The sequence below is a fragment of the Streptomyces sp. NPDC001351 genome (assembly GCF_042896045.1).
Classification (GTDB): domain Bacteria; phylum Actinomycetota; class Actinomycetes; order Streptomycetales; family Streptomycetaceae; genus Streptomyces.
Window position 1 is genome coordinate 871362 of the sequence record NZ_JBIAWS010000002.1, and the last position, 113359, is coordinate 984720.

Annotated in this window: 105 protein-coding genes, 1 tRNA gene and 1 pseudogene (2 of these 107 only partly in view); 61 read left to right on the plus strand and 46 right to left on the minus strand. The window is 69.6% G+C overall.

Annotation, left to right across the window (positions count from 1 at the left end):
• The 5 genes in view from ACFY1U_RS09645 to ACFY1U_RS09665 are tightly spaced (at most 59 nt apart) and all read left to right on the plus strand, a layout consistent with a single transcriptional unit that may run on beyond the window.
• A protein-coding gene (locus ACFY1U_RS09645) for a nitrate- and nitrite sensing domain-containing protein (protein ID WP_390693534.1) crosses the window boundary here: on the plus strand, positions 1–482 show its final stretch. It extends 2389 nt beyond the left edge of the window; 482 of the gene's 2871 nt are visible here — the last part of the coding sequence; the start codon falls outside the window, past its left edge; the stop codon is at positions 480–482.
• Positions 479–982 carry a roadblock/LC7 domain-containing protein gene (locus tag ACFY1U_RS09650; RefSeq protein ID WP_390693535.1) on the plus strand — a complete coding sequence of 168 codons (504 nt, stop codon included), beginning with the start codon at positions 479–481 and terminating at the stop codon, positions 980–982. Before ACFY1U_RS09645 ends, ACFY1U_RS09650 begins: the two co-directional genes overlap by 4 nt.
• A complete protein-coding gene (locus ACFY1U_RS09655; protein WP_351474393.1) occupies positions 979–1389 on the plus strand; it encodes a DUF742 domain-containing protein in 411 nt (136 codons plus the stop codon). Before ACFY1U_RS09650 ends, ACFY1U_RS09655 begins: the two co-directional genes overlap by 4 nt.
• Positions 1370–1996, plus strand: coding sequence for an ATP/GTP-binding protein (locus ACFY1U_RS09660; protein WP_030928821.1), 627 nt, complete (start codon positions 1370–1372; stop codon positions 1994–1996). The genes ACFY1U_RS09655 and ACFY1U_RS09660 overlap by 20 nt, the downstream gene beginning before the upstream one ends.
• A gap of 59 nt (positions 1997–2055) precedes the next feature.
• Complete coding sequence (locus tag ACFY1U_RS09665) at positions 2056–3306, plus strand: styrene monooxygenase/indole monooxygenase family protein (RefSeq protein ID WP_390693536.1); 1251 nt, start codon at positions 2056–2058, stop codon at positions 3304–3306.
• Here ACFY1U_RS09665 and ACFY1U_RS09670 read toward each other — a convergent pair.
• The 4 genes from ACFY1U_RS09670 to ACFY1U_RS09685 all read right to left on the minus strand — a co-directional run bounded on the left by ACFY1U_RS09670 (position 3303) and on the right by ACFY1U_RS09685 (position 6549).
• On the minus strand, positions 3303–4355 hold the full coding sequence (locus ACFY1U_RS09670; protein ID WP_390693537.1) for an NlpC/P60 family protein: 1053 nt from the start codon (positions 4353–4355) through the stop codon (positions 3303–3305). The two genes, ACFY1U_RS09665 and ACFY1U_RS09670, sit on opposite strands and share 4 nt — an antisense overlap.
• A 104-nt stretch (positions 4356–4459) precedes the next feature.
• Complete coding sequence (locus ACFY1U_RS09675) at positions 4460–4795, minus strand: hypothetical protein (protein ID WP_390693538.1); 336 nt, start codon at positions 4793–4795, stop codon at positions 4460–4462.
• Positions 4788–5435 (minus strand): TetR/AcrR family transcriptional regulator, encoded by a 648-nt coding sequence (locus ACFY1U_RS09680; RefSeq protein WP_390693539.1) that lies wholly within the window; start codon positions 5433–5435, stop codon positions 4788–4790. Before ACFY1U_RS09680 ends, ACFY1U_RS09675 begins: the two co-directional genes overlap by 8 nt.
• Before the next feature lie 175 nt (positions 5436–5610).
• Positions 5611–6549 (minus strand): diiron oxygenase, encoded by a 939-nt coding sequence (locus ACFY1U_RS09685; protein WP_390693540.1) that lies wholly within the window; start codon positions 6547–6549, stop codon positions 5611–5613.
• A 127-nt stretch (positions 6550–6676) separates the two neighbouring features.
• Here ACFY1U_RS09685 and ACFY1U_RS09690 point away from each other — a divergent pair, with 127 nt between their 5' ends.
• Complete coding sequence (locus ACFY1U_RS09690; RefSeq protein WP_390693541.1) at positions 6677–7792, plus strand: ferritin-like domain-containing protein; 1116 nt, start codon at positions 6677–6679, stop codon at positions 7790–7792.
• Here the strand turns inward: ACFY1U_RS09690 and ACFY1U_RS09695 are convergent.
• The 7 genes from ACFY1U_RS09695 to ACFY1U_RS09725 form a co-directional block, all read right to left on the minus strand.
• Positions 7789–8298 (minus strand): DUF3291 domain-containing protein, encoded by a 510-nt coding sequence (locus ACFY1U_RS09695; protein WP_390693542.1) that lies wholly within the window; start codon positions 8296–8298, stop codon positions 7789–7791. The two genes, ACFY1U_RS09690 and ACFY1U_RS09695, sit on opposite strands and share 4 nt — an antisense overlap.
• An 89-nt stretch (positions 8299–8387) precedes the next feature.
• The gene (locus tag ACFY1U_RS09700) at positions 8388–9863 is read right to left on the minus strand and encodes a penicillin-binding transpeptidase domain-containing protein (RefSeq protein WP_390693543.1); all 1476 of its coding nucleotides are present in this window, start codon (positions 9861–9863) and stop codon (positions 8388–8390) included.
• Positions 9863–11242, minus strand: a complete 1380-nt coding sequence (locus ACFY1U_RS09705; RefSeq protein WP_390693544.1) for an FtsW/RodA/SpoVE family cell cycle protein — start codon at positions 11240–11242, stop codon at positions 9863–9865. Before ACFY1U_RS09705 ends, ACFY1U_RS09700 begins: the two co-directional genes overlap by 1 nt.
• Positions 11243–11285: 43 nt before the next feature.
• The gene (locus tag ACFY1U_RS09710; protein ID WP_390693545.1) at positions 11286–11696 is read right to left on the minus strand and encodes an SH3 domain-containing protein; all 411 of its coding nucleotides are present in this window, start codon (positions 11694–11696) and stop codon (positions 11286–11288) included.
• A gap of 207 nt (positions 11697–11903) precedes the next feature.
• On the minus strand, positions 11904–13151 hold the full coding sequence (locus tag ACFY1U_RS09715) for an ATP-binding protein (protein WP_390693546.1): 1248 nt from the start codon (positions 13149–13151) through the stop codon (positions 11904–11906).
• Entirely contained in the window at positions 13148–13873 is a 726-nt protein-coding gene (locus tag ACFY1U_RS09720; RefSeq protein WP_390693547.1) for a hypothetical protein, read from the minus strand. Before ACFY1U_RS09720 ends, ACFY1U_RS09715 begins: the two co-directional genes overlap by 4 nt.
• Positions 13874–13990: 117 nt before the next feature.
• A complete protein-coding gene (locus tag ACFY1U_RS09725) occupies positions 13991–14497 on the minus strand; it encodes a dual specificity protein phosphatase family protein (RefSeq protein WP_390693548.1) in 507 nt (168 codons plus the stop codon).
• A gap of 110 nt (positions 14498–14607) precedes the next feature.
• On the opposite strand from ACFY1U_RS09725, the gene ACFY1U_RS09730 reads away from it, so the two are divergent.
• Positions 14608–15411 carry a nuclease-related domain-containing protein gene (locus tag ACFY1U_RS09730; protein ID WP_390693549.1) on the plus strand — a complete coding sequence of 268 codons (804 nt, stop codon included), beginning with the start codon at positions 14608–14610 and terminating at the stop codon, positions 15409–15411.
• 134 nt (positions 15412–15545) lie between these two features.
• On the opposite strand, the gene ligD is transcribed toward ACFY1U_RS09730, so the two are convergent.
• On the minus strand, positions 15546–16427 hold the full coding sequence (gene ligD, locus ACFY1U_RS09735) for a non-homologous end-joining DNA ligase (RefSeq protein ID WP_390693550.1): 882 nt from the start codon (positions 16425–16427) through the stop codon (positions 15546–15548).
• 72 nt (positions 16428–16499) lie between these two features.
• Here ligD and ACFY1U_RS09740 point away from each other — a divergent pair, with 72 nt between their 5' ends.
• Positions 16500–17534, plus strand: coding sequence for a Ku protein (locus ACFY1U_RS09740; RefSeq protein ID WP_390693551.1), 1035 nt, complete (start codon positions 16500–16502; stop codon positions 17532–17534).
• Between the two features lie 128 nt (positions 17535–17662).
• On the opposite strand, the gene ACFY1U_RS09745 is transcribed toward ACFY1U_RS09740, so the two are convergent.
• Positions 17663–18946: an MFS transporter gene (locus ACFY1U_RS09745; protein ID WP_390693552.1), complete on the minus strand. Its 1284-nt coding sequence runs from the start codon at positions 18944–18946 to the stop codon at positions 17663–17665.
• 95 nt (positions 18947–19041) lie between these two features.
• Here ACFY1U_RS09745 and ACFY1U_RS09750 point away from each other — a divergent pair, with 95 nt between their 5' ends.
• Complete coding sequence (locus ACFY1U_RS09750) at positions 19042–19434, plus strand: ArsR/SmtB family transcription factor (protein ID WP_390693553.1); 393 nt, start codon at positions 19042–19044, stop codon at positions 19432–19434.
• Positions 19435–19877: 443 nt separating this feature from the next.
• Here ACFY1U_RS09750 and ACFY1U_RS09755 read toward each other — a convergent pair whose 3' ends face one another.
• The 3 genes from ACFY1U_RS09755 to ACFY1U_RS09765 are packed head-to-tail and all read right to left on the minus strand — an operon-like array spanning position 19878 to position 21207.
• Complete coding sequence (locus tag ACFY1U_RS09755) at positions 19878–20255, minus strand: hypothetical protein (protein WP_390693554.1); 378 nt, start codon at positions 20253–20255, stop codon at positions 19878–19880.
• 32 nt (positions 20256–20287) lie between these two features.
• On the minus strand, positions 20288–20761 hold the full coding sequence (locus ACFY1U_RS09760) for a hypothetical protein (RefSeq protein WP_390693555.1): 474 nt from the start codon (positions 20759–20761) through the stop codon (positions 20288–20290).
• Positions 20758–21207 carry a DUF6228 family protein gene (locus ACFY1U_RS09765; protein ID WP_390693556.1) on the minus strand — a complete coding sequence of 150 codons (450 nt, stop codon included), beginning with the start codon at positions 21205–21207 and terminating at the stop codon, positions 20758–20760. Before ACFY1U_RS09765 ends, ACFY1U_RS09760 begins: the two co-directional genes overlap by 4 nt.
• Positions 21208–21835: 628 nt before the next feature.
• Between ACFY1U_RS09765 and ACFY1U_RS09770 the strand changes: the two genes are divergently transcribed.
• From ACFY1U_RS09770 to ACFY1U_RS09785, 4 genes and pseudogenes are all read left to right on the plus strand, one after another.
• Positions 21836–22171, plus strand: coding sequence for a hypothetical protein (locus tag ACFY1U_RS09770; RefSeq protein ID WP_390693557.1), 336 nt, complete (start codon positions 21836–21838; stop codon positions 22169–22171).
• Between the two features lie 1239 nt (positions 22172–23410).
• Entirely contained in the window at positions 23411–27133 is a 3723-nt protein-coding gene (locus tag ACFY1U_RS09775; protein WP_390693558.1) for a helix-turn-helix domain-containing protein, read from the plus strand.
• A gap of 382 nt (positions 27134–27515) precedes the next feature.
• Complete coding sequence (locus ACFY1U_RS09780) at positions 27516–28280, plus strand: ribosome-inactivating family protein (RefSeq protein ID WP_390693559.1); 765 nt, start codon at positions 27516–27518, stop codon at positions 28278–28280.
• A 687-nt stretch (positions 28281–28967) separates the two neighbouring features.
• Positions 28968–29153: pseudogene (locus ACFY1U_RS09785) on the plus strand (sigma factor); the annotation flags it as partial.
• Here the strand turns inward: ACFY1U_RS09785 and ACFY1U_RS09790 are convergent.
• From ACFY1U_RS09790 to ACFY1U_RS09800, 3 genes are all read right to left on the minus strand, one after another.
• On the minus strand, positions 29123–30799 hold the full coding sequence (locus ACFY1U_RS09790; RefSeq protein ID WP_390693560.1) for an LCP family protein: 1677 nt from the start codon (positions 30797–30799) through the stop codon (positions 29123–29125). The pseudogene ACFY1U_RS09785 and the gene ACFY1U_RS09790 overlap by 31 nt on opposite strands.
• Positions 30800–31106: 307 nt before the next feature.
• On the minus strand, positions 31107–31820 hold the full coding sequence (locus ACFY1U_RS09795) for a hypothetical protein (RefSeq protein WP_390693561.1): 714 nt from the start codon (positions 31818–31820) through the stop codon (positions 31107–31109).
• 61 nt (positions 31821–31881) lie between these two features.
• Positions 31882–32391 carry a SigE family RNA polymerase sigma factor gene (locus ACFY1U_RS09800; protein WP_390693562.1) on the minus strand — a complete coding sequence of 170 codons (510 nt, stop codon included), beginning with the start codon at positions 32389–32391 and terminating at the stop codon, positions 31882–31884.
• 244 nt (positions 32392–32635) lie between these two features.
• Between ACFY1U_RS09800 and ACFY1U_RS09805 the strand changes: the two genes are divergently transcribed.
• Positions 32636–32845 carry a hypothetical protein gene (locus ACFY1U_RS09805; RefSeq protein WP_390693563.1) on the plus strand — a complete coding sequence of 70 codons (210 nt, stop codon included), beginning with the start codon at positions 32636–32638 and terminating at the stop codon, positions 32843–32845.
• Between the two features lie 24 nt (positions 32846–32869).
• Here the strand turns inward: ACFY1U_RS09805 and ACFY1U_RS09810 are convergent, their stop codons facing one another.
• A complete protein-coding gene (locus tag ACFY1U_RS09810) occupies positions 32870–33004 on the minus strand; it encodes a hypothetical protein (protein ID WP_390693564.1) in 135 nt (44 codons plus the stop codon).
• On the opposite strand from ACFY1U_RS09810, the gene ACFY1U_RS09815 reads away from it, so the two are divergent.
• Entirely contained in the window at positions 32997–36368 is a 3372-nt protein-coding gene (locus tag ACFY1U_RS09815) for an AAA domain-containing protein (protein ID WP_390693565.1), read from the plus strand. The two genes, ACFY1U_RS09810 and ACFY1U_RS09815, sit on opposite strands and share 8 nt — an antisense overlap.
• A 64-nt stretch (positions 36369–36432) precedes the next feature.
• Here ACFY1U_RS09815 and ACFY1U_RS09820 read toward each other — a convergent pair whose 3' ends face one another.
• The 3 genes from ACFY1U_RS09820 to ACFY1U_RS09830 all read right to left on the minus strand — a co-directional run bounded on the left by ACFY1U_RS09820 (position 36433) and on the right by ACFY1U_RS09830 (position 40122).
• Positions 36433–39267 (minus strand): TrlF family AAA-like ATPase, encoded by a 2835-nt coding sequence (locus tag ACFY1U_RS09820; protein WP_390693566.1) that lies wholly within the window; start codon positions 39265–39267, stop codon positions 36433–36435.
• Positions 39268–39448: 181 nt separating this feature from the next.
• Positions 39449–39862 (minus strand): PIN domain-containing protein, encoded by a 414-nt coding sequence (locus ACFY1U_RS09825; protein WP_390693567.1) that lies wholly within the window; start codon positions 39860–39862, stop codon positions 39449–39451.
• Entirely contained in the window at positions 39859–40122 is a 264-nt protein-coding gene (locus ACFY1U_RS09830) for a hypothetical protein (RefSeq protein ID WP_062155317.1), read from the minus strand. The genes ACFY1U_RS09825 and ACFY1U_RS09830 overlap by 4 nt, the downstream gene beginning before the upstream one ends.
• Before the next feature lie 282 nt (positions 40123–40404).
• Between ACFY1U_RS09830 and ACFY1U_RS09835 the strand changes: the two genes are divergently transcribed.
• The gene (locus ACFY1U_RS09835) at positions 40405–41664 is read left to right on the plus strand and encodes a tyrosine-type recombinase/integrase (RefSeq protein WP_390693568.1); all 1260 of its coding nucleotides are present in this window, start codon (positions 40405–40407) and stop codon (positions 41662–41664) included.
• A gap of 204 nt (positions 41665–41868) precedes the next feature.
• Here ACFY1U_RS09835 and ACFY1U_RS09840 read toward each other — a convergent pair whose 3' ends face one another.
• Together ACFY1U_RS09840 and ACFY1U_RS09845 are read right to left on the minus strand one after the other, a co-directional pair.
• Positions 41869–43437: a restriction endonuclease gene (locus tag ACFY1U_RS09840; protein ID WP_390693569.1), complete on the minus strand. Its 1569-nt coding sequence runs from the start codon at positions 43435–43437 to the stop codon at positions 41869–41871.
• 521 nt (positions 43438–43958) lie between these two features.
• Positions 43959–44030: transfer RNA gene (locus ACFY1U_RS09845), tRNA-Arg, on the minus strand.
• A gap of 98 nt (positions 44031–44128) precedes the next feature.
• Between ACFY1U_RS09845 and ACFY1U_RS09850 the strand changes: the two genes are divergently transcribed.
• From ACFY1U_RS09850 to ACFY1U_RS09975, 26 genes are all read left to right on the plus strand, one after another.
• A complete protein-coding gene (locus tag ACFY1U_RS09850; protein WP_390693570.1) occupies positions 44129–44680 on the plus strand; it encodes a response regulator in 552 nt (183 codons plus the stop codon).
• A 98-nt stretch (positions 44681–44778) separates the two neighbouring features.
• Positions 44779–45756: an ArgS-related anticodon-binding protein NrtL gene (nrtL, locus tag ACFY1U_RS09855; RefSeq protein WP_390693571.1), complete on the plus strand. Its 978-nt coding sequence runs from the start codon at positions 44779–44781 to the stop codon at positions 45754–45756.
• 16 nt (positions 45757–45772) lie between these two features.
• Entirely contained in the window at positions 45773–47164 is a 1392-nt protein-coding gene (gene lysA, locus ACFY1U_RS09860) for a diaminopimelate decarboxylase (protein ID WP_390693572.1), read from the plus strand.
• 156 nt (positions 47165–47320) lie between these two features.
• Entirely contained in the window at positions 47321–48613 is a 1293-nt protein-coding gene (locus ACFY1U_RS09865; RefSeq protein ID WP_390693573.1) for a homoserine dehydrogenase, read from the plus strand.
• Between the two features lie 6 nt (positions 48614–48619).
• Positions 48620–49678 carry a threonine synthase gene (gene thrC, locus ACFY1U_RS09870; protein ID WP_390693574.1) on the plus strand — a complete coding sequence of 353 codons (1059 nt, stop codon included), beginning with the start codon at positions 48620–48622 and terminating at the stop codon, positions 49676–49678.
• A 272-nt stretch (positions 49679–49950) separates the two neighbouring features.
• Positions 49951–50868 (plus strand): homoserine kinase, encoded by a 918-nt coding sequence (gene thrB, locus ACFY1U_RS09875; protein WP_115905887.1) that lies wholly within the window; start codon positions 49951–49953, stop codon positions 50866–50868.
• Positions 50869–51281: 413 nt separating this feature from the next.
• Positions 51282–53285, plus strand: a complete 2004-nt coding sequence (gene rho / locus ACFY1U_RS09880; RefSeq protein ID WP_390693575.1) for a transcription termination factor Rho — start codon at positions 51282–51284, stop codon at positions 53283–53285.
• Positions 53286–53416: 131 nt separating this feature from the next.
• Positions 53417–55261, plus strand: a complete 1845-nt coding sequence (locus tag ACFY1U_RS09885; protein ID WP_390693576.1) for a trypsin-like serine protease — start codon at positions 53417–53419, stop codon at positions 55259–55261.
• Positions 55262–55473: 212 nt separating this feature from the next.
• Entirely contained in the window at positions 55474–56613 is a 1140-nt protein-coding gene (locus ACFY1U_RS09890; RefSeq protein ID WP_390693577.1) for an LCP family protein, read from the plus strand.
• 199 nt (positions 56614–56812) lie between these two features.
• Positions 56813–57037: a 50S ribosomal protein L31 gene (rpmE, locus tag ACFY1U_RS09895; protein ID WP_019326867.1), complete on the plus strand. Its 225-nt coding sequence runs from the start codon at positions 56813–56815 to the stop codon at positions 57035–57037.
• Positions 57038–57144: 107 nt separating this feature from the next.
• Positions 57145–58221, plus strand: coding sequence for a peptide chain release factor 1 (gene prfA / locus ACFY1U_RS09900; protein WP_390693579.1), 1077 nt, complete (start codon positions 57145–57147; stop codon positions 58219–58221).
• 39 nt (positions 58222–58260) lie between these two features.
• Positions 58261–59106 carry a peptide chain release factor N(5)-glutamine methyltransferase gene (gene prmC, locus ACFY1U_RS09905; protein ID WP_030928668.1) on the plus strand — a complete coding sequence of 282 codons (846 nt, stop codon included), beginning with the start codon at positions 58261–58263 and terminating at the stop codon, positions 59104–59106.
• Between the two features lie 52 nt (positions 59107–59158).
• Positions 59159–59806, plus strand: coding sequence for an L-threonylcarbamoyladenylate synthase (locus tag ACFY1U_RS09910; RefSeq protein ID WP_390693580.1), 648 nt, complete (start codon positions 59159–59161; stop codon positions 59804–59806).
• Positions 59803–60471 carry a protein-tyrosine-phosphatase gene (locus tag ACFY1U_RS09915; RefSeq protein ID WP_390693581.1) on the plus strand — a complete coding sequence of 223 codons (669 nt, stop codon included), beginning with the start codon at positions 59803–59805 and terminating at the stop codon, positions 60469–60471. Before ACFY1U_RS09910 ends, ACFY1U_RS09915 begins: the two co-directional genes overlap by 4 nt.
• A 71-nt stretch (positions 60472–60542) precedes the next feature.
• A complete protein-coding gene (gene glyA, locus ACFY1U_RS09920) occupies positions 60543–61781 on the plus strand; it encodes a serine hydroxymethyltransferase (protein ID WP_390693582.1) in 1239 nt (412 codons plus the stop codon).
• 150 nt (positions 61782–61931) lie between these two features.
• Positions 61932–63254, plus strand: a complete 1323-nt coding sequence (locus ACFY1U_RS09925; protein ID WP_390693583.1) for an MraY family glycosyltransferase — start codon at positions 61932–61934, stop codon at positions 63252–63254.
• A 310-nt stretch (positions 63255–63564) separates the two neighbouring features.
• On the plus strand, positions 63565–64002 hold the full coding sequence (locus ACFY1U_RS09930) for a hypothetical protein (protein ID WP_390693584.1): 438 nt from the start codon (positions 63565–63567) through the stop codon (positions 64000–64002).
• 273 nt (positions 64003–64275) lie between these two features.
• A complete protein-coding gene (atpB, locus tag ACFY1U_RS09935) occupies positions 64276–65046 on the plus strand; it encodes a F0F1 ATP synthase subunit A (protein ID WP_390693689.1) in 771 nt (256 codons plus the stop codon).
• A 70-nt stretch (positions 65047–65116) separates the two neighbouring features.
• On the plus strand, positions 65117–65353 hold the full coding sequence (locus tag ACFY1U_RS09940; protein WP_310766993.1) for a F0F1 ATP synthase subunit C: 237 nt from the start codon (positions 65117–65119) through the stop codon (positions 65351–65353).
• Between the two features lie 39 nt (positions 65354–65392).
• The gene (locus ACFY1U_RS09945; RefSeq protein ID WP_390693585.1) at positions 65393–65944 is read left to right on the plus strand and encodes a F0F1 ATP synthase subunit B; all 552 of its coding nucleotides are present in this window, start codon (positions 65393–65395) and stop codon (positions 65942–65944) included.
• Positions 65941–66756, plus strand: a complete 816-nt coding sequence (locus tag ACFY1U_RS09950) for a F0F1 ATP synthase subunit delta (RefSeq protein WP_390693586.1) — start codon at positions 65941–65943, stop codon at positions 66754–66756. Before ACFY1U_RS09945 ends, ACFY1U_RS09950 begins: the two co-directional genes overlap by 4 nt.
• Positions 66757–66896: 140 nt before the next feature.
• On the plus strand, positions 66897–68486 hold the full coding sequence (gene atpA / locus ACFY1U_RS09955; protein ID WP_344399116.1) for a F0F1 ATP synthase subunit alpha: 1590 nt from the start codon (positions 66897–66899) through the stop codon (positions 68484–68486).
• Between the two features lie 21 nt (positions 68487–68507).
• Entirely contained in the window at positions 68508–69425 is a 918-nt protein-coding gene (locus ACFY1U_RS09960; protein WP_390693587.1) for a F0F1 ATP synthase subunit gamma, read from the plus strand.
• Positions 69425–70861: a F0F1 ATP synthase subunit beta gene (gene atpD / locus ACFY1U_RS09965; protein ID WP_390693588.1), complete on the plus strand. Its 1437-nt coding sequence runs from the start codon at positions 69425–69427 to the stop codon at positions 70859–70861. The genes ACFY1U_RS09960 and atpD overlap by 1 nt, the downstream gene beginning before the upstream one ends.
• A gap of 133 nt (positions 70862–70994) precedes the next feature.
• Positions 70995–71372, plus strand: a complete 378-nt coding sequence (locus tag ACFY1U_RS09970; RefSeq protein WP_123967497.1) for a F0F1 ATP synthase subunit epsilon — start codon at positions 70995–70997, stop codon at positions 71370–71372.
• Between the two features lie 142 nt (positions 71373–71514).
• Entirely contained in the window at positions 71515–71961 is a 447-nt protein-coding gene (locus ACFY1U_RS09975) for a DUF2550 domain-containing protein (protein WP_390693589.1), read from the plus strand.
• A 4-nt stretch (positions 71962–71965) separates the two neighbouring features.
• Here ACFY1U_RS09975 and ACFY1U_RS09980 read toward each other — a convergent pair whose 3' ends face one another.
• The 3 genes from ACFY1U_RS09980 to ACFY1U_RS09990 all read right to left on the minus strand — a co-directional run bounded on the left by ACFY1U_RS09980 (position 71966) and on the right by ACFY1U_RS09990 (position 75719).
• Entirely contained in the window at positions 71966–73786 is a 1821-nt protein-coding gene (locus tag ACFY1U_RS09980) for a glycosyl hydrolase family 18 protein (RefSeq protein WP_390693590.1), read from the minus strand.
• 119 nt (positions 73787–73905) lie between these two features.
• Positions 73906–74556, minus strand: a complete 651-nt coding sequence (locus ACFY1U_RS09985) for a response regulator (RefSeq protein WP_390693591.1) — start codon at positions 74554–74556, stop codon at positions 73906–73908.
• Positions 74553–75719, minus strand: coding sequence for a sensor histidine kinase (locus tag ACFY1U_RS09990; RefSeq protein WP_390693592.1), 1167 nt, complete (start codon positions 75717–75719; stop codon positions 74553–74555). Before ACFY1U_RS09990 ends, ACFY1U_RS09985 begins: the two co-directional genes overlap by 4 nt.
• A 151-nt stretch (positions 75720–75870) precedes the next feature.
• Here ACFY1U_RS09990 and ACFY1U_RS09995 point away from each other — a divergent pair, with 151 nt between their 5' ends.
• From ACFY1U_RS09995 to ACFY1U_RS10015, 5 genes are all read left to right on the plus strand, one after another.
• Positions 75871–76434, plus strand: a complete 564-nt coding sequence (locus ACFY1U_RS09995) for a hypothetical protein (RefSeq protein ID WP_390693593.1) — start codon at positions 75871–75873, stop codon at positions 76432–76434.
• A 63-nt stretch (positions 76435–76497) separates the two neighbouring features.
• Positions 76498–77193: a response regulator transcription factor gene (locus tag ACFY1U_RS10000; protein ID WP_390693594.1), complete on the plus strand. Its 696-nt coding sequence runs from the start codon at positions 76498–76500 to the stop codon at positions 77191–77193.
• A complete protein-coding gene (locus tag ACFY1U_RS10005; protein ID WP_390693595.1) occupies positions 77190–78653 on the plus strand; it encodes a sensor histidine kinase in 1464 nt (487 codons plus the stop codon). The genes ACFY1U_RS10000 and ACFY1U_RS10005 overlap by 4 nt, the downstream gene beginning before the upstream one ends.
• A gap of 51 nt (positions 78654–78704) precedes the next feature.
• Positions 78705–79112: a hypothetical protein gene (locus tag ACFY1U_RS10010; protein ID WP_390693596.1), complete on the plus strand. Its 408-nt coding sequence runs from the start codon at positions 78705–78707 to the stop codon at positions 79110–79112.
• The gene (locus tag ACFY1U_RS10015; protein WP_390693597.1) at positions 79112–79315 is read left to right on the plus strand and encodes a hypothetical protein; all 204 of its coding nucleotides are present in this window, start codon (positions 79112–79114) and stop codon (positions 79313–79315) included. Before ACFY1U_RS10010 ends, ACFY1U_RS10015 begins: the two co-directional genes overlap by 1 nt.
• Here the strand turns inward: ACFY1U_RS10015 and ACFY1U_RS10020 are convergent.
• The 3 genes from ACFY1U_RS10020 to ACFY1U_RS10030 are packed head-to-tail and all read right to left on the minus strand — an operon-like array spanning position 79312 to position 81437.
• The gene (locus tag ACFY1U_RS10020; RefSeq protein ID WP_390693598.1) at positions 79312–79884 is read right to left on the minus strand and encodes a cob(I)yrinic acid a,c-diamide adenosyltransferase; all 573 of its coding nucleotides are present in this window, start codon (positions 79882–79884) and stop codon (positions 79312–79314) included. The two genes, ACFY1U_RS10015 and ACFY1U_RS10020, sit on opposite strands and share 4 nt — an antisense overlap.
• 13 nt (positions 79885–79897) lie before the next feature.
• A complete protein-coding gene (locus ACFY1U_RS10025; protein WP_390693599.1) occupies positions 79898–80647 on the minus strand; it encodes an ABC transporter permease in 750 nt (249 codons plus the stop codon).
• A 7-nt stretch (positions 80648–80654) separates the two neighbouring features.
• A complete protein-coding gene (locus ACFY1U_RS10030; RefSeq protein ID WP_390693600.1) occupies positions 80655–81437 on the minus strand; it encodes an ABC transporter ATP-binding protein in 783 nt (260 codons plus the stop codon).
• An 81-nt stretch (positions 81438–81518) separates the two neighbouring features.
• Here ACFY1U_RS10030 and ACFY1U_RS10035 point away from each other — a divergent pair, with 81 nt between their 5' ends.
• The 4 genes from ACFY1U_RS10035 (at position 81519) to ACFY1U_RS10050 (ending at position 86360) form a co-directional block, all read left to right on the plus strand.
• Positions 81519–82160 (plus strand): TetR/AcrR family transcriptional regulator, encoded by a 642-nt coding sequence (locus ACFY1U_RS10035; protein ID WP_390693601.1) that lies wholly within the window; start codon positions 81519–81521, stop codon positions 82158–82160.
• Between the two features lie 138 nt (positions 82161–82298).
• Entirely contained in the window at positions 82299–83147 is an 849-nt protein-coding gene (locus ACFY1U_RS10040; RefSeq protein ID WP_030928606.1) for a 3-hydroxyacyl-CoA dehydrogenase family protein, read from the plus strand.
• A gap of 169 nt (positions 83148–83316) precedes the next feature.
• On the plus strand, positions 83317–83640 hold the full coding sequence (locus ACFY1U_RS10045; protein WP_030928603.1) for an STAS domain-containing protein: 324 nt from the start codon (positions 83317–83319) through the stop codon (positions 83638–83640).
• 206 nt (positions 83641–83846) lie between these two features.
• Positions 83847–86360 (plus strand): ATP-binding protein, encoded by a 2514-nt coding sequence (locus ACFY1U_RS10050; RefSeq protein WP_390693602.1) that lies wholly within the window; start codon positions 83847–83849, stop codon positions 86358–86360.
• Positions 86361–86435: 75 nt separating this feature from the next.
• On the opposite strand, the gene nucS is transcribed toward ACFY1U_RS10050, so the two are convergent.
• Positions 86436–87107, minus strand: coding sequence for an endonuclease NucS (nucS, locus tag ACFY1U_RS10055; protein WP_099931327.1), 672 nt, complete (start codon positions 87105–87107; stop codon positions 86436–86438).
• A 256-nt stretch (positions 87108–87363) separates the two neighbouring features.
• Here nucS and ACFY1U_RS10060 point away from each other — a divergent pair, with 256 nt between their 5' ends.
• Positions 87364–87756 carry an SCO5389 family protein gene (locus ACFY1U_RS10060; protein ID WP_030928593.1) on the plus strand — a complete coding sequence of 131 codons (393 nt, stop codon included), beginning with the start codon at positions 87364–87366 and terminating at the stop codon, positions 87754–87756.
• Positions 87757–87861: 105 nt separating this feature from the next.
• Here ACFY1U_RS10060 and ACFY1U_RS10065 read toward each other — a convergent pair whose 3' ends face one another.
• Complete coding sequence (locus ACFY1U_RS10065; protein WP_390693603.1) at positions 87862–88890, minus strand: LLM class flavin-dependent oxidoreductase; 1029 nt, start codon at positions 88888–88890, stop codon at positions 87862–87864.
• A gap of 220 nt (positions 88891–89110) precedes the next feature.
• On the opposite strand from ACFY1U_RS10065, the gene ACFY1U_RS10070 reads away from it, so the two are divergent.
• A complete protein-coding gene (locus ACFY1U_RS10070) occupies positions 89111–89452 on the plus strand; it encodes an ATP/GTP-binding protein (RefSeq protein ID WP_115905851.1) in 342 nt (113 codons plus the stop codon).
• 7 nt (positions 89453–89459) lie between these two features.
• Here ACFY1U_RS10070 and ACFY1U_RS10075 read toward each other — a convergent pair whose 3' ends face one another.
• From ACFY1U_RS10075 to mce, 7 genes are all read right to left on the minus strand, one after another.
• Positions 89460–90335, minus strand: coding sequence for an ABC transporter permease (locus ACFY1U_RS10075; RefSeq protein ID WP_390693604.1), 876 nt, complete (start codon positions 90333–90335; stop codon positions 89460–89462).
• The gene (locus ACFY1U_RS10080; protein WP_390693605.1) at positions 90332–91576 is read right to left on the minus strand and encodes an ABC transporter ATP-binding protein; all 1245 of its coding nucleotides are present in this window, start codon (positions 91574–91576) and stop codon (positions 90332–90334) included. Before ACFY1U_RS10080 ends, ACFY1U_RS10075 begins: the two co-directional genes overlap by 4 nt.
• A gap of 147 nt (positions 91577–91723) precedes the next feature.
• The gene (locus tag ACFY1U_RS10085; RefSeq protein WP_390693606.1) at positions 91724–92494 is read right to left on the minus strand and encodes an ABC transporter permease; all 771 of its coding nucleotides are present in this window, start codon (positions 92492–92494) and stop codon (positions 91724–91726) included.
• Between the two features lie 2 nt (positions 92495–92496).
• Positions 92497–93486, minus strand: coding sequence for an ABC transporter ATP-binding protein (locus ACFY1U_RS10090; protein WP_390693607.1), 990 nt, complete (start codon positions 93484–93486; stop codon positions 92497–92499).
• 119 nt (positions 93487–93605) lie between these two features.
• Positions 93606–94541 (minus strand): cellulose-binding protein, encoded by a 936-nt coding sequence (locus tag ACFY1U_RS10095; protein ID WP_030950047.1) that lies wholly within the window; start codon positions 94539–94541, stop codon positions 93606–93608.
• Between the two features lie 183 nt (positions 94542–94724).
• Complete coding sequence (gene scy / locus ACFY1U_RS10100; protein ID WP_390693608.1) at positions 94725–98603, minus strand: polarized growth protein Scy; 3879 nt, start codon at positions 98601–98603, stop codon at positions 94725–94727.
• 211 nt (positions 98604–98814) lie between these two features.
• Positions 98815–99255, minus strand: a complete 441-nt coding sequence (gene mce, locus ACFY1U_RS10105) for a methylmalonyl-CoA epimerase (protein ID WP_390693609.1) — start codon at positions 99253–99255, stop codon at positions 98815–98817.
• A 147-nt stretch (positions 99256–99402) separates the two neighbouring features.
• On the opposite strand from mce, the gene ACFY1U_RS10110 reads away from it, so the two are divergent.
• The 3 genes from ACFY1U_RS10110 to ACFY1U_RS10120 all read left to right on the plus strand — a co-directional run bounded on the left by ACFY1U_RS10110 (position 99403) and on the right by ACFY1U_RS10120 (position 103163).
• Positions 99403–100605 carry an acetyl-CoA C-acetyltransferase gene (locus ACFY1U_RS10110; protein ID WP_390693610.1) on the plus strand — a complete coding sequence of 401 codons (1203 nt, stop codon included), beginning with the start codon at positions 99403–99405 and terminating at the stop codon, positions 100603–100605.
• 36 nt (positions 100606–100641) lie between these two features.
• Positions 100642–101598, plus strand: a complete 957-nt coding sequence (gene meaB / locus ACFY1U_RS10115) for a methylmalonyl Co-A mutase-associated GTPase MeaB (protein WP_344399091.1) — start codon at positions 100642–100644, stop codon at positions 101596–101598.
• Positions 101599–101783: 185 nt separating this feature from the next.
• Positions 101784–103163: an MFS transporter gene (locus ACFY1U_RS10120; RefSeq protein WP_390693612.1), complete on the plus strand. Its 1380-nt coding sequence runs from the start codon at positions 101784–101786 to the stop codon at positions 103161–103163.
• A gap of 94 nt (positions 103164–103257) precedes the next feature.
• On the opposite strand, the gene ACFY1U_RS10125 is transcribed toward ACFY1U_RS10120, so the two are convergent.
• The 4 genes from ACFY1U_RS10125 to ACFY1U_RS10140 form a co-directional block, all read right to left on the minus strand.
• Positions 103258–103734 carry a MarR family winged helix-turn-helix transcriptional regulator gene (locus tag ACFY1U_RS10125; RefSeq protein WP_390693614.1) on the minus strand — a complete coding sequence of 159 codons (477 nt, stop codon included), beginning with the start codon at positions 103732–103734 and terminating at the stop codon, positions 103258–103260.
• A gap of 95 nt (positions 103735–103829) precedes the next feature.
• Positions 103830–104630, minus strand: a complete 801-nt coding sequence (locus tag ACFY1U_RS10130) for an AIM24 family protein (RefSeq protein WP_390693616.1) — start codon at positions 104628–104630, stop codon at positions 103830–103832.
• Positions 104627–105277 (minus strand): AIM24 family protein, encoded by a 651-nt coding sequence (locus ACFY1U_RS10135; protein ID WP_390693617.1) that lies wholly within the window; start codon positions 105275–105277, stop codon positions 104627–104629. The genes ACFY1U_RS10130 and ACFY1U_RS10135 overlap by 4 nt, the downstream gene beginning before the upstream one ends.
• A gap of 1 nt (position 105278) precedes the next feature.
• A complete protein-coding gene (locus ACFY1U_RS10140) occupies positions 105279–105911 on the minus strand; it encodes an AIM24 family protein (RefSeq protein ID WP_115905838.1) in 633 nt (210 codons plus the stop codon).
• Positions 105912–106071: 160 nt separating this feature from the next.
• Between ACFY1U_RS10140 and ACFY1U_RS10145 the strand changes: the two genes are divergently transcribed.
• The 4 genes from ACFY1U_RS10145 to ACFY1U_RS10160 all read left to right on the plus strand — a co-directional run bounded on the left by ACFY1U_RS10145 (position 106072) and on the right by ACFY1U_RS10160 (position 110671).
• A complete protein-coding gene (locus ACFY1U_RS10145; protein ID WP_115905837.1) occupies positions 106072–106416 on the plus strand; it encodes a DUF3817 domain-containing protein in 345 nt (114 codons plus the stop codon).
• On the plus strand, positions 106413–106706 hold the full coding sequence (locus ACFY1U_RS10150) for an MTH1187 family thiamine-binding protein (protein ID WP_390693618.1): 294 nt from the start codon (positions 106413–106415) through the stop codon (positions 106704–106706). Before ACFY1U_RS10145 ends, ACFY1U_RS10150 begins: the two co-directional genes overlap by 4 nt.
• A gap of 175 nt (positions 106707–106881) precedes the next feature.
• Entirely contained in the window at positions 106882–108678 is a 1797-nt protein-coding gene (locus tag ACFY1U_RS10155) for a glycosyltransferase family 2 protein (protein WP_390693619.1), read from the plus strand.
• Positions 108679–108682: 4 nt separating this feature from the next.
• The gene (locus tag ACFY1U_RS10160) at positions 108683–110671 is read left to right on the plus strand and encodes a galactose oxidase-like domain-containing protein (RefSeq protein ID WP_390693620.1); all 1989 of its coding nucleotides are present in this window, start codon (positions 108683–108685) and stop codon (positions 110669–110671) included.
• 28 nt (positions 110672–110699) lie between these two features.
• Here the strand turns inward: ACFY1U_RS10160 and ACFY1U_RS10165 are convergent, their stop codons facing one another.
• Both ACFY1U_RS10165 and ACFY1U_RS10170 read right to left on the minus strand, forming a co-directional pair.
• Positions 110700–111698 carry a glycoside hydrolase family 6 protein gene (locus ACFY1U_RS10165; RefSeq protein ID WP_390693621.1) on the minus strand — a complete coding sequence of 333 codons (999 nt, stop codon included), beginning with the start codon at positions 111696–111698 and terminating at the stop codon, positions 110700–110702.
• Between the two features lie 102 nt (positions 111699–111800).
• A complete protein-coding gene (locus ACFY1U_RS10170) occupies positions 111801–112784 on the minus strand; it encodes a DUF5937 family protein (RefSeq protein WP_390693622.1) in 984 nt (327 codons plus the stop codon).
• Between the two features lie 106 nt (positions 112785–112890).
• On the opposite strand from ACFY1U_RS10170, the gene ACFY1U_RS10175 reads away from it, so the two are divergent.
• Positions 112891–113359 carry the 5' portion of an MFS transporter gene (locus tag ACFY1U_RS10175; protein ID WP_390693623.1) on the plus strand. It continues 818 nt past the right edge of the window, so 469 of the gene's 1287 nt are visible here — the first part of the coding sequence; the start codon lies at positions 112891–112893; the stop codon falls past the right edge of the window.

The following is a 113359-nucleotide window of genomic DNA, read 5'->3' on the forward strand; positions in this document are numbered from 1 at the left end:
GCCATGGCCGCCGCGCGCCCGAGGCGACCGAGGCCCACCCGCCCCTCGCGTCCGGGACGATCCCGTCCCAAGCCCGACCGGCAGCCGCCGACGGCGAGTCCGCTCCACAGGGGCCACCCGCAGTCGACGACGAAAGTGGTACGGGTGGTACGGGTGGTACAGGTGGGAACATCCCTGCCGAAGGCGAAGCCGAGGCGGAACACACCCGCGCCCCGGACGAGGAGCAGCTCACCGACAAGGGCCTCCCCAAGCGCACCCCCAAGATCACCGCACCGACCGAGTCCGCGCCCCAGCGCCCCCGCACGGTGGACGCGGAAGCCCTCCGCCGACGACTCGGCGGCTTCCGCACCGGCGCCCAGGCCGGCTACCAGGCCGTAGAGGCGGAGATCGCAGAACAGACCGCCCAGCACCAGATGCCGGGCGCCGCACCAGCCGTATCCGAAGAAACCACGGGGGGCACTGTCGAGGAGGCAAGCAGTTGACCGCGCCCAGTACCTTCGGACTGAGCAGTGAAGCCCGCAACCTGCACTGGCTGCTGACGAACCTGGTCGAGGAGGTGCCGGGCATCCAGTCAGTAGCGGTGGTCTCCTCGGACGGCCTGCTCCTGCTCTCCTCCGACCCCGGCCGCAACGACGAGGCCCGTCAGACCCGGGACGCCAGGCCCACGGGCCCCCGGGGCTCCTCCGCCGACCTCGCCACCATCGTCTCCGGCATCGGCAGCCTCACCATCGGGGCGGCCCGGCTGATGGACTCCGGCCCCGTGAAGCACACGATGGTCGCGATGGAGGAGGGCAGCCTGTTCGTGATGTCGATCAGTGACGGCAGCCTGCTCGGCGTGCACGGCTCCGCGGACTGCGACATGAGCGTGGTGGCGTACCACATGGCCCTGTTCGTGGGCCGCGCCGGCCACGTCCTGACGCCGGAACTCCGCAGCGAGCTGCGAAAATCCCTGGAGACGGATTCCGCCGGGAGCCACCGATGAGCAGTTCGCCCAGGAAGCTTCCCGTCCGCGGCGGCGACCGCAAGCCGGCCCGAGTCCGCCCCTACTCGCTCACCGGCGGCCGTACCCGCTTCGGTCACGTCCTCCTCGTGGAGACGTTCGTGGCCGCGCTCGACGCCCCCGAGGAGCGCAAGGAACTGACGAATGGTTCGCTCAGCACCCGGGTGATGCCCGAGATGCAGGCCATCGTCGAACTGTGCCGCCGTATGCGCACGGTGGCCGAGATCGCAGCGCTGCTGAAGATGCCGCTGGGCGTGGTCCGCGTACTGCTCAGCGATCTCGCGGACCAGGGCAGGATCCGCGTGTACGGAACAGGTACCGGTCACGGCACGGGCCGCCCGGACCGCGCACTGCTGGAAAGGGTGCTGAGTGGACTCCGTCGCCTTTAGAGACACCGCCTTCGCGGACACCGACGAGGATCTGAAGTCCTGGCAGACGGACCGCACCCGTGCCCCGATCGCGACGAAGATAGTCGTGGCGGGCGGTTTCGGCGTCGGCAAGACGACCCTGGTCACCGCCGTCTCGGAGATCACGCCCCTGCAGACCGAGGCGCTGATGACCGAGGCGAGCGAGGAGACCGACGACCTCACCGCCACACCGGGCAAGCTGACCACCACCGTGGCCATGGACTTCGGCCGTCTCACGCTCGACGACGACCTGGTGCTCTATCTGTTCGGCACGCCGGGCCAGCAGCGGTTCTGGTTCATGTGGGACGACCTGGTGCGCGGCGCGATCGGCGCGGTCGTCATGGCCGACACCCGTCGCCTCAAGGACTGCTTCCCCGCCCTTGACTACTTCGAGAGCTGCGGACTGCCGTATGTCGTCGCGGTCAACCACTTCGACGGCAGCGAGCTGTTCGAACCGGAGGACGTGCGGGAGGCGTTGACGATCCCCGCCCACATACCTGTAATGATCATGGACGCGCGCCGCCGGATCTCGGTGATCGAGACCCTGCTGTCCCTGGTGGGCCACGCGCTGGACGTCACCCCCGAGTAGCCCCCGGCAGCCCACCGGAGCAGTCCCCGAGCAGTCCCCGAGTAGGAGAACAGCCCCGCATGCGGAAGATACTCGTCGTAGGAGCCGGCCAGTCCGGTCTCCAGATCGCCCTCGGACTCCAGTCGCACGGGTACGAGGTCACCCTGATGTCGAACCGGACGGCGGACGAGATCCGCTCCGGCCGGGTCATGTCGACGCAGTGCATGTTCCACACGGCACTGCAGCACGAGCGCGATCTCCAGCTGAACTTCTGGGAGTCCCAGGCCCCGAAGATCGAAGGACTCGGCGTCTCGGTCGCGGCCCCCGGCTCGCACGACCCGGGCCCGACGCAGCGCGTGATCGACTGGGTGGGCAGGCTCGACGGGTATGCGCAGTCGGTGGACCAGCGGGTGAAGATGGCCGGCTGGATGGAGACCTTCGCACAGCGCGGCGGCCAGCTGGTCATCCACGGCGCGGCGGTCTCCGACCTCGACTACTTCTCCCGTACGTACGACCTGGTCCTCGTCTCGGCGGGCAAGGGCGAGCTGGTGTCCATGTTCGGCCGGGACGCCTCCCGTTCGCCGTACGCCGAGCCGCAGCGCGCCCTCGCCGTCTCCTACGTCCACGGCCTCGGCCCCCGCCCCGAGCACCCCGACTACGACGCGGTCCGCTGCAACCTGGTCCCGGGCGTGGGCGAGCTGTTCGTCATGCCGACGCTCACCACCTCCGGCCGCGCCGACATCCTCTTCTGGGAGGGCATACCCGGGGGCCCGCTCGACGTCTTCAACGGCGTCAAGGACCCGGCGGAGCACCTCTCCCTGACCCTGGAACTCATGGAGAAGTTCACGCCCTGGGAGTTCGAGCGGGCCCGGAAGGTCGAACTGACCGACGCGGGCGGTGTGCTGTCCGGCCGCTACGCCCCCACCGTCCGCAACCCCATCGGCCGGCTGCCCGGCGGCGGACTGGTCCTCGGCGTCGCGGACGTCGTCGTCGCCAACGACCCGATCACCGGACAGGGCTCCAACTCGGCCTCCAAGTGCGCGGCTTCGTACCTCGCGTCGATCCTGGAGAACGGCGAGAAGGAGTTCGACGAGACCTGGATGCAGGCCACGTTCGACCGCTACTGGGAGACCGCCCGGCACGTCACCAAGTGGACGAACGCGATGCTCGCCCCGCCGCCGGAGCACATCCTCAACCTGATCGGCGCGGCCGGCCAGCTCCAGCCGGTCGCCGACCGCTTCGCCAACGGCTTCAACGACCCGTCCGACTACGAGAACTTCTTCTACGAACCCGAGAAGACGGCCGCCTACCTCGCGGAAGTGACCGGCTAGGCACCCTTGGGGCGCCGGTCCGGACGCACGGCACCCAGGATCGGGAAGGACGCGAGAGGCGAGACCCTGACCGTCTCGCCCGTCCGCGGCGCCTGGATCATCATGCCCGCGCCCAGGTACATCGCCACATGCGTGGCATCCGGGAAGTAGATCACGAGGTCGCCCGGGCGCAGCTTCTTCAGCGGGATCCGCGGCAGCTGCGCCCACTGCTCCTGGCTGGTGCGCGGGATCCGCCTGCCGGCCCTGGCCCAGGCCTGGGAGGTCAGGCCCGAGCAGTCGTACGACTTCGGGCCCTCGGCCCCCCACCGGTACGGCTTCCCGAGCTGCCGCACGGCGTAGCTGAGGGCCCGGGCGCCCTTCTTCGAGGGACGGCGTTCGCCGCGCAGCACCCCGGACGCCATCAGCCGCCGCTGTGCCGCGGCGGTGTCCTTGTTCTCCAACTCGCCGAGCGCGGCCAGCTGCCCGGGGGTGAGGGAGGCGAGAAGTTTCTCGACGTCCTTCAGACGCGCCTGTACGTCGTCGCGGTCCTTCTTCTGCCGCTCGGCGAGGGCCAGTTGATCGTCGAGGGCCTTCCGCGCCGCGCGGTCGAGCTCACCGGCCTGCTTCTCACTCGCGGTCAGCCGCCCGACCGTCTCGACCCGCTCCCGCGCCAACCGGCCGAGCACATGCCCCTCGTCGAGCGCCTGCTGGGGGTTGCGCGCGAGCAGCAGACGTACGTACGCGGAGATCTCGGTGCTGCCCTGGTACTGCTGTCTGGCCAGACGTCCCGCGGCGACCCGGCTGTCGTGCAGGGAGCGGCGGGCCACGGCCAGTTCGCGGTCGAGGCGGGCTACCTCCGCGCGCTGCTTCGTCAGCTTCTCCGCGGTGGCGTTGTAGGTCTCGGTGGCCTTCTCGGCCTCCCGGTACAGCCGCTGGAGATCCGTCAGCTGCTGGGCGACGGTACGCCCGCCGGGCTCCGCCCCCGGCACGGCCGCGGCGGGCGGCGGTACGAGGAGAGCGCCGGCGGCCATCGCCACCGTGCAGACCAGGCGCAGAAGCCTTCCTGACACATCATCACCTCCGGTGCGGGGCAGCCCCTCTGCTCCGCACAGTCAGGTGTTGACGTCTCCACGGCCAAAAACGCGCCGCGTGTGCGCTGATCGGCGCAAGCTCGTCACCCGTCCGTGTCGTCCGGCTTGCGGCCCGGCGTGGCGTCTGGATCGGCGTCCGGCTTGGACCACGGCCACTTCAGCTTCCCGCTGTCCTTCCACCCCTCGGGGTCGTACTCGTACTTCCACCCCTGCGGCAGCCCGAGGCGTTTGCTGTGGCCACGCGGCACGCGCCGGTAGACGACCACGGTGGGCGGGCCGCCTGCCGCGTCCGGTACGGGAATGCGGTACGTCTTGGGCGGGTGCCCGGTGGGGCCCACGAGGACGGGCAGCACGCGGCCGTCCATCGGCCCGCCCTCGAACGGTGTCTGTTCGCTCTTCACGGCACCAGTCTCAGACATCCTCGGCCAGCGCCCGCACCAGCGCGGCGGTCTGCGGGTCCCGGGCCGCGGTCACCGAGAGGACGGCCACGAACTGCTCGACCAGCCAGTCCCGCAGTTCGTCGAGCGGCGGATGCTTGTCCTCGTCGAGCCAGATCAGGGAGGCCGCCTCGACCGCGGTGATCCACATCCGTACGGTCATCCGCAGCAGCAGACCGGGGTCCGGAACGTCCAGATGGCTCAGGATGTGCTCGGCGGCGGCCCGCCGCACCCCGTCCACGATGGCGGTCGTCCGTGACGTCTCCACCACGCTGCCGCCCTGCAGCAGCGCACTGAACCCGGCGTCGTGCTGGTCGACGAACGCGAGATACCGGTCGAGGGCCCGGGCCAGCCGGGGCAGCAGCGGCCCGACCCGCGCCTCGTCGAAGCACTGCTGCAACTCGTCCGCGGCGGACCGCAGCGCCGCCTCGTACAGCTGCTGCTTCCCGCCGGGGAAGTACCGGTAGACGAGCGGTCGCGAGACCCCGGCCGCCTCCGCCACGTCGTCGAGGGAGACGTCCTCGGGGGCGCGGTGCGCGAAGAGGGACAGCGCGGCTTCGAGCAGCTGGCTGCGGCGCTCTTCGACACTGAGGCGGCGGTAGGCAGGGGCGGAGGGGGTCATGCCTCGCAGGGTAGTCGGCCGGGTGCGGGTTCGTTGTGGCTGGTCGCGCCCACGCGGCGGAGCCGCATATGTCACAGCCCCGCGCCCCTAGGGGGGTACAGCTAGGCCGACGGGACTGCACCCCCTCAGGGGCGCGGGGAACTGCGCGAGAAGCCCCACCGGCCCGCAGACTGCATCAGGCCAGCAGACCCGATGACCTCCACAGCCGTCGGCCGACACCCCGCAGCACACCAATGTCGTCCAAGAAGTCGGTCAACCTCTTCGCGCCGGTCTGCATGACCTCCCTGCGGTGCCCGCTGCCGCGAACCTGCGCCACCGCCTCCCGCCGGTCCAGCCCCACATTCGTGTACACCTCGGGATTGACGAAGGCGACGGAAAACACCCGCGCGAACTCACCGGACGTCACCCTGGTGAACTCCTGCGACCACCGCGGCGCCGTCACCATCTGCCGCCGCAGCTCCTCCCGCGCGTACCGCACATGCCGGGCCTCCTCCACGACATGGATCCGCGTGACCCCCCTGATCAGCGGCTGCACCCGCTCGTCCGGGAACGTCAGCCGCTGCATCCAGTCGAGCACCTCCTCCCCGAGGAGCGTGGCCGTGAACGACCCGGGCGTGGTCGAGATCGTCTTGAACAGCCGCCCCAGGTTCTGGTGCACCCGGGCCACCGGATACCACGGCGCGTCTCCGCGCGAGATCAGCCGCGCGAACATCTTGGAGTGCCGGCACTCGTCCTCGATCTCGGTGAGCGCGTACCGCACATGCGCGCTCGTGGCCGCCTTGTCGTAGATGTGCCGCACGAGCAGTTGCATGAGGATCAGCTCGAACCAGATGCCGAGCGAGGCCAGCGCGGCCGCCTCGTGCTGCGACAGCAGGATCCGCTGCTCCTCGCCCATCCGCTTCCACAGGGGCGTGTCGTACAGCGACACCAGCTCCGGCGGCCAGAACCACTTGCCCTCCTCGAAGGGCGCGTCCCAGTCCAGTTCCTTGTCGGGGTCGAAGGAGTGCTTGGCGGAGGAGGCGAGAAGCCGTTCGGCCACCTGTTCGCGGTCCTTGAGCAGCCCGAGCGCGTCGCGCAGACCGTCCAGCGCGTCGGCTTCCGTCAGGGTCGTCATCGTTCTCCCACCTCTGTTACCCGGGGTCACATCCTCCATCGCTTATGAGACTGCTTGTCAGCAAGCTCGTCAATCCCCTGCGCGCGACTTGTTGACCCGGCGTCTACCGCGTGTGAGCCTGCGAAGCATGCCGACTTACGACCTGTACGCCATGGACTCGGGAGACCCTCTCTGGCAGGTGCCGGCGAGCGGTGCGGCCCGCTTCAGCTGGGAGTACGACGACGGCCGTGACCGCCTGCTCGCCCTGTACCAGAAGGGCAAGGACAAGCAGTGGGACGGCCAGAGGCGCATCGACTGGGATCTCGAGGTCGACCCGTACGACCCCCTCGGCACCCCCGACGAGTCGATGTCGCTCTACGGCACCAAGCACTGGGCCAAGATGAGCGACAAGGACAAGGGTGAGCTGCGCAAGCACTACGCCTCCTGGCAGTTCAGCCAGTTCCTGCACGGCGAGCAGGGCGCGATGATCTGCGCGGCCCGGATCGTGGAGTCGGTCCCCGACCTGGACGCCAAGTTCTACTCGGCGACCCAGACCATGGACGAGGCGCGGCACGCGGAGATCTACGGCCGCTTCCTGCACGAGAAGATCGGGATGCTCTACCCGATCAACGACAACCTGCAGTCGCTGCTCGGCGACACCCTCCGCGACAGCCGCTGGGACATGCCCTACCTCGGCATGCAGGTCCTCATCGAGGGCCTGGCCCTGGCCGCCTTCGGCATGATCCGCGACACCACCGACAAGCCGCTGCCCAAACAGATCCTCGCCTACGTCATGCAGGACGAGGCCCGGCATGTCGCCTTCGGCCGGATGGCGCTGCGCGACTACTACAAGCAGCTCACCGACGCCGAACTGCGCGAACGCGAGGAGTTCGTCATCGAGGGCTGCTATCTGATGCGGGACCGGCTGCGCGGGGTCGAGGTCCTGGAGAACTTCGGCATCCCGACCGCCGAGGCGGAGGAGTACAGCGAACAGTCCGAATTCCTGGCGCTGTTCCGGCAGTTGCTGTTCTCGCGCATCGTCCCCTGCGTCAAGGACATCGGCCTGTGGGGCAAGCGGCTGCAGCAGGCGTACGTCGACATGGGCGTCTTCGAGATGGGCGACTCGAACCTGGACCTGCTGATGGCCCAGGACGAGGAGATCGCGGAACAGCTGGACGCGGAACGGTTCGCCGCGGAGGAACAGGAACGGGTGGCCGAGGTGACGGACGCGATCGAGGCGGGCGCGGCCTCGGGCGGGAGCTAGACCGAGCACCCCAGGTCGTCCGGCACCGCCAGCGGCACCGGCTCGGCCCCCTGCGCAGGGAACGAGGTCCGCAGCGTGAAGGCGTACGGCGTGGGTCCGTTCGCGCGCAGGTGCAGCAGCCGCTGCTCGGCCTCCGCGACGGTCGGCCGGTGCCCCGCCGGGACCCACCACAGGACCACCATCGCCTCTTGCACCCGCTCGAAGAACTCCCGGCGGCGGGCCAGCATCTCGCGGTGGCGGCCCTGGTACATGTACGCGGTCAGGGCGCCGCTGTCCCTCCACACCGACATGTTGATGATCAGCCACTCGTCGCCGAGGACGGGCACGTCCGTCGCGTTGCCCGAGTCGCTCTCGAGCCGCCAGACGAAACCGTCCGCCGCGTCGGCGTCGGCGTTCACGGGGTCGAGGTTGTCGACGAAGTCCTTCAACTGGGGTGAGTCCAGAGGGGCTTTGAGGCGTCCGATGTTGACCTGGGCGAGTTGGTACGCGGCATCGGGTGTCGTCATGAACCGAACGATAGGTCGGGAGGTCCGGCGATCCCAGACCCTGTCTCAGCATGTGAGCCCCGCCGACCGAGCCGGTCCAGGAGCAGCCCTCAACTCACGCTGCCGGGCGGGGAGTTCAGCACCGCCCGCATCACGTCCCTGGCGATCGGCGCGGCCATTCCGCCCCCGGTGATGTCCTCCCGATCCGCCGACGCGTCCTCCACCACCACGGCCACCGCGACCCTCGGCAGCACCTCGCGTTCGCTCTGCGCCCAGGACACGAACCAGGCGTACGGCGTACCGGAGTTGCCGATGCCGTGCTGGGCGGTGCCGGTCTTGCCGCCGACGATCGCGCCGGGTATCGCGGCGTTCGTGCCGGTGCCCTCCGTCACGACGTCCTCCATCAGCCGCTTCACGACGTCGGCGGTCTCCGGACGCATCGCCTGGCGCACCGGGCGCGAGCCCGCCGTGGTCATCGTGGCCCCGTTGCCCGTGGTGGTCCGCTCCACCAGATACGGCGAGCGCACCTGCCCGCCGTTCGCCACGGCCGCCGCGACCATCGCCATCTGCAGCGGCGTGGCCCGCGTGTTGTACTGCCCGATCGACGACAGCGCGAGCTGCGCCCGGTCGACGGACGTGTCGAAGGTGCTCGGCGCCACGGAGAAGGGGATCCGCAGCCGGGGGTCGTTGAAGCCGAAGGCCTTCGCCGCGGCCCCCATCCGCTTCACGCCCACATCCACGCCGAGCTTCGCGAACACCGTGTTGCAGGACCACGCGAAGGCCTCCCGCAGCGGGGCGTCCTCGCAGCCGTCCCCCTCGTTCATCAGCAGGGTCGTGGTACCCGGCAGCCGGTACGGATCCGGTGAATCGGTCGGCCGGTCGATGTCCAGGACGACACCGGCGTCCAGCGCGGCCGCCGCGGTGACCACCTTGAACGTCGAACCCGGCGGATACGTCTGCCGCACCGCCCGGTTGAGCATCGGCTTGTCCGGATCGTCGTTCAGCCGTGTCCAGGACCGCTCCGTGGCCGCGGCGTTCCCCGACAGCACGGCCGGGTCGTACGACGGACTCGACACCAGCGCCAGCACCCGCCCCGTCGCCGGCTCGATCGCCGCCACCGCCCCCCTGCGCCCGTCGAGTCCCTGGTACGCCGCCCGCTGCGCCGCCCGGTTGAGGGTCGTCACGACGTTGCCGCCCCGGCCCTGGGTCCGCGTGAGGTCACCCACCAGGGGGAACGGCGAGAGCATCGGGTCGGTGCCGGACAGCACCGAGTCCCCGGTGTGCTCCAGCAGGGTGGTGCCGTACACCTGCGAGGCGAAGCCGGTGACGGGGGCGTACAGGGGGCCGTCCGTGTACGTCCGTTCGTAGCGGAGCTGCTCCCCGGAGTCACGGGAGCCGGTGATGCTCTGCCCGCCGACCAGGATGTTGCCGCGCGGCCGCTCGTAACGGGCGATGGTGGCGCGGCGGTTGGCGGGATTGTCGTCGAAGGTCCTGGCGCTGAGGATCTGGATGCGGACGGCGTTGACGAGGAGTGCGACGAGCAGGAGGGCGCAGAAGAAGGCGGCGTGCCGGATGTGCCTCGCCATCAGGGCGCCACCTCCCCGTTGTACTGACGCCGTGCCGCATGGCTGACCCGGATCAGCAGCGCCACGATCGCCCAGTTGGTGACCAGCGACGAACCGCCCTGCGCCAGGAACGGCATCGCCATGCCGGTCAGCGGGATCAGCCCGGTCACCCCGCCCGCGATCACGAACACCTGGAGCGCCACGATCGAGGCGAGGCCGACCGCCAGCAGCCGGCCGAAGGGGTCGCGCAGGGCGAGGCCCGCGCGGTAGCCGCGCTCGACGAGGAGGCCGTAGAGGAGGAAGAGCGCGGACAGGCCCGCCAGCCCCAGTTCCTCCCCGGCCGTCGCGAGGATGAAGTCGGACTTCGTCGCGAAGCCGATGAGGATCGCATGGCCGAGGCCGAGGCCCGTGCCGAGGACACCGCCCGCCGCGAAGGCGAACAGGGACTGCGCGACCTGGTTGGGGCCCCGCCCCGCCTCGATCGTCGCGAAGGGGTGCAGCCAGTCCTGGACCCGGCTGTTCACATGCGGTTCCAGCCAGCCGACGGCCACCGCGCCGGCGGCGGCCAGCAGCAGGCCGACGGCGATCCAGCCGATGCGGCCGGTGGCGACGTACAGCAGGACCACGAACAGACCGAAGAACAGCAGCGAGGTGCCGAGATCGCGCTCCAGCACCAGTACACCCACACTCGCCAGCCAGATGGCGAGAATCGGACCGAGCACCCGGCCCGTGGGCAGCTGGACCCTCCGGAACCGCCAGACCTGACGCCCGGTGAACGCGAGCGCGCTGCGGTTGGCCGCCAGATACGCGGCGAAGAACACCGCGAGCAGCACCTTCGCGAACTCGCCCGGCTGGATGGAGAATCCGGCGATCCGCACCCAGATGCGGGCGCCGTTCACGGCCGGAAAGAGGATCGGCAGCGCCAGCAGGAAGAGCGCGGCGACGACCCAGACGTACGCGTACCGCTGGAGCCACCGGTAGTCCCGGACCGTCAGGACCAGCGCGATGAACAGGGCCACGCCCAGCGTGGACCAGACGAGTTGGGTGGGGGCGGCCTGGTCGTGGGGAGTCTCCAGGTCGAGCCGGTGGATGAGCACCAGGCCGATGCCGTTGAGGAGCACCCCGATGGGCAGCAGCAGCGGGTCGGCGTACGGCGCCCGCATCCGCACCGCGCAGTGGGCGAGCAGCGCGAGCACGCCGAGCCCGGCGCCGTAACCGGCGGCGCCGGGCGGGACGGTGCCGTTCCTCGCGAGGCCCACGGCGCAGTAGCCGTACACGCAGAGCAGTACGGCGACGACGATGAGGGCGAGTTCGATGCCACGGCGCCGGGGCAGACGGGTCACGGGGGCTGGGGTGGCCGGGGTGTCCGCCTGTGCCACGGTGGGTCCGGCGTTGGTCATGTCCGGAACCTACCCAAATAGTCGGTCTTGTGATCTCAGGATCTCAGCACCAGCGCGGCTGTTCGTGGCTGGTGACGTCGATGAAGCGGGCCGCGCCCCACGCCCAGGTGCCGTCCGGGAGGAGGTACCAGATGTTGTCGCCGTCGACGCTCTGCCCCGGGGTCTTGCAGAAGATGGAGACCACATCGCCCCGGTGGGCCACCCGGATCACCTGGCTGCCGCGGTTCGGCGCACTGCGCAGAAACAGCGTGCCCGCGGTGACGACACCCCGCGCGAGCCGGTCGTGGTCGTGGTCGTGGTCGTGGTCGTGCTCGCCCCCCTGGCCGAAGCCCGGGTCCCCGTCACCGCCGCCCCACTCGTCGTCCGCGAGGGCGGGGGAGACGGCCACGGAACTGACGAGAGCGCAGGCGGCGGTGGCGGTGGCCAGACGTATGAGGGTGGAGCGCAGGGACATGGGGGATACCTCCATGAACGGGGGCGAAGCTGACTATTCGCCACATATCCGCCACATTAGGAGGAGGGGGCGGGGCTCGCCTGTCACGCTGGTCCATAGGAGCGCCCCGAAAGGGGCGCGGGGCTGTATCGATGTGCGGCTCCGCCGCGTGGGCGCGACAAGCCCCCACAGGCCTGTACGCGACCAACGACCGTCGGACCCGAGCTCTCAGTCCCCCGACCCCAGGGTCAGAATCGCAACCGCCCCACCATCCACCGCATTGGCGAACTCCAGCCGCGCCCCCAACACCTCGGCCTGCCCGGCCGCGATGGTCAACCCGAGACCGTGCCCCTTGGCACCGCCCTCGGTCCGGAACCGCTGCGGCCCGTGCTCAAGGAGATAGTCCGGGTACCCGTCCCCGTGATCCCGTACGGTCACGACCGCCCCGTCCACGGTCAGAGACACCGGCGCCCGCCCGTGCTTGTGCGCATTGGCGACCAGATTCCCCAGCACCCGCTCCAGCCGCCGCCGGTCCGTCTCCACGCGGGCGTCCCGCAGCACGACGACCTCCGTGTCGGTCCCCGACGCCCGCACCACCCGCGCGGCCAGCGCGCCCAGTTCCTCCGCGTCCAGCTCCAGCTGCTCCCGCCCGGTGTCCAGCCGGGAGATCTCCAGCAGATCCTCGGTGAGCGTGCGCAGCGCGGCCACCCGGTCCCGCACCAGCTCCGTCGGCCGGCTCGGCGGCAGCAGCTCGGCCGCCGCGTGCAGCCCGGTCAGCGGCGTGCGCAGCTCGTGCGCCACGTCCGCGGTGAACCGCTGCTCGCTCAGCAGCTTGCCCTGCAGCGAGGCCGCCATCGAGTCCAGCGCGGCGGCCACGGCGGCCACCTCGTCCTGGGGGTGTGTCGGATCCTTCGTACGGGGGTCGTCGACGCGCGCGTCCAGGTCGCCCGCGCTGATCCGCCGGGCCACCTGCGCCGTGGCGTGCAGCCGCCGTGTCACCCGGGTCACCGCGAACGCGCCCACCAGCAGCGTCACCGTGATCGCCAGGCCCGACGACCACAGGATGGACTGGTCGAGCGCGGCGATCGTATGGGACTGCTGTGAGTAGTCGACCTCGACGGCGAGCGCCCTGTTCCGGTCCGCGGGACCCGCCGCCCACATCGTGGGATGCCCGTGGTGCTCGGAGACCATCGTGCCGCGGTCCCCGTCCGCCGCGAGCTCCCGCAGCGCGCTCGGCAGCCCCGGGGGATCGACGCCCGCCCCCGGCAGCAGCGAGTCCCCGGCCTGGTACGCCTTCGTCGCGTCCGTCAGGCGCGACAGCGCGAGGTCGCGGGCCTGGCCGACGGTCTGGTTCGTCACCGACACATGCACGAGCACGCCGAGCAGCGCGGCGAGCGCACAGCACATCACGGTGATGAACCCGGCGGCCTTCAGGGCGAGCGTGCCGGCCCACTGGGGGAGCGCGAGCCTTGTCATGAGGTCGCCGAGGGGGAGGCGGAGGGCGATGCGGAGGGGTGCGACAGGCGCTCGCGCTTGCCGATGTGCAGCATCTCGTCGTGGGTGAGCAGCATCACGCGCTGGTTCGGGTCCCAGGTCCACTGGAAGCGGTACTCGTAGTCGGCGAGATCGGACGGCGCGTGGATGATCACGGAGCGCCCGGCCAGCTCGACGCCGCTGACCGCGTCGTTGTTGGACATGACCTGGACCACCCGGCCCGACTCGACGGTGTAGATGCGCACGGCGGTCTGGTTGCCGGGCAGCAGCCGGAAGCCCAGCGTCAGATCGGGGCGCCCGTCGCCGGTGACGTCCCGGTAGTACGCCTTGAGCAGCGGACACTTCGGGTTCGCCGGCTGCTTGCCGCAGTAGGCCATACGGCGGGCCGTCTCGCGGTACGGCGCCTTGGAGCCGGAGTAGTCGGAGGGGTGCTGGGACATCTCGGCCCTGACGACGGCCACCGGGTCCACCTTGCGGATGTCGTCGTCCGGAGCCGTGACGCCCTTCATGGCCTCGGCCTCGCCGTTGTCGTAGTCCCAGGCGGGACTGGCCGCCGGGCTCAGGCCCGGCCACAGTTTGTCCGGGCTGGTCGCGGTCGGGGTCGACCCGGCGCCCTGCAGTCCGCCCGCGTCACCGCAGCCCGCCGCCAGCAGCGCGAGGACGGCTGTGGCGAGGGCTGTGCATGCGGCGCGCGTGCGGAGCACGGTACTCCTGTGGCTGAGAACGATCGGTGACCCGGTACACCCTATTCGTCCGGCGAAACGATTACCTCGCTACTCGGCTACCTGGCGATACGGCTGCTCGGCCACCTGATCGCCCGGCTACTCGGCCAGCTCCTCCAGGAGCCGTGCCGTGGGCAGCCCTGCCCGCAGATAGTCCACGAACAGCTCGTTGTGCAGCGCCCAGGGGGAGCGGCGGGACCGTATCAGCCGTATCGCCTCCTCGGTGGCATGCCCCCGGCGGACCAGGGCGTGCGCGACGACCAGCCCCGAGCGGTTGTACCCGTGATAACAGCGGACGAGGACCTTGCGGCCCTCGTCCAGTGCCTCGCCCGCGGCCTGCGCCAGGCGCATCACACCCGCGAGCTGGGTCCCGTCCAGCGGCCCGTCCGGTATCGCCCACACATGGTGCTCCACACCGGGGTCGGGCCCGTGCCCCGGCAGTCTCAGCAGGGTCTGCACGAGATCGAACTCGTCCCGCACGACGGCGAACTCCAGTTGCCCGGTGCGACCCCTGAACTCGTGCCCGCCCATCCACAGGCCGGGCACGATCTCGCTCCATGGACTGTCCGGAGCCGGTACGTCGGGCTGCTTCCTGCGGGTACGCAATCACGCCTCCCCAAGCGCCGCTTCCGTGGAGCCCAACTCCTCGTCAAAGGTAGCCGGGTTCTTGCCCGGGGAGCACCCCGCCTGTTCCCATGGTCAAGGGGTGATGGTGCATGACCGGACTGCGTGTCGTACCGTCCTGGCGGCACGGCCAGGAGCGGCTCTACGTATGCCTCACGGACGGGCGGAACGTCGCCTGGTACGACAGGGAGGCCGCCAGGGTCAACCTGCTCAGCGAGGGCGAGAGGGAGGGCGTGCTGGAGGCTCTGGGCCCCTTCCTCACCGGCCCGGTGACCGTCGGCCCGCCGCCGGTCCCGACCCCGGCCGAGCTGGCCCGGCTCTCCCTCCACCCGGACGACGACCTGGCGCCCAACCGCCCCGGCGAGGCGCTGCTGGTCGCCCTGGACCGGGAACCGGGACCGCCGCACCGGCTGCGCCCGGACCCCCGCCGCCGGGCGCTGGCGGCGCAGCAGACGGTCGGCGAGGCCCTGGACCGCCTCGACGGCGCGGGCTGGCACGCCCTGCACTCGATCCCGCTGCCCGGCGGCGACCGCATCCACCACCTGGCGATCGGCCCGGGCGGCCTGTTCGCCGTCCATACGGTGTACGCCCGTAAGCAGAAGGTGACGGTCGCCGATCCGATGGTCGGCCTGGGGCGCCGCGAGCCCCACCCGCTGCTGCGCCGCGTCCGCGCCGACGCCGACCGGGCGTCGTACGCGCTGACGGCCGAGGTCCACCCGGTCCTGGCCCTCGCGGAGCCGGCGGACGTCGCGATCCCGGCCCCGCTCCGCGAGGTCCGCGTCCTGAAGGACACGGACATCGAGGGCCTGGCCCGCCTCGGCGGCGTCCTCAAGCCGGCGGACGTGGAGGCGCTGCACGCGATGGCGCGGGACCGGGGGACGTGGACGCGGGTGTGACGGCTGCCGGGCAGTGGCTTTCAGCCGGTCCGAGTCTTTCAGCCCGTCCGGCGACGGAGGACGATGCCGTTCAGGCCGACAGGGGGCTGGGGCGCAGCCCCCAGGGACGGCGCCCGTGCGACCAGGCAGCGCACTCAGGGCAGCGGCGCCGCACCGGCAGGGTCGAGCAGCGGGGCGAGCAGATCGCCGTAGTCCTGGAGGCGGGGCGCGAGGTCGGGTGCCTGGAAGGTGAGCTGCGCGGGTGACCCGCACTCCTCGACCTCCGTCCAGGTGACGGGCGCGGAGACGGTGGGCTCGGGGCGGGCGCGCAGGGTGTAGGGCGTGGCCGTGGTCTTCCGGGCGGCGTTCTGGCTCCAGTCGACGAAGACCTTCCCGGGCCTGAGGCTCCTGGTCATGCGGTGCAGGGCGAGCCGGGGCATGGCCCGCTCGGCCTCGACGGCGAGCTGCTTGGCGTACTCGCTCACCTGCTCGGACGGGGTGGGCCGTACCGCGGCGAGCAGATGCAGCCCCTTGGACCCGGAGGTCTTGGCGAAGGCGTCGATGCGGTCGGCCGCGAGCCGTTCCCGCAGCCAGAGGGCGACCTCGCAGCAGTCGACGACGGTCGCGGGCGCCCCCGGATCGAGATCGAAGACGATCCGGTCGGCGACACCGGCGTCCTGGACGACCCACTGCGGCGTATGGAACTCGGTGACGAGATTCGCCGCCCACATCAGGCTCGCCAGGTCCTGTACGAGCACCATCCGCGCCGGCCCCTCCATCCGCGGCACCTCGGCGGTGGTGACCCAGTCGGGCGTACCGGGGGGCACGTTCTTGGCGAAGAACACCTGTCCGCCCGGCCCGTCGGGATACCGCAGGAAGGAGACGGGCCGGTCGCGGAGGTGGGGGAGCAGGTGGTCGGCGGTGGTGGCGTAGTAGTGCAGCACCTCGCCCTTGGTGAACCCGGTCGCGGGATACAGCACCTTCTCGAGGTTGCTGAGCGCGAGCCGTCGCCCCTCCACCTCTGTGATCGGCGTCATACGATGAGAATCTCACGCAAACAGCAATGAATCTGAGTGAACGCTGCAAAGAGATCAAAACAGACCGAAAGGGTGCTGCACGTGCGATCCATATGGAACGGCGCCATCTCGTTCGGCCTGGTCAGCATCCCGATCAAGCTGGTGAACGCCACCGAGAGCCGCTCGATCTCCTTCCGCCAGATCCATGTCGAGGACGGCGGCCGGATCCGCTACCGCAAGGTCTGCGAACTGGAGGACAAGGAGGTGAGCGGGGCGGAGATCGGCAAGGGCTACGAGGACGCGGACGGCACGATCATCCCGATCACGGACGAGGACCTGGCCCATCTGCCGCTCCCCACGGCGAAGACGATCGAGATCGTGGCCTTCGTTCCGGCGGACAGCATCGACCCCCTCCAGATGGACGCGGCGTACTACCTCGCGGCGGGCGGCGCCCCGGCCGCCAAGCCGTACACCCTCCTGCGCGAGGCCCTCAAGCGCAGCAACAAGGTGGCGATCGCCAAGTTCGCCCTGCGCGGCAGGGAACGGCTGGGCATGCTGCGGGTGGTGGAGGACGCCATCGCCATGCACGGCCTCCTGTGGCCGGACGAGGTCCGGGCCCCCGAGGGAGTGGCCCCCGACGCGAAGGTCAGCGTCAACGACAAGGAACTCGACCTGGCGGACGCCCTGATGGACACCCTGGGCGGGATCGAGCTCGACGAACTCCACGACGAGTACCGCGAGGCACTGGAGGAGGTCGTGGCCGCGAAGGCGGCGGGCGAGGCACCACCGCAGGCCCCGGAACCGGCGACGGGCGGCAAGGTCCTGGACCTCATGGCAGCGCTGGAGAAGAGCGTGAAGGCCGCCAAGGAGTCGCGCGGCGAGGAGCAGCCGGCGGAGGTCAGACGCCTCCCGGCCCGCAAGTCGGCCCGGACGGCCCCGAAACAGGCGGGCGGAAAGAAGTCGACGTCCACCGCCAAGAAGACGACCGCGAAGAAGACGACGGCATCGGCCTCGGCGAAGAAGTCCACGGCGAAGTCGACGCAGGGGACGAAGAAGACGGCGGCGAAGACCACCACAGCGAAGAAGACCCCCGCAAAGAAGACGACGTCCCGCAAACGCACGGCCTGACACCGCTCCACTCCGCCGTTTGCTCACAGCCGTACCCTGCCCGATCCGGCCCGGCAGCCGGGGGAGTCCTCCGGGCTGGTGGGTGCTTTCGCGGCGAGCGGGGCTCGCGGCGCGGGGGTGCCGGGCCGTCAGGCGGGCTCCGGGACCCGGCGGCGGGCGGCGACGACCACCAGGCCGCCGACGACGGCGAGGCTCATGAGCACCGTGCCGAAGACGGTCGCGCCGTTGGTCAGTCCCACGGCGTCGCTGAGGTAGCCGGCGGAGACCGGCAGCAGGCCGGCCGGGATGTAACCCCCCACGTTGAGCGCCGCGTTGGCCTCGGCGAGCCGCTCCGGCGGAACGGTGGAGTTGAGCAGGGAGAGCCCGCCGAGCTGCCCCATACCCTGTCCGGCACCGGCCAGCAGCGCCGAGGTGATGAGCACCGGCACCGACGAGGTGTGCACGGCGACGATCAGTGTGATCATGCTGAGGCCGGTGCTGATCGCGCCGGCGGTGAGGATGGTGCGTCGGCGCAGCCGCTGCACCGCGAACTGCACACCGGTGGCGGCCAGGAACATCACGAACGCCATGGCCCCGGCGACGATTCGGCTGGTGGTGCCGAGCAGGCCGGACAGCAGCGACGGACCGAGCGAGAGCACGAAGGACGTCGCGGTGATACCGGGAGCGAACACCGCGATGCCGAGGGTGAGTTGCAGTCCCTTGCCCCTCGGCACACCGGGCACCCGGAGCCACGCCCCCTTGGCGGGCGCGGCGGGACGCTGGACCGGCATGCGCAGCACGGCGAGGACCGCGGTGGCGAGCAGCGCCATCTCGACGAGGAAGACGGTGACCGTGGGCGCGGGCAGGGTCTCGGACAGAATGCCGGCGAGAAGCGGCCCGAGGCCGGCCCCGAAGACCATGGCGCAGGAGGCGAGCAGCGCGGCGAGCCGCTTGCGGTCCTGCCCGGCGACATCCGTCACGGCGGCCATGCCCGCGGAGACGACGGCGCCGACGGCGATACCGGTGAACAGCCGCGCCACGATCAGCGCTGCCACGCTGGACGCAGTCGCGAAGATGAGGCAGGCGGCGAGGGCGAGCGCGAGGGCGGGCAACAGGACGGGCTTGCGCCCCAGCCGGTCGGACACCACGCCGGACACCAGCAGCGAACCGAGCAGGCCCACGATGTAGAAGGCGAACACGACGGTCAGGGTGCCCTTGGAGAACCCGATGTCGCGCTGCCACAGCACATACAGCGGAGTCGCCGCGTTGGACAGCACGAAGACGGCCGTCACCGGCCACGCGGCCAGCCACACCCACCAGGTGGGAGCGGAAGAGGGGGCAGCGCTGGGGGAGGAGCCTGCCGCGGCCCGTTCCTCCGTACCGGAACGCTCCTCTCCCACCACCTTCACCCCCGCCGTTCGACTCTCCGACATGACAGATCCTCCCTGCAGGGTAGTACGAGTTTTCTCGAACATAGCATGCAGTACGATTGGAGTCGTACATAGGATTTGGGACATGAGGAGCTGCCATGCCTTCGACGGCGCGTGCGGTGCCTGTACCGTCACCGACGGTCAAGGTCCTGCCGGAACCCGCCGGCCTGCCCGAGCCGCTCCCGGAACCGGCTGTGGAGGACCTGCGTCTGGAGACGGTGCTGGGCGCCCTGAGCGACCCGCTGCGCCTGCGCATCGTGCGCAAACTCCTCCTGGAGTCGGAGCACTTCGACCACACCTGCGGTTGGTTCGGTCTCGACCGCCCCAAGTCCTCCCTGACCCACCACTTCAAGGCCCTGCGTGAGGCGGGCATCACCCGCCAGCGCCAGTACGGCCTGGAACGCCGCAGCCACGTCCGCGTCGACGACCTCAACGCCCGCTTCCCCGGCCTCCTGGACCTGGTCGCGGCCTGGACACCGGACGAGCCCTGAGACAACGCGGCCTGGGCGCCCGGCGGGCAGGCTGGAGCGGTTCGGGTGCCGCCTCTCCTGAGGCCGATGCCGCGATCTGCGGAGCCGGGCTCGGTGCACGCCAAGGAGTGAACACGAGCGGTACCGGGGAGGAGAGCGCGTACCGCTCAGGGAGGTTCCGGTGACAGCAACCCAGCTGTCGCGTCTACCGGACGAGCCGTCCCGGTGATGTGAAAATCGCTGTCGCGAACGAGGGCGCATGCCGAAGCGCTGCAACAGCAGCAGCTCCAGGCGATGGCGAGGGTGCAGGCCTGGCTCGCGCACCGAGGGAGCGGCGCAGCATAGGCGCGGCCGCGACGAGAGGCCGCCACGCACTGATCGGTCTCGCTGAAGGTGAACCACCTCCGGGCTGTGACCAGCTTTGGTTCAGATTGAGCGAGACGGCGGCGCGGTTGGCGTCCCGCTCAATCTGAGTTCTGAGGGCCAGGACTTGCCTCACGTTCGGCGGCGAACTCGTCGAGAAGCTGGAACAGGACCTTGATCGCGTGCTTCTCGTCCTCGGGCGGCAGGTCTGCGATGCTGTTCCAGCCCTCTGGGAGCGCGATATGCAGGACCTGTCCGGGCCAGGCATGGTTGCAGCTGCAGCTGCAACCGCGGCGGGCAACGAGCCACTCGTGCCAGCCTGTGAGCCCCTGTCCGCCATGGCGCATCGCGTGCTGGTCGTAGCCGGTGAGGAAGGCGGCCAGCTGATGGAACGATGATCCTGTGCCGACGAACATGCCGGGACGCCGGCCGACGCAGGCGAAGTACTCGCGCTCGCTCATTTCCCTGATCTGTGTCATCGGTCTCCTTCGCAGGTCGGGCGCGGATCCGGTTATGCGCCGTACGGATGCCGACGGTTGGTCCAGAGTCGTCTGAGGGCTTCGAGTTCGGTGCGGGGGAAGTGCTCGCCCCATTTGCCGCGGTAGCCGCTCTCGCCGTAGGTACGCGCGACGTCGTCGAAGCAGCGGATTGCGGCGCGGGCCAGCTCGTCGATGGCGTGTTGGCTGGACCAGATTTCGAGGCCCTTGTTGTCGTGGTCGCTTCCGTCCCGGAGCTTCAGGATCCGGACCCAGACGTGCTCGTCTTCCCGATAGAAGATCCATCGACAGGCGGTCGGCTCAGCCTCGAACTGCGCTCGTGTCTCCGTCTCGCCAGCGATCAGCCGGGCCAGCGCGGTCAGGAACTCTTCCGGCGCGCTTGTGATGTAGGAGGCGGTGAGCACGATGACCGCCAGGCGGTCTGTGACGGTGCAGTCAGCCCAGCCGTGTCCGTCGAGACGCCAGTCAAGGCGCAGGCCGGTCGTCACGACGGATTCCCTTCCAGGAAGTGCCGGATGTCCGATGCCGCGGCAGCGAGCTGTTCGCCGGCCTCGAGCCAGATGGTGACCGACGCGTTCCAACTCCCGGGAAAGGTACGCCAAGGACGGAGCGTCCAGGTCAGCCCGACGTGCCCGCCTGAGCGGAACACGGCCGACAGGGCCAGGTCCTCGTCGACGGTGTGCCAGGTCCGCACACCGTCCCAGCCATGGAAGTCCGCGGCGAGGCAGTCCAGGAATGACGCGAGGTCGGCGTCCCGGATCCAGGCCACGACCCCGTCGACGCGCGAGCTCAGGCCGGGCGCCCAGAGCTCGACGGCGTAGTGGGCGCAGTCGGCATCAACGAGAGATCGATCGCTGAACCGGATTCCGACAGCGCGGTTGTCCAGGCAGCGGAGAGCCACGCCGCTCTCTTCGGCGCCGTCCAGGTAGGTCATGCGGGTCAAGCTAGGCCAAGGTCAAGACTGCCGTCACCACGATTCCCGGGGGCTGCAGCTGCCTCGATGATGGGTCGGTAGATGACCCAGGTCGACCAGGACGCGAGACCAGATGACTCAGATAGGCGGAGACTGGCCCACCTTCAGCGAGACGGGTCGCGCACGAAGCCGTCAAGAAGACGCGCGCTCTCTGAACAGCTCGTATGGCAGAGGGCGGTGGAAGTGCTGGCTCACTCGTCCACGAATGGTCCACGCGCAGTCTTGTGGTCCGCACTCTGCTGTTCCGGGACCGCGCCTGGGCTTGATCGGCGTCGGCGGCATCTTCGTTCTGCCGGCCGTGTTCAACCTCCTCGCAGCGATCCACGAACTCATCGGCTGAGGAGGCTGGGGACCGGCCCAGCAAGTGAGGGCGCAGTCGCACCACAAGTGCACCAGATCGAGCGGGGAACAGCGGGGAATCACGGGGAAGGCAGCCGAGCCCCCGAGTCCACGTAGCCGCCGTTCACCCAGGTGAACGCTCTCGAACGACACCCGCAGCCCTACCACGACAGTTGGAAAGCGTGCACGTTCAACCGTCGAGCGGGATCGCTGTGGGCGCGGTGTCAGAGGCTGGTGAGATCGTGAGGCCATGGACATGCTCGCCGATCTTCCCGAACCAGTCGCCCCAGAACAGGCCGTCATCGCGCACTACCGTCTGAGCGACGACCAATACGGCTCACGTTCGGAGCGCCAAGCAATCTTCGATGCCGAGCGGGCTATGACAGCCGCCGTAGAAGGAGCGGGAGCCGGTGAGGTCGACGGGAACGAGTTCGGCGGAGGTGAGGCCGTGCTGTATGCCTATGGGGCGGATGCCGAAGCGCTCTTCAAGGTCATGGAGCCGACGCTTCGCAGCCTGCCGTTCAGGCCGGCGTACGTCGTGTTGCGACAGGGCAGTCGCGAGATGGAGTCCCGGGTGGACCTGTGATGCGGTACAGCAGCGAAGTACAGCAACCCCAGCAACCGGCAGCGCCCAACAGCAGCCCTCGTAGTGCCCCCGGCGACCTGAATGACCTCCACTGACCGTTCTCTGTAGAGCTACGGATCAGAAGCTCCCCGTGCCACACCTATGTCAGATCCAGGGGAAGCCACGAGGAAGGAAGGGTGGTGGTCAGTGGGTGTGGGGCCCACACGCTCCTCACACACGATCGGTGCGCAACAACGAGAAAGAGCGGGAGACAGTGAAACTGTCTCCCGCTCTTTCACATCGGCATCCGCCCTGGTCAGCGCTTGACTCTTGCTGATCCTCGGCGAGTGCCCCCGGCAGGATTCGAACCTGCGCACACGGCTCCGGAGGCCGTTGGATTCCCGCACGGTTTCCCAGGTCGACGGCTTGCCTGATGGATTGTCAGGCTCGCCGTCCCGTGCATGTCCCGCGAGAATGAAATGGCCCATTCATTCGTCTTGTCCGGATCATTCCCTGGTGGGGTCGATCCATGCGCCATGACGTTGATCACGACTTTCTCGGGCAAGCGCAGGGGGGATGTGGTGCGCCCTTCAATCGAAGAGGGCAGCCGTCCGACGAAGGAAGTGAGCTGGTTGCGCGCCTGGCTCGTGAGGGAGCTCCCGCGCGGTGTCGGGGGCCAACGATGGTCGGCGGCTGTGCCCCACGGCTTCTCGTCCGGATGTGCTGGAGCGGGTGTCCCTGCTGAGTTTCCGGCGCTCCTGCGAGGGCTCGGCGGGAAGCCCATCGCCGACAAGGTGCGCGGGCCGACGCCGCGAACCTGCCTTGCGCGATGAGAGACGTGTTGGCCGGAGGGCGGCACGTTGACGGACCCCGACAGTGAACGTCTGAGTCGGGCGCCGGGCGGATTGCCGACGGCTGCAGAGCGGCGCGCGAATGCGGGCTCGGGCTCGTGCGCACTCCGAGGCTGCGGGTGCGCAGCGGGAGCTGGGAGCCTTTTGGTCTCGCAGCCGTGGGCGTGTGGACCGCAGGGAGTCGGCGGTGGCCCTGAAGGGTTCGCCGGACGAATCGGCCGCACCTGGCCGTGACCACGGGAGTTGTCAGCCATCCCCCTCTCATCAGGGAAAACAAACTCGGCACCGAGGGTACGAACAACTTCTCCGGCAGACATCACAGTCGGAAAGGGTTCTCGCCCGAGGGGGACGAAAAGTACCTTGTGCTGCGGATCAGCATGTTCTTCTTGTATGCGAAAGAGGCTTCGCCATGGGGCGCCCCGAACTACCGGTCGACCCGGCGGCCGGTCCCGTGCAGCGACTCGCCCATGATCTTCGGGAGCTGCGCCGTTCGGCGGGCGGCGTGTCGTACCGGGCCATGGCGAAGAAGGCCGGCTTCTCGGCGACGACCCTGGCGAAGGCGGCGAGCGGCGAGCGGCTGCCGTCGTTGGCCGTGCTCCAGGCGTACGTCCAGGCATGCGGGGAGGACCCCGCTGAGTGGGAGGCCCGGTGGGCGGAGGCCGAGGCGCTGGCCGGGGAGGAGAGGCAGGAGGATGCCGACGCCGCACCGCCCTACCGCGGCCTCGCCCGCTTCGAGCCGGACGACCGTGAGCTGTTCTTCGGACGGGACCGGCTGATCGACGAGCTGAGCGAGCTGGCCTGCGGGTCCCCGTTCGCCGTGGTGTTCGGGGCGTCCGGCAGCGGCAAGTCCTCCCTGCTGCGGGCCGGTCTGATTCCCCTGCTGCGGGAGAAGATCGCGCAGCAGGGGCGTACGGCGGTGCTCCGTATCCTCACTCCGGGCGCCCGGCCCGCCACCACCTACGGGCATCTGCTGACTCCGGCGGCCGACGACCCGGAGAGCTGGGTGGTGGTTGACCAGTTCGAGGAGGTCTTCACCCTCTGCCGCGAGCGCGCCGAGCGGGACCGCTTCCTCGACCTTCTGCTCGCCGCGCGCGACCCGGGAAGCCGACTGCGCGTGCTCATAGCCGTACGGTCCGACTTCTATGCGCGGTGCGCCGAGCACCCGCGGCTGGCGGAGGCGCTGCACTCGAGTGGGCTGCTGGTTGGGCCCATGACCGCGGACGAACTGCGCGAGGCGGTGATCGGTCCCGCGCAGGCGGCCGGGCTCATCGTGGAGCGGACCCTGACCGCACGACTCGTCGAGGACGTGCTCGACGAGCCCGGCGGGCTGCCGATGCTGTCCCACGCCCTGCTGGAGACCTGGCGGCGGCGCAAGGGACGGATGCTGACCCTGGCCGCGTACGAGGCGGCCGGCGGGGTGCGCGGCGCGATCGCGGCCAGCGCCGAGGAGGCGTACGGCGAACTCTCACCGGAGCAGGCGCACGTCGCCCGGCACCTGCTCCTGCGGATGGTCGAGCCCGGCCAGGGCAACGCCGACACGCGCCGCCCGCTCAGCTGGGAGGAAATGGCCGGGTGGGAGGACCCCGAGGTGCGGGCCGTCGCCGGGCGGCTGACCCGGGCCCGGCTGCTGACCACCGACGACGACGGAGTTCAGCTCGCCCACGAGGCACTCATCACCTGCTGGCCGCGGCTGCGCGAGTGGATCGACGCGGACCGGGAGCGGCTGCGCCACCACCGGCAGCTGACCGACGCCGCCCGTACCTGGCTGGAGCACGACCGCGACCCGGGCACGCTGTACCGGGGCACCCGCCTGGCGCGGGCCGAGGAACTGTTCGCGGGCGACGACCGCGGCTACGACGGTCTGACGTCCGAGGAAACGGCCTTCCTGGTCGCCGCGGCGCAGCAGCGGGCGGAGGAGGAGCGGGCCGCCGCCCGGGTCCGGCGCCGCAGCCGCACGCTCACGGCCTCGCTCTGTGCCGTGCTGGCGGTGGCCCTGGTCGTCGGGCTGACCGCGCTGCGACTGCGGCAGGACAGCGAGCAGCAGACCACCGACACGGCGGCCCGCCGGGTGGCCGCGGTCGCCGAGGCGCTGCGGAGCACCGACCCGCGCACCGCGATGCTGCTCGGCGTCGCCGCATGGCGCACCTCCGCGCTGCCGGAGTCCCGCCGTGCCCTGCTGGGCGCCCTGGCCCAGCCCGAACTGGACAACTTCACCGACCCGGCGCCCGGTGACGCCCCGGCGCAGTTCCTCGACGTCTCCGGGCGCACTCTGCTCAGCACCACCGACAGCAGCACCTGGCGGACGTGGGATGTGGGAACCCACCGCCGTATCGCCTCGGGGCCGCTACCGCACGGGTCGGTGCTCGCCGCGGGCCCGGGCGGCCGGGTGCTCGTCATCCAGACCACTGACAGGACCCAGCGGCTGTGGGACACCCGAACGAGGCGCTGGATCGGGGGTCCCCTGCCGGACACGTACACCGTGAGCTTCGCGGCGAGTGGGCGCCATTACCTGGTGACGAGCCTGTTCGACGACCGGGTTGGGCTCTACTCCGTCACCGACGGCCATCTGATCTTCCGGACCCCGTCGGCCGGCAGCGGGGAGCGCGCCACCGCGGCGGCCGACGACCGGCTGCTGGCCGTCTGCGCGCGCGGCCGGGCGCCTCAGGTCTGGGACACCTCCACGCGCAGCGTCCGCTCCGGTGCCTGGACGAGCACTCGCGGCGTCTGTGATGACGACACCCTCCTCGACCTCACCGGCGGCCGACTCCTGGCCCTTGCCGGGGGCCGGGTGCGGGTGTGGGACACCACGTCGGGACGAAAGCTCGCCGACGTCGCCCACCCGGGTGCCCTTTCGGCCGTCGTGAGCGCGGACGGCTCCTATCTGGCGACCGGCGGCGGCCAGGAGATCAGAGTGTGGCGTCTGTCCAAGGGCGGCGCCCCCGTTTTCCGACACTCCTTGGACAACGAGTCGCTCTCGGGTCTCGCCTGGGACCCCTCGCGGCCCCTGCTGCGGTACCTCGAGGGAGGCACGGTCCACACCCTCGACCTCACCACGACGCTCACCCGCGCCTGGCGCACGAGTCCGCTCGCAGGGGTCGGGCTCAGCCCCGACGGCAGGACGCTCGCCACCGCCGAACGTATCGGTGACCGCTACGTCTTCCAGCTGCGGAACACGCGTGACGGCCGTCTGCTGCGCACCCTGCCGACCCCGTCACGTCCTTCCTTCCGCACCGGCGTCCCGAGGGTCCCCGGGGACATCACCGAGCCCTTGCTGTCCTTCAGCCCCGACGGCGGCACGTTCGCGTACGGAGTCTCCGCCCCCTGGGACACGGCGCCTCAGCGTCTGACGGTGTGGGACGTGGCCGCCGGACACACGAAGGCCACGGTGGACCTGGCGACGGCGTCCACCACCTCCACGGACGCGATCGCCCTGGGACCGGGCGGTCGTACGCTCCTCACCGCACGTCTGACCGAGGGCGGCTACTTCAACGAGACATGGGACACCACGCGGCAGCGGAGGACGGCGCTTCTCCCCGGCCCGGCCGGCCGTCAGCTGGCCGTCAGCCCAGACGGCGGGCTCCTCGTGACCGACAACCGCGTCGTCCGCGCGGGCCGGTCCCGCGCCCATGACCTCGTCCAGCACGACGACATCGGAGCCATCGCCTTCGCGCCGGACGGCGGCCGCCTTGCGGCCGGCGACGGGACAGGGCGGGTGGCCCTCTGGGACGGCGGTCTCCGGCACCGAGCGGGCATCCTGAGGAACGTCTTCTCTGCGCCCACCGATCCGTCCACCGGCTCAGCCGAGACGATCACGTCTCTCGCGTTCAGCCCGGACGGCAGCACACTCGCCGTGGGCGGCGACGCGGGCACCGTCCAGCTCTGGGACATCGCGACCCAGCAGCCTCTCGGTCCTCCTCTGCCCACCCCCGGTGGGAGCATCGACACGCTCGCCTTCAGCCCGGACAGCACGATGCTGTACGCGGGCAGCAAGCATGTCCCGATCCAGCGGTACGTCGTGGATCCTGACCGGGCGGCATCCGTTGTCTGCTCTCGTGCCCAGAACACGGAGCTGACCCGGGCGCAGTGGCACACCTACGTTCCGGACCGGCCGTACAGGCGGGTCTGCCCCTGACCGTCACGGGCCTCGCGCCGGTACGGCGCGAACCAGCCGGCCGCCCCCGCGTACGGGAGATCAGCGCGAGAGCGTGCCTCGCGCTCCCTTGGCGACCTCGCGGCCCGCGAGATGGACGAGATCGACGAGACGGGAGACGACCGGACGGCCCCTCCTGGGCATCCCCACCGGCACAACCCGGCTGTGACCCCGTGGTCTCGCGTCCTGCCGCAAGGCGCGAAGAAGCGGGCGGGGCGTCGAGCAGCGGGTTTACATCCGGACAAGTAACGTGGAAATTGATCCTCCGGAATTGTTTGCGGTGGGCAAGGGGGCCTGCCGGACAACCTCCCGGCTGTGAGCGTCGGTCGTGACATCGCTGCACGTCGAACAACCGGAGCACACCATGCCCACCAGCGTCCTCATGGTGGTCGCCTTGTCCGTCCTTCTCGGGATCCTGGTGTTCTTCACGGTGCCCAGGGACACCGAGACATCCGCCTCGACGGCGGCGGACCATGTGACGATCAACGCCGAGAACGTCGCCGGCAAGAAACACGTCGACTTCCCACAGGTCCGCTGGAACATCAACCGCGGCTCGCGCGCCTATCTGACAATGCTGGACAAGCTGCGCAACCTCGCCGAGACCTCGGCCACCGGCCGCGTCATGCCCGACGTCGGCACCGAGGTGAACGTCGCCGTCACCGGCAGCACGGAGAGCCAGAGTTTCGCCGACATCGTGATCAGCAGCGGCAACCACACTCCCACGGTGCATGCGGTCGTACAGCTCAGCGACTTCCGCGTCGTGCGGTTCTTCTCCAGCGACACCCGGCACAACTTCGTCCTGAATCTCGCCTCGGACGTCCCCGGCAAGGCGGACGCCACCGACGACAACTGGTTCCTCGGCAAGGAGGGCTACGACACCCTCGCCCGCGTCGCGAACCAGTCGCTGACCGCCGTCGACCTGAGCGAGTCCAGCCTTGAGGACAGCCTCAGGGACCTCGGCATCCGCGGCACCGACCGCACCGCCCAGGCTCGCGGCATGCTGCGCTACATCATCGCCATCACCGAAGCCTCTCGGTGCCGCCCCATCGCCCACGACATCGCGAACGGCATGGACCACGGGTCAGATGTCTTCGTCACCGCACAGCAGGTTGGCCTGATGCGTAACTAGACCGGCATCAGCCATGTCCTCATCGGCCGCACCGACCTCTCCGCCGGCACCAGCGTCGCCGGCATCGCATCGCCGTCGCGTACTCGCCCACCCCATGTCATGACCCGATCAGGAAGGTGCTAAGTCGATTTTCCGGCACGACATCTCTGCGGGGACTGTCCATCCAGCCCGATGCCCCCTGGAAGGCGCTCGGCCACGATCCCCGACAGCGTCAGGCACCCAAGGCCGTTTCTCCGGCTCGGGCGCCACCACCCCCAGGAAGGACGCTCCGCTCACCCTGGTAGGCGTAGCCGATGATCGTCTCGATGTAAGTGAGCGTGCCCACGGGCTCGCCCGTACGTATGTCCGTCCCAACAACCTGAACAGTTCCCCGTCGGCACAGCGAAGTGGTTCTTGACCCACTCGGGCTTGAAGTTCCCACCGCCCGGAGGGTGCGGGTTTGAGGCGCGAGTGGCGGATGGAGCGGTGCCACGGGTGCCGGCCGCAGGTGATTCGGCTTGGCCCAACGGCGTGTAGGCCGCCGTGTAGGTGATGGCGGATGGAGTGGGCTCTGAGGCGCTGAGGGCTGTCGCAGGTGAAAGCAGCACGGCAAGGGCGCTCGCTATGACCGGCAGAGCTGGTCTGGCAGGTCTCGCAATTACCCCCAGCGACGCGGAAGATCACCTGGAGACGAGAAGAGGTCAGGAGATGGGCAAGGTCGAGGAGTTCGCGGAGCTGCGGCCGCTGCTGTTCTCCCTCGCCTACCGGGTCCTGGGCAGTGTTGGCGAGGCCGAGGAAGCGGTCCAGGAGACCTGGCTGCCTCGGGCTGATGCCTCCGCAGGCCGCGTCCGGGGGCCAGAGGCTTACGGCGCAGAGTCCTTCACGTTCTTGGCAAGGGCGTACGCCTCGGTCGGGGAGGTGCTGGACGGCGGGTGGTCCTCGCTGGTGGGCATCCCGTTGGCGTCCAGCCCGATGACGTCGTTGTAGGGGCTGACCGTCGCGCACTTGTTGGTGTCGCCGGTCTGCTGGTGGGAGCCGTTCAGAGCCACCTGGGTGTCGACGTGCGTCGGAGCCGGCTTGCCGCCGGGGAAGGTGTCGCCGGTCGTCCAATCGGTGCCGATGAGCAGCACGATCTGGGATCCGGTGCCCTGCTCGACCGCCTTGGACGGGAGGCCGAGTGCCTTGGCGACCGCCCGGGCCTGCGCCTCCTGCCCGGACGGGTAGGTCAGCGAGGTGGCGGTGGAGGGAGTCCCGTTCCCCGAGTCGGTCTCCTTGCTGAAGCCCTGGCCGATCAGCGCCTGGGCGATCGCCACCCCCCGGTGGTACACCCCGGTGCCGTTCTCGACGTGGACGGCGACCGAGGCGGCGGAGACCGGGCTGGCGGTCGCCGAGGGAGAGCCCTTCTTCCCGGTGGACGCGGTGAGCGACTCGTCGTCCGCGATGGTCTTGAACATCTCCTTGGCGCCCTGGCCGATCAGCGTCTCGGACCCGCCGCCCGGCAGGTCGACATCCTGGGTCTGCATGGTGGCCCAGGTGATCCGGCGGGCGGGCACCTTGTTGAGGTCGAGGGCCAGGTCGATGAGCTTGTTGGCGGAGTCCAGGCTGTTGTCGACGGTCAGCGCCTTGGTCGCGGCGTTGGCTATGCCCCACATCTTCGTCGGGCTGCTCAGCGTGCCCTTGCTCTCCATCTGGTTGAGGAGGGCGTTGAGGAAGATGTGCTGGGCGTCGGTCCGGCCGCGGCTGTCGCTGGAGTCACCGAAGCCGTGCCGGGTCCGCACGAACTCCAGTGCGGCATCACCCTTCAGCGTGTGCGACCCCTCCTTCAGCTTCAGGTGGCTGTAGGGGTCGTAGACGTTCTTGCTGACGCAGACGCGCGTCCCGCCGACCGCGTTGGACATCGCCACCACGCCGGCGAAGTCGATCATCATGAAGTGGTCGATGGGTATCCCGGTGAGCTGGTGCACCGCGACGACGCTGCAGCCGGGGCCGCCGTTCAGTGCCGAGTTGATCTGCGCGCGGGTCTGCGCCGGCATGCTCGGGTGGCCCGGGTCGTGGCAGCCGCTCCAGTCGGTCCGCAGGTCGCGGGGGATGCTCATCACCGTGGCATTGGACCGGTCGGCGGATATGTGGACGATCATCTCCACGTCGGCCCGGGCGCCGCCGGCCGTTCCGCAAGCGCCCCCGAGCTTGCAGTCCGCCGCGCTGTTACGGGCGTCGGATCCGATGACCAGGATGTTGATCGGGCTGCGTCCGAACGCGTCTACCTTCTCGTGCCCGGCGCCATCCTTGCCGTTTGCGGACAGATCGTCGGACTTGATGTTGCTGTTCAGCTTCCAGTACGCGTACGCGGCAGTGCCGACGCCGAGCACCAGCACGAACCCCAGCAACAGCCCGACGGTCTTGAGCGCGCGCCTTCCGCCAGGCTTCTTGCCGGCTCTGCGCATGGCAGCCCTGCCGCCGCCGACCAACTCCGCCGGATCCGCCTTCTCGGCCCTGATCCGGCCGGTGGCATGCCTCCGCGATCTGAGGGGCTGCGTCATGAGAACTTCCTCGTATCTTCAGGGGGTGACGGCTAACGGGGCCATCCGTAAGTGGGACTCGTGGAAGGCGAGTTGGGTTGGGTGCGGCTCGTTTCGAGGAAGCCCGACCAGGGAGCGGCGCCGGCTCCGCGTCGCCCGCACGATGTCGTTCCGCGCCTGTAGGCAGATCAGCACTGTCGGTGCGGGTGCGGGTGCGGGTGCGGGTGCGGGTGCGGGTGTGGGCGCGGGTGCGGCCAGACAGTCGCCGAACGCCGAGGTGATCTGCCCGCCATGATCGTTTCGGCCCGCCGCATGGCCGCTGCGGGCGCTACCGCCACTGCGAGCTGGTTGCGATGGCTCGCAGTTGGGCCAATGTCAGGATCGGCGTAGAGCGGGTCGAGGGGGCGTTCTGGCTCGCCGCCTGCCACTGCATGAGGGTGACGTGGAGCCCGTCAGGATGCAGGACGTTCACCGTCTGGTGCCCGGGGTCCGTTCCGGGGGGTGCCTGCCGGAACTCGATCAGGGTGCCGTCGGCCAGGGGTGTCGTGCCGGCGAAGACGTGGCTGCGGAGCGCGGTGGTGGAGGCCTGCCGGGAGACGTGCACCTCAAGCAGCGACGTGCCGTGGCCGTCGTCCACCCACAGCTGTCCGGACTGCCGGCCGCCGGGCGGGCTCGAATGGGTCAGGCCGCTCGGCAGCAGCGCGGTGAGGGTGGCAAGGGCGCGGTCGGGGGGCAGTGTGCCGGTGAAGGTCGGCTTCGGGGTGGCGGATGCCCTGGCCGAGCCGGTGGTGGCCGGGGCTGCCGGACCGGTGAGCGTGTGGTCGCCGGTGCGCCCGTCGGACGACAGTCCGGGAACGACCGTCGCGCCGAGCCCGACGAGCGCGAGTACGGCTGCTCCGGACACGCCGACGGCCGTGGCGCGGCGGCGGCGCCTGCGCCGGCCGTTGCGGACACCGGCCCGCACAAGTGACGAGGTGCTGGGCGGCTCGAAGGACAGGAGGGTGGTGTGGAGGGCTTCGGTGAAGTCTTCTTCGATGGGCATGGCGGGTCACCGCGTTTCGGGGATCGGTGAGGAGGTCGAGGTAGGTGCCGCGGCACCGGGGTCAGGGGCTGACGAGCTCGGACAGGTCGTGGCCCAGCAGGTCCCGGATGCGGGAGAGCGCGCGCATGCTCTGGTTGCGTACCGCGCCCGGCCGGACCCGAAGGATCTCGGCGGTCTGCTCGACGCTGCGGTCCTCCCAGTAGCGCAGCAGCAGCACGGCCCGGTCCCGGGCGGAGAGCCGGCCGAGCGCGTCGAGCAACGTGACCCGCAGCGTGGTGTCGTGCTCGGTGACGGCACCGGAGTCCGGCAGGGTGCCGGAGGGCTGCTCAGAGCTGCTGCGTCGGCGGCGGTAGGACAGGTAGGTCCGTACGAGGACGGTGTGGGTGTAGGCCGCTGGGTCGTCTATCTGCGCGATTTTGCGCCAGTTGGCATACATGCGCCCCAGGGTGTCCTGCACCAGGTCCTCCGCGAGGTGCACATCACCGCTGGTGAGGACACACGCAGAGCGGAACAGAGGGGCGGATCGCGCAGCAGCGAACGCCATGAATTCCTGTTCGTGCCGGCGCTTCATCCGAGATCCTGTTCGTCGTCCACACTCTGAAGACGCTGTGGCAGCAGGGTTACGTCCCACCCGGAGAGGGAGAAATCTGGCCGCCCAGGCGAACCTCCTTTGGGGGGAGGGGCCAGGGGGTCAGGATTGTGCGTGGGTTCGTGCGGTGACGTGCTGGACGGCTCGTTCGACGAGGTCGGGCCGGTCGACGTAGATGTAGTAGATGTAGTAGCCACTCTCGGCGGCGGCGCTCAGCCTGCTGTGGGTGGAGACGGCGAGCCAGGCACGTTCGCCGTCGGTCCTTCCGGACCGCCTCCAGGTGTGCTGCGCGTACCAGCGCTGTCACATGTACGCCCATGGCGTGGACGATCTGGACGGCGGCCGTGCCGACGCCTGGCAGTGCGGCGGCGGTGACCGGGTCGAGGGCGCGGGCCGACAGTCGTTCGACCGGCGGTTGCCGGCAGGGACCCCCTGAGCAGCACGCACGCTCTGGCAGCCTCTAGAACGCGCCGGTCGGCCCGTCGTCCGGCAGGAGCGCCAGCCGTCGTGTGGTGGACGGGCGGGGTTGCTCCTGTCCGGCCGTGATGCCGGTGTAGGCGATCAAGCCGACCTTGGCGGGATCTCTCATGGTCATCACCTTGGCTCCTTTGGTAGTACAGATCAAGATCCGGGTGGCGCTGAGGTATCGGGGGAATGTGGGCTGGCAGGAAGAAGTCGTCACGGCGCTGGACGCCTGGGTGGCGCATGAGGGTGTGCCGGCGCGAGAGCCGCGTTGGCGAGCCCTGGGACGGGCAGTCAAGGGCCGAAAGCCTGGAGAATATGTCGTCGACGTGCGCGGTTCCGACATAGCGACGGACCAGCTCCAAGGCGACAGTTTGAGGCTGGCAGGGCCGGACGAGAGCGGGATCGACGCGGGCCATGCTGTGCTCGATGTGTTCAAGGACGGCACGGCGCTGCGTGTGCGTGTCGCTGAGTTCGCGGATCCCCGCGACCCTCATCTATGGATGAAACCGCAGCCCACCGGGTTCCTGGTGAAGGCCCTTCGGGAGGGCATGGCTGCGTTGGCCAACGCCCCGCTGGCACACCTCATGGCACGGGGGGAAGCGGGGGCGGGAAAGCTCGCGCCGACCGGAGCGCCGCCGGGCGTGCTCTTGCCGGCCCAGGATCGCGCCTACCGTGCCTGCACGGGCGAGGGACTGTGGCTGGTCTGGGGGCCGCCCGGCACGGGAAAGACAACGGTTCTCAAGCGGTCCATCGGCGATCTCGTTGCGCAGGGGAAGCGAATTCTGCTGGTTTCGGCGACCAACATCGCCGTGGACAACGCTCTATGGGGCGTGGTGAAGGAGCGGCGGCACGCCGACGGCGAGATCGTCCGGGTGGGGCCGCCACACCTGCGTGAAGTCGCCGAGGACGCGAGTGTCTGTCTGACGCTGATGGTCCGCGAGCGGCTCGCAGACGCCGACGAACAGCGCCGGGCTGTGGCTGCGCAGCTCGTTGACGCACGGGAGCGGGCACGTCGCCTGAAGGATCTGGACCGGAGTCTTACGGGTTTCGACGCCGTGGCGTATGAAGCAGCTCGCACCCGTCTCGATGATCCCGCCCGCACCTGCGAGGCCCTGACGCGAGTACGCGACCAGGTTCGCCACGAGGTGCATTCCGCAGGAGAGCGCATCGCGCAACTCGAAGAGGCAAGAGCGACGGCAGTCGACGAGGTGCGCGCGACGGAGCAGGCGCAGGCCGATTGGAGGGCGCACGACGATGTACAGGCGCAGTTCGCCGAGATGCGGGAGGCCGTGACCGGCTTGGAGGGGAAGGCTCTGCTCGCCGAGGGCAGGCGTGATGCCGCAGAGCAGCGACTCAATGACCTGGAACAGCTCAAGGGCTTCGCGAAGCGCCGGGCCAAGCAGGATCTCGCGACGGCCCGGTCTGATAGGGAGAAGACGCAGCAAGCCGCCGAGGATGCGCAGCAGAAGGCAGCACATGCCCGTGATGTGCTCGCACGCGCCCACACGCAGTTGGGGCAGCAGATCGCTGATCTCCGTGCGCGGATTCCCTTCAGCAAGGAGGAGATCGCGCGTAGACAGCAGTCCTTGCGTGCCCTGGAGGCAGATCTCCGGAACACTCGGCGCACCACGGACGCACTCAGCGCACGGCTCCTCCCTCTCGACAAGGAGCTCGGCCTGTCGAAGGCGGCGGAAGCACGCGTAGCGGAGGCGGTTCGTCTCGGCCACCCGCAACGCAACGCAGAGGCATCGGGGTTGAGGCCCCAAGTCGCTGCGGACGAGAAGAACCGACCTTCCCTGGAACGCCGCCATCGCGAGTTGCAGGAACAGTACGACAAGCTCGCTCGGGACGCCCAAGGGGAGATCATTCGTGGCGCGAAGGTCGTGGCGACCACACTTGCCAGGTTCCGCACCACCAAGGCGGTCTTCGAGGGCGAGTACGACGTCGTCCTGATCGACGAGGCCGGCGCGGCGACGCTACCCGAAGTTCTCCTCGCGGTGGGCAAGGCCAAGACCACCGCCGTACTGCTCGGCGACTTCATGCAGCTCGGCCCCGTCCTCCCGAAACTGGACGCCGAGAAACGCCCCGATGTCGCGCGCTGGATCCTGCGCGACGTCTTCGAACACTTCGGCATCGACTCTCCGGCAGCCGCCGTGAACCACCAGGGCTGTGTTGTCCTCGACGTCCAGCACCGCTTCGGCCACGACGTGATGGGCCTCGCCAATGCCCTGGCGTACGACGGTGTCCTGAAACCCGGCCCTGGCGTTGAGCGGCGCGCCGCGCTGCGGAAGCCGGACGACCCCGAAATCGTGATCATCGACACCGACGGACTGCAAAGCTTGGCCGAGGCGCGCCGAACCGGCCGCCGCAAAGGGTGGTGGCCGGCCGGTTCCCTGCTCGCGCGGGCGTTGATCGATTTGCATGATGAAGAGGGCGAGACGGCCGGGGTGGTCACGCCATACCCCGTGCAGGCGGAGGCCACCTTGGAAGCCCTCCGCGATATCGAAGGCAGCGGCGGAGGCCGGCTGGCCGAAGTGGGCACTGCTCACCGCTTCCAGGGCCGCGAGTTCCCTGTGGTGGTCTTCGACATGGTGGAGGACGACTACGGCGACGGTTTTTGGATGGCCCACGCCTCCCGTTCTCCAGAGGCGACGACTTGGGCGCGTAACGGCGTGCGACTCTTCAACGTTGCGGTCACTCGCGTACAGACCAGGCTGTACGTCATCGGAAGTCGAAGCCGCATCCTGGCCGCAGGTGAAGACACCCCGATGGGAGCGCTGGCGGAACTTATCCGTACCCAGCGTGCCCGTTCCGTCCCCGCAACCAGGCTCATCGCCCCCAACGCCCAAGTTCCACCGGACCTGGGCCAGTTCAGCTCCCGCCTCGCGGATGTACTCTCCCGCCACGTCGAGGTCTCCGACATCGACGACGAGATCTCCTTCTACGACACCTTCGCCGACTGCCTCGCCCAGGCCCGAACATCGCTGTGGATCTGGTCCCCCTGGACCGCAAAGCGACTGATCGGCCTGCTGCCGGTACTGGAAGACGCCGTACGCAGGGGAGTCCGGGTGACGGTCTTCGTCCGCGACCCCTACGACACTGGTCAGAAGAAGCAGACCGATCTGGTCAGAGAGCTGCGGAAAGTCGTGCCGACCGTCGTGTCCGTCAACGTCATGCATCAGAAGATCGTCGTCATCGACGAACACACAGTCCTGCTCGGCAGCCTCAACTCCCTGTCGCAGAGTCGCTCGCGCGAGGTCATGCTGACGATCAAGGGCGGCCACTTCGCCCGCAAGATCCTCGCTCACGAGCACGCTGAGGACTTCGCGAGACCACCCCGGTGCGGCGCGTGCAAGAGGGATGACGTGGACTTGCGTCGCCGAGGCAATGGAGCCTGGTACTGGCGGTGCTTCAACCGGGCGTGCTCGGGGCGGAAGGGACACACAGCGTGGGAGGCACCCGTACGGTTTTCTCGCGGAGCGGGACACCGATGAGGCGACGAACCGATGCGGCCACGCTTGCCAGGTGTTCATGTGAGCGTGACTGCTTCTCTTCGGTTCAGCCCCGAAGCGCTGCCCGATAGGTGTTCAGCTCATTGTTGTAGCGCCGTTCGCGTGACATGAAGGCTTCAGTCCCGCCTTCGAGGATGTCTTGGATGTCTCGTCGTACGCGGGTTACTTCGATAGGGCCTGAGTGCTCGACCTCTTGCAGAGCGCCAACGGTTTTCTGCTCTGTGCTGGTCTTTACGCGGATGGACGTCCCGTCGTTATCAAGCACGATGACGCGCTCGGCGTCGGCATTGACAGGGATGTTGGCGTTGTGCGTTATGACGATGACCTGGCGTTTCCAGCGACTCTTGCGGATCTCCGGGACGATGAGCTGAGAGATCCATGCCGTGTCGAGGTCGTCCTCTGGTTGATCGAGCACGAGCGGTTCGGCGCCGTGGTGGAGTACGAAGCTCAACATCGCGGCGCTCCGCTGTCCGGGAGAGCCAGTGGTGACGGGTTGCCAGTCGCGTGAGCTCTCTCGTTTCCCGCCGTCGCGCAGGAAGTACATGATCACCACATCGTCCGGGCAGATCATGGCGAGGCGGATACGTTGTGTCGGTTCGAGTTTCGTGAGCTTGTTCCACCAGCCGGCTTTGCAGCTGACCAGTTGTTTTATCTCTCCAAACGCTCCATTGAGGACGCTGCATCGCCAGAGGGCTAGGCGATCTGACTGGGAGTCTGATGGACCCTCCCAAAGCCATGTGGCGAGAGCGGGAACATCCTCGACGTAGCCGTCAGAACGGATGCCAAGGAGTTCACGGACCTCTATGCACCAGCCGCTGGCATTCCCATAGGGAGTGATCTCGAAGCGCAGGGAGCCGCTGCGGTGTTCCACCTCGAGCAGGAGCCTTTCGCGGCGGCGGCGACGACGCTCGTGAACGTTTCTCAATTCGGCCCAGGCTGATTCTTCGTCCTCTCGGAGTCCGTTGAGCACGCGGGCGGTGCCTTCGAGAGCACGTAGGTTCTCAGAGACCCCGTTCAATGCCTCAGTGAGGGTGAGATACCCCGTTGGATCGATCCCCAGGTGGTTCATTCGCTCCTGGAAGTCAAGGATCTCCTGCTCTGCTGCGGCGACGGTTGATGCCCACTCTCCTCTTTGCTGATTCGCACGGGCACCGTCAAGAACGTGGATCGCCTCGGTGACGATCGCCTGTAGGTGGTTCTCCAGCTGAGTACGAATCTGCTCAAGTTCGGCGTAGAAGGGAGCGACTGCCTCGGTTGGCGGTGGCGAGGAGGTCGGGAGTGCGGATCTCAAGTGCTTTGCGGCAGAGGCCAGCAACTCGTCGAGAGCCTGGTGGAACCGTGACGTTGTCGCCGCGAGCTGCGCGTGCTCCCTTACGACTGCTTCACTCGCATGGCGCTTGCCCTGGCTTTCGGTGTCGCCGAAGGCGGCAACCTGCTTCGACAGCTCTGTGTGCCGTGCCTCGAGAGCGGGGCGCTGAGATAGGCGGGATTCGGCATTGAGTCGCTCAGCCACGCTGGTCAGACAGTTGGTCAGCGCTGACTCCAACTCTGTCTCGTACGCGTCGGGAGAATCAGCGTTTGCCTTCAGGGCATCATCGACCAGGCTGAACAGGTGGCGCGAAGCCGCGAATCGATCATGACGGTCGTGCGCCGTACGTTCAAAGAGCTCCTTCTGACTGAAGATACGCATGGGAAAACGCGTGGGAAGCGGTCGGTCGGCGAGTGGTGTCTGGGAGCCGCTGGAGAATGTCCATCTCGCCGTGTGCTGCTCCCGAGAGATCGCAATGCGATGGTCGGCGGACAACTCAGCTGCGCTGAAGACGCCTTCAACAAAGGCGCGTGCCTCTTGCTCGATACCGGGAGGCAGTCCGTCCAGACGCCCGTACAGCTGACGCAGCGCCGCCACGAGTGTCGACTTGCCCGATCCGCGTCCTCCGATCACGACGTTCAGCCGAGGGTCGAATGACACATCGAGGGGTGTCGCCGAGTTGCCGAGAGTGCCACCCAGGTTGACCCGTTCGACCCACGCATGGTCGACGACGTTGGGATCCGGGTTTGCCGTAAGACGCGCATCCCAGCTGGGGATGATGCGTGCCTCGTGGTCGAGGAAGGCTTGACGCAGGGCCTCTTTCGAGGGCTGGTCCATCCTGATCCAGGTGAACCTACGTCCCAAATCCTCCAGGCAGTAAGCGTCGGATGTGGCGACGAAGGGCAGGCGACTCAGGCACGGTAGATGGTCGAGCGCGCGGCTGAGGAACCGTGCATTCCAAGATCCGGACCGCAAGCGTTCAGGCTGGACGTTGCCGGGATCAATTGCGCCGAGTCTGTCGTGGTGCAGAGCCTTCCAGCGGAGGTCGCCTTTGAGCGTCTTCTCAGACGCGATGCCGTTGTCTGTAAGGGCATGGGGAGCGATCGCGAGCCACTGATCCGGTAGATCATCAAGGATCTGGCAGAGTGTGCGCCCTGCTGATGCGGGCTGATTGGTTGCAGGGTTAAAACGCGGGTGGTCGTCATTGAACCCGCACGTTTGGGCGAGCAGCGTGTCGATGTCCCGCGCCGTTCGGTCGAGATCGCCGATGAGGATGAGGTGTGCTCCATCGGCGCCAGAAGCGGTCGTAACTTCGACACCGGGGAAGACCACGACACCGTGGCGGTCTCCCGCGGCCTGCATGTCCGGTAGCCAGTCGCCGGTGTTGTGGTCGGCGAGGGCGATCACTTCGATGCCCTGTTCACGCAGGCGGGTCATGTAACGATCCGCGAAGTCGGCACGATCCTCCGGCGAGGAGAAATCAAAGCTACTTCCGGCTGGCAACCGAAACTCGTGTGCGGGCGTCGCGACCTGAAGGTCGCACTTGTACCAACGAGACGCCGTAATCACCACTCTCAACCGGGTGCCGCGAACTCTTCAGCTCGCGGCCGTAGTTGAGGAGGATTCTGGTACATGCGAGACCGAGGAGTCATCTGTTTTGCGGATTGGCACCCGCTTCTTCTTGTGGTCTGGTAGCCCTTCAACGGGCGTCGCGTGTTATCGAATCTTTGTTCGCAACCACTTTTGGTGCTGGTCAAATCTTGATGATGGTGGCGTGTCCGCTGCAGAGGGCGGTGAGGTCCTCCGGGTCGGAGGTCAGGATCGTGACTGGGGCGGGGGCGGCGAGGGCGGTCGCACTGAGCATGGCGTCGATGGCGTACTTGTGGCCGTGCAGCCCGGCGTCAGCGAGGAGCGCGGCGGCATGGCGGGCGATGGGCTCGGTCACCGGTTCCACGACGAGGCGGGACAGCGTCCACTCCAGGGCTGGCCGGTTGATCCGGGGGTGGACCACCTCGACGAGGGTTGCCGCAGAGGTGATCACTCGCAGGTCGTCGGCGCGTGCGAGGGCGAGCCAGCCGGTGACTGTGCGATCGCGCAGCACGGCCTTGGCCAGTCCTTCGCTGTCCAGGACGAGGGTGCCACCGGGGACGGCAGGAGAGCGCGTCACGCGGCGTTCGCCCCGTCCTGTGTCTGCTCCAACCGGGCCTGGTGAAGCTGGTCGCGGAGAGTCTGGATCTCCTCGTCCGTGACGGGCCCGTGTTCGGCCTCGGCGACCTGGATGAGCTCGTTCAGATTGTCGCGTTCGATCTGACGGGCCACGGCGGCGGCCACATAGGCGGACAGCCCGGAGGGGCCGCTGCGGGCCTTGGCGGCTTCGGCGATGTCGCGCGGCATAGTGATGGAATACTTGCCGGTAGGCTCACTCATGCTACTCATCCTACCCTTCATCCTCTCGGTGGGTATCGAAGTCCCACCTTGCAGAGAGAACCCTTATGGCTCGCTTTGTTGACTTGTGCGTTACCTGGCATGCACAGCGAGGACGCCGAGGGCCCCGCTGCAACCTGGGCCGGAAGCGCTCCCCTGGTCAGAGAGGTGGTGGACGTAATGAGGAGTTCGGGATCGCAGACACACGGCGTTCCCAGACGGAGAAGTGGTGGCAAGACCGTGATTGCGGCGCGGGCCGGCAGAAACACTTCTGCGGGAAGTGCGATGGAAGTCAGGGCGCTAGCGGACGAGCTCGGCGCCGCGCTGGTCCGAGCGGTCCGACTGGGCGCCGCTGACGAGTCGGTCTCTGCGGGGACAAGCCACGGCTCGGTTTCCACCAGCTGGTATGACTTCGCGCTCGGCTATCTGGAGATGCGCTGGCCGCAGGTCGCGGCGAAAACCCGCAACGAGACCAACGATGCACTGTGCTCGATCACCCAGGCGATGCTCCGGAACGTACGAGGCCGCCCCAACGACGAGTTGCTGCGGCAGGCGCTGCGGGACTGGGCGTTCGTCGTGCCCCGGCCGGACCCGCGTATGGCACCCGCCGACGTGCGACTTGCTCTGCGCTGGGTGGAGAGGGCGTCACGCCCCTTGGTCGACTTGATGGACCCGGTCGTCATGCGGGCGGTGATGCAAGCCCTGCAGCTGAAACAGGACGGCATGATCGCAGCCGCCGAGACCCAGAGACACAAGCGCATGACCCTCGTGAACGCAGTGCGGTACGCGATCGAGCAAGGCGGACTCCGCACCGACCCGATGGCCCTCATCAACTGGCGGATCACCAAGACCGTAAAGCAGGTCGACCCACGGGTCGTGGCCAACCCTACCCAGGCGCGCTCTCTGCTGTGCGCTCTCTCGTACGTCGGTGGCTACCGGCGTGCCCGCGGACGGCGGTTGGTCGGCTTGTTCGCTGGCATGTACTACGCCGGATTGCGGCCTGCGGAGGCGGTTGCAGTGTCCCTGCCGGACTGCGTTCTGCCTACGGAGGGTTGGGGCAGGGCGATCCTGCACGTCACGCGACCCCAGGCGGGCAAGAAGTGGACCGACACCGGACGTCTCCATGACGAGCGCGGTCTGAAGAGCCGCCCGCCGGGCGACACCCGACCGGTGCCGCTGCCGCCCGAGCTGGTGATGCTGTGGCGGGAGAGCATCCAGACCTTCGGCACTGCGGGGGACGGACGGCTGTTCTTCAACGAGCACGGCGGCATCGTAGGCTCCAGCACCTACTACGGCGTCTGGCGTGAAGCCCGTGACCTTGCCCTCCCGCCGGATGTGGCGGACTCACCGCTCGCGGCCCGCCCGTACGACCTCCGCCACTCGGCCCTGTCTACCTGGCTGAATGCCGGAGTAGATCCCACCGAGGTCGCCGAACGCGCCGGCAACAGCGTTGAGGTCCTCATGACCCGATACGCCAAGTGCCTGTATGGACGACAAGCGGTCGCTAACCAGCGCATCGAGGCGCTGCTCAAGGAGTACCGATAGAGCCCGAAGAACGCGTGCGTTCGCTGACTCGTCGCGGTCAACAGTCCGAGCTTCCGGTCCGGTGACGCTCACCAGCTACGGAGGAGCGCGGGAAGGGGCCCGGTGCGGGCGGCTTGCCCCGGAGCCGGAGCAACCTTCCGGGTACGGCGCGTACGTCAGTAGCGAGGTGTAGAGACTTCCCACACCGTGGCTGGGGCTCGACCCCTACTTGGGGCGTCGTTTCGGAGGCACCGGCCCTGGGATGACATCGAGGTTCATGTGCTCCTTGAACAGGTGCACCAGGTTGGCTCCGTCAAGGAGCTCTAGGCGCCCGTGCTCGTTGGCGAATGCCTCGCTGGCTCGGCCGAACCAGGAGGTTGTTACCAGGATGCCTTTGGCGGCCCGCTTGTGTTCCACGACGCCGGCGAGTGCGGAGACGGTCTCGAACGGGACGACGTTCTTGGTGCGTTTGGCCTGGATGATGCACAGGCCCTTCATCACGGGGTCAGTATTCATCGCGACCGCATCCACACCCTCGTCCTTCGAGGGCTGGGTGTTCACGCTGTCCAGGCCGATGGCTTCGAAAAGTTGCCTAATGAGGTGCTCGAACTCTGTGGGTGTCAGGTCGATCAGTACGGGGCGGCTGTCCAGGCCCGCCACGACGTCCAGGCTGTCCATGATGCGGAACTTGGACAGGTCGAACGTGACGAGCGGCCGCACCGGCTCCAACTCGTATGGGTTCGGCGAGATCAGTGACCGCAGTCGTTTCAAGCAGGCCCGTGGATCCACTTGGGTCAGAACCAGCTGACTGAACTCGTCTCGGTCTGTCTGGAGTGTGATCAAGCACGGGTGGACGTCCCGCCCGGTGGCGCGGTCGATGGTGGCCACATGCCCGTTCAAGGCGATGGACTGGATCACGCCGTCGGTGTCGGCTGCAAAGAGTTCGTGCACGGTGCGCAGAGCCGTTTGAGCCAGGACTGACGCGTACAGTTCCTTGCGCTCTTTCTCTGGACGCGGAACAGGCGTGATCTCGTCACGCGTCTTCACGTACCGGTATGCGCGGGCCGCTGGGACCACCTCCTCCAGCGGCAGGTCGATCTCAACCAGAAGGTCACCCGTATCCGCCTGGTACGAGACCTGATGGGCCTTGGGGAAGCCGTGCGGGTACGCGGAGGCGGCCAAGACCTGGTCGGCGAACCACTCGACGGCCTCCACGTCTCTGTCCCGGTACGCGCTTCGCCGCTGCTCGAGGCCGGTGTTCCATGCCTCGACCCGGGTGGCTTCTTCCAGGTTGCGCTCCTCGTGTTGGGCGCGAGCCCTTTCCAGCTTCTCGACGCGCTTCTTCTCGTCGCGCGCATGGTCTCTTAGTGCTCTGTCGAACCGCTTGCGCGCGGCTTCGACCTCCGCGTCGTAGCCGCGCCGTCCGAAGCCGAGAGCGCTGAGAAGCCCCCGCGGTGCCTCCGGCTCGTACTCCTCCCAGCGCGGCACGGGTGCGGCTTTCGTACGTCCTTTGGGTGGCACGAACAAGGAGGGAACAAACTCCTGCTTCAGTCGATCGAACGTCAGCGGTTGTCCCTCCAGTACGGCTGTCCGTAACAGCTTGGAGAGTTGCTCGGCATCGTTCTCGGCAACGCTGGTCCGGTCGACGGCTTCCTGGGCGCGGGCCGCTTCATGGGCGAGCTTCTCCTCACGGGCCTTCCGCTTGGCCTCGGCCTCGGCGGCCTTCCGAGCTCGCTCCCGTTCTCTGGCCTGCCGCGCGAGCTCCCGTGCGTAAGGATCGTTCCCGCCCGCCACTGTTTCCCCCAGCTCAGTGCATGATCGTCAGTCGGAACCTTCCGCAGTATCTCTCACCGGGTCGGTGACGTCAGCAGGTACTCGCCGAAGGCATCCTCTGCCGTGAACTGCCCCGGCTGATCCAGGGGTTAACCTGCGCGATCAGCCCCAGCCGGAACATTGGCCGGTCCAGGCGGGCTGCAGTAATGACCCCCTGAGCGCGCCGATGCGAACTCCGAGCCAGAAAAGTGGAACGGCCTGCTGCGCCGGGTGCGCTTCTCGCGTCTTGGCTGCAAACATGCAGGTGAGGAGAGGGGCGTCTCTCACAGGAACTCCGTTTACTCACGTTCGTCCCACGCATGTCCCGCACAGAGCGATTCCATGGGATCGGACAAATGGGAATTCACCGGTTCGGTACTGTGAGGCCCCAGGTCAGCGCCCCAGGGCGTCGGGCGATCACGGCCGAGTTGGCCGTTGCAGTTTTGGTATGCACAAGAAAGGCGCTGAACTGCGTTTCCGCTGTTCAGCGCCTTGATCCGGAGTGCCCCCGGCAGGATTCGAACCTGCGCACACGGCTCCGGAGGCCGTTGCTCTATCCCCTGAGCTACGGGGGCGTGGCCGCTGCGCTGTGTGCGCGGCGACGGGTAGAACACTACCAGTTGATCCGGGGTGTTCATGAACGGGTTTCCGGCGTCGCCCGGTGCCGCGGGGGATGGCGGCGGGCCGTCCCCCGCACGGGCCGGAAGTGGGGAAAACCCGGACGCGGTGGCCGGTCCGCACCTACTCTCGAGTTGTGCCAGGCGCGTCGGGCCGGGTGCTTGTTGTGGACGACAACAAGGTCATCCGGCAGCTGATCAGGGTCAATCTCGAGCTGGAGGGGTTCGAGGTGGTGACCGCGGCTGACGGTGCCGAGTGTCTGGATGTCGTTCATCAGGTGCGTCCCGATGTCGTGACCCTCGATGTCGTCATGCCCCGGCTGGACGGGCTGCGGACCGCCTCCCGGCTTCGTTCCGATCCGCTGACCCGTGACCTTCCCCTCGTCATCGTCAGTGCCTGCACCTCGTACGAGGTCGAGACCGGACTGGATGTGGGGGTCGACGCCTTTCTCGCCAAGCCCTTCGAGCCTACCGAACTCGTGCGCCTCGTACGGCAGTTGATCGAGCGGGGGAGGAGCGCGAGGGGCCGGGGAGAGGGTGGTGAGTCCGGGCTCGGGAGTGTTCTCGGGTTCGGTGAGACCGAGCGGGCCGGGCGGGCCGGCGGCTGATCCGGGCTGACGTCATCCCGTCCACCCGCCCGTCCACATCCCGGACCTCTCCCAAACCGGCTCGCCTACCCACCCCCCTCCTCCCATACGCTTGTGCCGTGACCCCCGTCGAGCTCTCCCGCACCGTGCTGCGCGCGGTGCGTCGTGCTGTCGACGAGGGGGAGCTGAGCGTGGCCGTGCCGCAACGGGCCGTTGTCGTGCCGCCCGGGCCGGGTGGCTGTGGCGACTACGCCACCAACATCGCCCTGCAGCTCGCGCGGCCCGCCGGGCAGCCGCCCCGGCGTGTCGCCGAGATCCTGCAGCAGCACCTCGCCCGCACGGACGGCGTCGCGGACGTCGTCGTCACCGGGCCGGGGTTCATCAACATCAGCCTGCAGGGGGCGGCCGCCTCCGCGGCCGCGCTCACTCGCGAGATCCTCCGCGAGGGCACGGCGTACGGTCACAGTGACGCCCTCGCCGGAGAGGTCGTCGAACTGCGCATCCCGTACGACGTCCGGGCCGAGGTCGTCGCCGACGCCCTCGTGCGCATCGTCGGCTCACAGGGCGGCCGCGTCGAGGTCGACCATCGCGAGCCGGTGAACCTCCGGCCCGTCCCGGCCCCCTACGACCCCGCACTCCTCGGACCCGACGCCGCCCGCTGGGCGCTGCTGCACCCCGCCGCCCACGACCGGCCCCGTATCACCGCCGATCATCTGGTCCAGCGCGAGAGCAACCCTCTCTTCCGTGTCCGTTACGCCCACGCCCGCACCCGGGCTCTCGGCCGTAACGCCGCAGACCTGGGCCTCACCCCCGCGCCCGGAGACGTCCAAGAGGACATGGCCGGACTGCTCGCCGTCCTCGCCGACCATCCCCGTGTTCTCGCCCGTGCGGCTGCACAGCGCACGCCCGACAGTCTTGCCCGGCACCTCGTCACCGTGGCCGACGCCGTTCTCGCCGTCCTTCCCGTGGTGCTGCCGCGCGGTGACGAGAAACCCTCGGCCGCCCACCGTGCCCGGCTCGCGCTCGCCGAAGCCGCCGGGGCGGTGCTGGCCGGCGGCCTGTCCCTGCTCGGCATCGACGCACCCCAACACCTCTAGAGAGCCAGCAAAGAAGATGAGCCGTTCCGCACACCCCGCCGGGCCCCGTCACGCCGACGTCCTCCCCGAGGGCCACTACTCCGCCCCGCCCACCGACCTCAACGTCCTCGACCCCAAGGTCTGGTCCCAGACGGTCACCCGGGATGAGGACGGGGTCGCCACCGTCGGCGGTATTGATGTGAAGAGCCTCGCCGAGCAATTCGGCACCCCCGCCTACGTCCTCGACGAGGCCGACTTCCGGGCCCGGGCGCGGGCGTGGCGCAGCGCGTTCGGGGCCGACGCCGACGTCTTCTACGCCGGCAAGGCGTTCCTGTCGCGTGCCGTCGTGCGGTGGCTGCACGAGGAAGGGCTCAATCTGGACGTGTGCTCCGGCGGCGAGCTCGCCACCGCCCTGTCCGCCGGCATGCCCGCCGAGCGCATCGCCTTCCACGGCAACAACAAGTCGGTCGAGGAGATCGAGCGGGCCGTCCGCGCCGGTGTCGGGCGGATCGTCCTCGACTCCTTCCAGGAGATCGTCCGCGTCGCCCATGTCGCGCAGGAGCTCGGCAAGCGGCAGCGCGTGCAGATTCGTATCACCGTGGGTGTGGAGGCGCACACCCACGAGTTCATCGCCACCGCCCACGAGGACCAGAAGTTCGGGATCCCGCTGGCCGGCGGCCAGGCCGCCGAGGCCGTGCGGCGGGCGCTGCAGCTCGACGGGCTGGAGCTCATCGGGATCCACAGCCACATCGGGTCGCAGATCTTCGACATGTCCGGGTTCGAGGTCGCCGCGCACCGGGTCGTCGGACTGCTCAAGGACATCCGTGACGAGCACGGCGTCGAGCTGCCCGAGATCGACCTCGGGGGCGGGCTCGGGATCGCGTACACGAGCGACGACGATCCCCGCGAGCCGCACGAGATCGCCAAGGCGCTCACCGAGATCGTCACGCGTGAGTGCGAGTCCGCCAGGCTGCGGACCCCCCGCATCTCCGTCGAGCCGGGACGGGCCATCGTCGGTCCGACGGCCTTCACGCTCTACGAGGTCGGCACCATCAAGCCCCTCGACAACCTGCGTACGTACGTCTCCGTCGACGGGGGCATGTCCGACAACATCCGCACCGCGCTCTACGACGCCGAGTACAGCGTCGCTCTCGTGTCGCGGACGAGCGACGCCGAGCCCATGCTCGCCCGGGTCGTCGGCAAGCACTGCGAGAGCGGGGACATCGTGGTGAAGGACGCGTTCCTGCCCTCCGACCTGGCACCGGGTGACCTGATCGCCGTGCCTGCCACGGGTGCCTACTGCCGGTCCATGGCCAGCAACTACAACCACGTGCTGCGGCCGCCCGTCGTCGCCGTGAACGACGGCGAGGCCCGGGTCATCGTCCGCCGTGAGACGGAGGAGGACCTCCTGCGTCTCGACGTCGGATGAGGCGGACAACCGGAAACTCCCGGCGGGTGGAAGATCTCCTGTCTTCCACCCCCGTACAAATGAAATAGATGTCTCACGATCCGGACATTGGATAGAAAGTCCCGTCCGGTGAGTGAGACTGGTCCAACCGTAGACGGTATGAGGAAACGAGGTCGGATGATGCGTACGCGTCCGCTGAAGGTGGCGCTGCTGGGCTGTGGGGTTGTCGGCTCAGAGGTGGCGCGCATCATGACGACGCACGCCGACGACCTCGCCGCCAGGATCGGGGCGCCCGTCGAACTGGCGGGTGTGGCCGTGCGCCGGCCCGACCGGGTCCGAGAGGGCATCGACCCGAGCCTCGTCACCACCGACGCCACCGCGCTCGTCAAACGCGGCGACATCGACGTCGTGGTCGAGGTCATCGGCGGCATCGAGCCCGCCCGCTCCCTCATCACCGCCGCCTTCGAGCACGGCGCGTCCGTCGTCTCCGCCAACAAGGCGCTGCTCGCCCAGGACGGCGCCGCTCTGCACGCCGCCGCCGAGGAGCACGACAAGGACCTCTACTACGAGGCCGCCGTCGCCGGCGCCATCCCGCTGATCCGTCCGCTGCGCGAGTCCCTCGCCGGAGACAAGGTCAACCGGGTGCTCGGCATCGTGAACGGCACCACCAACTTCATCCTCGACAAGATGGACAGCACGGGGGCGGGGTACCAGGAGGCGCTCGACGAGGCCACGGCCCTCGGGTACGCCGAGGCCGACCCCACCGCCGACGTCGAGGGCTTCGACGCCGCCGCCAAGGCCGCCATCCTCGCCGGTATCGCCTTCCACTCGCGGGTGCGTCTCGACGACGTCTACCGCGAGGGGATGACGGAGGTCACCGCGGCCGACTTCGCCTCGGCGAAGAACATGGGCTGCACCATCAAGCTGCTCGCCATCTGCGAGCGGGCCCAGGACGGCGGCTCGGTCACCGCGCGCGTGCACCCCGCCATGATTCCGCTGAGCCACCCCCTCGCCTCCGTGCGCGGCGCGTACAACGCCGTGTTCGTGGAGTCCGACGCGAGCGGGCAGCTCATGTTCTACGGGCCCGGTGCCGGCGGTTCGCCCACCGCGTCCGCCGTGCTCGGCGACCTGGTCGCCGTCTGCCGCAACCGGCTCAGCGGGGCAACGGGGCCCGGCGAGTCGGCGTACGCCGCGCTGCCCGTGTCGGGCATGGGTGACGTCGTCACCCGCTACCACATCAGCCTCGACGTAGCGGACAAACCGGGTGTTCTCGCCCAGGTGGCGACCGTCTTCGCGGAGCACGGTGTGTCCATCGATACGGTTCGCCAGCAGGGCAAGGACGGCGAGGCCTCTCTCGTCGTCGTCACCCACCGCGCGTCCGACGCCTCCCTCTCCGGGACCGTCGAGGCGCTGCGCAAGCTCGACACCGTGCGGGGTGTCGCCAGCATCATGCGGGTTGAAGGAGAGTAACCAGCAATGACCCACCAGTGGCGCGGAATCATCGAGGAGTACCGGGACAGACTGCCGGTATCCGACACCACGCCGGTCGTGACGCTCCGCGAGGGCGGCACGCCCCTCGTGCCCGCGCAGGTGCTCTCCGAGCGCACGGGCTGCGAGGTCCACCTCAAGGTGGAGGGTGCGAACCCCACGGGGTCCTTCAAGGACCGCGGCATGACCATGGCCATCACCCGGGCCAAGGAGGAGGGCGCGAAGGCTGTGATCTGCGCCTCCACCGGCAACACGTCGGCCTCCGCCGCCGCGTACGCCGTACGGGCCGGCATGGTATCGGCCGTTCTCGTCCCGCAGGGCAAGATCGCACTCGGCAAGATGGGACAGGCGCTCGTGCACGGCGCCAAGATCCTCCAGGTCGCCGGCAACTTCGACGACTGCCTCACCCTGGCCCGCGCGCTGAGCGACAACTACCCCGTGGCGCTGGTGAATTCGGTCAACCCGGTGCGTATCGAGGGCCAGAAGACGGCCTCCTTCGAGATCGTCGACATGCTCGGCGACGCCCCGGACATCCACGTCCTCCCGGTCGGCAACGCGGGCAACATCACCGCGTACTGGAAGGGCTACAAGGAGTACGCCGCCGACGGCGTCGCCACGCAGACCCCCCGCATGTGGGGCTTCCAGGCCTCCGGCTCCGCCCCGATCGTGCGCGGCGAGATCGTCAAGGACCCCTCGACCATCGCCACCGCCATCCGCATCGGCAACCCCGCCTCCTGGCAGTACGCCCTGGCCGCGCGGGACGAGTCCGGCGGCTTCATCGACGAGGTGACGGACCGTGAGATCCTGCGCGCCTACCGGCTGTTGGCCGCGCAGGAGGGCGTCTTCGTCGAGCCGGCGTCCGCCGCGTCCGTCGCCGGACTGCTGAAGGCCGCCGAGCAGGGCAAGGTCGACCCGGGCCAGAAGATCGTGTGCACGGTCACCGGAAACGGCCTGAAGGACCCCGACTGGGCCGTCGCCGGCGCCCCGCAGCCGGTCACCGTCCCGGTCGACGCGGTGACGGCGGCCGAGCGCCTCGGTCTGGCCTGACGACAGGCCCGAGGTCCGGCCTGACGGGGAACTCCCTCCGAGGGGTGCACAGGGGGCTTACGGCACGCATCGTGCGCCTCCTGTGCGCCCTATGTCGCCACAGAAGCATCCTTCGATAGGCTGTACCGAACCCGCCCGCCGCATATGCCTCCGCCCATGGAGCGTCTGGACGGTGCCGCGCCGTCTCCGCGGCCTGAGGGTCTCCCCGTACGTAGCCGATGTCGTATCGAATGTTTTCGACCATCACGCAGCTCAAGGAGAGTCATCGAGAGATGGCCGGTCCCGCCTTCCGCGCCGCCGCAGTAAGGGTGCGCGTCCCCGCCACCAGCGCCAACCTCGGCCCGGGCTTCGACGCCCTCGGCCTCTCGCTGGGGCTCTACGACGACGTCGTCGTCAGGGTGGCCGACTCCGGGCTGCACATCGACATCGCGGGCGAGGGCAGCGAGACGCTGCCGCGTGACGAGAAACACCTTCTCGTACGCTCCCTGCGCACCGCCTTCGACCTCCTCGGCGGGCAGCCGCGCGGCCTCGAGATCGTCTGCGCCAACCGCATCCCGCACGGCCGCGGCCTCGGCTCCTCCTCGGCCGCCATCTGCGCCGGCATCGTCGCCGCGCGCGCCGTGACCATAGGCGGGGAGTCGAAGCTCGACGACACGGCCCTGCTCGAGCTCGCGACCGAGATCGAGGGCCACCCCGACAACGTGGCGGCCTGTCTGCTCGGCGGTTTCACCCTCTCCTGGATGGAGGCGGGCGCCGCCCGCGCGATCAGGATGGATGCCGCCGATTCCATCGTTCCGGTGGTTTTCGTGCCCGGAAAGCCGGTCCTCACCGAGACCGCGCGCGGCCTGCTCCCGCGCACCGTGCCGCACGTCGACGCCGCCACCAACGCGGGCCGTGCCGCCCTGCTCGTCGAGGCCCTCACCAGGCGCCCCGAGCTGCTGCTGCCCGCCACCGAGGACCGGCTCCACCAGGAGTACCGCGCGCCCGCCATGCCGGAGAGCGCCGCACTGGTGGAGCGGCTGCGGGCCGACGGAGTCCCGGCGGTCATCTCGGGTGCCGGACCCACCGTGCTGGCGCTGGCCGACGCCGACAGCGCCGACAAGGTCGCCCATCTGGCAGGCGAAGGGTGGGCCGCGAACCGGCTCGAACTCGACGCCCAGGGAGCGAGCGTGCTGCCGCTTGCGTCCTGACACACGGTTGCCGGATTTCGAGAGGGGGAATGTTTGTTGGATCCGGTAGTGTTAATCTCAAGTCTGCACCCGACCCCACCATGGCGAGGTGCTTCGTGTCCCCGTCCGGGACAGACATTCTTCCGGGAGCCTCCCAAGCCGCACTGTGTTCCGTACGACGTACGCGGGCAGTACCTCGTACGCGGGCACTGAGCGACTTGCCGGGCACGCTCCGGAATCGGTGCGACCAAGCCACGTGACACCGACACTCGGTGCCACGGCCACGGCTTTGGGAAGCGCCATCCCAGATATTGCCTCCGCCACCTTTGGCGGACCACCGCCCCGGCACGGTCCACACAGCAAGGACCGAAGCCGGAAGCACAACCGGTCGCCGAGCCAGACAGGCCGACGTCCGCTCCAGGGAAGGACCCTTCGTGAGCGACACCACCGATCTGATGGGCGCACGTGTCGAGGAGACCGCTGCCGCGCCCGCCACGGACGCCTCCGCGCCTGCCACCGGTGCAGGCTCCCGGCGGCGCCGCGGTACCGGCCTCGAGGGCATGGTGCTGGCCGAGCTGCAGCAGGTCGCATCCGGCCTCGGCATCAGGGGCACCGCGCGCATGCGCAAGAGCCAGCTGATCGAGGTCATCAAGGAGGCGCAGGCGGGTGGTGGTGCCCCGGCGAAGGCCGAGGCCGCCGCCGAGACCAAGCCCAAGCGCCGCGCCACCTCCAAGGCCCGTACGGGCGAGGACGCCGCTCCCGCCGCCGAGAAGAAGGCGGCCGCCCCGGCCGAGAAGGCCGTGGCCCAGCAGCAGATCGAGATCCCCGGCCAGCCGGCCAGCGAGGACGCTCCCGTCGAGCGCCGTCGTCGTCGCGCCACCGCCGAGGCGGGCAGCACCGAGACGGTCGCCGCCGAGGCGAAGAGCGAGCCGAAGGCCGAGACGCCCGCCCCGCAGGCGCAGGGCGACGCCGGTGACGGCGAGGGCCGCCAGGGCCGCCGTGACCGCCGGGACCGCGACCGCGGAGGCCGTGACCGCTCGGGCCGCGGCAACAAGGGCGACGAGCAGCAGGGCGGCCAGGGCGGTGGCCAGCAGCGCCAGGACCGTCAGGACCGCCAGGACCGGGGGGACCGCCAGCAGGGCGGCGCCCGCCAGGACCGCCAGCAGCGCGACAACGGCCCGCAGGACGACGACGACTTCGAGGGCGGCCGCCGCGGCCGCCGGGGCCGTTACCGGGACCGTCGTGGCCGTCGTGGCCGCGACGAGATGGGCGGCGCCGAGCCGCAGCTCAACGAGGACGACGTCCTGATCCCGGTCGCGGGCATCCTCGACATCCTGGACAACTACGCCTTCATCCGTACGTCGGGCTACCTGCCGGGCCCCAACGACGTGTACGTCTCCCTCGCCCAGGTCCGCAAGAACGGCCTGCGCAAGGGCGACCACGTCACCGGCGCGGTCCGGCAGCCCAAGGAAGGCGAGCGGCGCGAGAAGTTCAACGCGCTGGTGCGCCTGGACTCCGTCAACGGCATGGCGCCCGAACACGGCCGCGGCCGCCCGGAGTTCAACAAGCTCACCCCGCTCTACCCGCAGGACCGCCTCCGCCTGGAGACGGACCCCGGTGTCCTCACCACCCGCATCATCGACCTCGTCGCGCCGATCGGTAAGGGCCAGCGCGGTCTGATCGTGGCCCCGCCGAAGACCGGCAAGACCATGATCATGCAGGCGATCGCCAACGCGATCACGCACAACAACCCCGAGTGCCACCTGATGGTCGTCCTCGTCGACGAGCGTCCGGAAGAGGTCACCGACATGCAGCGGTCGGTCAAGGGCGAGGTCATCTCCTCGACCTTCGACCGCCCGGCCGAGGACCACACCACGGTCGCCGAGCTCGCCATCGAGCGCGCCAAGCGGCTGGTGGAGCTGGGCCACGACGTCGTCGTCCTGCTGGACTCCATCACGCGTCTGGGCCGTGCGTACAACCTGGCCGCCCCGGCCTCCGGCCGCATCCTGTCCGGTGGTGTCGACTCGACCGCCCTGTACCCCCCGAAGCGCTTCTTCGGTGCGGCCCGCAACATCGAGGACGGCGGCTCGCTGACGATCCTCGCCACCGCCCTGGTGGACACCGGGTCCCGCATGGACGAGGTGATCTTCGAGGAGTTCAAGGGCACCGGCAACGCGGAGCTCAAGCTCGACCGGAAGCTCGCCGACAAGCGCATCTTCCCGGCGGTGGACGTCGACGCGTCCGGCACCCGTAAGGAAGAGATCCTGCTCGGCAACGAAGAGCTGGCGATCGTATGGAAGCTGCGCCGGGTGCTGCACGCGCTCGACCAGCAGCAGGCGATCGAGCTGCTTCTCGACAAGATGAAGCAGACCAAGTCGAACGCCGAGTTCCTGCTGCAGATCCAGAAGACCACGCCCACGCCTGGCAACGGCGACTGAGACACCGCCTTCGGGCAGCTCGCAAAAGGCCGTTCAGCGTCACATCAGTGATGTTGAACGGCCTTTTGACGCTGAGTGAGATGGGGCGCACCAGGCGCCCCATCCATCACTTGTCTCACTGGGGGACTTTCTTGTCCACATCCCTGTCCGGCAGCGGCCGTCACAGACGCCGGATACGCCTTGCCCTGCCGGTCGCCGCGACCGGCCTCGTCGCGGCCGTAGCCGCCGCGCTGCTGACGTCGTCCGCGAACGCCGCGCCGTCCGCGACGCCTCATGCGAAGCCGGCCATCACCTCGCCGTCGCTCTCCGAGCTGGAGCAGCGCGTCTCCGGGGCCCTCGCCACCGACGCCGCCATGGGCAAGAAGACGACCAAGTCGTCGAAGACCAGCAGCGGCACCAGCAGCAGCACGAGCACCAGCAGCAGCGGCTCCGTCAGCCCGATGGTCATCGGCGGCACGGACACCGCCATCACCTCGGCGCCGTTCATGGCCCAGCTCTGGTACTACGACGACAAGGGCACCACCGACACGAGCGACGACGTCAGCTTCTTCTGCGGCGGCACCGTCGTCTCACCGACGAAGATCCTCACCGCCGCGCACTGCGTCAAGGGCTTCAACTGGCACGCGTACGGCGCGATCGTCACCGGCACGGACCAGCTGCCGACCACCAACAGCGACGGCAGCACCGATCTGCACGGCGGCACGGTCTCCGGCGTCTGGCGGCAGTGGAACCACCCGTCGTACACCACGGCGACCAGCGGCGCCCCCGACAACGACATCGCCGTGCTGACGCTGCCGAACCCCGTCAAGGCGACGCCGGTCCGTATGACGACGTCCACCGACACCGCCTCGTACGCGGGCGGCACCGTCGCCACGCTCTACGGCTGGGGCCGCACCAGCTCCACCAGCAACGACATCTCACAGACCCTGCAGTCGGCCCAGCTGACCATCCACGCCGACAGCACCTGCACCACCGCCTATGGCTCGGACTACGTCGCGGGCCACATGGTGTGCACCGGCACGCAGAGCGGCAGCGACACCGGCACCAAGGCGTCCTGCAACGGCGACTCCGGTGGCCCGCTGATCGTGAACAACCGGATCGTGGGCGTCGTCTCCTGGGGTGTCGAGAACTGCGTGGCGAAGGGCGACTACAGCGTCTTCACCAAGGTCCGCAGCTACGTCGGCGCCGCCTACCCGCGCATCGACGACACGAACCTGAGCGGCGACTCCAAGGCCGACCTGTTCCTGCGCAACTCCTCCACCAAGACCGGCTACGAGCTGGACTCCAAGGGCACCTCGCTGGCCTCCCGGATCTCCTGGGGCTCCTTCAGCGGCTACAACGTGGTCCTGCAGACCGACCTCAACCGGGACGGCTACCAGGACTTCATCCTGCGCTCCAGCTCCACCGGCGCGGTCTACTGGGAGCACTACGTCCCCGCCAGCAGCTCCTGGACCAAGTCGCAGATCTTCAGCAACTGGGCCACCCGCACCCGCGTCGTCGCCCCCGGTGACGTGACCGGCGACTACAAGCCCGACCTGCTCTCGGTCGACTCCGGCGGCACCCTGTGGATCTACCCGGGCAAGGGCGACGGCACCTTCGGCACGCCGGTGAGTGTCGGCACCGGCTGGAACCAGTACAACGCCCTCCTCGGCCACGGCGACTTCAACGGCGACGGCAAGGCCGACCTGATCGCGCGTCAGAAGAGCACCGGATACATCTACCTGTACCGCGGCACCGGTACGGCCGGCTCCGGGGCGTTCTCCAGCCGGATCAACGTCCGTACCTGGAGCACCACCACGTACAACACCCTCGACGCCGTGGGCGATGTGACCGGGGACGGCAAGGCCGACTTCCTGGCCCGCACGCCCGGCGGCACGCTCTACCTCTACCCGGGCACCGGCCAGGCGTCGAGTGGGATCTTTGCCACAAGAATCTCGCTTGGTACGGGTTTCCAGCAGTACGACCTTCTCGGCTGAAACCGCAGGTGAGCGGGGGTTCGCCCCCGCTTGATCCGTCACGCTCCGTGCCCGGCCCTCCACGGGTCGGGCACGGAGCGTCGTGCAACCCTTTCTCGAGTTTCTCCGTCTGACCCGACGGAGTGACGATGGTGCGGTACGACACGTATCCGTGACCGACAGGCCTGTCCCTGAGCGCAGGGGGTAACCGACCGGACGAGAACGAGGAGCACATGTCCGCCGAGAGCACGCCGGAACCCGGCATATCGGGAGAGTCCGGCACCAACGGCACAGGCGGCCGCGCCAAGGGCCGTCGCCGCAAGCCCCGCAGCACGCGCCGCAAGGGCCTGCTGATCACGGCGTGGACCGCCGCGGGCATCGTCGTGCTGGGCGGAACGGGAGCCGGCTACCTGTACTTCAAGCTCAACGGCAACATCAAGAGCGTCGACATCAACTCGGCCCTGGGCACGGACCGGCCGACGAAGGTCGACAACGGCTCCGAGAACATCCTGGTCCTCGGCTCGGACAGCCGCTCGGGCAGCAACAGGAAGCTCGGCGGCGGCACCGACGACGGCAGCGCCCGCTCCGACACGGCGATGATCGTGCACGTCTACAAGGGCCGCAAGAAGGCCGACGTGGTCTCCATGCCCCGCGACACCCTCATCGACCGCCCCGAGTGCACCGACAAGAACGGCACGACGCATCCCGCCGCGTCCGGCGTCATGTTCAACACCGCGTACTCCACCGGCGGCGCCGCCTGCGCCGTGAAGACCGTGGAGTCGATCAGCGGGCTGCGCATGGACCACTACCTCGAGGTCGACTTCAGCGGCTTCGAGAAGCTCATCGGCGAGCTCGGCGGCGTCCCGGTCACCACGACCAAGGACATCAAGGACTCCCAGAGCCATCTGAACCTGAAGGCCGGCACGCACACGCTCGACGGCGAGCAGGCCCTCGGCCTGGTCCGCACCCGGCACGGCGTCGGCGACGGCTCCGACCTCGGCCGCATCCAGCTCCAGCAGGCCTTCATCAAGGCCCTGGTCAACCAGGTCAAGCACGTCGGCATCTTCACCAGCCCGAAGAGGCTCTACGACCTCGCCGACACCGCCACCAAGGCCGTGACGACCGATTCCGACCTGGGCTCGGTCAACACCCTGATGTCCTTCGCGAACGGCCTGAAGAGCATCAGCTCGACCAACATGCACATGATCACGATGCCGGTCCAGTACGACCCGTCGAACCCGAACCGCGTGATCGTGGAGAAGGCGAAGGCCCAGCAGGTCTGGACGGCTCTCAAGAACGACCAGCAGATCCCGAAGTCGGCCACGCAAGGTACGGCCACGGGCGAAGCCAAGGGCGTGGTCACCGCCGGGTAGTCAGGGGCGCGGGACCGTGTCGGTTTGCGGCTCCGCCGCGTGGGCGTGACAAGCCCCCACCGGCCCGCAGGGAATAGATCACCCGAACCCCCGGTTTGGGGGGATGGCCCCAGTCCTGGCAGACTGGTACGTCGGCCCCGGTTCACGCGACCGCACCCCGCGGAAGCGACCCGGCGCCCTCCCGAAACTAGGAGACACCTTGAAGCGCGACATCCACCCCGAGTACGTCGAGACGCAGGTCAGCTGCACCTGTGGCGCGTCGTTCACCACCCGCAGCACGATCGAGAGCGGCACCATCCGCGCCGAGGTCTGCTCCGAGTGCCACCCGTTCTACACGGGCAAGCAGAAGATCCTCGACACCGGTGGCCGTGTGGCCCGCTTCGAGGCCCGCTTCGGCAAGGCTGCGGCCGGCTCCAAGAAGTAGCTGGCTCCCATTCGCCGGTCCACGGCCGCGCCCTTCACAGGCGCGCCGGGACCGGCGTTTTTGGTCGCCCGCCTTCCCCCTTTTTCCACGCAGTACAGGAGCCCAAGATGTTCGAGGCCGTCGAGGAACTCGTCGGTGAGCACGCCGACCTGGAGAAGAAGCTCGCCGACCCGTCGGTCCACGCCGACCAGGCCAACGCGCGCAAGCTGAACAAGCGCTACGCCGAGCTCACCCCGATCGTCGCCACGTACCGCTCCTGGAAGCAGACCGGTGACGACATCGAGACGGCGAAGGAATTCGCCGCCGACGACCCCGACTTCGCGGCCGAGGTCAAGGAGCTGGACAAGCAGCGCGAGGAACTCACCGAGAAGCTGCGCCTGCTGCTCGTGCCCCGGGACCCGTCCGACGACAAGGACGTGATCCTCGAGATCAAGGCCGGCGCCGGCGGCGACGAGTCCGCGCTCTTCGCCGGTGACCTGCTGCGCATGTACCTGCGGTACGCCGAGCGGGTCGGCTGGAAGACCGAGATCATCGACGCCACCGAGTCCGAGCTGGGCGGCTACAAGGACGTCCAGGTCGCCGTGAAGACCAAGGGCGGCCAGGGCGCCACCGAGCCCGGCCAGGGCGTCTGGGCCCGGCTGAAGTACGAGGGCGGCGTGCACCGCGTGCAGCGCGTCCCGGCCACCGAGTCCCAGGGCCGTATCCACACCTCGGCGGCCGGTGTGCTGGTCACGCCCGAGGCCGAGGAGGTCGACGTCGAGATCAACCCGAACGACCTGCGCATCGACGTCTACCGCTCCTCCGGGCCCGGCGGCCAGTCCGTCAACACCACCGACTCCGCGGTGCGCATCACGCACATTCCGACCGGAGTCGTCGCCTCCTGCCAGAACGAGAAGAGCCAGCTGCAGAACAAGGAGCAGGCGATGCGTATCCTGCGCTCCAGGCTGCTCGCAGCGGCGCAGGAGGAGGCGGAGAAGGAAGCCGCCGACGCCCGCCGCAGCCAGGTCCGCACCGTCGACCGCTCCGAGAAGATCCGCACGTACAACTTCCCGGAGAATCGCATCTCGGACCACCGCGTCGGCTTCAAGGCCTACAACCTGGACCAGGTCCTGGACGGCGACCTCGACGCGGTGATCCAGGCCTGCGTCGACGCGGACTCGGCGGCGAAGCTGGCGGCTGCCTGAAGGCACCTGCGCACGACCCAGTACGACACGGAGGAATGCGTGAACCTGCTGCTCGCAGAGGTGGCACAGGCCACCCAGCGGCTGGCCGACGCCGGCGTGCCCTCGCCGCGCACCGACGCGGAGGAGCTCGCCGCGTTCGTGCACGGCGTGAAGCGCAGCCAACTGCACTCCGTGAAGGACTCGGACTTCGACGCCCGCTACTGGGAGGTCATCGCCCGGCGCGAACAGCGCGAGCCGCTGCAGCACATCACCGGGCGGGCCTACTTCCGCTACCTCGAACTCCAGGTGGGGCCGGGCGTGTTCGTGCCGCGGCCCGAGACCGAGTCCGTGGTCGGGTGGGCCATAGACGCCGTACGCGCGATGGATGTCGTCGAGCCCTGCATCGTCGATCTGTGCACCGGGTCCGGCGCCATCGCGCTCGCGCTCGCGCAGGAGGTCCCGCGCTCGCGCGTGCACGCCGTGGAGCTGTCCGAGGAAGCCCTCCAGTGGACCCGCAAGAACGTCGAGGGTTCGCGCGTCGACCTGCGCCAGGGCAACGCCCTTGACGCCTTCCCGGACCTCGACGGCCAGGTCGACCTGGTCATCTCCAATCCGCCGTACATCCCGCTGACCGAATGGGAGTACGTCGCTCCCGAGGCGCGGGACTACGATCCCGAACTCGCCCTGTTCTCGGGGGAGGACGGCCTCGATCTCATTCGCGGTCTGGAACGGACCGCACACCGGCTCCTGCGCCCGGGCGGTGTCGTCGTCATCGAGCACGCCGACACCCAGGGCGGCCAGGTGCCGTGGATCTTCACCGAGGAGCGGGGCTGGGCCGACGCGGCCGACCACCCGGACCTCAACAACCGCCCCCGGTTCGCGACGGCCCGCAAGGCACTGCCGTGACCACCCCGACGACCCACTTCCCGATGTACGTGTACGAGGAGGCCCGCTAGACATGGCTCGGCGATACGACACCAACGACGCGACGGACCGCACGACCGGTCTGCGCGAAGCCGCGTCCGCCGTCCGCCGTGGCGAGCTCGTGGTCCTCCCGACCGACACGGTGTACGGCATCGGCGCCGACGCGTTCTCCTCGGAGGCGGTCGCCGACCTGCTGGAGGCCAAGGGCCGGGGCCGCAACATGCCCACCCCCGTGCTGATCGGGTCCCCGAACACCCTCCACGGTCTCGTCACCGACTTCTCCGAGCCGGCCTGGGAACTCGTCGACGCCTTCTGGCCGGGCGCGCTCACGCTCGTCGCCAAGCACCAGCCGTCCCTGCAGTGGGACCTGGGGGACACCCGGGGCACGGTCGCCATCCGGATGCCGCTGCACCCGGTCGCCATCGAGCTGCTGACCGAGGTCGGCCCCATGGCCGTGTCCTCGGCGAACCTGACCGGGCACCCCGCCCCGGAGGACTGTGACGCCGCGCAGGGGATGCTCGGCGACTCGGTCTCCGTCTACCTCGACGGCGGGCCGACCCCCGGCAACGTCCCGTCCTCCATCGTCGACGTCACCGGCTCGGTGCCGGTGCTGCTGCGCGAGGGCGCGATCTCGCCGGACGAGCTGCGCAAGGTCGTACCCGACCTCGAGGTGGCGAATTGACGGCCCCTGACGCGGGGCGTGGCATAGGCAACGGGGAAGAGACGGGGACCTTCGGGGTCCCCATGACCGGCTTCCGCATCCTCCACGTCAGCACCGGCAATGTGTGCCGCTCGCCGATCACCGAGCGGCTGACCCGCCATGCCCTGGCGGACCGGCTCGGCGACCCCCTGTGGGGCGGGCTGATCGTGGAGAGCGCGGGCACCTGGGGCCACGAGGGCGCGCCCATGGAGGCCAACGCGGAGGCGGTCCTCGCGGACTTCGGCGCGGACGCCTCCGGCTTCATGGGCCGCGAACTCCTCGACGAGCACGTCATCATGGCCGACCTCGTCCTGACGGCGACCCGCGACCACCGCGCCCAGGTCATCTCCATGGGCCACTCGGCCGGCCTGCGCACCTTCACCCTGAAGGAGTTCACCCGTCTGGTGCGGGCGATAGACCCGGCGACCCTGCCGCCCCTGGAGGACGGCGTGGTGGCACGCGCGCGTGCGCTGGTGCGGGCCGCGGCGGCTCTACGCGGGTGGCTCCTGGCCCCGACCGCCGAGGCGGACGAGGTGTACGACCCGTACGGCGCCCCCCTGACCTTCTTCCGGTCCATCGGGGAGGAGATACACCAGGCGCTGGATCCGGTGGTCACAGCGCTCACCGGAGTACCTGCGAAGGCGTAACAACCGAGCACCTCACCGGCACCGGGCCTACATTGGTCGTACGTCACCGTCGACGCCCCCCGGAGCCCATCATGCCGGTCACTCATACCCTCGAGGCCGATGTCCTGCGCCGGCAGGACCCCGAGCTGGCCGAGATCCTGCTCGGTGAGCGCGACCGGCAGTCGACGACGCTGCAGCTCATCGCCGCCGAGAACTTCTCCTCGCCCGCGGTGCTGGCCGCGCTCGGCTCGCCGCTGGCCAACAAGTACGCCGAGGGGTACCCGGGCGCCCGCCACCACGGCGGCTGCGAGATCGTCGACGTCGCCGAGCGCCTCGCCGTGGACCGTGCGAAGGCCCTGTTCGGCGCCGAGCATGCCAATGTGCAGTCGCACTCCGGCTCTTCGGCCGTCCTGGCCGCCTACGCGGCGCTCCTGCGGCCCGGCGACACCGTCCTCGCCCTCGGCCTCCCGTACGGCGGCCACCTCACGCACGGCTCGCCCGCCAACTTCTCCGGCCGCTGGTTCGACTTCGTCGGCTACGGCGTCGATGCGGAGACCGGGCTCATCGACCACGACCAGGTGCGCACCCTCGCCCGTACACACCGCCCCAAGGCGATCGTGTGCGGTTCCATCGCCTACCCCCGGCACATCGACTACGCCTTCTTCCGCGAGGTCGCCGACGAGGTCGGGGCGTATCTCATCGCCGACGCCGCCCATCCCATCGGGCTCGTCGCCGGGGGAGCGGCGCCCAGCCCGGTGCCGTACGCCGACGTGGTCTGCGCGACCACGCACAAGGTGCTGCGCGGGCCGCGCGGCGGAATGATCCTGTGCGGCGCCGAGCTCGCCGAACGGGTCGACCGGGCCGTCTTCCCCTTCACCCAGGGCGGGGCGCAGATGCACACCATCGCCGCCAAGGCCGTCGCGTTCGGCGAGGCGGCAACACCCGCGTTCAGGTCGTACGCCCATCAGGTGGTCGCCAACGCCCGGGCGCTGGCGGCTCTGCTGGCCGCCGAGGGCCTGGTGGTCACCACCGGCGGCACGGACACCCATCTGATCACCGCCGACCCGGCGCCCCTCGGCGTCGACGGCCGCACCGCGCGCGGCCGCCTCGCAGCGGCCGGAATGGTGCTGGACTGCTGTGCGCTGCCGCACGCGGACACCCGCGGCCTGCGGCTCGGCACGGCGGCCGTGACCACCCAGGGAATGGGAGAGGAGGAGATGGCCTCGATCGCCACGCTGCTCGCGGGCGTGCTGCGGGGCGAGACCGAGAGCCAGAAGGCGCGTGATCAGGTGCGCGAGCTCACCGGTAGATTTCAGCCGTACACCGGCTGAGCGGGGGTAGACGCACCTGCGTACCACTGGGTGCAGCCTGCGTGCACAGGCACGCGTGCAACCATCGTCGCTACCCGGCAGTCCCCATTCATATGCGTGCGTCGCTAGGGTGTGGGGCTGAGATGGCCAGCGAGACCTGTGGGGAAGCCTGTGCGTGAATACCTGCTGACGCTCTGCATCACGGCCGCGGTGACGTATCTGCTGACAGGGCCGGTACGGAAGTTCGCGATCGTGGCCGGAGCCATGCCGGAGATCAGGGCCCGTGACGTGCACCGGGAGCCCACTCCGCGCCTCGGCGGGATCGCCATGTTCTTCGGCCTGTGCGCGGGCCTGCTGGTCGCGGACCATCTCACCAACCTCAACGAGGTCTTCGAGAAGTCGAACGAACCGCGGGCGCTCCTCTCCGGAGCGGCGCTCATCTGGCTCATCGGCGTCCTGGACGACAAGTTCGAGATCGACGCCCTGATCAAGCTGGGCGGCCAGATGATCGCCGCCGGCGTCATGGTCATGCAGGGTCTGACGATCCTCTGGCTGCCGATCCCGAGCGTGGGCACCGTCGCGCTGACCCAGTGGCAGGGCACCCTGCTGACGGTGGCGCTGGTCGTCATCACCATCAACGCGGTCAACTTCGTGGACGGCCTCGACGGCCTCGCCTCCGGCATGGTGTGCATCGCCGCCGCCGCGTTCTTCATGTACGCGTACCGCATCTGGTACTCGTACGGCATCGAGGCCGCCGCCCCCGCGACGCTGTTCGCGGCCATCCTGATGGGCATGTGCCTGGGCTTCCTGCCGCACAACATGCACCCCGCGCGCATCTTCATGGGCGACTCGGGCTCGATGCTGATCGGGCTGGTGCTGGCCGCGGGTGCGATCTCCATCACGGGGCAGGTCGACCCGGACAGCCTGTTCGGCGGGTCACAGCGTCAGGCGGTGCACCAGATGGTGCCGGTCTACATCCCGCTGCTGCTGCCGCTGACGATCATCGCCATCCCGGCCGCCGACCTGGTGCTGGCCATCGTGCGCCGCACCTGGCGCGGCCAGTCGCCGTTCGCCGCGGACCGCGGGCATCTGCACCACCGGCTGCTGGAGATCGGGCACTCGCACAGCAGGGCCGTCCTGATCATGTACTTCTGGTCGGCGCTGATCGCCTTCGGCGCCCTCGCCTACTCGGTCAACTCGGCCTCGATGTGGATCGTGCTGGGCATCGTGTTCCTCAGCGCCATCGGCCTGCTGCTCCTGCTGCTGCCGCGCTTCACGCCGCGCGCCCCGCGCTGGGCCGAGCACTTCGTGCCGCCGCGCTACCGCCGCCGCAGGGCCGTCGCCGAAACCGCGTCCACGCCCGCGCACCCGGCCGCGGTCGACGACGAGCAGCGTCCTCCGGTCGTGGCCGGTGTGGCAGGCGTGAACGGTGCGACCGCTCTGGGCGCCCGTCCGCGCTTCCTGGACCGCCGCAAGGCCGGTACCTCGCGCTGACTATTGCGTTGACCGGCAAGGTAAGAATCTGACTAGAGCATTGCCAACTCGTGGGGGAGCAAAGCCCCCCAATACCAGACAAGTCGGTTCGGTTTCTGCACAGACGCGCACTGTCACTCTCATGTGTGACAGCAAGCACACCGACTAGGTAAAGACCGCATCAAATAGTTTGTGATACGGTTCACGAGAACCCCGGAGAGAGCTGAAGGACCGTAGTGCGACGGTCCATTGGCCGTGAGTTCCCCTCTCGATCCGGGACTACGCTCGTCCATGACGACACCTGCCCCCCTGTGAAAGCGGAGTTGCCGCCATGCCGTCCAATGACGCCCGGAACCTCTTGCAGACCGCTGTCCCCGCAGCGGCTGTCGGCGCGATCGTCGTCGCCGTCAGCGCTGGGGTCGCCGGCGGCAAGGGTGCGCTCGGCGCGGTGGTCGGCACACTGCTCGCGATCCTGTTCATGGGAATCGGTCTGTATGTCCTGCAGTGGACGGCAAAAACGCTCCCGCAGTTGTTCCAGGCCATGGGGCTGATGCTGTACGTCGCTCAGCTCCTGCTGCTCCTGATCTTCGTGGCCGTCTTCAAGGACACCACCCTCTTCAATGCGAAGACGTTCGCCGTCTCGCTCGTCGTCGCGACTGTCGTGTGGATGGCTGCGCAGGCTCGTGCGCATATGAAAGCCAAGCTTTTCTACGTCGACCCCGACTCCGAGAAGAGTGGAAAGTCCGAGAAGACAGGGTCGTCGTCGTGAGGGATAGGGGCGGGATAAAGGCTTGTGAGATCTCCTGCTATCGTCCGGTGCCAACTGCGGCATCGCGGGCGCGGGCATCTGAGCTGACGCCTGATCGATCGCGAGGCTTGATGCCCCCCAGCCGCCCTCACATCCGTAACACCAGTCCAGTGCCGACCCGCGGCTGCGCGCCGCGCCGACACAACGAGGTTGCCGTACCCATGCGTCACGCCGAAGGAGCCCGCGGTGAGTGCTGACCAGACCCAGCTCGCCTTTGACTGGAGTTGTCGGATCATGTCCGACAACGGGTGTGGCTTCCCGGCTCCGGGTCTGCACTCGTTCCTGTTCAAGCCGATCGTCACGGTCGGTGGGGTCGAGTTCAACAAGGTGATGCTGCTTGCGCTCATCACCAGCCTCCTCGTCGTCACCTTCTTCTGGGCGGCCTTCGGCAAGGCGAAGGTGGTCCCGGGCAAGCTGCAGATGGTCGGCGAGGCCGGTTACGACTTCGTGCGCCGCGGCATCGTCTACGAGACGCTCGGCAAGCGCGAGGGCGAGAAGTGGGTGCCGCTCATGGTGTCCCTCTTCTTCTTCATCTGGATCATGAACATCTGGTCCGTGATCCCGCTGGCACAGTTCCCGGTGTCGTCGGTCTTCGCCTTCCCGGTCGTCCTGGCCGCGCTCGTCTGGATCCTGTGGGTCGGACTCACCTTCAAGCGCCACGGCTTCGTCGGTTTCTTCAAGAACATCACCGGCTATGACAAGACGCTCGGCGCGGTGCTGCCGCTCGTCATGGTCATCGAGTTCTTCTCGAACCTCTTCGTCCGCCCGTTCACGCACGCGGTGCGACTCTTCGCCAACATGTTCGCGGGTCACCTGATGCTGGTGATGTTCACCGTCGCCTCCTGGTACCTGCTGAACAGCTACATGATCCCGGCCGCCGGCGTCTCGTTCGTGATGACCGTGATCATGATCCTCTTCGAGCTTTTCGTGCAGGCCGTCCAGGCGTACGTCTTCGTGCTGCTGGCCTGCTCGTACATTCAGGGCGCTCTCGCCGAGCACCACTGAGCCCCACCCCCAACCCCCAGCCGTCCGGTGGTCAACCCCCATCGGTCCGTTAAGAGAAGGAAGATTCAGCATGGCTGCCACTGAGACCCTCGCCGCTGTCTCCGGTTCCATCGGTTCGGTCGGTTACGGCCTCGCTGCCATCGGCCCCGGCGTCGGCGTCGGCATCATCTTCGGTAACGGCACCCAGGCCCTCGCCCGTCAGCCCGAGGCTGCCGGCCTGATCCGCGCCAACCAGATCCTCGGCTTCGCCTTCTGCGAGGCGCTCGCCCTCATCGGCATCGTTATGCCGTTCGTGTTCGGTCAGTAATTCACTTCTGACCCACACGAAGCGACGAAAGGCACTGATGTGATCGCCAACCACTTGGTACAGCTCGCGGCCGAGGAAAAGCAGAACCCCCTCGTCCCGGCTGGTCCCGAGCTGCTCGTCGGCGCCATCGCCTTCGCCATCGTGTTCTTCTTCTTCTGGAAGAAGCTGCTCCCGAACATCAACAAGGTTCTGGAGGAGCGCCGCGAGGCGATCGAAGGTGGCATCGAGAAGGCCGAGGCCGCTCAGGTCGAGGCGCAGAGCGTTCTCGAGCAGTACAAGGCCCAGCTCGCCGAGGCCCGGCACGAGGCCGCGCGTCTGCGCCAGGAGGCGCAGGAGCAGGGTGCCGCGCTGATCGCCGAGATGCGCGCCGAGGGCCAGCGGCAGCGCGAGGAGATCGTCGCCGCCGGCCACGCGCAGATCGAGGCCGACCGCAAGGCCGCCGCGTCCGCGCTGCGGCAGGACGTCGGTCACCTCGCGACCGAGCTGGCCGGCAAGCTCGTCGGTGAGTCCCTCGAGGACCACGCCCGGCAGAGCCGCGTCATCGACCGCTTCCTCGACGACCTCGAGGAGAAGGCCGAGGCCACCCGATGAACGGAGCGAGCCGCGAGGCCCTGGCAGCCGCACGCGAGCGCCTCGACGCGCTGACGGACTCCACGTCCGCCGACGCGACGAAGCTCGCCGACGAGCTGGCCGCCGTCACCGCGCTGCTCGACCGCGAGGTGTCGCTGCGTCGGGTCCTCACCGACCCGGCGCAGGCCGGTGAGGCGAAGGCCGAGCTGGCCCAGCGTCTGCTCGGCTCCCAGGTCGGCGGGGCCACTGCCGACCTGGTGTCCGGCATGGTGCGCTCCCGGTGGTCGCAGTCCCGTGACCTGGTGGACGCGCTGGAGGAGCTGGCGGACACCGCCGAGCTCACCGCCGCGCAGAAGAGGGGCGCGCTCGACGACGTGGAGGACGAGCTGTTCCGCTTCGGGCGGATCGTCTCCTCGAACACCGAGCTGCGTGCCGCGCTGACCGACCGCGCCGCCACCACCGCGGCCAAGACCGAGCTGCTGCACCGGCTGCTCGGCCGCCGGGCCGTCCCGTCGACCGAGCGTCTTGTGACGCGCCTTGTGACCGCGCCGCGGGGACGTAGCCTGGAGGCGGGACTGGAGTCCCTGTCCAAGCTCGCCGCCGAGCGCCGGGACCGGCTGGTCGCCGTCGTCACCTCGGCGGTGCCGCTGAGCGACACGCAGAAGCAGCGCCTGGGCGCCGCTCTCGCGAAGCTCTACGGCCACACGATGCACCTCAACATCGACGTGGACCCCGAGGTCCTCGGCGGAATCCGGGTGCAGGTCGGCGATGAGGTCATCAACGGCTCGATCGCGGACCGCATCGAGGACGCCGGCCGCCGCCTGGCGGGCTGAGCAGCAACTTCATAAGCAGAACAGAGCAGTACAGCAGTACGTACCTACGGCCCGGTTGGGTCGTGCAGAGGATTCCTGGGGGTCGCCCCCAGACCCCCAAGTTGAAACTTCGGGCCCAACAAGGAGAGCAGGGAACCCAGATGGCGGAGCTCACGATCCGGCCGGAGGAGATCCGGGACGCGCTGGAGAACTTCGTCCAGTCGTACAAGCCGGACGCGGCCTCGCGCGAGGAGGTCGGTACGGTCACCCTTGCCGGCGACGGCATCGCGAAGGTCGAGGGTCTGCCCTCGGCCATGGCCAACGAACTGCTGAAGTTCGAGGACGGCACCCTCGGCCTCGCCCTCAACCTCGAGGAGCGCGAGATCGGTGCCATCGTCCTCGGTGAGTTCAGCGGCATCGAGGAGGGTCAGCCGGTGCAGCGCACCGGTGAGGTGCTCTCCGTGGCAGTCGGCGAGGGCTACCTCGGCCGCGTCGTCGACCCGCTCGGCAACCCGATCGACGGCCTCGGCGAGATCGAGACGTCCGGTCGCCGCGCCCTCGAACTGCAGGCCCCCACGGTCATGCAGCGCAAGTCGGTGCACGAGCCGATGGAGACCGGCTACAAGGCCGTCGACGCGATGACCCCCGTCGGCCGCGGTCAGCGTCAGCTGATCATCGGTGACCGCCAGACCGGCAAGACCGCCCTGGCCGTCGACACGATCATCAACCAGCGCGACAACTGGCGCTCGGGCGACCCGAAGAAGCAGGTCCGCTGCATCTACGTCGCCATCGGCCAGAAGGGCTCGACCATCGCGTCGGTCCGCCGCGCGCTGGAGGAGAACGGCGCGCTGGAGTACACGACCATCGTCGCCGCCCCCGCGTCCGACCCGGCCGGCTTCAAGTACCTTGCGCCGTACACCGGTTCGGCCATCGGTCAGCAGTGGATGTACGAGGGCAAGCACGTCCTCATCATCTTCGACGACCTGTCGAAGCAGGCCGACGCCTACCGCGCCGTGTCGCTGCTGCTGCGCCGCCCGCCGGGCCGTGAGGCCTACCCGGGTGACGTCTTCTACCTGCACTCCCGTCTGCTGGAGCGCTGCGCGAAGCTCTCCGACGACATGGGCGCCGGCTCGATGACCGGTCTTCCGATCGTCGAGACCAAGGCCAACGACGTCTCGGCGTTCATCCCGACCAACGTCATCTCCATCACCGACGGCCAGTGCTTCCTGGAGTCGGACCTGTTCAACGCCGGTCAGCGCCCCGCGCTGAACGTCGGTATCTCCGTCTCCCGAGTCGGTGGTTCCGCGCAGCACAAGGCGATGAAGCAGGTCTCCGGCCGTCTGCGTGTCGACCTCGCCCAGTTCCGTGAGCTGGAGGCGTTCGCCGCCTTCGGTTCCGACCTGGACGCCGCGTCGAAGGCGCAGCTGGAGCGCGGTCAGCGCATGGTCGAGCTGCTGAAGCAGGCCCAGTACCAGCCGATGTCGACCGAGGACCAGGTCGTCTCGGTGTGGGCCGGCACCACCGGCAAGATGGACGACGTCCCGGTCAACGACATCCGCCGCTTCGAGAAGGAGCTGCTGGAGTACCTGCACCGCAAGGAGCAGGGCCTGCTCACCTCCATCAAGGAGGGCGGCAAGATGTCGGACGACACCCTCACCGCTGTCGCCGACGCGATCGCCGAGTTCAAGAAGCAGTTCGAGACCTCGGACGGCAAGCTTCTCGGCGAGGACGCCCCGGCCGCCGCCAAGTGACGTAAGGAAGGGACCTGACTCATGGGAGCCCAGCTCCGGGTCTACAAGCGTCGCATCCGATCCGTCACCGCGACCAAGAAGATCACCAAGGCGATGGAGATGATCGCCGCCTCGCGCGTCGTCAAGGCGCAGCGCAAGGTGGCGGCCTCCACGCCGTACGCGCAGGAACTGACGCGTGCGGTCACTGCGGTCGGTACCGGCTCGAACACCAAGCACCCGCTGACCACGCAGGCCGAGACGGTCACGCGGTCCGCGGTGCTGCTCCTCACGAGCGACCGCGGTCTCGCCGGTGCCTTCAACTCCAACGCCATCAAGGCGGCGGAGCAGCTCACCGAGCGGCTGGAGCGCGAGGGCAAGGAGGTCGACATCTACATCGTCGGCCGCCGTGGCCTCGCCCACTACAACTTCCGTGAGCGCAAGGTCGCGGAGTCGTGGACCGGCTTCACCGACGAGCCCACGTACGCGGACGCCAAGAAGGTCGCGGCGCCGCTGATCGAGGCCATCGAGACCGAGACGGCCGAGGGCGGCGTGGACGAACTCCACATCGTCTTCACCGAGTTCGTGTCGATGATGACGCAGACGGCCCTCGACGACCGTCTGCTGCCGCTCAGCCTCGAAGAAGTGGCGAAGGAAGCAGCCCCCCAGGGCGAGATCCTCCCGCTGTACGACTTCGAGCCCTCGGCGGAGGACGTCCTCGACGCCCTGCTGCCGCGCTATGTGGAGAGCCGTATCTACAACGCGCTGCTCCAGTCGGCCGCTTCCAAGCACGCCGCCACGCGGCGCGCGATGAAGTCGGCGACCGACAACGCGGGCGAGCTCATCGAGACGCTCTCCCGTCTTGCCAACGCGGCCCGCCAGGCCGAAATCACCCAGGAAATCAGCGAGATCGTCGGTGGCGCGAGCGCCCTGGCCGACGCGACCGCGGGGAGTGACCGCTAATGACCACCACTGTTGAGACCGCGACGGCTACGGGCCGCGTCGCCCGGGTCATCGGCCCGGTCGTCGACGTGGAGTTCCCCGTCGACGCGATGCCGGACATCTACAACGCGCTTCACGTCGAGGTGGCCGACCCGGCCAACGCCGGCGAGAAGAAGACGCTGACCCTGGAGGTCGCCCAGCACCTGGGTGACGGCCTGGTCCGCACCATCTCCATGCAGCCCACCGACGGTCTGGTCCGCCAGTCCGCGGTGACCGACACGGGCAACTCCATCACCGTGCCGGTCGGCGACTTCACCAAGGGCAAGGTGTTCAACACCCTCGGTGAGGTGCTCAACGTCGACGAGCAGTACGACGGCGAGCGCTGGGGCATCCACCGCAAGGCCCCGAACTTCGACGAGCTCGAGTCGAAGACCGAGATGTTCGAGACCGGCGTCAAGGTCATCGACCTTCTCACCCCGTACGTCAAGGGTGGAAAGATCGGTCTGTTCGGCGGCGCCGGCGTCGGCAAGACGGTGCTCATCCAGGAGATGATCTACCGCGTCGCCAACAACCACGACGGTGTCTCCGTGTTCGCCGGTGTCGGCGAGCGCACCCGTGAGGGCAACGACCTCATCGAGGAGATGTCCGACTCGGGCGTCATCGACAAGACCGCGCTGGTCTTCGGTCAGATGGACGAGCCCCCGGGCACCCGTCTGCGCGTGGCCCTCGCGGGTCTGACCATGGCGGAGTACTTCCGCGATGTGCAGAAGCAGGACGTGCTGTTCTTCATCGACAACATCTTCCGCTTCACGCAGGCCGGTTCCGAGGTGTCGACGCTGCTCGGCCGTATGCCCTCCGCGGTGGGCTACCAGCCGAACCTGGCCGACGAGATGGGTCTCCTCCAGGAGCGCATCACCTCGACCCGTGGTCACTCGATCACCTCGATGCAGGCGATCTACGTTCCCGCGGACGACCTGACCGACCCGGCCCCGGCCACCACCTTCGCCCACCTCGACGCGACGACGGTTCTCTCCCGTCCGATCTCCGAGAAGGGCATCTACCCGGCCGTGGACCCGCTGGACTCCACGTCCCGCATCCTGGACCCGCGCTACATCGCGCAGGACCACTACGACGCCGCCATGCGCGTCAAGACGATCCTGCAGAAGTACAAGGACCTCCAGGACATCATCGCGATCCTCGGTATCGACGAGCTCGGCGAGGAGGACAAGCTCGTCGTCCACCGTGCCCGTCGCGTGGAGCGCTTCCTGTCCCAGAACACCCACGTCGCCAAGCAGTTCACCGGCGTCGACGGGTCGGACGTCCCGCTGGACGAGTCGATCGCGGCCTTCAACGCGATCTGCGACGGCGAGTACGACCACTTCCCGGAGCAGGCGTTCTTCATGTGCGGTGGCATCGAGGACCTCAAGGCCAACGCCAAGGAGCTGGGCGTCTCCTGAACTCCCTGAGTTCGAATTGAGCCCTACGGCTCATGTGCGAGGGGGCGGGGTACGTCCCGCCCCCTCTGCCACGCCCACTAGACTTGTAACCAACACCCGGCAGACCCGCCGGGTGGTGACCCGAGGAGCCACCTTGGCTGCTGAGCTGCACGTCGCGCTGGTCGCGGCCGACCGAGAGGTCTGGTCCGGCGAGGCCACCCTGGTCGTCGCGCGCACCACGTCCGGCGACATCGGCGTCATGCCCGGTCACCAGCCGCTGCTCGGTGTGCTGGAGTCGGGCCCGGTGACCATCCGTACGAGTGATGGTGGAACGGTCGTCGCCGCGGTGCACGGCGGTTTCATCTCGTTCGCGGACAACAAGCTGTCGCTGCTGGCCGAGATCGCCGAGCTGTCGGACGAGATCGATGTCCAGCGCGCGGAGCGCGAGCTGGAGCGCGCGAAGGCGGAGGGCGACGCCTCCGCCGAGCGACGCGCGGACGTACGACTGCGTGCGGCGACGGCGACCCGCTGAAGCCCCACGCGGTGTGAAGACGTCACTCAGCCGCGGCCGGCACCGGAGCAATCCGGAGCCGACCGCGGCTGAGGCAGATATAAGGGTTTTTTCCGTTCCGTTACCTATTTTCGGTACCTAGGAGACGAGGAGGTCGGTGTCGATGGTCCTCGCTCTGACTGTGTGCGGAGCCGTGGTCGCCCTTGTGGTGCTGGGGCTGTTCGTCTTCGGCCTGCGCCGCAGACTGATCCAGCGCTCGGGCGGCACCTTCGACTGCAGCCTGCGCTGGGACGTCCCGGAGAAGACCGACACCAGCGGAAAAGGCTGGAGCTACGGAGTCGCCCGCTACAACGGCGACCGCATCGAGTGGTACCGCGTCTTCTCCTACGCCTACCGCCCGCGCCGCATCCTGGAGCGCGCCGCGATCGAGGTCGCCGGCCGCCGCCTCCCCGAGGGCGAGGAGGAGCTGGCACTGCTCTCCGATGCGGTGATCCTCACCTGTCTGCACCGCGGCACGCGTCTCGAACTCGCGATGAGCGAAGACGCGCTGACCGGTTTCCTCGCGTGGCTGGAGGCAGCCCCGCCCGGTCAGCGCGTCAACGTCGCCTAGGTGCTCACAGGTTGTTGCTGATGGCGCTCACGAGCTCACCGTTGCTGGTGTCGCCGCTGAACTCCCAGAAGAACGCGCCGCCCAGACCCTGGGACTTGGCCCAGCTCATCTTCCCGGCGATGGTCGACGGGGTGTCGTACGACCACCAGTTGCTGCCGCAGTGCGCATACGCCGTGCCGGCGACGGTGCCGGTGACCGGGCAGGACGTCTTGAGGACCTTGTAGTCCTCGATGCCCTGCTCGTACGTTCCCGCCGCGGCGCCCGTGGCGGTGCCGCCCGGCGCGTCCTGGGTCACGCCCGTCCAGCCGCGGCCGTAGAAGCCGATGCCGATCAGCAGCTTGCTCGCGGGGACGCCGGCCGCCTTGTACTTGGCGATCGCGTCGGCCGTGGTGAACCCGGCCTTCGGGATGCCGCTGTACGAGGTGAGCGGGGAGTGCGGGGCGGTCGGGCCCTGGGCGTCCCAGGCGCCGAAGAAGTCGTACGTCATCACGTTGTACCAGTTGACGTACTGGGCGGCGCCCGCGTAGTCGGCGGCCTCGATCTTGCCGCCGGAGGAGCCGTCCGCGGTGACCGCGGCCGTGACCAGCGCGCCGGCGCCGAACTTCGCACGCAGCGCCGACATCACGTTCTTGAAGGCCGCCGCGCCGCTGGTGTCGCAGGACAGGCCGCAGGCGTTCGGGTACTCCCAGTCGATGTCGATGCCGTCGAACACGTCAGCCCAGCGCGGGTCCTTGACCAGGTTGTAGCAGGAGTTCGCGAAGGCGGTCGGGTTCGCCGCCGCCTGCCCGAAGCCGCCGGACCAGGTCCAGCCGCCGAAGGACCACAGCACCTTGATGTTCGGGTACTTGGCCTTCAGCTCGCGCAGCTGGTTGAAGTTGCCGCGCAGCGGCTGGTCCCAGGTGTCGGCCACACCGCTCACCGACTGGTCGGCGGTGAACGCCTTGTCGTAGTCGGCGTAGGAGTCGCCGATCGCGCACTGGCCGTTCGTCACGTTGCCGAAGGCGTAGTTGATGTGTGTGATCTTCGACGCGGATCCCGACGTCACCAGGTTCTTGACGTTGTAGTTGCGGCCGTAGATGCCCCACTCGGTGAAGTAGCCGAGCTTGACCGTGGAGCCGGAGGTCGGGGGAGTGGTCGTGCCGCCCGTGGTGTGCACGGCGACCGAGCCGCTGACCGGGCCGGTCTGGTCGGCGGTGTCACGGGCCTGGACGGTGTAGGAGTAGTCGGAGCCGGCGGTCAGGCCGGTGTCCGTGTACGAGGTCGTGGTGACCGTCGAGACGACCTTGCCGTCGCGCAGGACGTCGTAGTTCTTGATGCCCTTGTCGTCGGTCGCCGCCGACCAGGACAGCTTCACCGAGGTGTCGGTGATCGAGGAGGCGGTGGGGGTGCCCGGCGCGGAGGGCGCCGCGTCGCCGGGGACCGTGGTGCCGTCGCAACTGTCGCCGTTCAGCTTGCAGTTGGAGGGCGAGCCGGAGCCCGCGCCGTTGAAGCCGAAGGAGACGGAGGCGCCCGGGGCTATGGATCCGTTGTAGGACTTGTTCTTGGCGGTCCAGTGGGTTCCGGAGGACGTGACGTCCGCGTCCCAGGCCGAGGTGACGGACGTACCGGAGGGGAAGTCCCACTCGACCGTCCAGGAACTGATGGCCGTGGTGCCGGTGTTCTTCACCGTCCACTTGCCTTCGAAGCCGGTGCCCCAGTCCTGGGTCTTGGCGTACGTGGCCGTCGCGGTGGTCGCGGCCTGGGCGGGGCCTGCGAGGCCGACGAGACCGGCCAGCGGCAGCAACAGGGTCGCGAAGCCTGCCGCGGCTCTGTGTCCGAAGCGCATGGTGCGCCTCCTATGGGGAGTTGGGGGGCATGACTGAGCCTTCACGCCCACAGTGCCGCGAGAATAGAAAGGTCTGGACCATCGGTCAATAGGTCTGGACCACTCTGGGGCGGCACGTGCTAGATCCCCAACTCCTGGGCGAGTACCGCCGCTTGGACCCTGCTGCGCAGCTCCAGCTTCCCGAGAAGGCGGCTGACGTGCGTCTTCGCCGTCGCCTCCGCCATGTCGAGACGGGCCGCGATGGCGGCGTTGGACAGGCCCTCGCCGAGACAGGACAGGACCTCGCGCTCGCGGCGGGTGAGGCTGTCGAGCACGGCCGGATCGGCCGTCGGCTCACGTACGGAGGTGGTGGCGAACTCGGTGATCAGGCGGCGGGTGACGGCCGGGGCGATCAGGCCCTCGCCGCGCGCCACGGTCCGTACCGCCTCCAGCAGGTCCTTCGCCTCGGCGTTCTTGAGCAGAAAGCCGGCCGCGCCCGCCCGCAACGCCCCGAAGACGTACTCGTCGAGGTCGAAGGTGGTCAGGACGAGGACGTCGGCGAGCTGCTCCGCGACGACCCGCCGGGTCGCCGACACTCCGTCGAGCCGGGGCATCTGAACGTCCATGAGCACGAGATCGGGCCTCAACTCCCGTGCCAGCGCCACCGCCTGCTCGCCGTCCGCCGCCTCGCCGACCACCTCGATGTCGGGTGCGCTGCCCAGGATCAGGACGAGCCCGGCGCGGACGGCGGACTGGTCCTCGGCGACGAGGACCCTGATGGACCGGCTCATGCGGAACCTCCTTCGGCCAGGGGGAGCGTGGCGCGTACGGCCCAGAAGTCGCCCTCGCGGCCGGCCTCGAAGGTGCCGCCCAGTAGCGCCGCCCGCTCCCGCATGCCGACGAGTCCGGCGCCGGAGCCGGGTGCGCGCGGGCCGTCCCGGTGACCGTACGGGCTGGTCACCCGCACGTCGAGCACGCTGTCCTGCTGGGCGAGGGTGACGGTGACGCGGCCCGGGCAGGCGTGCTTGAGGGCGTTGGTCAGGGACTCCTGGACGATGCGGTAGGCGGCGAGTTCGACCGGCGCGGGGACCGCGCCGTGGTCGGTGTCGAGAGCGATGTCGAGGCCGTTGGCGCGGGCGCCGTCGACGAGGGCGGTGAGGCCGTCGAGGGTCGGGACCGCGCTCGGCTCACCGTCGGTGTCGCGCAGGATGCCGATCAGGCGCCGCATCTCCGCGAGCCCTTCGACGCTGTTCTCGCGGATGACGGCGAGGGCCTCCCTCGACGTGCCGGGATCGTCGATGGACAGTGCGGCCGTGGAGTGGATGGCGATCGCGGAGAGGTGGTTGGCGACCATGTCGTGCAACTCCCTTGCCATTCGGGCACGTTCGGCGGTGACTGCCTGGCTGCGGTCCATCTCGGCGAGCAGCGCGGTCTGTTCGGCGCGCAGCCGCTCGGCGTCGGCGGTGTCACGGTGGTCGCGCACGACCCAGCCCGTCGCCGCGGGCGCCAGAGTGACGAGCGCGACGCCGGCCCCGATGAGCAGGGCCTGCGGTATGCGCCAGGCCACGTACGGGACGACCGTCCCGAGCACCGTGAGCAGGCCGGTGATCCAGACGATGCGGCGGGCGGAGGCACGTGTGCCGTACAGGACGGCCGCATAGACGAGGTCCGTGAACATGACGATGGTGGCGAGGCTGCCGCGGGTCACCAGGTCCGCGGTGATCGCGACCGTGCCGACGAGCAGGGCGGTGCGCGGGCGGGTGCGGCGCAGGAGCTCGCAGGCAGTGGTGACGACGAGCGGCACGAGGACCGCCCAGCGGGCGTCGACCACGGTGATCGGGTCGTTCGCCGTCCGGCTGTAGAGGCCGATGGCCCACAGCAGCAGCCCACCGCCCAGTCCGCTCACGGCGATGAGTACGTCGTCACGGTGCGGACGGGTGAGTCGTGCGGCCATGGCTCCATCCAACACGGCCCGCGCACCGCGCGCGTGCTTCCGGGGGAGGGTCCCGAACTGCATCTTTCGATGTACCACGACCTCGTCACCGCCGACGACGAAGGCGCCCGCACCGACCGGAAGCCTGGAAGGACGAGGGAAGGGGTGTGTCGTGGTCGTCGGATTGATCATCGCCTGCGAGGTCGGCTTCTGGGTGCTGCTGGCGGCCGGGCTCGCCGTCCGCTACCTGCTCGAGTGGCGCCGTACGAGCGTGGCCCTGCTGCTGTGCGAGCCGCTGCTGGAGGTCGTGCTGTTCGTGGTGACGGCCGTCGACCTGAAGAACGGCGCGAAGCCGAGCTGGGGACACGGCCTGGCCGCCCTCTACATCGGCTTCACCATCGCCTACGGCCACCACACGATCCGCCGGCTCGACGGCCACGCCGCCCATCGCCTGGCCGGGGCGCCGAAACCCGTGGGCCCACCCCGCTACGGCCTCGCCCGGGCCCGCCACGAGGGCCGCCTCTGGCTGCGCACCCTGCTCGCGGTGGCCATCGCCTGCGCCCTGCTCCAGGGGGCGATCCGGTACGTCGGCGACGGCGACACCTCGTCGCTGAGGGCCTTCCAGTGGGCGGCGCTGCGGACCCTGGGCATCCACGGGATCGTCGCGTTGACGTACCTGATCTGGCCGAAGAAGCAGCCGGCGGCCGCTGCCGTGCGCCGGGACGAGCGTGCGTGAGCCTGTGTGGACGCAGTCCCAGGGAAGGGTCGTACCCTGACCGGACGCTGAGGGGAGGGACGGATGAGCGAGACGGGCAGCCCCGGTGCGGTGCTGGTCGTGGACGACGATCCGGCGATCCGGCGTTCGTTGGAGCGCGGGCTGCGGCTGAGCGGGTTTCGGGTGCGGACGGCGGACGGCGGCCGTGAGGCGCTCGCGGTGATCGGGGAGACGCCGCCGGACGTCCTCGTCCTCGATGTGTCGATGCCCGGCATGAGCGGCATCGAGGTGTGCGAACGGCTCCGCCACGACGGCCAGGACCTCCCCGTGCTCATGCTGTCGGCGCTCGACGAGACCGCCGACCGTATCGCCGGGCTCCAGGCGGGCGGCGACGACTACCTGGTCAAGCCGTTCGCGCTGCAGGAACTCGTGCTGCGGCTGCGCGCGTTGCTGCGCCGCCGCCCGCCCGCGGGGGAGGTGCTCCGGGTCGCGGGCCTGGTGATCGACCCGGCGGCCCGCACCGCGGAGCGGGACGGCAGACCGCTGGAGCTGACCCGGCGCGAGTTCGAACTCCTCGAGGTGCTCGCGCGCAACGCCGGGCTCGTCCTCACCCGCGACCAGCTCCTGGAACGGGTGTGGGGCTACGACTTCGACGTGCGGACGGACGCCGTCGACACCTTCGTCAGCTATCTGCGGCGCAAGCTGGAGGCGGACGGCCGGCCCAGGCTCGTCCACACCGTGCGCGGGGTGGGATTCGTACTGAGGGACGAGTCGTCGTGAGGCTCTCCACCCGTATCGGGCTCGCCGTCGGGGTCACCGTGCCGCTCCTCGTGCTCGCCTCCGGCTGGCTGCTGCTCCGGCTGGTCAACCACGATCTGCACAGTGCCGAGGACAGTCATCTGCGGGCACGCGCCACGGCCGTGGTCCCGGATGCCCGCGCCCTGCTGCGGGCCAGTGCGGGCGGCCGGCCCAAGGCCGCCGACAACAAGGAGCGGCTCCTGTACAGCGCGGCCCTCGACGTCGGCGTGCGCGTCGTAGCACCGGACGCCACCTTCAGCGGCGGGCCGCAGCCGGACGCCTCGGTGCCGCTGCCCGAGGCGACCAGGGGACCGGTCACCGTCCGGGACGGCGGCACCAGCTGGCGCGCGCTGTCCCGGACGATCACCACCGCGCGCGGCACGGGCACCCTCTGGGTCTTCTCGCCCAACGCCGCCGACCAGGCCCAACTCCGGCTCGTACGGCGGCGGGTGGTGGTGACGACCCTGCTCGCCGCGCCGCTGTCCGGCCTGCTCGCCTGGGGCGTCGCCACCGGCGCGACCGGCCCGCTGCGGCGCCTCACCCGCCGTACCGCCGGACTCGACCCGCGCACCAGCGCCGCCCGGCCGCCCGACGAACCCACCGGGGTGACCGAGGTCGACGAACTGGCCGCCACCCTGCGCACGGTCCTCGCCCGCTACGACGAGCAGGCCGCCCGCACCGCCGAGGCACTGGACACGGCCCGCTCCTTCTCCGCGGCCGCCTCCCACGAACTGCGCACCCCGCTGATGAGCATGGGCACCAACCTCGACATCCTCGCCGGCCACCCGGACCTCCCGGAGCCGGACCGCACGGAGGTCCTGGCCGATCTGCGCGGCGAACACGCCCGTTTGCTGAACCTGCTGGTGATGCTGCGCGAACTCGGCCGCGGCGACCTCGTCGAGGCGGAGGCCTTCCGGACCGTGGACGTGACGGAGACCGCGGACGCGGCGGTGGCCGAGGCCCGGCGGCGCGCCCCGGAGGCCCGCATCACGCTGGAGGCGGCACCCGGGCCGACGGTCCACGGCTGGGAACCCGGCATCCGTCTCCTCCTCGACAACCTGCTGGCCAACGCCCTGGCCCACGGGCGGGACGCGGCCGGGCAGGCCACCGTGACGGTCGGGGTACGGCAGACGGACGGGCAGATCGTGATCACGGTCGACGACCGTGGCCCGGGCGTGCCCGAGCCGGCCCGCGCCCGGATCTTCGAGCGCTTCGCCCGCGGCCCCGGCAGCTCGGGCTCCGGACTCGGCCTGACCCTGGTGGCCCAGCAGACGGCCCTGCACCGGGGGAGCGTCACGGTGACGGACGGGCCGCACGGCGTCGGCGCTCGTTTCGAGGTACGGCTGCCGTCCACGGGCGCGGCCCCGCCCGCCCGCCGGGACTGGCTGATCGGCACAGCCGGGGCAAACCGGTCACAGAGTTTCCCCAAAGAGCCTTCGTAGCCTCCACGGCAGGCGGACGGACGAAGGGCCGTCCGCGGAACGGAGGCTGAGATGTATGGACGACGACACCGGCGCACACTGCTCGTGGGGGCGGCCGTAGCGGCGATCCTGGCCGGCGGTACGGGAGCTGCTGTGGCCGAGAGCACGCCCTCGCCCGCGTCCACGGCCGCCCCGGCCGGGGACGGGGCCAAGGCCCTGTGCAAGCGGGCGCCGAAGATCGACCGACGCATCGACCGCGCCCTGAACCGGCTGAACGCCGGCGCCGACAAGCGCGGTTCGATCGCCCGGCTGCAGCAGCGGGTGGACCAGGCGAAGGCAGCCGGTCACAGCGAGATCGCCACGTACCTCCAGGACCGGCTGACCTTCCGCAAGTCCCTGGTGACGACGCTCCAGCAGCGGCAGAAGGACCTGAACGACGTCCGGACCTGGTGCAAGGACAACAACGAGGGCGCGAGCTGATGCGTCTGAAGGCCGCGGCCGCCGCGGCGGCCCTCCTCGCGGGACTCACCGCGGGCTGCGCGCCCCACGGCGGCACGGCGGACAAGGCACCCGCCACGCCCGCGACCCCCTCCGGCTACTCGGAGATGCAGCAGAAGGTGGCCGCCGCCGAATCCGCCGTCGCCCGGGCGGACCAGGACGCGGCGCATGACGCCGAGCGCTAGCGCTCCCCGCCCGGCACCCACAGCACATCGCCGACGTCCTTGTTGGCGGTGCGGGCCAGGATGAACAGGAGGTCCGACAGACGGTTCAGGTAGGTCGCGGTGAGGGGATTCATCACCTCACCGTGCACCTCCAGCGCGGCCCACGTGGAGCGCTCCGCCCGCCGTACGACCGTGCAGGCCTGGTGCAGCAGGGCCGCGCCCGGGGTGCCGCCCGGGAGGATGAAGGAGCGCAGCTTCTCCAGCCGCTCGTTGAAGCGGTCGCAGTCCGCCTCCAGCTTGTCGACGTAGAACTGCTCGACCCGCAGCGGCGGGAACTCGGGGTTCTCGACGACCGGCGTGGACAGGTCCGCACCCACGTCGAACAGGTCGTTCTGCACGCGGGTGAGGACCTTGACGATCCCCTCCTCAAGCCCGCCCAGCGCGATCGCCGTACCGATCACCGCGTTCGCCTCGTTGGCGTCCGCGTACGCGGAGATCCGCAGATCGGTCTTGGCGACCCGGCTCATGTCGCCGAGGGCGGTGGTGCCCTGGTCGCCGGTCCTGGTGTAGATGCGCGTCAGATTGACCATGTGACCAGCGTAGTTACGCTCCGGCCGTCCGGAACACGCGTGTGCCCACTGTCACGGCGAGCGCCGCGAAACCGAGGGCGACCAGGACGCCGTAGAGCATGTGATCCGTCGCGTACGCGCCCACGTATGCGTCCCGCACCGCGTCCACCAGATAGCGGAACGGCATGAAGTGCGAGAGCACGTTCAGCCAGACCGGGGCCAGGGACATGGGCAGCATCAGACCGGACAGCAGCATCGACGGCATGGTCATGGCGTTGATCAGCGGCCCGAACTCCTGCGGGGTGCGGACCTTCATCGCCAGCGCGTACGACAGCGAGCCGAGCGAGACCGTCAGCAGGGCGACGAACCCGAAGCCGATCAGGACCCCGGCGAGCGGCGCCCGCAGCCCCATCACCACGGCCGCGACCACCAGCAGCACCGCCTGGAAGACGAACACCGTGGCGTCGCGCAGCACCCGGCCCAGCAGAAGCGCGAGGCGGCTGACGGGTGTCACCCGCATCCGCTCGACCACCCCCTGGCTCTGCTCGATGATGATCGAGAACCCCGCGAACGACGCCCCGAACAGACCGAGTTGAAGCAGCAGCCCCGGCACGAGGAGCTGCCAGGAACTGCCCCGCCCGCCGAGCGGCAGCCCCGTCAGCAGCGGTCCGAAGAAGAGGAGATACAGGAGCGGCATCAGCACGCCGAAGAGCAGCGCGAAGCGGGAGCGCAGGGACTGGCGGAGGTAGCGGCCGTAGATCAGTGCGGTGTCGTGGAGCAGCATCGGATTCCTATACGGCTACGGGGGCGGCGTCGGCCGGGGAGGGACCGCGGCCGGTGATGGCGAGGAAGGTGTCCTGGAGGCTCGCGTCGATCGAGCCGCCGTACCGGAGCTTGAGCGCGGTGGGCGTGCCCTCCGCCACGACCACTCCCTTGTCGACGATCACCAGACGGTCGGAGAGGGCGTCGGCCTCGTCCAGGTAATGGGTGGTCAGGAAGACCGTGGTGCCGTGCTCGTCGCGCAGACGGCGGATCAGGTCCCACAGGTCGGCGCGGCTGCCGGGGTCGAGGCCGGTCGTCGGCTCGTCGAGGAAGAGGACCTTCGGGCGGTGGGTGAGGGCCATCGCGATGTCCAGGCGGCGCCGCTGACCGCCGGAGAGGGCGGAGGTCTTCCGGTCGAGGAGCTCGCAGAGGCCCAGGTCGCGGGCCAACTCGTCGGCGCGTGCGATCGCCTGGGGCTTTGTCAGGCGGTAGAGGCGGCCCTGGGTGACGAGTTCCTCCCGCACGCTGATCTGCGCGTCGACCCCGCCCGACTGGGCGACGTAACCGCAGGCCCTCCGTACGCCCGCGGGATCGGCGGCGAGGTCGTGGCCGGCGACGGTGGCCGCGCCGCCGGTCGGGGCGAGCAGGGTCGTGAGCATGCGCAGGGTGGTGGTCTTGCCGGCGCCGTTCGGGCCGAGGAAACCGAGGATCTCGCCCTCGCGGACGGTGAGGTCGACACCGCGGACGGCCTGAACGGGGCCGCGTTTGGTCGGGAAGGTGCGGGCCAGTCCGGCCGCGCTGATGACTGCCATGCCGTACAGAAAAACAGAGGCTCACCAATTTTGCAATGACTCCAAGTTTTCAGTGGGCCCAGCGAAAGCTAGGATTCGGACATGGCAGAGGGGCTCAGGGAGCGGAAGAAGCGGCAGACCCGGCAGTACATCTCGGACGTCGCCACGGGGCTGTTCATCGAGCGCGGCTTCGACGCGGTCACGGTCGCGGAGATCGCCGAGGCCGCCGACGTCTCCGTCAATACCGTCTACAACTACTTCCCGGCGAAGGAGGACCTCTTCTTCGACCGCTCCGTCGGCATGGTCGACCGGATGGCCCGCTGGGTGCGCGGCCGGAACAAGGGGGAGTCCGCCGCTGCCGCCGTCCTGCGGGAGCTGCGCGAGGAGGTGGAGGCGGTCTCGCCGAGGGTCGGGCTGATCCCGGGGTTCGCCGCCTTCATGCGCGTCATCGAGAACGCTCCCGCCCTGCGCTCCCGGCTGTGGGCGATCGGGCAGGAGGTTCAGGCCAATCTCGAACAGGCCCTGCGCGAGGACACCGGCGCGGCCGACGACGACCCGATGCCGCATCTGATCGCAGGTCAGCTCGGCTGGGTCCACAGCTGTGTGATGGGGGTCGTCGGCCGTGAGATGGTCAAGGGGCGCAACCCGGGCGAAGTGTCACGAGAGGTACTGGTCCTCCTGGACGACATCGAGGAGCTGTTGGGCGAGAAGGTGCTCAACTACGCCGTCCGAGGCACGGAATGACCCGCCCCGGTGTGATGTCCGTCAGATGAGACGTGACGCGCATTACTTACCGGTCACACAGCACCTCACGAGCGCTAAGGTCCGCCGAAGAAGCAGACATAAACAGTGTGTAAGGCGTTTCAAAGGGGAGTCGTAAACGTGGCACGGAAGCTTGCCGTCATCGGCGCCGGCTTGATGGGTTCCGGCATCGCCCAGGTCTCCGCGCAGGCGGGCTGGGACGTGGTCCTGCGTGACGTCACCGACGAAGCGCTGAAGCGTGGCACCGACGGCATCAAGGCCTCGTACGACAAGTTCGTCAGCAAGGGCAAGCTGGAGGCGCACGACGCCGACGCCGCCCTCGGCCGCATCACCGCGACCACCGACCTGGACGCCGCCGCCGACGCGGACGTCGTCGTCGAGGCCGTCTTCGAGAAGCTGGAAGTCAAGCACGAGATCTTCCGGGCGCTCGACAAGATCGTCCGCCCGGACACCGTGCTCGCCTCCAACACCTCCGCGATCCCGATCACCAAGATCGCGGCGGCCACCGAGCACCCCGAGCGGGTCGTCGGCGTCCACTTCTTCTCGCCGGTGCCGATGATGCAGCTCGTCGAGCTCGTCCGCGGCTACAAGACGAGCGACGAAGCACTTGCCACCGCGCGGGAGTTCGCCGAGTCCGTCGGCAAGACCTGCATCGTCGTCAACCGGGACGTCGCCGGTTTCGTGACGACCCGTCTCATCTCCGCCCTCGTCGTCGAGGCGACCAAGCTCTACGAGTCGGGCGTGGCGAGCGCCGAGGACATCGACCTCGCCTGCAAGCTGGGCTTCGGCCACGCGATGGGACCGCTCGCCACGGCGGACCTGACCGGGGTCGACATCCTGCTGCACGCCACCAGCAACATCTACACCGAGTCGCAGGACGAGAAGTTCGCACCGCCGGAGCTGATGCGCCGGATGGTTGACGCCGGTGACATCGGGCGCAAGAGCGGGCAGGGCTTCTACACGTACTGACACACCAGTACGTACAGCCACTGAAACCGCACAGGCCCCGCGGGTATCACCCGCGGGGGTGAATTCGGTATCGGTTCGCTTACAGACGGCAACCTCGTCGTCGCTGAAGCAGTCAGACGTTGCACAGCCACCGTCACGGAGTACGTCACCGCACTCTCGGGGAGCGCATATGTACATCAGGGGCGACCACGCCGAGCTGGTCGTCGGGGGCCGCCTCGACGTCCGCAGCGCGGCGGACGCCCGTACGGTCCTGCACTCGGCCGTCGACGACGGAGTCGGCGACCTGGTGCTCGACCTGTCCGAACTGGACTCCTGGGACGCCACCGGACTCGGGGTGATCATGGGCGTCCACCGGCGGGCCGGCCGCTGTGGCCGGCGCCTGGTGCTGCGCGACGTTCCACCGCAGATGCAGCGCCTGCTGGTGGCCACCCGGCTGCACCGGATCCTGGCGATCGAGGGCGGCATCGGGGTGGAGTCACTGCCCCGCGTGTGACCCTCCAGGGTGATCCTCACGAGACTGTGACGTCTCGCACGGCGCGGTACCCCGGACTGTCGTAGATACTGAGCGAAGGTTTAGGGTTCGGTCGCCCGCTGCCTGACATCCCTGCAAGCGGGTCCGGACCAGAAGCGACAGCGCGGTGTGCAGCAAGGCCGGGAGGGGCTCGAGGCACACACGACGCTTTTGGGGGGCTTGAACCTATGGACCCGAACACGCGGGGACCCGAGGAGTACGGCCATGAAGGCGACGGCAGCGCGCCGCGCCAGCGCCCGCCCAGGGACTCCCTCACACCCGACTTCGGCCAGCACTCGCCCGCGCTCGCGCGCACCGTACAGCTTGTCACGGGCGACTACCTGCTCACCGTCAATCCCGTCGACGGCAGCGAAATAGAGGTCTGCCCGCCGGGCGAACGCCCGGGGCGGCCCGAGAAGTTCACGGCCGCCGAGCGTGCCGAGGTGAACCGCGCGGCCAAGCCGCCCGTCCCGCCGGGACCGGGCCGGCCCTCCTTGCATCTCCTGGAACGCCAGGACGAGCGCGAGCGCCTGGTCCGGCTGCTGGCCCGCGGTCGTTCCGTGCGTCTCACCGGCCCCGCGGGCTCCGGCCGCACCGCCCTCCTCGACCTGGTCGCCGAGGACTGCGCGGACCTCGCCCCCGACGGCGTGGTCCGGCTCAGCGGCTTCCACCGCACGGCGAGCGACCTGCTGTACGACCTCTTCTACGCCGTCTACAACGCGCCCCTGCACCGCCCGGAACGGGACGAACTGCTCGAACTGGTCCGGGAGATCGGCGCGGTCGTCGTCCTCGACGACGTCGAGTTCGGCGGCGCCGGTCTCGACGAGCTGCTGGACGCGACGCCCGAGTGCGCCTTCGTGATCGGCGCGACGCCCGAGGTGCCCGCGCCCTCCGCCGACTCCGCCATCGAAGAGGTCTTCCTCGGCGGTCTCGACCGTGCGGGCGGCGTGGAGCTCATCGAGCGCGCCGTCGGCCGGGTGCTGACGGAGGAGGAGGCCAACTGGGCCGGCGACCTCTGGTTCGAGTCCGAGGGCCTGCCGCTGCGCTTCATCCAGGCCGGCGCCCTGCTGCGCCAGCGCGACCAGCAGCGCGCCGGGACCAGCGCCGTCGAGGCCTTCGGCGTGTTCGAGGACGCGATCCCCGCGGACGCGCCCTTCGACGCCTCGCTCGACACCGAGGACGGCGACGACGTACCCCTGCCGTCGCTCGGCGAGGCCGCGGCCCCCGCGCCGCTGCTGGCCTCCCGGCTCAGCGCCTCGGCGCGCGCCACGCTGCGGTTCGCCGTCGCGCTCGGCGGTGAGGTGCCGCACCAGGCACATCTGCCGGCGCTGGTCGGCGACACCCATGCGGACGCCGCCCTCGGCGAACTGGCCTCCTGCGGACTGGTCTCCGCGGTCGGCTCCCGCTACCGGCTCGCCGCCGGGGTCCTCGCCCAGCTCGAGGCCGCCGGATACGGCGACGACACCGAGGCGCAGGCCCTGACCGCCGCCCAGCACTACGCCTGGTGGGCGGGACACCCCTCGGTCACCCCGGAGCGCGTGTGCGCCGAGGCCGACGCCCTGCTCGCCGCCCTCGGTGTCCTGGTGCCGGGCACGACCGCGCCCGCCGAGGGCGAGGAGAGCGTCACCGTCCGGCTGGCCCGCACGGCGGCGCCCGCGTTCGCCGCCGGCCTGCACTGGGGCGCCTGGGAGCGGGCGCTGCGATCCGGTTCCGAGGCCGCCCGGCTCGCCGGCGAGGTGTCCGAACAGGCTTACTTCCACCACGAGTTGGGCATCCTCGCGCTCTGCGGCGGGCAGCTCGACCGGGCCCGCGCCGAGCTGGAGTCCTCCATCGGGCTGCGCGGCGCGCTCGCCGACAAGCGCGGCACGGTCGCGGGCCGCCGCGCCCTCGCCCTGGTCTCCGACCGCTCCGGCACCACGCCGGGCCTCGGCTCGACGGCGGGCGAGGAGGTCCCGGACGCGCGCTACGAGGAGTCCCAGTCGCCGCCCGGCGGAGTGCCGGCCGCGTTCCCGGCGAGCCCGCCGCCCTCGTCCGGCGACACCTCGACCATCGTCGTCAACCGGGCCGTGTCCGGCCCGCCGGCCAAGAGCCACCGCGGCGGCATCCGCGGCCTCGCCCGGCGCAACCTCGTCGCGGCCGGCGCGGGCGCACTGCTCGCCGCCGTGCTCGGTACGGTCGTGACGCTCGGCGCCACGTCCAACAACGACGCCAACAACCCGTCCGACAACGTCGGCGTCAACCCGTCCGCCAGCCAGGGCACCGACGACGGCAGCCTGGGCGCCGACAAGCCGAAGAGCGACACCGGCACCGCCACGAGCCGCCCCACGGGCCCGGGCCCCGGCGCCACACCCGGCACCTCGGGCACCCCGACGCCGTCGTCGAGCACGGGGCAGCCGTCGGACAACCCGAGCGGTACGAAGGGGTCGGGGGGCGCTTCCACGCCTACGAAGTCGACATCTCCGACCCCTACGAAGTCGACATCTCCGACGCCTACGAAGTCGACATCTCCGACGCCTACGAAGTCGGCGTCCCCTACGCCGAGCGACACGTCTTCGCCGACGCCGACGCAGCCGACGCCACCGTCCACCTCCAACTCGGCCAGCGCGCCGATCACCTCCACCGCCCCGGTCGCCAGCACTCCGGCCTCGACGACCAGTCCGGCGAGCGCACCGACAGGCAGCAGCTCCGGCTCGGTGATGTGAGGGTCCGTCGACACAAGGGGGCCGGGTCCGTCTCCACGGACCCGGCCCTCTTCGTCGTAGCAATGGAGCCGATGGCTAGAACAGCCGCAGCTTGTCGTCCTCGATGCCCCTCAGGGCGTCGTAGTCCAGCACCGCGCAGCCGATTCCGCGGTCCGTGGCGAGGACCCGGGCCTGCGGCTTGATCTCCTGGGCCGCGAAGATGCCGCGGACCGGGGCGAGATGGGGGTCGCGGTTCAGCAGCTCGAGGTAGCGGGTGAGCTGCTCCACGCCGTCGATCTCTCCGCGCCGCTTGATCTCGACCGCGACGGTCTGCCCCTCGGCGTCCCGGCACAGGATGTCGACCGGGCCGATGGCCGTCATGTACTCGCGGCGGATGAGCGTGTAGCCGTCGCCGAGCGTCTCGATGCGGTCCGCGAGCAGCTCCTGAAGGTGTGCTTCCACGCCGTCCTTGATCAGGCCCGGATCCACGCCCAGTTCGTGCGAGGAGTCGTGGAGGATCTCCTCCATCGTGATGATGAGCTTCTCGCCCGCCTTGTTGATGACGGTCCACACGCCCTCGTCGTCGCCCGCGCCCTCCTTCAGGGTGCAGGGCGGGGACATCCAGTTCAGGGGCTTGTAGGCGCGGTCGTCCGCGTGGATGGAGACGCTGCCGTCGGCCTTCACCAGGATCAGGCGGGGCGCCGAAGGGAGATGGGCGGTGAGCCGGCCCGCGTAGTCCACGGAGCATCGGGCAATGACGAGACGCATGGTCGGCAACGCTACTCGACGGGCCGGGGTGGACGCGATTCGCCCCGGAAGACCCGAGACAACCCATGTTCATTCGTGGCTGATTGTGTGCCCAAAGAGGGCGCTCCATGTACGCATTTTCCTGGTGCGGTCACCGCCCGTTGCTTACCGTAGTAAACGGGAGGTCGCGAGACGAGTACTGAGCGTGTTCGGTATCGCGAACTCCCTTATCTGTCCGGCAACCCCTGTCGACCACGGGGGTGCGAGAGGAGAACCCATGTCGCTCGACGTCTCACCGGCCCTACTCGAGAAGGCCGAGCGAGGCGAGGTCGACGAAGCAGAATTCGTCGACTGCGTCCGGACCTCCCTGCCTTACGCATGGGAGATGATCAGCTCCCTGGTGGCCCAGCTGAAGGTCGACGGCGGCAATTTCGCCGACAACCAGACGCCCCCGCCGGACGAGCAGGCACGCGGACAGCTGCTGCGTGCGCTCGCGAGTGACGCCATACGCGGCGCGCTGCAGAGGCATTTCGGTGTCCGGCTGGCCTTCCAGAACTGCCACCGGGTGGCGGTGTTCCCATTGGACGCCTCGGTCGACGAGACGCTGGCCCGCTTCACCTCGGTCCGCAGTCAGGTACTCAACCAGTCCCCGGAGTTCCGGGACTGCTGAGGAGCATGCCGCTTGCTTGCCGCTCCGTACGCGGGAGGTGCATTCAGTACTGGGGCGGCAAGCTCCGCAGCCGGAGCGGCAGGTTTCGCAGCCGGGCAGGCCCGTTCAACCGAGGTGCGGGAGCACCTCGGCGCCCAGCCGCCGTACGTTCTCCTCGGTGGCCGCCAGGTCTCCCGAGCCCTCCACGAGCAGGGCGAAGCGGGAGATGCCGGTCCGCTCGCTGGTCGCCGCGAGCCGGTCGGCGCACAGGCGCGGGGTGCCCACCGGGTGCAGTCCGCAGAGCAGTTCGGTGTAGGCCAGCGGGTCGCGCATCTGCCGGGTGCGGCCGTCCACCGTGACATGGGCCTCCAGGCCCTGCTTCAGCCAGCCCGGCATCGCCTTCGTCAGCGCCTCCACGGCGTCCGTACGCCGGTCCGCGATCTGGCAGACGCCGGCCGAGACATGGGCCGCGCCCAGGACCGTCTCCGCGGAGTGTCCGGCGGCGCGCGCGAGCTGCCGCCACAGGGCGACCATCTCGGCCTTCTCCTCGTCACCCACATGCATGCCCAGCAGCATCGGCAGCCCCCGCTCGGCGGCCTGCCGCACACTCGACGGCGAGGTGCACGCGACGACGACCTCGGGGCCCTCGACCTCCGACAGGGACTCCGACGGCCTTGGTACGACGGGCACTTCACGGAAGCCGAAGCGCTCGCCCTCGGCCCCGACCGCCGGCTCGCGCAGCCAGCGCAGCAGCAGATCGAGTGATTCGGGGAAGCCCTCCTCGTACGCCTTGATGCCGGAGCCGAACACCTCCAGGTCGACCCACGGTCCGCCGCGGCCCACGCCCAGCGAGAAGCGCCCGCCGGAGGTGAGGTGCAGCAGCGCGGCCTGCTCGCCGACCGCCACGGGGTGGGCGGTGGGCAGTACGGTGACCGCTGTGCCGACCTGGATCCTGCGGGTGCGGCCGAGGAGCAGGGCCGCCAGGGTGATCGCCGACGGGCAGGTCCCGTACGGCACGAAGTGGTGCTCGGCCAGCCAGACCGAGTCGAGACCCGCTTCCTCGGCGACCTCGGCCGAGCGGACCGCGCGGTGCAGCGCCTCCCCCTGGCCCTGCCCCGGGAACTGGGCCGCCAACACGAAACTTCCTACGCGCATTGCTTTTCCTGCTTCCTTGGCTCCGACGCGGAGCTCCCCCACCCGCATAACCGTCTGACACGTGCCGAGGACACGGCCTGGCGAAGAGATTTGCGGATTGTCTGCAGAATGGGGGGTCGCGGCGGGGACGGGGGCCGGCCGTTGCTCTACGCGTACCCCCGTCCGCGCCCCGTAGGCTGGACACGACCCGTGCTTCCTGTATAGCCCCGTGAGGTGTCCCGTGTCTCCGCGTCGCAACCGACCCAAGGGTGCCGATCCGTCGGGCTCGTCCGGCCGGAGCGGCGAGGACGACCGGCCCGGCCGTTACGGCGGCTGGCAGTCCACCGAGAGCTGGCAGGGGGAGGAGTGGAGTGTGCGGCACGTGGCGGGCGCGAGCGCGCAGGGCAAGACATACCGCTGCCCCGGGTGCGACCAGATGATCCCCTCCGGCGTCCCGCACGTGGTGGCCTGGCCCGAGCACTCGGGCGTCGACGAGCGCCGCCACTGGCACAAGGCGTGCTGGAACGCGAAGGACCGCCGCACCACGCGGGTGCAGCGGTCCCGTAACGCGCCGAAGTTCTGAAGCCCCGTTACACGTCACGCCTCTGCAGCAGCACGACCGCGCCGGCGAACGCGGCGGCCGTCACACCCACCGCGATCCACACCGGGTCCCAGCCGGTCGGGCCGGTGCGGCTGAGGGTGGTGGTGTAGAAGGCGCTGAGCTGGTTCGGGATCGAGTAGTCGAACAGGGCCTGGCGCACCTTCTCCAGGGCCTGCGAGAACATGAACAGCGCGATCACCAGCGGCGCCAGCACCAGGGCGATCATGATGGTGATGGCGCCCGCCGAGTGCCGGATGATCGAGCCGACGAGGAGCGAGAGCAGTCCGAGCAGCGCGATGTAGAGCGAGATGCCGAAGGTGCCCTTCAGCCACTCGCCGCCGGACGGAGACCTGGCGCCCTTCAGCATGGCGACGTCCACGACGGCCACCAGGAGCACCGAGGCGAACGTGACGGTGAACGCCACCGCGAAGAACACGATCGCCTTCGCCGCCAGCACGCGCGCGCGTGACGGGCACGCGGTCATGGTGGTGCGGATCATGCCGGTGCCGTACTCCGAGGCCGTGGTCAGCACGCCGAGCGTGATGATGCACATGCTGCCGAGGAGCAGCCCGAACACACCGAAGGACAACGGGTTCTGGTCCCTCAGGCTGTCCTCGCCCTGATTGGCGGCGACCAGCGCGGCGACCAGCAGTCCGATGCCGACGACCAGCAGCAGGAACACGCCGAGCGTCCACATGGTGGAGCGCACCGACCTGATCTTCGTCCACTCCGAGGAGATCGCGTGCCCGAGATGGGTGCGCACCACGGGGATCGGCGAGGTGTAGGTGGGGTACGGCGAACCGGACGCCGCGGCCTGCCAGTCGGGTGCGGCGGCCTGCGGCATCGGGGGCTGCGGGGTGCTCATCGGGCGTCCTCGGGCTTGGTCAGGTCGGCGGGGGCGGCGGAGGCGGGGGGCTGGGGCGGCGCGGCCGGCGTCCGGGGCGCCGCGGGCGCCGGCTGGGCGTACGGGTTGGACTGACCCGCGCCGGGGGCGCCCGGAGCGCCGTAGGGGCCCGCCGGGGGCTGCCCGGCGCCGTACGGACCCGGCTGTGCCTGCGGCATGGCGAACGGCTGCCCGCCCTCCTGGGGCGGCGGCGGGGCGTACCAGTCGGGCTGGCCCTGCCCGGGCACCGGCATCGGCGGCTGCACACCGGGCGGCAGCGGCTGCTGCAGCCCCGCCTTCTGGTCGATGGTCGAGCGGTAGTCCACGGCCCCCTGCGTCATCCGCATGTACGCCTCCTCCAGGGAGGCCTGGTGCGGCGAGAGCTCCCACAGGCGTACGTCGGCGTCGTGCGCGATGTCGCTGATGCGGGGGAGCGCCAGCCCCGTGACCCGCAGGGCGCCGTCCTGCTCGGGCAGCACGTGACCGCCCGCCTCGGTGAGCGCGGACGTCAGCTTCTCGCGCAGCTGCGGCTCGGTGTCCGGGGTACGCACGCGCGCGAAGTCCGCGGAGTTCGCCGAGATGAAGTCCCTCACGCTCATGTCGGCCAGCAGCTGTCCGCGTCCGATCACGATGAGATGGTCGGCGGTCAGCGCCATCTCGCTCATGAGGTGGGAGGAGACGAAGACCGTACGGCCCTCCGCCGCGAGCGCCTTCATCAGGTTGCGCACCCAGAGGATGCCCTCGGGGTCGAGGCCGTTGACCGGCTCGTCGAAGAGCAGCACCTGGGGGTCGCCGAGCAGCGCGGCGGCGATGCCGAGCCGCTGCCCCATGCCGAGGGAGAAGCCCTTGGAGCGCTTCTTGGCCACCTCCTGGAGACCGACCACGCCCAGCACCTCGTCGACCCGGCGGGCCGGGATGCCGGACAGCTGGGCCAGGCACAGCAGATGGCTGCGGGCCGACCGGCCGCCGTGCACGGCCTTGGCGTCGAGCAGGGCGCCCACCTGGCGGGGGGCGTTGGGCAGCTTCGGGTACGGGTAGCCGCCGATCGTCACCTGCCCCGCGGTGGGGTTGTCCAGGCCGAGGATCATGCGCATCGTCGTCGACTTGCCGGAGCCGTTCGGGCCCAGGAAGCCGGTGACGGCACCCGGCCGCACCTGGAAGGAAAGGTTGTACACGGCGGTCTTGTCGCCGTAGCGCTTGGTCAGGCCTACAGCCTCGATCATGCTCCGCACCCATCGAAAGGTTCAGGACAGCGGGGCACACGCCCCCGTAAGGGTTAGGAGGATATCGAGGAGCTGACGGTTCCGCTCAAATGAAAGTAAAGCAATGTGAGTCCGCTTACCGGCGCGGAGCGCCGTCCCGGCGGAGCGCTACGCGTCCCGCCTCTTCAGCAGCACATAGCCGCCCGCGAGCGCCGCGACCACCCACAGCACCATGATCCCGAGACCGCCCCAGGGCCCGTACGAGGTGTCCTCGTCGATCCGCGGAACCACCTGCATGATCTTGCTGCCGGCCTGGTCCGGCAGGAACCGGCCGATCTTCTTGGTCGCGTCGACATTGCCCAGGATGTTGGAGATCAGGAAGAAGAACGGCATCAGGATGCCCAGCGACAGCATCGGCGAGCGGAGCATCGCGGCGACGCCCATCGAGAACACCGCGATGAGGGTCATGTAGAGGCCGCCCCCGATCACGGCGCGCAGCACGTGCGGGTCGCCGATCGAGGCGCGGTGCGTGCCGAGCATGGCCTGCCCGAGGAAGAAGGCGACGAAGCCGGTCGCCATGGCGACGACGAGCGCGAGGCCGGTCGCCACGGCGATCTTGCTGAACAGGAAGGTGCCGCGCTGCGGTACGGCGGCCAGCGAGGTGCGGATCATGCCGGTGCTGTACTCGTTCGAGACGACGAGCACCCCGAAGACGATCATCGCGAGCTGACCGAGGCTCATGCCCGCGAAACTGATGAAGGTCGGGTCGAAGGTCAGCCGGTCCTGCCGGCTCATCTTGTCGAACTCGTGGCTGGAAAGCGCCGAGATCAGCATGCCGAGGGCGATGGTGACGACCGCGGCGAGGGAGAGGGTCCACACCGTGGACGCCACCGACCGGATCTTGGTCCACTCGGACCGTACGACCTGCATCGCCGCCATGCTCATCTCCTCTTCCAGTCCTCGCCCCAGTGCTGCCGCTCCCGGGGCGTCTCGAAGGACGTCTCGAAGCGCGTCTCAAGGGGTGTCTCGGCGTGTGCGTGGTACTCCACCGACCCCGCGGTCAACTGCATGAACGCCTCCTCCAGGGAGGCCTGCTGGGGACTCAGCTCGTGCAGCACGATCTGGTGCTGTGCGGCCAGTTCGCCGATCTGCTCGGCCTTGCCGCCGTCCACCTCCAGCGCCCCGCTGCCGGACTCGATGACGGTGACGCCCTCCTCGTGCAGCACGTCGAGCAGCCGTTCGCGCTGCGGGGAGCGGATCCGGATGTACGAGCGGGAGTTCCGCTCGATGAAGTCGGCCATGGAGGTGTCGGCGAGCAGCCGGCCCTGTCCGATGACGACGAGATGGTCGGCGGTCAGCGCCATCTCGCTCATCAGGTGGGAGGAGACGAAGACGGTCCGCCCCTGGGCGGCCAGGGACTTCATCAGATTGCGGATCCAGTGGATGCCCTCGGGGTCGAGGCCGTTGACCGGCTCGTCGAACATCAGGATCCGCGGGTCGCCGAGCAGCGCGCCCGCGATGCCGAGCCGCTGTCCCATGCCCAGCGAGAACCCCTTGGCCTTCTTCCCCGCGACCGCCGTGAGGCCCACCGCGTCGAGGACCTCGGCCACGCGCCTTCTGGGGATGCCGTTGCTCTGCGCGAGGCACAGCAGATGGTTGAAGGCGCTGCGGCCGCCGTGCACGGCCTTGGCGTCCAGCAGGGCGCCGATGTACCGCAGCGGGTCCCTGAGGTGGTCGTAGTGCCGGCCGTCGATCCGGACGTCCCCCGCGGTGGGCCGGTCGAGCCCCAGCATCATCCGCATCGTCGTCGACTTGCCGGCCCCGTTCGGCCCGAGGAACCCGGTCACCATGCCGGGCCTGACGGTGAAGGTGAGGTTGTTGACCGCCAGTTTCTCGCCGTACCGCTTGGTCAGGCCCTCGAGCTCGATCATGAAGTCACGCTAAGACCGGGGTTCGGGGGCTGCCACTCGAACGCCCGTGGGGCATGACAAAGGCCCGCACCGTTCGGGGGAGAGGGTGCGGGCCCTTGCCGTTGCCGTGTCAGGCGGTGTTACCGGGTCTGCTGCGCCGGAACCCCACGGGAGATCGGCTCGTCCTCGGCCGGCGAACCGGCGGCAGCCACCGCCGCGCCGGTGAGCGTCGCGAGCATCTCGCGGACGTTCGTCAGCTGGGCGTTGATGCTGTCGCGGCGGTTGGTGAGGGCGGCCAGCTCGCGCTCGGATTCCGAACGGATCCGGTCGGCCTTGGCGTTCGCGTCGGCCACGATGTCCTCGGCCTGGCGCTGGGCCGTCTCCACCGTCTGGCGGGCGCGGCGCTCGGCGTCGGTGCGCAGCTTCTCGGCCTCCAGGCGAAGCTGCTCCGCGCGGTGCTCGATCTCCGCGAGGCGCTTCTCGGCCTTGGCCTGACGGGACGCCAGGTCGCGCTCGGACTGCTCGCGGCGCTTGGCGAGGTTCGTCTCGAAGTCGGCGGCGGCCTGCGCGGCCTTGGCGCGGGTCTCCTCGAAGAGGGCGTCGGCCTCCTCGCGCTTGGACTGCGCGTCCTTCTGCGCCTCGGAACGCAGCTGCGAGGCGTCACTCTTGGCCTTCTCGACGATCCGGACGCCCTCGTCCTCGGCCTTGGCCTTGCGCTCCGCCGCGAACGATTCTGCGTCGTTGCGGACCTGCTGGGCCGCCGACTCCGCGAGTTCGCGGTGCTGCTCGGCCGCGCGACGGGCCTCCTCGCGCAGATCCTTGGCCTCTTCCTCGGCGAGGCGGAGGATCTTCTCGACACGCGCGCCGAGACCGGCGTACGACGGCTCTGCGTCGGTTACCTGGGCCTGGGCGTTCTGCGTCTCGAGGTGGAGCTCCTCGATGCGCTTTTCCAGAGCGGTGATGCGGGCGAGAGCGCTGTCACGGTCGGAGACGAGCTTGGAGATTCGTTCGTCCACCTGAGCGCGGTCGTACCCACGCCGCACAAGCTCGAAGCCGTAGGGGGAAGTGTCGCTCATGGGGTTCCTGTCAAATGAGACCGGTGAGGTGATAGGGGGAATCCTAGGGGCCGAAGCGGTGTGTCATCGAGCGGATACGTGTTTGATCTGCAGAATGAGACCCCTTTTGGGTGGCTAACCCTCGGACCACTTGCCAAAAAATTGGTCAAAGGCCCCAGACGGCACCGGATTTGCACCTGTCGATCAGCTGTCCGACGGCTTACCCGAACGGGGGGCGCCGACCGTGGCACCCGCCTTGACGCCACCGTCCTTGCCCGCAGCCGGGGCCTCGAAAGACTCCAACGCCTCCAGGACGTCCTGGACACGGGAGATCTCGGCGTTGATGTCCTCGCGCCGGCGCACCAGGATCTCCAGCTCGCGCTTTCCCTCCTCGACGGTGCGCCTGGCCTCGCGGATCGCCTCGGCCTTGAGCTCCTCGGCCTCCTTCACGAGCGCCGACTTCTTCTGCTCGGCCTCCTTCAGAAGCCCCTCGGCCTTCTTCACGGCGGCGATACGGACCTTGCCCGCCTCGGAGTTGGCCTCCGAGACCAGCTCCTTGGCCTTCGCCTGCGCCTTGGCCAGCTGCTCCTCGGCGGCCTTGATGAGCGCGTCGCAGCGGTCGCCGGTCGACTTCATCGTCTCGGCGGCCTCGCGGCGGGCCCGCTCGTGCAGCGCCTCGATCTCACTCGTGATGCGGTCGCGCAGCTCCTCCGCGCGCTCGCGGATCTGGGTGGCATCCCGGCGGGCGCCGACGAGCAGTTCGTCCGCGTCCGTACGGGCCTTCTCCACTCGCGCGTTGCCCTCGACCGTCGCCTCCGAGACCAGGCGTTCGGCCTCCTTGCGGGCCGCGCCCACCATGGTGTCGGCCTGCGCCTCGGCGTCGGCGGTGGTCCTTTGGGCCTGCTGCTGCGCCTCGGAGAGCAGTTTGTCGGCCTCGGCCGTGGTCTCCGTGATGAGGGTGTCGACCTGCTCGGCCACGTCCTGGCGCCGCTTGTTGGCGTCCTTGCGGGCCTCGTCCAGGGTGCGCTCGGCCTCCTCGCGCGCGGCGTTGACCAGCCGCTCGGCCTCGGCCGCCGCCTCCGTTTTGACCCGCTCCGACTCGCTGCGGATCCGCTCGGCGTGCTGCTGCGCCGCCCCGACCGTGTCGGCGGCCTCGGCGCGCAGCCGCTCCGCGTCCCCGGTGGCGTCCGCGATCAGCTTCTCCGCCTTGGCGACCGCCTCGGCGCGCACCCGCTCGGCTTCCGCGACCGTCTCGGTGCGCAGCTGGTCGGTGTCCCGGACCGTCTCGGTGGTGAGCCGCTCGGCCTCGGCGCGTGCCTCGGTGATGAGGGCGTCCGCCTGCGTCGCCGCGTCCGAGCGGATGCGGTTGGCGTCCTCGCGGGCGTCCGCCCGGGTGCGCGCCGCCGCCTGGTCGGCCTCGGCGATCGCGTCCGAGGCCTCCGTACGCACCCGCTGCGCGTACTCGGCCGCGTCCGAACGCAGCCGCTCCGACTCCGCGATCGCCTCTCCGACCGTGCGCTCGGCGAGCGCCTTGGCGGCGTCGGTCTCCTCGTTCGCCTCGCGCCGGATGCGGCTCGCGTCCTCGCTGGCCCGCTCCCGCTCGGCGTAGGCGTCGGCGCGGACCCGGTCCGCCTCCTCCTGCGCCTCGCGCCGGGTACGGTCCGCCGCGTGCTCGGCGGCGCTGCGCAGCCCGGTGATCTCCTCCTGGGCCTGCTCGTGCAGCCCGGCCACCGAGTCCCGTACCTGCTGGGCGTGCTGCTCGGCGCCCGACACCATCTCGGTCGCGCGCCGGTCGGCCTCCTCGACCAGCCGCACGGCCTCGGCCTGCGCCTCCTCCACGCGGTTGCGCGCCGAGGCCAGCAGCTCCTCGCTCTGCTCGCGCGCCCGCTCGCGCTCCTGGTCGGCCTCGGTGCGTGCGGCGCCGAGGGTCTCCTCGGCCTCGCGACGGCGCCGGTTGGCCTCCTCCTGCGCGGCGGCCAGCGTCTCGGACGCCTCGGTGCCGAGCCGCTCGGCGGCGGCCAGCGCCTCCGCCCGCACCCGGTCGGCGCTCTCCTGAGCCTCCGACTTCAGCCGCTCCGCCTCCGCGGCGGCCTCGGACCGCAGGCGTACGGCGATGGCCTCGCCCTCGGCCCGGGACGCGGACGCGTCCGACGCGGCCTCGTCGCGCAGCCGGTCGGCCTCCGCCTCGGCCTGCGCCTGCAGGGTGCGGATCCGCTCGGCGGCCTCGGTGCGCAGCCGCTCGCTCTCCTCGGCGGCCTCGCGGCGGATCCGCGAGGCCTCCTCGCGGGCCTCGGTCAGTGCCTGCTCGGCGGCGGCGAAGCGCTCCTCGGCCTCCGTGTGCAGCCGCGTCAGCTCCTCGGCGGCCTCCGCGCGGCGGGCCTCCATGGCCCGCTCGGTCTCCTCCTGCAGCTCCCGCGCGGCCCGCTCGGCCTCGGCCTTGATGCCCTCGGACTGCTCGACGACCTCCTCGCGGTGCCGCTCCGCCTCCTGACGGGTGCGCTGGAGGGTCTCCTCGGCCTGCCGGCGCAGCGTGGTCGCCCGCTCGATGGCCTCCGTACGGACCTTCTCGCTGTCCGCGGTGGCCTTCTGGCGCAGCTCGTCCGCGTCCTGCCGGGACTTCGCGAGCAGCTCCTCGGCGGTCTTGGCCGCCTCCTCGATCTGCTGGACGGCCTCCTTGCGGGCCTCCGCGCGGATCTTCTCGCCCTCGGCGACCGCGTCGGCACGCAGCTGCTCGGCCTCGCCGCGCAGCCGACGCGCCTCCTCCTGCAGCTCGACCGTCTTGGCGCGGTACTCCTTGGTGTCGTCCTTGGCCGCGCCCTTGAGCTGCTCGGCCAGGTCGTGCGCCTCGGCGCGCAGCCGGTCCGCCTCGGCCTCGGCCTCGGAGCGGATCCGCTCGGCCTCCTCGGCGGCGGCCTTGGTGGTGTTCTTCGCGTCCTCCTGCGCCCTGTTGAGGACGTCCTCGGCCGTCTTGGCCGCCTTGGACAGCTGGGTCGCGCTCTCCTCGGCCGTGATCGTGCGGGCCTTCTCTGAGGCCTCGGCGACGATCCGCTCGGCCTCGGAACGGGCGTCCGCGACGACCTGCTCGGCGTCCGACTTGGTGGCCTCGGCCTCCTTGGTGGCCTCCTCGACCAGCCGGGCGACCTGCTCCTTCGCCGTACGGGTGCGCTGCTCGTTCGTCGACTCGGCGCTGGCGAGGGCCTTCTCGGCCGCCGCCGTGGCCTCGGTGACCAGCTTGTCGGCCTCGGCCTGCGCCTTGCGCAGCGCCTCCTCGGCCTGCGCCATGCGCTGCTCGGCGGCCCGGCTCAGCTCCTGCGCCTGGCGGCGGGCGGAGTCCGACTCGGTGGCGGAGGAGTTGCGCAGCTGCTCGGCGTGGTCGGTGGCCTCCTGGGCCTGGGTGGACGCGGCGTTCAGCAGCCGCTCGGCGTCCGCACGGGCCCGGCGCAGCAGCTGGTCGGCCTCCGCGCGGGCCTCCTCGGCCTCGCTCTGCAGCCGCTGCCTGGCCTCGCTCGCGACCCGCTCGGCCTCCGCACGGGCGGCGGCCAGGGCCTGCTCGGCCTCGGCACGGGACTCGTCGAGCAGCCGGCGCGCCTGGGACTCGGTGCGGGCGCGCAGCTGCTCCGCCCAGGCCACGTTCTCGTTGACGTGCGACTCGACGGTCTGCCGGCGCTCGGCCAGCTCCTGGTCCAGCTGCTGGCGGCGGGTGACCGCCTCCTGGTGCAGCTCGGCCTGGAGCCGGGCGGCCTGCTCGGCGTGCTCCTGGAGGATGCGCTGGGTCTGGGCACGGGCCTGGCTGAGCTCGCGCTCGGCGTCCTGACGCAGCTGGTCGGCCTGGATCTGCGCGTTCCGCAGCAACTGCTCGGCCTGGTAGCCGATGTCACCGCCGTCGAAGGAGGGCCGGGACATGATGGTGCGGCGCGCCTCGTGCAGCTTGGCGCGCAGCACCTCGACCTGGTAGCCGAGGTCCTCGGCGTGCTGGATCGCCTTTTCCCGCTCGGTCTTCAGCCGCTCCATCTCGGCCTCGAACCGAGAGAGGTGGTCGACGTCAGCCGCCGGCTCTCGCTCCTGGCGTTCGTAGCCCCGCACTGCGCGGTCCCATCCGTCCCCTGGTCGCAAGTCTGGCCAAACGAGCTCCGTCCATCCGCCGAACGGGGCCCCCGGGGAATGGTGTCAGATCAACGGCGGAGCATGGGCTGCTGCCCCGACGCTCGACCCCCGAAACACGGTCCCCGGCGTGCGGTCACCCCCCACAGAGACGGCGACCGCCCCCAACCCTACCGGCCCATATGTACGGGGGTCAGTGCTCAGGTGACTCAACAGGCGCGGAAGTGACCAGTTCTGTCAGAACGCCGTGGCAGTCCTTCGGATGCAGGAACGTGATTCGTGACCCCATGGAGCCGCGCCGGGGCTCTTCGTACAGAACGCGTACGCCCTTTTCCTTGATGTCGGCCGCGTCGGCGTCCACATCCGCCGTACCGAAAGCGATGTGGTGGACACCCTCGCCGTTCTTGTCGAGCCACTTGGCGACGGTCGAGTCCGGCCGCGTCGGCTCAAGAAGCTGCAGGTAGGAGGCCCCGCCGTCGGACGTGTCGTTGATCTTGAGCATGGCCTCGCGGACGCCCTGCTCCTCGTTGACCTCGGAGTGGAACACCTCGAAGCCGTATGTGGTCCGGTAGAACTCGACGGTCTTGTCGAGATCGAAACAGGCGATTCCGATGTGGTCGATTCGCGTCAGCATGGTGTTAGTGCAGCGCTCCCGGCATGGTTACGCAACGTGCCAGCGATCACACCGACTGCCGGGTGACGGCACGGAGTGCCACTCAGTACATTCGAAGTAAACCCTCGTTCACTCCTCGGCAGTGCAGCCGGAAGGGGATCGCAGCTCATGTCTGGATCGAACAGCACGACCTCGGTGATCGTCGCGGGGGCGCGTACGCCCATGGGGCGGTTGCTGGGCTCCCTCAAGTCCTTCTCCGGAGCCGACCTCGGCGGCTTCGCGATCAAGGCCGCCCTCGACCGTGCGGGGATCGGTGGCGACCAGGTGCAGTACGTGATCATGGGCCAGGTGCTGCAGGCCGGGGCGGGGCAGATCCCGGCACGCCAGGCCGCCGTCAAGGCGGGCATCCCGATGAACGTCCCGGCACTGACCGTCAACAAGGTGTGTCTGTCCGGCCTCGACGCCATCGCGCTCGCCGACCAGCTGATCCGCGCCGGCGAGTTCGACGTGATCGTCGCGGGCGGCCAGGAGTCCATGACCAACGCGCCCCACCTGCTGCCGAAGTCCCGCGAGGGCTTCAAGTACGGCGCGATCGAGATGCTCGACGCCATGGCGTACGACGGCCTGACCGACGCCTTCGAGAACATCGCCATGGGCGAGTCGACGGAGAAGCACAACACGCGCCTGGGCATCCAGCGCCCCGAGCAGGACGAGATCGCCGCGCTGTCCCACCAGCGGGCGGCCGCCGCCCAGAAGAACGGCGTCTTCGAGGCCGAGATCACCCCGGTGGAGATCCCGCAGCGCAAGGGCGAGCCGGTCCTCTTCAGCAAGGACGAGGGCATCCGCGGCGACACGACCGCGGAGTCCCTGGGCAAGCTGCGCCCGGCGTTCACCCGGGACGGCACGATCACGGCCGGCTCCTCCTCGCAGATCTCGGACGGCGCGGCCGCCGTGGTCGTGATGAGCAAGGCCAAGGCCCAGGAGCTGGGCCTGGACTGGATCGCCGAGATCGGCGCCCACGGCAATGTGGCGGGCCCGGACAACTCGCTCCAGTCGCAGCCGTCCAACGCGATCCTGCACGCCCTGAAGAAGGAGGGCCTGGGGGTCGAGGACCTGGACCTCATCGAGATCAACGAGGCCTTCGCCGCGGTGGCCGTGCAGTCAATGAAGGACCTCGGAGTTTCAGCGGAAAAGGTGAATGTCAACGGCGGCGCGATTGCCCTGGGCCACCCCATCGGCATGTCCGGCGCCCGGCTCGTCCTGCATCTGGCGCTGGAGCTCAAGCGCCGGGGCGGGGGCGTCGGCGCGGCCGCGCTGTGCGGTGGCGGCGGTCAGGGTGACGCGCTGATCGTGCGGGTACCCAAGGCCTGAGCCCTTCCTCCACGTACTTCTCTGAACGGAGCTGTGATGCAGGACGTCTCCACACTCGTCGCCCAGGCGAGGGAAGGCCGGCCGCGGGCCGTGGCCCGGCTGATCTCCCTGGTGGAGGGGGCGTCCCCGCAGCTCAGGGAGGTCATGGAGACGCTCGCTCCGCTGACGGGCAATGCGTATGTGGTGGGTCTGACCGGCTCGCCGGGCGTCGGCAAGTCGACGTCCACGTCCGCGCTCGTCACGGCGTACCGCAAGCAGGGCAGGCGGGTCGGCGTCCTGGCCGTCGACCCGTCGTCGCCCTTCTCCGGCGGCGCCCTGCTCGGCGACCGGGTGCGGATGTCGGAGCACGCCTCCGACCCCGGCGTGTACATCCGCTCGATGGCGACCCGCGGTCACCTGGGCGGCCTCGCGTGGGCCGCCCCGCAGGCGATCCGGGTGCTGGACGCGGCGGGCTGCGACGTGATCCTGGTCGAGACGGTCGGCGTCGGCCAGTCGGAGGTCGAGATCGCCTCCCAGGCCGACACGTCCGTGGTGCTGCTGGCCCCCGGCATGGGCGACGGCATCCAGGCGGCGAAGGCCGGAATCCTCGAGATCGGTGACGTCTACGTCGTCAACAAGGCCGACCGCGACGGCGCCGACGCCACCGCCCGCGAGCTCAACCACATGCTGGGCCTGGGCGAGTCCCGCAGCCCGGGCGACTGGCGCCCGCCGATCGTGAAGACGGTCGCCGCGCGCGCCGAGGGCGTCGACGAGGTCGTCGAGGCCCTGGAGAAGCACCGCGCATGGATGGAGGAGCGGGGCGTCCTGGCGGAACGCCGCCTGGCCCGCGCCTCCCGCGAGGTGGAGACCATCGCCGTGACGGCCCTGCGCGAACGCATCGGCGACCTGCACGGCGACCGCCGCCTGAGCGCGCTGGCGGAGCGGATCGTGGCCGGGGACCTGGACCCCTACCGTGCGGCGGACGAGCTGGTGGCGGGGCTGACGCAGGGCTGAGGCGCGTTATTGCGTGGTCGACTCCCGGGCCCCGCTGATACGTTCACCGACATGTACCTCCTCTTGGCATAGGGCCCGCCCAGGCCCGCGTACGGCGAGCGGCGGTCGACCGACGAAACCGGCCGACCGCTCGGCCGACGCGGCGATCAGGCGTCCCCCTTTCCGCCTCGAGTCGAGGAACTCCCGTGTCTTCCACGCCAGTGGGACGGCCGTCGTATGCCGCCGTCCTCCGCATTCCGCATGCCCGCCGCACTTTCGCCGCCGCCCTGCTCGGCAGGCTGTCGTACGGAATCGTCCCGTTGTCGATGATGCTCGCCGTGACCCGCGCCTCGGGGTCGTACGCGGTGGCGGGCACCGTCATGGCGCTGTTCGGCGCCACCAGCGTCTTCCTGTCGCCCGCCCGGGCCGCCCTGATCGACCGGCACGGGCCGCGCCGCACGCTCGTCCCGATGGTCACGGCGTACGCGGCCCTGCTCGGGCTGCTCACGCTGCTCGTCCGGCGTCCCGGTGCCGTCTCACCGCCCGTCCTGGGCGCCGTGACCGCCGCGGCGGGCGCCTGCACTCCTCCAGTCGGCCCGACCATGCGCGCCGTATGGGCCCGGCTCGCCCCGGACCGCGCCCTGCTGCAGCGTGCCTACAGTCTCGACGGCGTCGCCGAGGAACTGCTCTTCGTCTCGGGACCGCTCCTGGTCGGCATCCTCGTCGGCTTCGCCCCGCCGACGGCCGGGATCGTCTTCGGAACGGCGCTGATCGTGGCGGGCACGGCCGGGTTCACCACGTCACCGGCTGTCGGGGCGGCGGGGCCTCCCCGAGCGGCTTCGGGGCCGAGTGCGCCGCGCCGGGTTCGGCTGCGGCGCGGGGCGGGGCGGCGGGGTGTGTTGCGCGGGATTCTGCGGCCCGTTGTCGCTGCCTGCGGCGTCGGGCTGACGCTGGGGGTGGTCGATCTGGTGGTGGTGGCCTTCGCCGAGCAGCGGCACTACGGGGATGGCGCCGTGGCCTGGACGCTGGCCGCGCTGTCGGCCGGGAGTGCCGTCGGGGGTCTGGCGAACGGGGCTGTCCAGTGGCGGGTTCCGGCCCCGGCGCGGCTGTCCCTGACGGCGGCGGGCCTGGGGGCGGCGTTGCTCGGCGCGGGGTTCGCGCCCGGGCTCGGCACGCTCGCCGTCGCGTTGGCGGCCGCGGGGTTCTTCGTCTCGCCGACGCTGACCACCGCCTATCTGATCGCCGACGACATGGCGGCCCCGGAGGCACGGGTCCGGGCCGGTGCCTGGGTCAACACAGGGGTGAACGCGGGCAGTACGGCAGGCGCGGCCGTGGCGGGGCTCCTGGTGGGCGGGATGCCGACCGCCTTGTGCTTCACCGCGGCCGGCGCGGCAGCCCTGCTGACGGCCCTCGCGACGGTACGGCGCGGCCGTGGGCGGAGCACGCCGCCGCCCGGTCGGGCCCGTAGAAGTGGCCGGATCGCAGGGGCAGTCGGGGCGAGTGCTCGCCAATCTTCCCGAGAACGCGAGCGCACCGTACCGGCCGTCGCCGATGCCGGGGAAGGCCCTGCCCAAGGGCGACCGTGACCGGGGCTTCGAGCGGTGCGTACGGCTCGCACCGGCAGGCGGGGCCCGGTTCGGGCTCCGCCTGCCGTGTGCGCGCTCGAAGCGCCAGGAGGCGCTAGGGACGCCCCCGCTGCCCGCGCAGGTGCTCCGCGATGGGCTTGAGGGCCTTGTCGAGTTCCGCCATGGCCTCGGGGGACAGCAGGTCGATGAAGTGCCTGCGCACGGACGCCACATGGTGCGGGGCGACCTTCTTCATCGTCTCCATGCCGTGCTCCGTGAGGACCGCGTAGAGCCCGCGGCGGTCGGACTCGCAGTTCTCACGGCGGACCAGGTTCGCGTTCTCCATCCGGGTGATCTGGTGGGAGAGGCGGCTCTTGGACTGGAGCGTGGCGGACGCGAGGTCGCTCATCCGCATCCGTACGTCCTCCGACTCGGAGAGGTTCACCAGGATCTCGTAGTCGTTCATCGTCAGTCCGAACGGCTGCAGGTCCCTCTCGAGCTGGTACGTCAACAGCCTGTTGACCTCCAGGTGGGTGCGCCAGGCGCACTGCTCCGCATTGGTCAGCCAGCGCGTGGCCGTCTCGGTCTCCATGAATGAAGTCTACCTAAAATGTTGAAAGGCGAACTAGTGAGGGTGGTGTGGTGTCGGCGCGCACACGTTCGACGTCACACTCCGCAGACTACCGCTCACAGCCCGAAGCGACGCTGGAGGTCTCCCAGCTGTCCGGGAAGGCGCGGTGTGCCGGATTGCTGTGAAGGGCCCATGTGTGACCCGCCACCACCGGGTACGCCGGGCTCCGACGGAACCACTCCCGTGGCCTGCTCGGCCATGAGGGTTTCCGAGGACTGGAGCAGGACGGTGCCGGCCCCTACGAACTCGAACTGGTGCTCCTCCCCGGAGGCCCCGCCGAGGCCCGTCATCGCACGTAGACCGCCCATTACGCCCGTCAGGTAACCGTGGTCGTAGTGATGGCACGGCGACGGGCAGTCGGCCCAGCCGACGAGCGCCTGCGGGTCCACCCGGATCGGCGGTTCCATGAACACCACCGGACCGTTAGATGCGGCTACGAACTTTCCGGTTCCGATGAGGGTCAGAAAACCCGGCACAATCGATTGCTTGAGCGCGAGACTTGGCTGAAAAGCGAGCAGATTGCCCGAGCGAATGGTCAGGTTGCCGTCGTCCAGGTCATACGAGTTCACGTCAAACGCCCGGTCGGCGAGGAGCATCTTGCCCGAGCCCTCCGCCACGACCCAGTCGCTCGCGTGCAGTGGCGAATGAAAGGACGTACGGACAAGGCGGTCGAGCCGGCCGTGCCCGATGCCGTTGAACTCCATCGTGCCGTAGTAGGCGATCATCTTCCCCTTCTGCAGGAACCACTGGCTCCCCTTGAGCTCCACGCAGAAGGTGTACTTGTTGACGTTGTCGTCCACCGGCAGCGTCATCGGGTCGAAGACCGTCGGGCCGCCCGGAGTCCCGTACGCGCTCACAGCTTCTCCTCCGAGGCCTGGACGTACACCGCGCCGTTGCCGCTGAGCTCCAGCTGGAAGGCCTCGCCGGAGCCGCGGCCCACCATGTCCCGCCAGCCCAGCGCCGTGGACAGCTTGTTGCGGACGTCGCCGTGGTGGGCGACGTACGCCTGCGGGTCGACGTGCACGGGCCGCTGGGGGGTGATCGGGAGCTCGAAGACTCCGCCGTGGGCCATCACGGCCACGGAGCCGTGTCCCTTGAGGGTGGTCGTGAACAGCCCCTGGCCGGTGACCTGGCCGCGGACCATGCCCATGACCCCGCCCTGTGAGCCCATGAACATCGTGCCCTGCTGGAGCGTGCCCTCGAAGGCGAGCAGCCGGTCCGCCTCCACATAGAGGGTGTCGCCGGTGAGGTTGATCACCTGGACGTGGTGACCGCCGTGCCCGAACATCACCGTGCCGTTGCCCTCGACGCTCATCAGGGGCGTGGCCTCGTTCGCGACCCGGCGCCCGATCATCGACATGATCCCGCCCTGGCCGCCCTGGATGTTGGGCGTGAAGGACACCTCGCCCTTGTAGGCGAGCATCGCGCCGCGCTGACTGAACAGCCGCTGGCCGGGCAGCACCGTCGCCTCGACCATCTTGGAGTTGATCTCACGGAAGGGCATGTCACACATCCCCCGCGATCGTGTTCCGCTCGCTCGGCTGTACGTACACCAGCCCGTCCCCCTCGAACCGGATCTGGAAGGCCTCGCCGCCGCCCTCTCCGAAGAACGTGCGGAATGTCACACCGGACTGGAAGGACTGCCGCAGATTCCCCTGGTGCGCGATGTAGGCGCCGGGGTCGACCGTCAGCGGGTACTGCGCGCTCACGCGCAGCACCACCGCCGGGCCGTCCGACATGATCGCCGCCTGGCCGTGGCCCTCGACGGTCGTCGTGAACAGCCCGTTGCCCTGGGAGGCGCCGCGCAGGCCGGTGAAGGTCGTGCCGGTCCTGAGGCCGGCGTCGGTCGCGAGCAGATTGCTCGACTCCACGTACAGCTTGTCCCCCTGGAGACTCACGAGGTTGATCTCGGAGGCCCGGTCCGCGAACCAGCACGTCCCGTGCCCCTTCACCTCCATCACGGTCATCTGCTCACCGGTGAGCCGCCGGGTCACCATGCCCCTCAGGCCCTCACCGCCGCCGGTCATCTTCTTGAAGGCCATCTGCCCGTCGTACGCGACCATGGAGCCGTTCTTCGCCTTCACGGCATCCCCGGTCATGTCGACGGCGAGCACCTTGCTGCCTTGAAGTCGAAACATCGCCACGCTGCGAAAGGTAGCCGCCGGGCGGGTGCGCCGCACAGAGCCTGTGGGTGGAGAAGCACCCTGAGCGCACCCCTAGGGGAACCGTTTGCCACAATGGGCGGACGCTTGTGCTTCCGTTCACAAAGAGCGATCCGTCTCCCACCGAAGGTGACCCGTGGACATCAAGACCGCCACCGCCCTCCGCCGCCTGCGCCTCGTCTCGGCTCCCGAGGCCGTGTCCTTCCTCCTCCTGCTGGTCTGCTCCGTACTGAAGCGGACCACGGACTTCAACGCGGTGCCGGTGATGGGCATGGTCCACGGCGTCCTGTTCATCCTGTACGTGATCTTCTGGGCCGACGCCTGGAACCGTACGAAGTGGGACAAGAAGACCGCGGGGCTCTACTTCCTCCTCTCCGTCCTGCCCACCGGCGGCTTCTTCGCCGAGCGCAAGCTCAAGCGCGCCGCCGAGGACGCCGTCATCGCCTCCCGCGCACGCCAGGAAGGAATCGTCAACGCATGATCGTCGCGTTCTCCGTGACACCGCTGGGCGTCGGCGAGGAGGTCGGGGAGTACGTCGCCGACGCCGTCCGCGTCGTACGCGAGTCCGGCCTGCCCCACCGCACCGACGCGATGTTCACCAGCATCGAGGGCGAGTGGGACCAGGTGATGGACGTCGTCAAGCGCGCCGTCGCCGCCGTCGAGGAGCGGGCGCCGCGCGTGTCCCTGGTCCTCAAGGCGGACATCCGCCCCGGAGTGACCGACGGTCTCACCGCCAAGGTGGAGACGGTCGAGCGGTACCTGGCCGGCTAGGCCGCCGGGGCCTCCACCACCCCGGCCCGGCGGACGAACTGCTCGTGGTGGGGCGGGAGATGCGGCCGCCCCACCCGCCTGGACGTCTCCAGGTCGCCCCGCCCCCGAAACTCCAGTTGTGTAGGGGGTGATCGGTACTCCTCTGCCGATCACACCTCACTCACTGGAGGGCGCCGTGCAGTCGGAGGGCTACGCATACGACACCCACAGCCGACTGGCCGGACCTCTCACGGAGCCCAGCGACGCCTCGTACCAGGTGCAGTACACCTCGCTGCTGTCCAGTGAGCCGCGCCGAATACAGGCCGTCCTGCTGATGACCCTGGCCCCCGTGCTCACCGGCACGCTGCTCGTCTACCTCGTCTGGCCCACGCACTGGGTGGAGCGTGACGGCGGGGAGAGCTGGCTGGTCGGGCTCGATGTCACGATGCTCATATCCATCGGGCTCATCGAGCTGTTCATGGTGGTCAATGTCGCCTCCGTCGCCCATGCCACGCTGGTCGCCCGTGACCCCGTCCCGGTCGTCCCCGAGGCCGGTACCCGCGTCGCCTTCCTCACCACGTACGTCCCCGGCAAGGAACCCCTCTCGATGGTCCGCGCCACCCTCGAGGGAGCCGTCCGGATCACCCACGCCGGGCCCGGCAGCGTCCTCGACGTCTGGCTCCTCGACGAGGGCGACGACGAGCAGGCGAAGGCCTTGTGCGCGGAGCTCGGGGTCCGCCACTTCACCCGGCGCGGCGTTCCGCAGTGGAACCAGGCCCACGGCGCCCACAAGGCCCTGACCAAGCACGGCAACTACAACGCCTGGATCGCCATGCACGGCGACGAGTACGACTTCTTCGCCTCCGTCGACACGGACCACGTCCCGCGCCCCAACTTCCTCGAGCGGATGATGGGGTATTTCCGGGACCCCGATGTCGCCTTCGTGGTCGGGCCCCAGGTGTACGGGAACTATGCCGACCATCCCGTCACCAAGGCCGCCGAGTCGCAGCAGTTCCTCTTCCACGCGCTGATCCAGCGGGCCGGGAACCGGTATCGCTCGCCCATGTTCGTCGGTACGAACAACGTGGTGCGGATCTCCGCCGTGAAGCAGATAGGCGGGCTGTACGACTCCATCACCGAGGACATGGCCACCGGCTTCGAGATCCACCAGCGGCGCAATCCCGTCACCGGCAACCACTGGCGGTCCGTGTACACACCGGACGTACTCGCCGTCGGAGAGGGGCCCGCCTCCTGGACCGACTTCTTCACGCAGCAGATGCGCTGGTCGCGGGGGACCTACGAGACACTGCTCAAGCAGTACGGAAAAGCGCTGTTCAGGATGGCTCCCGGGCGGCTGTTCTCGTACACCCTGATGCTCGTCTACTACCCGATGACGGCCGTCAACTGGCTGCTCGGCATCCTCAGTTGTGTCCTGTTCCTCTGGTTCGGGGCCTCCGGCACACAGGTCGCCTCCTCGGTGTGGCTGATGCTCTACAGCGATGCCGCCGCCCTGCAGATCGGGCTGTATCTGTGGAACCGGCGGCACAACATCTCGCCCCATGAGCCGGAGGGGTCCGGCGGGCTCGCGGGCATGGCCATGTCGGCCCTGGCCGCGCCGATCTACCTCAAGTCCTTCGGTGAGGCCCTGCTCCGCCGGCCCAGCAGGTTCGTCGTGACCCCCAAGGGCGCGGACGCCAGTGCCGACCGGCTGCTCACCTTCCGTATCCACCTCTTCTGGGCGATCCTCCTCGCGGCATCCCTGGCCGCCTCGGTCGTCCTGGACCACACCCATGCGGCCATGCGCACCTGGGCGGTCCTGGCCATGGTCATCGCCCTCGCACCGGTCGCGGTGTGGTGCTCCACGCTCCTGAAGGAGCGGCGGGAGCGGCAGGCACCGCACCGGACCACACGTGCCGTCGACGGCACGGAGCCCGCCCTCGCCACCAGCGGCGCGGGCTCCCCGGTCTCCGGAACCACGACAGGAGGCAGCTAGCGCCATGGGCCGGAACGCTGAGAACAAGTACCGCAAGAGCCCCGGGAAGAGGACGACCAGAAGGGCCGTCCTCGGGGTCGGGGGCGTCATGGTCCTGGCCGGTCTCAACGCCCCGGCCGCGGTCGAGTTCGCGGGTGAGGAGTACCACGAGTACAAGATCGCCCAACCCGAGTACCAGGCGAAGTACGGCTCCTGGCAGCGGGTCGACATCCCCGCGAAGTACCGCACCAACGCCATCCACGCGGCGCTGCTGCACACCGGCAAGGTGCTGATCGTCGCCGGGTCGGGCAACGAGCAGAAGAAGTTCAACGCCGGGTCCTTCGACACCGTCCTGTGGGACCCGAAGGCGAACACCTTCAAGAAGATCCCCACCCCCGCCGACTTCTTCTGCTCCGGCCACACCCAACTCCCGGACGGGCGGCTCCTCGTGGCCGGCGGCACCGCCCGCTACGAACTGCTCGACGGCGAGGTCAAACGGGCCGGCGGCGGTATGCGGATCAAGAACGAGAACCCCCTCAAGTCGGTCTTCCTGAAGAAGGGCACCCGCTTCCGCTCGCCCGCGGGCGTCGAGTACGTCAGCCGCTTCGACGTCACCGTCCCGAAGGCCAAACCCGCAGCCGGTGCGGCCGGGGCCGGCGCGGTGCGGCCCGGGCAGGCCCCGGCCCCCGCGCCGGCGGTGGCGGGCGAGGCCCGGGTCTTCGTCGAGGCCGTCGAGGCCGGTCCGCTGTCCGTCACCGAGAAGCAGGCGCAGTACGACATCGTCGGGCTGACCGGCAAGGACGCGGCCAACACCTACGGGCTGAGCGAGAAGATCACCCTCGACAAGCAGGACTTCCAGGGCATCCGCACCGCCTACGAGTTCGACCCCGTGGCCGAGCGGTATGTGCCCGTCGACCCGATGCAGAAGGCCCGCTGGTATCCGACGCTGGTCGGGCTCGACGACGGGCGGGTGCTCGCCGTCTCGGGCCTGGACGACGTCGGCATGATCGACCCCGGGGACAACGAGATCTACGACCCCAGGACCAAGAAGTGGTCACCCGGCCCGAAGCGGTACTTCCCGACGTACCCCGCACTCTTCCTGACCAAGGGCGGCAAGCTCTTCTACACGTCCTCCAACGCCGGTTACGGGCCCGCCGACCAGGGGCGGGAGCCGGGGCTGTGGGACCTGAAGACCAACACCTTCCGGAAGGTTTTGGGGCTGCGCGACCCCGACGAGACGGAGACCTCCTCCTCCGTGCTGTTGCCGCCCGCGCAGGACCAGAAGGTGATGATCCTGGGCGGCGGAGGCGTCGGCGAGTCCAGGAGGTCGACCCCGCGCACGGCCGTGGTCGATCTGAAGCAGGACAACCCCGTCTTCAAGGACGGGCCCGGCCTCCCCCAGGGCACGCGGTACCTGAACAGCGTGATCATGCCGGACGACTCGGTGTTCACCACCAACGGCTCCGAGGACTACCGCGGCCGCAGCGCCAGCAACATCTTCAAGGCGCAGTTCTACGACCCGAAGAGCAACGCCTTCCGCGAGGCGGCCGCGCCCACGGTCGGCCGCAACTACCACTCCGAGGCGCTGCTGCTGCCCGACGGCAGGGTCGCCACCTTCGGCTCCGACCCCCTCTTCGACGACCAGCAGAACACCAAGCTCGGCCACTTCGAGCAGCGCATGGAGGTCTTCACCCCGCCCGCGCTGCACAGGAACGGCAAGAACCGGCCCGTGCTGGAGGGCGGCCCACGGGAGCTCGGCAGGGACCGCCGCGCGACCTACCGCACCGACCACCCCGAACGGGTGACGAAGGCCCGGCTCATGCGGCCCAGCGCGGTCACCCACACCACCGACGTCGAGCAGCGCTCCATCGAACTCGGCCTGACCAAGGACGCGCACTCGGTGACGGTCGCCGTACCGGACGACCCGGCCCTGGTGCCGCCGGGCTGGTACATGCTGTTCGTGACGGACGCGCAGGGCACGCCGTCCGAGGCCAGGTGGATCCAGGTGAAGTGACCGCCGGGCCCGATCCCCCGGCCCGCGGCTAGGGCCTGGAGTTGCGTGCCAGCTCCAGGGCGTACTCCGGCCACCACTTCCCCGCGGCCGGCCCGCTCGCGCACACCCCGTCGGACTCCCCGGGCCGTTTGATCCACAGGTAGGCGTCGAGGAGGGGTTCGCCGGTGTCGGTCGTCGGGCGGGTGCCCAGCGCGCGGCCGGGCGGGTTGCACCAGGCGCCGGCCAGCGGGCCGTTGCCGTTGCGGCTGGTGTCGACGACGAAGTGCTTGCCGCCGAGGTCGGCGGAGAGCTCCAGGCCGTACGCCTTGGTCAGCTCGTCCGTCTGGAAGTTGGAGACGTTGAGGGAGAAGCCGTCGGCCTTCTCGATGCCGGCCTGCTTCAGCGGGTCGACCAGCTTCCACGGATCGCGGATCCAGGCCGGGTTGCCCGCGTCCAGGTACACCTTGGTGTTCGGCTGCTGTTTCAGTCGGACGACCGCCTCGTTCAGGAGCTGCTCGCGCTCGTCGTGGTAGTCGGCCGGTGTGCAGCCGTCCACGATGTGGGCGATCGCGTCCGGTTCGAGGACGACCAGGGCCTTGCCGTCCCCGAGCGCGTCCGCGAACTTGCCGATCCACTCGCGGTAGGCGTCCGCGTCGGCCGCGCCGCCCGCGGAGTGCTGGCCGCAGTCGCGGTGCGGGATGTCGTACGCCACGAAGAGCGCCGTGCGGTTCTCCTCGGCCGCGGACTCCACGGCCGCCTTCACCTTGGGGCCCGGGTCGATCTCGCCGGCCGGCCACAGCGCCTGCGGTTCGTCCGCGATCCGCTTGAGCAGGTGCGCGTCCTGGGCGCGGCCCGCCCGCCGCCACTCCTTGATCTGCTTGGCGGCCGGGCTGTCCGGGTCGACCCAGAAGTCCAGGGAGCCCGCGCGGGCCGCCTTCTTCGGGGCGCGGCCCGCCGCGGCGGCCGTGTCGATGTCGGACGCGGACGAGCAGCCCGTCGCCAGCCCGAGGACCGCGACAGCCGCGAAGATGTGGATCAGCCGGGACATGCTGCTCCCTGGGGCGAAGGTGACATTTACTGATGATTCGTCAGCAATCGTTGCACAAGGGATTTCAGGCTGCAGGATTCGACATGGCAGCCGTGGGACGGGTCAGGCGTCCGACGACACCAGCGCGATGCCCAGCGGCGTGCGCTCGTACAGCACCTGATGGCCGTACCGCCGGGCCGTGAGCAGACCCGCGTCCCGCAGCAGCGTCAGGTGCGCGGAGACGGAGGACGGGGCAAGGCCCAGGCGCTGGGCGAGGGCGCCGGTGGTGGCGGGTTCGTCGAGGCCGGCGAGCACGGCCGCCCGCCCGCGCCCGAGGAGTCGTACGAGGACGTCCGGGGCGCGATCGGCGGGCTCGGCCCACAGGCCGCCGATGCCGCGCGCCGGGTAGGCGAGGGTGGGCTGCCACGGGGGCTCAAAGGTGCTGACCACGTCCGGCCAGATGAAGACGCTGGGCATCAGGACCAGGCCCTGTCCGCCGAGCCGCCGCTCGTGCCGGCCCTGGAACTCGACCGTGAGCGTCCCGGCCTGCCAGCCGAACCGCCGGTTGATCTCCGGCAGCACTCCACCGAGCCCGACCTCGGCCAGCCGCCGCGAGTGGAAGGCGACGTCGGCCTCCAGGAGGGTGCGCAGCCGGGGCCAGTCCGGGGCGATGAGCGCGCGCCAGGCCTCCTCCATCGCATCCGACAGTTCCTCGATCATGCGGACGGGGTCCTTCAGCCACCTGCGGGCCTGCGGCGAGTCGAGGGCGCCCGGCGTGTCCGCGAGGGACATCGCGGTGTCCTCGCGGGCCGCCTCCGGGTCGCTCGCCCGCACGGCCGCGATCTCCTCCTCGAAGGCGGCGGCAGGGCCGATCGGGGGCGGGCAGAGCCAGTCGGGGCAGTGGCCGCGCCGGGGCATCAGCAGCCACAGAGCGGTCAGGTCGAGTCCGGCCGCCACCCGGCCCGTACGGCGCAGCCAGTGCGCGTGATAGCCCTGCCGCTCGGGCCGCTTGAGCATCCGCACGACCTCCTGGGTCTCCCACAGCGGGGACACGGCGAAGCGGCAGCGGAGGAAGTCGTCCTCCCCGAAGTGCAGCCGTGACGGCACGGGCCCTCCCTCGACATTCGGCCGACATCAATGCTCGGCCGACGTCAACATTCGCCTGGAGCCGAATCTCTAGGATGTCCCACACCGGCCGTGGACGCTGCTGTCCATGCCACCAGACATGCCCGAGGCCACCACGACCCTGCCCGCCCCACCCCAGGCCCCTCCCGCCGGTCACGGCCGCTACCTCGACGTGTTCGCCGTCCGCGAGTTCCGGGCCGTCTTCGCGGCGCACGCCCTGTCCCTGCTCGGCGTGATCGTCAGCGAGATCGCGCTGTCCGTCCTCGTCTACGACCTCACCGGCTCACCCCTGATGAGCGCGCTCACCTTCGCGCTGGGCTTTCTGCCGTACGTCGTCGGCGGGACCCTGCTCGCGGGGCTCGCCGACCGCTTCCCGCCCCGGCGGGTGCTGGTGGTGTGTGACATGGCACAGGCGGCGTGCGTGGCGCTGATGGTGGCGGCCGGTCCGCACATCGCCGTCCTGCTCGCCCTGCGCTGCTGCGTCGCCGTCGTCTCGCCGGTGTTCCAGGGGACGAGGATGGCCACGCTCGCCGACATCCTCGGCGACGGCGACCTGT

Excerpts from the sequence above, each read along its gene's own strand:
- ACFY1U_RS10015 (WP_390693597.1), top strand. The coding sequence starts at position 79,112 with ATGCGTCTGAAGGCCGCGGCCGCCGCGGCGGCCCTCCTCGCGGGACTC.
- ACFY1U_RS10065 (WP_390693603.1), bottom strand. The coding sequence starts at position 88,890 with ATGCGCGTAGGAAGTTTCGTGTTGGCGGCCCAGTTCCCGGGGCAGGGC.
- ACFY1U_RS09680 (WP_390693539.1), bottom strand. The coding sequence starts at position 5,435 with ATGACCCCCTCCGCCCCTGCCTACCGCCGCCTCAGTGTCGAAGAGCGC.
- ACFY1U_RS09775 (WP_390693558.1), top strand. The coding sequence starts at position 23,411 with ATGGGGCGCCCCGAACTACCGGTCGACCCGGCGGCCGGTCCCGTGCAG.
- thrC (WP_390693574.1), top strand. The coding sequence starts at position 48,620 with ATGACCCACCAGTGGCGCGGAATCATCGAGGAGTACCGGGACAGACTG.
- ACFY1U_RS09765 (WP_390693556.1), bottom strand. The coding sequence starts at position 21,207 with ATGACCTACCTGGACGGCGCCGAAGAGAGCGGCGTGGCTCTCCGCTGC.
- ACFY1U_RS10075 (WP_390693604.1), bottom strand. The coding sequence starts at position 90,335 with ATGAGCACCCCGCAGCCCCCGATGCCGCAGGCCGCCGCACCCGACTGG.
- ACFY1U_RS10050 (WP_390693602.1), top strand. The coding sequence starts at position 83,847 with ATGGACCCGAACACGCGGGGACCCGAGGAGTACGGCCATGAAGGCGAC.
- ACFY1U_RS10080 (WP_390693605.1), bottom strand. The coding sequence starts at position 91,576 with ATGATCGAGGCTGTAGGCCTGACCAAGCGCTACGGCGACAAGACCGCC.
- ACFY1U_RS09745 (WP_390693552.1), bottom strand. The coding sequence starts at position 18,946 with ATGTCGGAGAGTCGAACGGCGGGGGTGAAGGTGGTGGGAGAGGAGCGT.
- ACFY1U_RS10095 (WP_030950047.1), bottom strand. The coding sequence starts at position 94,541 with ATGAGCGACACTTCCCCCTACGGCTTCGAGCTTGTGCGGCGTGGGTAC.
- ACFY1U_RS09700 (WP_390693543.1), bottom strand. The coding sequence starts at position 9,863 with ATGGCGAGGCACATCCGGCACGCCGCCTTCTTCTGCGCCCTCCTGCTC.
- ACFY1U_RS10125 (WP_390693614.1), bottom strand. The coding sequence starts at position 103,734 with ATGGAGACCGAGACGGCCACGCGCTGGCTGACCAATGCGGAGCAGTGC.
- ACFY1U_RS09685 (WP_390693540.1), bottom strand. The coding sequence starts at position 6,549 with ATGACGACCCTGACGGAAGCCGACGCGCTGGACGGTCTGCGCGACGCG.
- ACFY1U_RS09790 (WP_390693560.1), bottom strand. The coding sequence starts at position 30,799 with ATGACGCAGCCCCTCAGATCGCGGAGGCATGCCACCGGCCGGATCAGG.
- ACFY1U_RS09750 (WP_390693553.1), top strand. The coding sequence starts at position 19,042 with ATGCCTTCGACGGCGCGTGCGGTGCCTGTACCGTCACCGACGGTCAAG.
- atpA (WP_344399116.1), top strand. The coding sequence starts at position 66,897 with ATGGCGGAGCTCACGATCCGGCCGGAGGAGATCCGGGACGCGCTGGAG.
- ACFY1U_RS09930 (WP_390693584.1), top strand. The coding sequence starts at position 63,565 with ATGCCGTCCAATGACGCCCGGAACCTCTTGCAGACCGCTGTCCCCGCA.
- ACFY1U_RS10000 (WP_390693594.1), top strand. The coding sequence starts at position 76,498 with ATGAGCGAGACGGGCAGCCCCGGTGCGGTGCTGGTCGTGGACGACGAT.
- ACFY1U_RS09990 (WP_390693592.1), bottom strand. The coding sequence starts at position 75,719 with ATGGCCGCACGACTCACCCGTCCGCACCGTGACGACGTACTCATCGCC.
- ACFY1U_RS10030 (WP_390693600.1), bottom strand. The coding sequence starts at position 81,437 with ATGGCAGTCATCAGCGCGGCCGGACTGGCCCGCACCTTCCCGACCAAA.
- ACFY1U_RS09665 (WP_390693536.1), top strand. The coding sequence starts at position 2,056 with ATGCGGAAGATACTCGTCGTAGGAGCCGGCCAGTCCGGTCTCCAGATC.
- ACFY1U_RS10140 (WP_115905838.1), bottom strand. The coding sequence starts at position 105,911 with ATGTTTCGACTTCAAGGCAGCAAGGTGCTCGCCGTCGACATGACCGGG.
- meaB (WP_344399091.1), top strand. The coding sequence starts at position 100,642 with ATGCAGGACGTCTCCACACTCGTCGCCCAGGCGAGGGAAGGCCGGCCG.
- ACFY1U_RS09980 (WP_390693590.1), bottom strand. The coding sequence starts at position 73,786 with ATGCGCTTCGGACACAGAGCCGCGGCAGGCTTCGCGACCCTGTTGCTG.
- ACFY1U_RS09705 (WP_390693544.1), bottom strand. The coding sequence starts at position 11,242 with ATGACCAACGCCGGACCCACCGTGGCACAGGCGGACACCCCGGCCACC.
- ACFY1U_RS10165 (WP_390693621.1), bottom strand. The coding sequence starts at position 111,698 with ATGTCCCGGCTGATCCACATCTTCGCGGCTGTCGCGGTCCTCGGGCTG.
- ACFY1U_RS09655 (WP_351474393.1), top strand. The coding sequence starts at position 979 with ATGAGCAGTTCGCCCAGGAAGCTTCCCGTCCGCGGCGGCGACCGCAAG.
- ACFY1U_RS09830 (WP_062155317.1), bottom strand. The coding sequence starts at position 40,122 with ATGAGTGAGCCTACCGGCAAGTATTCCATCACTATGCCGCGCGACATC.
- ACFY1U_RS09710 (WP_390693545.1), bottom strand. The coding sequence starts at position 11,696 with ATGTCCCTGCGCTCCACCCTCATACGTCTGGCCACCGCCACCGCCGCC.
- ACFY1U_RS10090 (WP_390693607.1), bottom strand. The coding sequence starts at position 93,486 with ATGATCGAGCTCGAGGGCCTGACCAAGCGGTACGGCGAGAAACTGGCG.
- ACFY1U_RS09730 (WP_390693549.1), top strand. The coding sequence starts at position 14,608 with ATGACCGGACTGCGTGTCGTACCGTCCTGGCGGCACGGCCAGGAGCGG.
- ACFY1U_RS09770 (WP_390693557.1), top strand. The coding sequence starts at position 21,836 with ATGGACATGCTCGCCGATCTTCCCGAACCAGTCGCCCCAGAACAGGCC.
- ACFY1U_RS09715 (WP_390693546.1), bottom strand. The coding sequence starts at position 13,151 with ATGACAAGGCTCGCGCTCCCCCAGTGGGCCGGCACGCTCGCCCTGAAG.
- ACFY1U_RS10035 (WP_390693601.1), top strand. The coding sequence starts at position 81,519 with ATGGCAGAGGGGCTCAGGGAGCGGAAGAAGCGGCAGACCCGGCAGTAC.
- ACFY1U_RS10085 (WP_390693606.1), bottom strand. The coding sequence starts at position 92,494 with ATGGCGGCGATGCAGGTCGTACGGTCCGAGTGGACCAAGATCCGGTCG.
- ACFY1U_RS10110 (WP_390693610.1), top strand. The coding sequence starts at position 99,403 with ATGTCTGGATCGAACAGCACGACCTCGGTGATCGTCGCGGGGGCGCGT.
- atpB (WP_390693689.1), top strand. The coding sequence starts at position 64,276 with ATGTCCGACAACGGGTGTGGCTTCCCGGCTCCGGGTCTGCACTCGTTC.
- glyA (WP_390693582.1), top strand. The coding sequence starts at position 60,543 with ATGCCGGTCACTCATACCCTCGAGGCCGATGTCCTGCGCCGGCAGGAC.
- prfA (WP_390693579.1), top strand. The coding sequence starts at position 57,145 with ATGTTCGAGGCCGTCGAGGAACTCGTCGGTGAGCACGCCGACCTGGAG.
- nucS (WP_099931327.1), bottom strand. The coding sequence starts at position 87,107 with ATGCGTCTCGTCATTGCCCGATGCTCCGTGGACTACGCGGGCCGGCTC.
- ACFY1U_RS09835 (WP_390693568.1), top strand. The coding sequence starts at position 40,405 with ATGGAAGTCAGGGCGCTAGCGGACGAGCTCGGCGCCGCGCTGGTCCGA.
- ACFY1U_RS09985 (WP_390693591.1), bottom strand. The coding sequence starts at position 74,556 with ATGAGCCGGTCCATCAGGGTCCTCGTCGCCGAGGACCAGTCCGCCGTC.
- ACFY1U_RS10150 (WP_390693618.1), top strand. The coding sequence starts at position 106,413 with ATGATCGTCGCGTTCTCCGTGACACCGCTGGGCGTCGGCGAGGAGGTC.
- ACFY1U_RS09850 (WP_390693570.1), top strand. The coding sequence starts at position 44,129 with ATGGCGGCGGGCCGTCCCCCGCACGGGCCGGAAGTGGGGAAAACCCGG.
- ACFY1U_RS09940 (WP_310766993.1), top strand. The coding sequence starts at position 65,117 with ATGGCTGCCACTGAGACCCTCGCCGCTGTCTCCGGTTCCATCGGTTCG.
- ACFY1U_RS09780 (WP_390693559.1), top strand. The coding sequence starts at position 27,516 with ATGCCCACCAGCGTCCTCATGGTGGTCGCCTTGTCCGTCCTTCTCGGG.
- ACFY1U_RS10025 (WP_390693599.1), bottom strand. The coding sequence starts at position 80,647 with ATGCTGCTCCACGACACCGCACTGATCTACGGCCGCTACCTCCGCCAG.
- ACFY1U_RS09675 (WP_390693538.1), bottom strand. The coding sequence starts at position 4,795 with ATGTCTGAGACTGGTGCCGTGAAGAGCGAACAGACACCGTTCGAGGGC.
- ACFY1U_RS09890 (WP_390693577.1), top strand. The coding sequence starts at position 55,474 with ATGTCCGCCGAGAGCACGCCGGAACCCGGCATATCGGGAGAGTCCGGC.
- lysA (WP_390693572.1), top strand. The coding sequence starts at position 45,773 with ATGAGCCGTTCCGCACACCCCGCCGGGCCCCGTCACGCCGACGTCCTC.
- ligD (WP_390693550.1), bottom strand. The coding sequence starts at position 16,427 with ATGACGCCGATCACAGAGGTGGAGGGGCGACGGCTCGCGCTCAGCAAC.
- ACFY1U_RS09695 (WP_390693542.1), bottom strand. The coding sequence starts at position 8,298 with ATGACGACACCCGATGCCGCGTACCAACTCGCCCAGGTCAACATCGGA.
- ACFY1U_RS10010 (WP_390693596.1), top strand. The coding sequence starts at position 78,705 with ATGTATGGACGACGACACCGGCGCACACTGCTCGTGGGGGCGGCCGTA.
- ACFY1U_RS09950 (WP_390693586.1), top strand. The coding sequence starts at position 65,941 with ATGAACGGAGCGAGCCGCGAGGCCCTGGCAGCCGCACGCGAGCGCCTC.
- ACFY1U_RS09755 (WP_390693554.1), bottom strand. The coding sequence starts at position 20,255 with ATGACACAGATCAGGGAAATGAGCGAGCGCGAGTACTTCGCCTGCGTC.
- ACFY1U_RS10020 (WP_390693598.1), bottom strand. The coding sequence starts at position 79,884 with ATGGTCAATCTGACGCGCATCTACACCAGGACCGGCGACCAGGGCACC.
- ACFY1U_RS10045 (WP_030928603.1), top strand. The coding sequence starts at position 83,317 with ATGTACATCAGGGGCGACCACGCCGAGCTGGTCGTCGGGGGCCGCCTC.
- thrB (WP_115905887.1), top strand. The coding sequence starts at position 49,951 with ATGGCCGGTCCCGCCTTCCGCGCCGCCGCAGTAAGGGTGCGCGTCCCC.
- ACFY1U_RS09810 (WP_390693564.1), bottom strand. The coding sequence starts at position 33,004 with ATGACCATGAGAGATCCCGCCAAGGTCGGCTTGATCGCCTACACCGGC.
- mce (WP_390693609.1), bottom strand. The coding sequence starts at position 99,255 with ATGCTGACGCGAATCGACCACATCGGAATCGCCTGTTTCGATCTCGAC.
- atpD (WP_390693588.1), top strand. The coding sequence starts at position 69,425 with ATGACCACCACTGTTGAGACCGCGACGGCTACGGGCCGCGTCGCCCGG.
- ACFY1U_RS09795 (WP_390693561.1), bottom strand. The coding sequence starts at position 31,820 with ATGCCCATCGAAGAAGACTTCACCGAAGCCCTCCACACCACCCTCCTG.
- ACFY1U_RS09690 (WP_390693541.1), top strand. The coding sequence starts at position 6,677 with ATGCCGACTTACGACCTGTACGCCATGGACTCGGGAGACCCTCTCTGG.
- ACFY1U_RS10135 (WP_390693617.1), bottom strand. The coding sequence starts at position 105,277 with ATGCCCTTCCGTGAGATCAACTCCAAGATGGTCGAGGCGACGGTGCTG.
- ACFY1U_RS09815 (WP_390693565.1), top strand. The coding sequence starts at position 32,997 with ATGGTCATCACCTTGGCTCCTTTGGTAGTACAGATCAAGATCCGGGTG.
- ACFY1U_RS10060 (WP_030928593.1), top strand. The coding sequence starts at position 87,364 with ATGTCGCTCGACGTCTCACCGGCCCTACTCGAGAAGGCCGAGCGAGGC.
- ACFY1U_RS10160 (WP_390693620.1), top strand. The coding sequence starts at position 108,683 with ATGGGCCGGAACGCTGAGAACAAGTACCGCAAGAGCCCCGGGAAGAGG.
- ACFY1U_RS09975 (WP_390693589.1), top strand. The coding sequence starts at position 71,515 with ATGGTCCTCGCTCTGACTGTGTGCGGAGCCGTGGTCGCCCTTGTGGTG.
- ACFY1U_RS09865 (WP_390693573.1), top strand. The coding sequence starts at position 47,321 with ATGATGCGTACGCGTCCGCTGAAGGTGGCGCTGCTGGGCTGTGGGGTT.
- ACFY1U_RS09960 (WP_390693587.1), top strand. The coding sequence starts at position 68,508 with ATGGGAGCCCAGCTCCGGGTCTACAAGCGTCGCATCCGATCCGTCACC.
- ACFY1U_RS09800 (WP_390693562.1), bottom strand. The coding sequence starts at position 32,391 with ATGAAGCGCCGGCACGAACAGGAATTCATGGCGTTCGCTGCTGCGCGA.
- ACFY1U_RS09910 (WP_390693580.1), top strand. The coding sequence starts at position 59,159 with ATGGCTCGGCGATACGACACCAACGACGCGACGGACCGCACGACCGGT.